The organism is Enterobacter sp. WI-ESBL-E8 (genome assembly GCF_053364895.1).
In genome coordinates this window covers 400,188-515,192 of sequence record NZ_JBRWXJ010000001.1, presented here as the reverse complement: position 1 = coordinate 515,192, position 115,005 = coordinate 400,188, and the positions used below count along the sequence as shown (strand labels likewise).

The window sequence follows — 115,005 nt, the reverse complement described above, 5'->3', positions numbered from 1 at the left end:
CGCCAGCTGAATCACGCGGATACCGACATCCTGGGCAAAGCGAATGGCTTTACGCATGATCTCCAGCCCCTGCGCACGCACGGCATCATCTTCACTCCCAAGAGGAAAACGGCGATGGGCGCTGAGGCACATGGAGGGCACTCGCACGCCCGTTTCAGCGATAGCGCTCACCAGCGCCAGACGTTGCTCCCGGCTCCAGTCGAGGCGAGAGAGGCGCTCGTCCGTCTCATCCACTGACATTTCGACAAAATCGAAACCCAGTTCTTTTGCCAGCTGCAGCCGCTCCAGCCAGCACTCCCCCGCAGGGAGTGCCTTTTCATAGATGCCAAGCGGGACCTGTTTTGACAACATACCCGCTCCTTAGCCCCAAAGCTGAGCGATAGAGCGTTTGAACTGACGCGCCGCTTCCACCGGAGACGCCGCATCACGGATGCTACGACCGGCAATAAAGACGTGGATTGGAATGCCTTTAAACAGCGGCAGATCTTCCAGCGCCAGGCCGCCGGTGACGGTTACCTTAAAGCCCATATCCGCCAGACGCTTAATCGCGCTGATATCCGCGTCACCCCACGCCACGCCAGCTGCCTGCGCATCACGGCTGCGGTGATAAACCACCTGCTGGATACCTGCGTCACGCCACTCCTGCGCCTGCTCCCAGGTCCAGAAGCCGGTCAGCTCAATCTGCACGTCGCCGTTGAACTCTTTCGCCACGTCCAGTGCGCCTTTCGCAGTGTTGATATCCGCACAGCAGATCACGGTGACCCAGTCGGCGTTGGCTTCGAAGCACATGCGGGAGAGGATTTTGCCTGCGTCAGCAATTTTGGCATCCGCCAGCACGATTTTATGTGGGTAGAGGGCCTTCAGGTCACGAACGGCGCGAACGCCCTCGCCGACGCACAGAATGGTGCCCACTTCGATGATGTCGACTTCTTCCGCAATCAGGCGAGTCGTTTCGTAGGCGTGAGACAGAGTCTGGTTATCGAGCGCGACCTGCAACATAGGTAATGACATTTTCAATTCCTCTTAGACTGCCGCCGCAGTGGCGGTATCGATTAAATCCAGCACTTCCTGCTCGGTGCGGCAGGCGCGTAAACGGTCAAAATTAGCTTCATCATCAAACAGATTGACGATCTGCATGATGCCCACCTCCTGGTGGGTGTTGGCATCAACGGCCGCCATGGTGATCAGGATGTCAACCGGGTCGTTATCTTCATGGTTAAAGACCAGCGGCGTTTTCAGCGTCACCAGCGCAAAGCCGGTTTTCTTCACGCCCTCTTCCGGGCGGCCATGCGGCATGGCCAGACCTGGCGCAATGACAAAGTAAGGACCGTGCTGCGCCACGCCATCAAGAATGGCCTGGTAGTAACGCGGCTCGACCACGTCAGCCTTGACCAGCAAATCCACGCTCAGCTTTACCGCTTCCTGCCAGGTGCTGGCCTCAGCCTGTAAAAGGATGGAGTTATTCTCTGCAAGCGAATCACGTAGTTTCATGGCGCGTCCTTACTTCACGTCTTGTGGGAAGTGTTCTTTGATCACTTCCAGCAGCTTGGGACCGAAATCCGCAGGCGACAGCATATTGCGTACCCCCACGACATATTTATTGCCCGTCACGGTGATTTCACCGGCGATATGGGTAGAGGCAATGATGATGTCCGCGCCGTTCAGCTCGCTTTTATATTCACCCACTGCGCAGCTGTTCACCGTGTGATCGATGTTTGACTGGGTTAAAAACTGGTCCACTTTCATCTTCATGATCATGGAGCTACCTTGCCCATTGCCACAGACAGCCAGGATACGTACGGTCATAATCGAAACTCCTTAATGAGCAGAAACTTCTGCTGTTTGTTTTTCCGCATCTTCTTCAGCGCGCAGCGTGCGGCCCGCGAAGAACATATAAGCCAGAGCAATCAGGATGATGACGGCCATAAAGACCAGGCCGACGGAGGCGAAGCCCTGCATCATCGGCGGTGCCAGAATTGACCAGTCCGCCATGCCCATCCAGGCGCTCATACCGGTGAGCTTGACCGCCCACACGCAGCCGAAGATTTCAACCATGCCCATTACCAGGCAAATCTTGAGCGCCGCGCGCCAGCCGCCAAAGTGGTTCGCGAAGACGCCGATAGTGGCGTTGGAGAAGAACATCGGGATAAAGCCAGGAATGATCAGAATGGACGAGCCGCAGCCCACCAGAATGCCCACCGCAATCAGCTGGCCGATGGTGCCCCACATAAAGCCCCAGACCACCGCGTTTGGCGCGAAGCTGTAGATTGCGGCACAGTCGATGGCCAGAACCGCACCGGGAATCAGGCGCTGGGAGATGCCATTGAAAGCTTCTGACAGCTCGGCAACGAACATGCGCACGCCCTGAGTAATAATGAAAATCGCCACCGCGAAGGAGAAACCGGTCTGCAGGATATAAACCGACCAGTGGGTTTTCCCCGCCATCGCCTGCACCACGTCAATGCCGAAGGAGAGCAGGATGGCACCGAAGAAAATGGTCATAACAATGGCGGTTGAAACGATGTTGTCGTGGAAGATATTCAGCCAGCCAGGCAGCTTAAGGTCTTCAACGCTCTCTTCTTTTTTACCCAGATACGGTGCGACTTTGTAGGCAATCCAGGAGGCGAACTGCTGCTGGTGGCCGATGGAGAAGCCGCAGCCGTCGGTCACTTCCTGCGTTGGCTTGTACATCATGTTGGAGGTGATCCCCCAGTAGAGCGATACCAGCACCGCGGTGCAGATAATCGTGGTCCACATGGGGTAGCCGAAGATATAGAGAGAAACCGCAATCAGCCCCGCCTGCTGGAACATAATGTGTCCCGTCAGCATGATGGTGCGAATACCGGTAATGCGGCGCAGCAGAACGTAGATGATGTTCAGCGCCAGGGCGAGCAGAACCGCGTAACCCACCCAGCTATAGGCATCTCCCATGCGATCGATGGTGGCCATCATTGAGGCGTAGGTATCAGAGATGGCACCGTTGATGCCATACACTTCCGACATTTTGGCCACGACCGGCTTGAACGTGCTGGTCAGGATGCCTGACCCCGCCTGCAACAGCATGAAACCGATGATGGTCTTAATCGTGCCTTTGATAATCACGCTCACGCTTTTGCGCAGCAGGATATAGCCCAGGCACGTCACAATCCCCAGCAACAGCGGGGCGTTAGTCATTACCTGATTGAAGAACACGGTAAAGACGTTGTAGAGGATCTCCATAACTCTCTCCAGAAATGAGAACACGAGGGGCAATCCCTGTGTGGTTGGTTCCACCACTCTATTAATCACAAATAATCACCACAAGATTGAATTTGATTATTTGTGACGCATCACGCAATTTATTTCCATGGTGTTAGTAATGATTTTCACTACCGCATGATAAAAATTAATTAATCCTTATTATTCATATAATTAATCTTTAATACGCAATAGTCTAACAAGGAAAAAGCGGATAATCCGTTAAGTCGAACAGATAAAATTCCTCATTTTAGCCATTGCAAAGCGCATCAAATGGTGCAAGCATTAATCACAACAAATCACCTAATGATTAATTTTGATTAAAACCAGGAGCCAAAACGATGAGTAAAGTAAACACCATCACCCGTGAATCATGGATTCTGAGCACCTTCCCGGAATGGGGTAGCTGGCTGAATGAAGAGATCGAGCAGGAAAAGGTTGCTCCTGGTACCTTTGCTATGTGGTGGCTGGGCTGCACCGGCATCTGGCTGAAATCAGAGGGTGGCGCGAATATTTGCGTCGATTTCTGGTGCGGCACGGGCAAACAGAGCCACGGCAACCCGCTGATGAAAAAAGGCCATCAGATGCAGCGCATGGCGGGCGTTGAAAAACTGCAGCCGAACCTGCGTACTACGCCGTTTGTGCTCGATCCGTTTGCGATTCGTCAGATCGACGCCGTCCTCTCTACCCACGATCATAACGATCATATCGACGTGAACGTGGCTGCAGCGGTCATGCAAAACTGCGCGGACGATGTGCCGTTCATTGGGCCGCAAACCTGCGTGGATCTGTGGATCGGTTGGGGCGTGCCGAAAGAGCGCTGCATCGTGATGAAACCGGGCGACGTGGTGAAAATTAAAGACATTGAAATCCACGCGCTGGATGCTTTTGACCGTACAGCATTGATCACCCTGCCTGCCGATCAGACAGCAGCAGGCGTGCTGCCAGATGGTATGGACGAACGTGCGGTGAACTACCTGTTTAAAACTCCTGGCGGTTCCCTGTACCACAGCGGTGACTCCCACTACTCCAACTACTACGCGAAGCACGGTAACGAGCACCAGATTGACGTAGCGCTGGGCTCCTACGGCGAGAACCCGCGCGGCATCACTGACAAGATGACCAGCGCCGATATGCTGCGCATGGCGGAAGCGTTGAATACCAAAGTGGTTATTCCGTTCCACCACGATATCTGGTCAAACTTCCAGGCCGATCCGCAGGAAATCCGCGTGCTGTGGGAAATGAAAAAAGACCGCCTGAAGTACGGCTTCAAGCCGTTCATCTGGCAGGTCGGCGGCAAGTTCACCTGGCCGCTGGACAAAGATAATCTGGAATATCACTACCCACGTGGTTTCGATGATTGCTTCACCATTGAGCCAGATCTGCCGTTCAAGTCCTTCCTCTGATTGCGCAACCACATCGCCAGACGGATGTCTGGCGATGCCATATTTCTTTTAGTAATTTCACGCTATTTCAAATATCATCTTTTCAAATCAATTCTTATCGGAATAGCTCATGACGGAAGCGCAACGGCATCAAATTCTCCTGGAACTCCTGGCGCAAACAGGGTTTATCACCGTCGAGAAAGTGATCGAACGTTTAGGTATTTCCCCAGCAACGGCGCGGCGGGATATCAACAAGCTGGATGAAAGCGGCAAACTCAAAAAGGTTCGCAACGGGGCGGAAGCAATCAGCCAGCAGCGCCCCCGCTGGACACCGATGAATATTCATCAGGCGCAAAATCACGATGAAAAGGTGCGCATTGCCCGAGCGGCCTCACAGCTGGTGAATCCCGGTGAGAGCGTCGTTATCAACTGCGGCTCCACGGCGTTTCTGCTGGGCCGCGAAATGTGCGGCAAGCCGGTGCAAATCATCACCAACTACCTACCGCTCGCCAACTATCTTATCGATCAGGAGCATGAGAGCGTCGTGATCATGGGCGGCCAGTACAACAAAAGCCAGTCCATTACGCTCAGCCCGCAGGACAGTGAAAACAGCCTCTATGCCGGGCACTGGATGTTTACCAGCGGGAAAGGCCTTACCGCAGATGGCCTCTATAAAACCGATATGCTCACCGCGATGGCGGAACAAAACATGCTCAACGTCGTGGGCAAGCTCGTTGTGCTGGTCGACAGCAGCAAAGTCGGCGAGCGCGCAGGGATGTTATTCAGCCGTGCCGAACAGATCGATATGGTGATCACCGGCAAAGGTGCCAACCCTGAAATCCTCAAGAAGCTGGAAGATCAGGGCGTGAAAATCCTGCGCGTTTAGAGGTGTTTGCGGAAAAACGCCACCGTGGCGTCCAGCGCCGTTGGGGTGATGCGGTGGCGGACGCCCGCTTCCCACAGGCAGGTCAGGTTGCCATCCAGCCCCTCGTGCTGCAGCGCCTGCTGAAGGCGGAAGGTTCCGTCGGGCGGGACCACATCATCTGCATCACCGTGCCACAGCAGCAGCGGGCGATCGGCCAGGCGCGGCAGTGCCCGGGTCACTTCCCACCCTTCCAGCGTCGCGGCGATTTCCGCTAAATCCTGAGGAGGAAAAAGCGTCTTCGCCAGCGACGTAAAATAGCCCGAGCCCATCAGACAGGCGACGGAGCTCACTTCAGGATGATGCGTCATAATCCCCAGCGCGGTCATACCGCCCATTGACGCCCCGGCGACTGCCAGCCGATTATCGGCCACCAGCCCGGCCTCATAAAGCGCATCGCGCAACCCGGCAAACTCGGTCAGACTACCGTGCAGTATGTGCCAGAACCGCCCAAGCCGCGCCTGTTCATTGCCCGCAAAGCGTGCGCCGTGGTCGGGAGCATCCGGCATCACTACCCGAAAACCCGCCTGCGCCAGCGCCACCGCAAAATAACCGTAGACCAGCTTCGATGACGTAAAGCCATGATAAAAAACGACAACAGGCAGCGGTTTATCACGTTTTCCCGCGGGCATCGCGTGTAAAATTTCATGGTCGCCGAGGTGGCGTATTTCAATTTCAATCATTGTCGACCCTGTGCGAATGTATGATTCATAATGTTGAGAACTGGGTTACGCTTTCACGCCATTTTCATTCGAAATATACGTCCCAGATAACACTTCGGGAACATTCCCCCAAAACTAAATTCACAGACAACTACACTATGGCTATCAGGAAACGAGATATGGTTATGCGCAGGTTTGCTGCTTTATTGCTGGTGTTTCTGCTTAGTGGCTGTAGCGCGCTTCAGGGAACGCCGCAACCCGCTCCACCGGTCGCCGATCATCCACAGGAGATTCGTCGTAATCAAACGGAAGGATTACAACGAATGGGCACCGTCTCCGCGCTGGTTCGCGGTTCTCCGGATGACGCAGAAGCGGCAATAAAAGCACAGGCCGTCGCCGCCAAAGCAGATTATTACGTCATCATTATGATCGATGAAACCATCATAACGGGACAGTGGTACTCGCAGGCTATTTTGTACCGTAAATAATGGTTTTCATTTGAACGACATTTACACTGCTTTGCGTCCATAGACATTTTCCTGTCCACAATAAACTCCATGCCCGCGTCAATGGAAAGGAGTTTATTCGCGAAGGATTGCCCGGCGGATACCGGAGATATGTGAAATGGAGCTGACGATGAAACGAACTCTTGCTTTGACCTCACTGTTGCTCTCTGCAGGCCTTGTGAGCACCACCGCGCAGTCAGCAGAATTCGCCAGTGCTGACTGTGTGACTGGCCTGAATGAAATTGGCCAGATCTCCGTGAATAATATCTCGGGGAGTCCGCAGGACGTTGAACGTGTCGTGGCATTAAAGGCCGATGAGCAGGGTGCTTCATGGTATCGCATCATCCAGATGCAGGAAGATAACCATATCGACCACTGGCGGGTACAGGCCATTCTCTACGTGTAATATCCCTCCTGATAAAAGCCACTTATTTTTAGTGGCTTTTCGTTTTTGCAAATTTTTTATCTTATAGAAAACCAATCAAGAACAATAAAATAACATTTTGTTACATTAATTAAGTAAACGTAATCTCCGCTCTGCCGTTGAAGAACCATACCTTTTCAATGATGAGCAATTTATGATCAACGTTTTTCGCCGTGCAGGACTGGGTACGAAGCTATCGCTGCTGACGGGCGTCAGTGTCGCCACGCTGTTTCTGCTTTTCACTTTTCTGCTCAGCCAAAAAGCCAGCCAGCAGCTTGAAGCCCTTGCGGTAGAAGACCTGCATAATCAGTCCACCGGCATGGTCGACATGGTGCAGATGTTTAACACCAGTCTGAGTGAAGAGGTTGAGAGTTATACCCGGCTGTTTACCACCTTTTTACCGCAGCCGCTGAATATTGATAATTCCCAACCCCAGACGATTAACGGGCTCAGCGTTCCACTTCTGAAAGGTGGCGAAACCGGGCTGCATGAAAACAACACTCTGTCTGACGAGTTCCTGAACCGTACGGGAGCCATTTCGACGCTGTTTGTACGCAGCGGTAACGACTTTGTCCGCGTGGCCACGTCTCTTCGCAAAGAGAATGGCGAACGGGCAATGGGTACTGTTCTGGATACCTCCAGCCCGGCCTTTGCCGCCGTCAACAAAGGTGACGTCTACCGTGGCCTGGCGCTGCTGTTTGGCAAACGCTACATCACCCAGTACCAGCCCATGAAAAACGCCGAAGGACAGGTCATTGCGATTGTCTTTGTCGGAGTGGACATTACCCACTCCTGGAATGTGATGCGCGAGAAAATCCTCAACCGCCGCCTGGGCGAAAGCGGTCATTTCTTTGTGCTGGATCGCAGCAGAGGTAAAACGCGCGGGCAATACCTGTTCCACGCCACTGAAGAAGGGCAACTGCCGAAGTGGGATGGCGCGACGCAGCAGCAGCTTCTGGGTGATAAGCCCGGCACGCTGGAACGCACAAGCGACGACGGTCGCACGCTGAAGATGGCTTATACCCCGCTGCCAGGCTGGAACTGGACTATCGTGGGTGAAGTGGATAAATCGGTGCTGCTCTCAAGCGTCACCGCCATGCGCGACCGTTTCCTGCTGGCCGGCGTGGTCTTATCCATCCTCTTTGCTGGCCTGTTCGTGATTCTTATTCGCCGCGTGCTGACCCGACCGCTGCGTAATGTGATCCATCTTGCCCGGCAATACGCCGCAGGCGATCTCCGCTCCAGCCTGCCCGTGACGCGCCAGGACGAGGTCGGCCAGCTGATCGATGCCATCAACGGCATCGGCGGCGGCCTGCAAAAAATTGTTTTGCAGGTTCGCGAGGCCGCAGGCGAGATCCATTTGGGTACCAACGCGCTGGCCTCCGATACAGGCGAGATTTCAGAGCAGATCAACAAGCAGGCCAGCAGCGTGGAAGAGACCTCCGCCAGCATGGAGCAGCTGGCCGCGACCGTACAGCAAAATGCCGCTAACATGGAGCAAACCCAGCAGCTGGTGGGCGAAACCTCGCTCGCGGTCCATCAGGGCGGTGAAACGGTCACCCACGCGGTGTCGACCATGGACGACATTCGCGAAGCGTCAAAACGCATCGAAGACATCACCCGCGTGATCGAGTCCATCGCTTTCCAGACGAATATTCTGGCGCTGAATGCGGCAGTGGAAGCGGCCCGCGCGGGCGAGCACGGAAAAGGGTTTGCCGTTGTCGCGCAGGAAGTTCGTGCTCTGGCAGGACGCAGCGCTAACGCGGTGAAGGAGATTGAACAGCTGATCGGCGATACGCTCAGAAAAGTGAGTGAGGGCCATGCGCTGTCTGAACAGACGCGCCTGGCGATGGATGACATCATCATTCATATCGATAACATCAGCCAGCTGGTCACCGAGATTAACCATGCGTCACGCGAGCAATCCGCAGGCATAGGCCAGGTGAATCTCGCCATGACCCATATTGGCGAAGCGTCGCATATCAATGCCGATCGTATCTCGCGCAGCGAGCAAACCGCACAAACGCTGCGCGAGAAGGGTTCACACCTGACCCAGCTGGTGAGCCTGTTCCAGCTTAAAAGCTAGCCAACCCTGCCCGTGGCGCGCAGCAGCAGGTCACTTTGTACCTGCTCGCTCATCAGCGTACCGCCACGGGTGTCCAGCATCATACGGCACCACGCCTGCGCCACCGGGGGCGATGCGTGCCGCAGCATTTGGCTGCCGGCGCCCAGTAAAAAGAGCTGTTGAGCAATCTCCCGGCCCTGTGCCTCCTGCGGCTTACGCAGCTTTTGCTGAAGCTGCCGCCAGCTGCGGTCGAAGTGTCTGTCCTGCCCTTTTACCTGTGCAAACTCATCGGCAAGCAGGTCGTGAATACCTGGCTGCTTCGCCAGTACGCGCAGCACGTCCAGGCACATGATATTGCCGGATCCTTCCCAGATGCTGTTCACCGGCATCTCGCGGTACAGGCGGGGAAGTTCACTCTCCTCGCAGTACCCGATTCCTCCCAGTACCTCCATCGCTTCAGCCACAAACGGAATGCCCGCTTTACACACGCTAAATTTCGCGGCCGGGGTAAACAGCCGCGCCCAGGCAGACTCTTGCGGATCGGCGCGTTTATCCCACGCGCGAGCCAGGCGGAACAGCAGCGCCGTGTGTCCCTCCAGCACCAGCGCCATCCGGCTTAATACCTCGCGCATTAACGGCTGATCGATGAGGTTTTTGCCAAAGGTTTGACGCTGATGGGCATGGTACAGCGCCACCGAGAGCGCCCGCCGCATCAGCCCGTGGCTGCCCAGCGCGCAGTCGAAGCGCGTCAGTCCGCCCATTTTGAGTATCTGCCGAACCCCTTCGCCCTCCTCCCCCAGCAGCCAGCCGGAGGCATCAAGAAACTCCGCCTCGCTGCTGGCGTTGGAGCGGTTCCCGAGCTTGTCCTTAAGGCGCTCCAGCCGCACGGCGTTGCGCTGTCCGTCGGGCAAAAAGCGCGGCACAAAAAAGCAGGACAGCCCGCCTTTCGCCTGGGCCAGCACCAGGTGCGCATCGCTTTGCGGGACGGAGAAAAACCATTTGTGCCCCACCAGCCGGTAGCTGCCGTCGCTGCATTTCTCCGCTTTGGTGGTGTTACTGAGCACGTCCGAGCCGCCCTGCTTCTCCGTCATCCCCATGCCGATCAGCAGGCCGCGCTTTTGCGCGCCGGGGGCGAGATGAGGATCGTAACGATCGCTCATCAATGGCGTTAGCCAGTCGTGAAAGGCTTTGGGAAGCGCCTGCTGCAACAGCGGCGTCGCGGCAAACGTCATGGTGACGGGACAAAGCGTGCCCGCCTCAACCTGAGCATGCAGGACAAAACGCGCGGCCCGGGCGACAAACGCGCCTTTCCGCGCCTCCTCTTCCCATGCCAGGTTATGTACGCGGTTGGCACACAGCCCCTGCATCAGCAAGTGCCAGGCCGGGTGAAAGCGGACGTCATCCAGCCGCTCTCCGGTGGCGTCATAGCGTAGCAGCTCCGGCGGATTAACGTTAGCCAATCGGCCCAGCTCCAGTGATTCTGCCGTACCAAGCTGCTGGCCAATACTGGCGAGAAGTTCGATATCCCACTCGGCTCCTTCTCGCGTCACCGCGTCACGCAGGGCGCAATCCGAGAGGAAAAGGTTGCTGTTAGAGAGCGGTGCGGGTTGATTGAAAACGGTATGCGTTTGCCAGTGCATGCTGTCTCCCTCCTTCAGTGGCAATGAAGGTAAGTATGGACAGACCCCGTTAACGCTGCATGGGAGTGACGTCACACAGTGGCGATCCCGCTGATATCATTCGTGAAATGGCTCACAGAACATAAGAATAAACTATTTCATCCCTTCGGCTTTGTTGAATAATTTATTCTCTCCCCCTTTCAGTGAGGAAAGTTATGCAACCGGACGCGCACAAACGAGCATTAATTGCAGGCTCCATTGGTAACTTTATCGAGTGGTATGAGTTTGCGGTCTACGGTTTTCTGGCGACCGTCATTGCGAAGAATTTCTTCCAGCTTGAAGGGGAAGCGGGGCTCACCAGCCTGATCCTTACCTACGCCTCATTTGCCATCGCTTTCTTCTTCCGTCCGCTGGGTGCGGTAGTGTTTGGCCGCATCGGTGACCGCATCGGCCGAAAACCGACGCTGATTATTGTGCTGGTGCTGATGACGCTCGCTACCGCCGCCATCGGTCTTGTGCCGGTCTACGCCAGCATCGGTATCGCTGCGCCGCTGATTATCACGCTGCTGCGTATCCTGCAGGGGTTGTTCGCGGGCGGCGAGTACGGCGGTGCGGTCTCGCTGATGACGGAATTTGCCCCACGCGGCAAGCGCGGCCTGTATGGCGCGTGGCAGTCCTTTACCGTGGCGCTGGGCTTGTTAGCGGGCGCAGGCATCGTGGCGCTGCTCTCCGTCCTCCTCACGCCTGAGGCATTGCATGACTGGGGCTGGCGCATTCCGTTCTTCCTGGCGCTGCCCATGGGCGTTGTGGCGCTGTGGCTGCGTGTCAGTATGGAGGAGACGCCAAGCTTTGTGCAGCAGCAGGAAAAATCGCTCGTTGCTCAGGCGGATACCGTCGCCACGGTCAAAGCCATCATGATGGGGATTGGCCGCGTAATGGTCTGGTCCGCGGCGGGGTATACCTATCTGGTCATTATGCCGACCTATCTGCAGTCAGCGCTGCACACCGGGTTTAACCAGGCGCTGCTGATAGCGGTGATATCGAACATTGGTTTTGCGCTAACGATTATCCCGTCAGGGATCCTGAGTGACAGGATTGGCCGCCGTACGGTGATGATTATCGCTACCGTACTGCTGCTGCTCCTCGCCCTGCCGCTGCTGAAAATTTTGCAGGCGGAGTCCAGCACGCTGGCGGTGAAAGCGGTCGTGGTATTGATTGCCGGTGGTCTGGTGGGAATGCTGGCGGGGCCGGGCCCGGCAATGCTATCTGAGATGTTCCCGACTCGCGTGCGCTATACGGGGCTGGGGCTGGCCTACTCTTTGTCGAACGCGATTTTCTCGGGATGTGCGGGGCTAATCATTACCGGGCTGATTAAGCAGACGGGGAACCTGGATATTCCGGCGTATTACGTGATGGCGACGGCGGTAGTGAGTATTGTCGCGCTGTTGACGCTGAGGAAGGATGACCATTTGCGGTCGTTAGAGGAGTGAGGTTAATGCCCGGTGGCGCTGCGCTTACCGGGCCTACGGTACCGTGCCTTTGTAGGCCGGGTAAGGCGAAGCCGCCACCCGGCACAACAGGCTATCCCCGCTGACGCACCGCTTCAAACAGGCAGATGCCCGTCGCAACGGAAACGTTCAGGGACGACACGCTGCCCGCCATCGGGATGCTGATCAGCTCATCGCAGTGCTCACGCGTCAAGCGACGCATACCTTCACCTTCAGCCCCCATCACCAGCGCCAGGCGGCCGGTCATTTTGCTCTGATACAGGGTATGATCCGCTTCACCGGCGGTACCGACGATCCAGATGTTCTCTTCCTGCAGCAGACGCATGGTGCGCGCCAGGTTGGTCACGCGGATCAGCGGAACGTTTTCCGCCGCGCCGCAGGCCACTTTCTTCGCCGTCGCATTCAGCTGTGCAGAACGATCTTTCGGCACGATCACCGCATGCACGCCCGCCGCATCCGCGCTGCGCAGACACGCGCCGAGGTTGTGCGGATCGGTTACGCCATCGAGGATCAGGAAGAACGGATTCTCCAGTTCGGCGATCAGATCCGGCAGATCGTTTTCCTGATACTGACGGCCCGGCTTCACGCGGGCGATAATCCCCTGGTGAACCGCGCCTTCACTTTTCTCATCCAGGAACTGGCGATTTGCCAGCTGGATCACCACGCCCTGCGCTTCCAGCGCGTGGATCAGCGGCATCAGACGCTTGTCTTCACGCCCTTTCAGAATAAACACTTCCTGAAAACGCTCCGGTGCGCGCTCCAGCAGGGCCTGCACCGCGTGGATGCCGTAAATCATTTCACTCATTGATGGTTCTCGTAATAAATATTACCCCTCTCCCTGGTGGGGAGAGGGTCAGGGTGAGGGGAAAATTACTCCGCCTGCTTTTTCTTGGCCGCGCGCTTGGCTTTGGTGGCGGCAGCGATTTTCTGGGTCTTAGCAGAAGGCTTTTTCGCTGAACGAGCTTCTTTCTTCGCCGCCTTCGGCTTTTGCTTCTTCTCGCCGCGGAAGGCGCTGTCCGGCTCGAAGTTTACCTTCTTGCCCGCCTGACGACGTTTACTGCCGCCCGGTTTACCGTTACCGGTTTTTTTCGCCCTTTCACGCTCGGTTTTACCGACGTTACGCGGCGCGCGTTCGCTGGAGATCAGGCTGAAGTCGATTTTACGGTCGTCCATATTCACGGCCTCGACCTTCACTTCCACACGGTCGCCCAGACGATAGGTCTGGCCGCCGGATTCACCAATCAGGCGCTGGCCGACCTGGTCGAAGCGATAATAGTCGTTATCCAGGCTGGAAACGTGCACCAGACCGTCGATAAACAGCTCGTCCAGACGAACGAAGAAACCAAAGCCGGTCACGCTGGCAATCACGCCTTTGAAGACGTTACCGACCTGGTCCAGCATAAAGTCACACTTCAGCCAGTCCGCCACGTCACGAGTGGCTTCATCGGCACGACGTTCGGCCATGGAGCAATGCTGACCCAGCTGCAGCATCTCTTCCATCGAATAGTGGTAGCCACCGGTTTCGGTGGTGTTCCCTTTGTGGCCCTGCTCCTGCGCCAGCAGATACTTGATCGCGCGGTGCAGGGAGAGGTCAGGGTAACGACGGATCGGCGACGTAAAGTGGGCGTAAGACTGCAGCGCCAGGCCAAAGTGGCCGCGGTTTTCCGGATCGTAAATCGCCTGCTTCATTGAGCGCAGCAGCATCGTCTGCAGCATTTCTGCATCCGGACGATCGCTAATGGACTCCAGCAGCTCGGCGTAATCGCGCGGCTCTGGCTTGTTGCCGCCCGGCAGCTCCAGACCGAGTTCGGCCAGCACGGAGCGGAACGACGTAATGGCTTCCGTGGTCGGCTTATCGTGAATACGGAACAGCGCCGGTTCTTTGGCTTTTTCGACGAAGCGTGCCGCCGAGATATTCGCCAGGATCATACACTCTTCGATGAGCTTGTGCGCATCGTTACGCTGGGTCTGTTCGATACGCTCAATGCGGCGTTCAGCGTTGAAGATAAACTTCGCCTCTTCGCTCTCAAACGAGATCCCGCCGCGCTCTTCGCGCGCCTGGTCCAGCGTTTTGTAGAGGTTATGCAGCTCTTCAATATGTTTGACCAGCGGCGCATACTGCTCGCGAAGCTCCTGGTCGCCCTGCAGCATATGCCAGACCTTGGTATAGGTCAGACGCGCGTGCGAGCTCATTACCGCTTCGTAGAACTTGTAGCCCGTTAAGCGCCCTTTGGTGGAGATGGTCATCTCACAAACCATGCAGAGACGGTCAACCTGCGGGTTCAGGGAGCACAGGCCGTTAGACAGCACTTCCGGCAGCATAGGGACAACCTGCGACGGGAAGTACACTGAGGTGCCACGGCTGCGCGCTTCGTTATCCAGCGGGGTATGCGGACGGACGTAGTAGCTGACGTCCGCAATAGCCACCCACAGACGCCAGCCGCCGCCGCGTTTTTTCTCGCAGTAGACGGCGTCATCGAAGTCGCGGGCGTCTTCACCATCGATCGTGACCAGCGGCAGGGAGCGGAGATCCACGCGGCCCACTTTGGACTCTTCCGGCACTTCTTCACGCAGGCTTTCGATCTGCTCTTCAACCGCTTTCGGCCAGACATATGGAATTTCATGGGTACGCAGCGCCATATCAACGGCCATCGTGGTGCCCATATTATCGCCCAGTACTTCGACGATTTTACCTACCGCCTTGGTGCGACGGGTTGGGCGCTGGGTGAGTTCCACCACCACCACAAAGCCCATGCGGGCACCCATTACCTCTTCAGGTGGGATCAGGATGTCGAAGCTCAGACGGCTGTCGTCCGGCACCACGAAGCCCACGCCCGCGTCAGTAAAGTAGCGGCCAACAATCTGGCTGGTTTTTGGCACCAGCACACGCACCACGCGCGCTTCGCGGCGGCCTTTACGGTCGGCGCCCAGCGGCTGTGCCAGGATCTGGTCACCGTGGATGCACATTTTCATCTGTTCAGATGAAAGGTACAGATCGTCTTTACGCCCTTCAACGCGCAGGAAGCCGAAGCCATCGCGGTGACCAATAACGGTCCCTTTCAGCAGATCGAGGCGTTCTGGCAGCGCGTAGCACTGGCGGCGGGTAAAGACCAGCTGCCCGTCGCGTTCCATTGCGCGCAGGCGGCGGCGAAGGGCTTCAATTTGCTCTTCACCTTCAATGTTTAATTCAACGGCAAGTTCTTCACGATTGGCGGGTTTTTCGCGTTTTGTTAAGTGTTCAATGATGAACTCGCGGCTGGGGATAGGATTCGCGTATTTTTCGGCTTCGCGTTCCTGGAAAGGATCGTGTGACATGTCGGTTCCTCCGTTGTCAGCTCCGGTGGAAATTTTCTTCATTCCACCAGCAATAATTTATAAAGCGGTTGATTCTCTTCAACCAAATCGGCCAGCGTGTAGTTATCCAGTTCCATGAGAAAACTTTGCACGGCCTTAGAAAGCGCCTGTTTCAGGCGACAAGCGGGCGTAATGTGGCAGAATTCGCTGCTGCAGTTCACCAGAGATAGCGGTTCCAGTTCACGTACCACATCGCCAACACGAATACTCTGTGCCGGTTTACCGAGACGGATCCCACCATTCTTCCCGCGGACGGCAGCAACGTATCCGGCACGGCTAAGTTGATTGATTATTTTGACCATATGATTACGGGATACGCCGTAGACCTCTGTCACTTCAGAGATACTGGTCATTTTCCCATCGGGTAACGACGCCATATAGATCAGCGCACGTAAGCCGTAATCGGTGAAACTTGTTAACTGCACATCAACCTCAGGAAAAAGGGAAATCGCGGACAAACCGCAGAGATATTCATTAATGATGATAAACCAGCCAGATAGTTGGCGGCTAATTTATTTGACAGACGGGGCGAAAAAGCGGAGATCCAGGAGCGGTCGCCGGATGGCGCTACGCTTATCCGGCCTACGGGTCACCCCGCAGGCCAGCATTCACGAAGATTATGCGTCGAACGGGTCGCGCAGAATCATCGTTTCAGTACGATCCGGGCCGGTTGAGATAATGTCGATCGGCACTTCGGTCAGTTCTTCAATGCGCTTGATGTAATCCAGCGCCGCCTGAGGCAGGCCGCTACGCTCTTTCACACCGAAGGTGGTCTCAGACCAGCCCGGCATGGTTTCGTAGATTGGCTCGATGCCTTCCCAGTCGTCAGCTGCCAGCGGAGTGGTGGTCACTTCGCGGCCATCTGGCATACGGTAGCCTACGCAGATTTTCACTTCTTTCAGGCCGTCCAGTACGTCCAGCTTGGTCAGGCAGAAGCCAGACAGGGAGTTAATCTGCACTGCACGACGCACGGCAACCGCATCCAGCCAGCCGGTACGACGACGACGACCGGTGGTCGCGCCAAACTCGTTACCCTGCTTGCACAGGAACTCGCCGGTTTCATCAAACAGCTCGGTCGGGAATGGACCCGCACCCACGCGAGTGGAGTACGCTTTGATGATGCCCAGAACGTAGTTCACATAGCGTGGACCCAGGCCAGAGCCGGTCGCCACGCCACCTGCGGTGGTGTTAGAAGAGGTTACGTACGGATAGGTACCGTGGTCGATGTCCAGCAGCGTACCCTGCGCACCTTCAAACATGACGAAATCGCCACGCTTGCGCGCCTGGTCCAGCAGATCGGATACATCAACAACCATACCGGTCAGAATGTCTGCAATCGCCATGACGTCATCCAGCACTTTCTGGTAGTCAACAGCGTCAGCTTTGTAGAAATTCACCAGCTGGAAGTTGTGATATTCCATCACTTCTTTCAGTTTTTCAGCAAAAGTTGCTTTGTCGAAGAGGTCACCCACGCGCAGACCGCGACGTGCAACTTTATCTTCATAAGCCGGGCCGATACCACGACCGGTGGTACCGATCGCTTTCGCGCCGCGTGCTTTTTCACGCGCAACGTCCAGCGCCACGTGATAATCCAGGATCAGCGGGCAGGCTTCAGAGAGCAGCAGACGCTCACGAACAGGGATACCACGGTCTTCCAGACCTTTCATCTCTTTCATCAGCGCAGCTGGAGACAGCACAACGCCGTTACCGATGATGCTGGTGACGTTTTCGCGAAGAATGCCTGATGGAATCAGATGGAGGACGGTTTTTTCACCGTTGATTACGAGAGTATGGCCTGCGTTGTGACCGCCCTGGTAGCGTACAACATATTTAGCCCGTTCAGTCAGAAGATCAACAATCTTCCCTTTACCTTCGTCACCCCATTGGGTGCCCAGTACGACGACGTTGTTACCCATTTTTTTCAAAATCACCGTTTGCTTAAAAATGGATTCTACCATCGCTTTTTCAGATATACAGCACTTTTTGACCTCAAAGCACGCCAAATCCGACCACTTTTTGATCAGCCAATCGTTTTCCTCAACATGTAGTAGATAACGATGCCAGCAACCACAAGACCGCCGCCAAAACGACGCAAAATATTATCCGGAAGTTGGCTCATTGTGGCGATCATACGACGCCACGCGCGCGGATAAAGCATCGGACCCAGTCCTTCCAGGACTAAAACGAGCGCCAGTGCCAGCCAGATCGTTGAATTCATTTTTAATCCTTATAAAAGAAAACCACCGCTCCGTTGGGAGCGGTGGTTTGAATACTCAAACGAGCCTGAGTTTATCGCGTTGCGTTAGTCGGCGTCTTCATATAACGGAAGAAATCGCTGTCCGGGCTGAGCACCATCACATCCTGGTTGCTCTGGAAGCTATTCTCATAGGCGCGCAGGCTACGGATAAAGGCGTAGAAGTCGGGATCCTGGCTGAAGGCATCAGCGAACAGCTTCGCGGCTTCCGCATCACCTTCACCGCGCAGAATACGGCCCTGACGCTCAGATTCTGCCAGCGTCTTGGTGACTTCGTAATCCGCTGCGGCACGCAGCTTCTCAGCCTCTTCCTGACCCTGTGAACGGTGACGACGGGCGACCGCTTCACGCTCGGCGCGCATACGGTTGTAAATCGCCTCGGACACTTCCACCGGCAGGTTGATCTGCTTGATACGCACGTCAACCACTTCGATACCCAGCGCGGCCATACTGTTCGGGTTGATCACCGGCACTTTGCCGTTGGTTTCAGCCTGAACGCGTTCTGCCGCTTTGGCAATCGCATCATCTGCAGCCGGCGTTGAGACTTCGTCTTCCGTGCCCGCTGTACCGGAGTTCAGCGCATCACGCACTTCCAGCGTCAGACGACCGCGGGAGTCGGTGACGATATCTTTCACATCCAGACGACCAATCTCAGAGCGCAGACGGTCAGAGAACTTACGTTTCAACAACACTTCCGCCTGAGAAACGTCGCCGCCGCCTGTCGCCAGGAAGTAACGGCTGAAATCACTGATGCGCCATTTGATATAGGAATCAACGATCAGGTCTTTCTTCTCTTTCGTTACGAAACGGTCGGCCTGGTTATCCATCGTCTGGATACGCGCATCGAGCGTTTTCACCGACTGAATGAACGGCACCTTGAAGTGCAGACCCGGCTCATAAATCACCGGACGCTTGTCACCGTCACGGACGACGCTGCTGAACTGGAATTTGATCCCACGCTCGCCTTCTTTCACCACAAAGATCGAGGTATACAGCACGACCAGTACGATGACGATGATCGCAATAACTGACTTACGCATCCTTATTCCCCCTGACGCTGGTAGTCGTTACGCTGCGCGTTAGCACGGCGTTGGTCCATAATGTCACCATCGTTCGAAGAAGGCGTTGTGTTCGCGCTGGCGCTGCCTGAAGAGGCTGGTGGCAGACGCAGTAGGTTATTCGCACCGCTGGTGTCTTTCGCAGCTGGTGCAGAACCGCCTTTCAGCATCTGATCCAACGGCAGCACCATCAGGTTTCCACCTTTGCTGTCGTTAACCAGCACTTTACGCGTGTGGCTGAGCACTTTTTCCATGGTCTCGATATAGAGACGCTCGCGGGTAATTTCCGGAGCCGCTTTATATTCCGGCAGGATCTTCGCGAAACGCGCCACTTCACCCTGGGCTTCCAGGATGGTCTGGGTCTTGTACGCGCGCGCTTCCTCAAGAATACGCTGCGCCTGACCGTTAGCACGCGGCTGAACTTCGTTGGTGTACGCTTCCGCTTCACGGATGTACTGCTGTTCGTTTTCACGGGCAGCAATCGCGTCATCAAACGCGGCTTTCACCTCTTCCGGCGGACGAGCGGCCTGGAAGTTAACGTCCAGCAGGGTAATACCCATGTTGTACGGACGAATGGTCTCTTCCAGCTCACGCTGGGTATCGCTACGAATAACGGTACGACCTTCGGTCAGAATACGGTCCATGGTGTATTTACCGATCACCCCGCGCAGGGCGCTATCGGTCGCCTGGCGCAGACTGTCATCGGCGCTGGTCACGCTAAACAGATAACGTTCAGGATCGGTAACACGGTACTGCACGTTCATCTCAACGCGCACCACGTTCTCATCAGACGTCAGCATCACACCCGATGCCGCCAGTTCACGGACAGATTCCACGTTTACCGCGGTCACGTCGTCAATGAAGGTCGGCTTCCAGTTCAGGCCCGGCTCAACCAGATGGCTGAACTTACCAAAACGCGTAACGACGCCGCGTTCCGCTTCTTTAATGGTGTAGAACCCGGTAGCAGCCCAGATGATTACCACGGCAGCGGCAACAATGCCCACCACGCGGCCACCCATTTGCGGGCGCGGCCCCTGGGTGGAATTTCCACCTGAGCCAGAGCCTTTACCTCCGCCAAGACCACCAAGCTTCTTGCTTAGCTTGCGGAAGATATCATCCAGATCCGGCGGCCCCTGCTCGCGACCACCTTTGTTGCCATTTCCCCCAGAGTTGCCGCCTTGATTATTGCTGCTTCCCCACGGGTCGCGGTCCTGTCCGTTATTACCGGGCTGATTCCACGCCATGTATATGCTCCATATTTGTTATGCAAGGGCGAATTATTCAGGCATCCCCTTTCTGATCAGACGATATAGTCGACCAGCGCAGGTTCTTGTTTACAGAGGCGACGCCAGTCAACGATCGGCATACGCACCTGCATCCCCACGCTGCCGTCATCCTCCATCCACTCTTTTTCTATCGCCTGAAGCTGATAAAACCGGCTGCGCAGCCTGCCTTCCTGTGGCGGCAATCGCAGCGTGTGCTGGGCTACCTCACCGGAAAGACGTTCTGTCAAAGCCTGGAAAAGCAGTGGCACACCAATACCGGACTGGGCAGAAAGCCAGACCCGAATCGGTTTGTTCTCTTCATCTCGGTCGATACGCGGCTCGAAATCCTCCAGCATATCGATCTTGTTCATCACCAACAGAGTTGGGATCTCGTGGGCGTCGATCTCTTCGAGCACCACGTTTACCGCGTCGATGTTCTCCTGCACGCGGACGTCTGCAGCGTCAATCACGTGTACCAGCAGGGTCGCCTGTCGCGTCTCCTGCAGGGTCGCTTTAAACGCCGCGACCAGGTCATGCGGCAGATGGCGGATAAACCCTACGGTATCCGCCAGCACCGTCTCACCGACGTCCGCAACGTCGATACGACGCAGCGTTGGGTCCAGGGTCGCAAACAGCTGGTCTGCGGCATACACCTGGGCCTCAGTAATCTGGTTAAACAGGGTGGACTTACCGGCGTTGGTATACCCCACCAGCGACACCGTCGGGATGTCGGCTTTTGAGCGCGCGCGGCGCCCTTGCTCACGCTGTTTCTCAACGCGTTCCAGACGTGAGAGGATCTGGGTAATACGGCCACGCAGCAAACGACGGTCGGTTTCGAGCTGGGTCTCACCCGGACCGCGCAAACCAATCCCGCCTTTCTGTCTTTCAAGGTGGGTCCAGCCACGCACAAGCCGCGTCGCCAGATGGCGCAACTGCGCCAGCTCAACCTGCAGCTTACCTTCGTGGGTACGTGCACGCTGAGCAAAAATATCTAAAATCAAACCCGTGCGATCGATAACACGGCATTCGCAAAGACGTTCCAGGTTACGTTCCTGAGCCGGAGACAGCGCATGGTCAAACAGCACGACTGACGCGCCGGTTGCTTTTACGGCATCCGCAATTTCAACTGCTTTACCTTCACCAACAAAATACTTTGGGTGCGGCGCTTTACGGCTACCGGTAATCACCTGCATTGCTTCGACACCGGCGGAAGAGACCAGAGATTCAAACTCCTGGAGGTCTTCCATATCTTTGTCTTGCGAAAAATAGATGTGTACCAGCACCGCCTGCTCACCGGCATCATAACGGTCAAACAAGCGTAAAATCCTCAAAAAAGATCAGCGGGGAACGCAGGATCGCTGGCTCCCCGTGTGGATAACAGCGCGAAACCTTACTCGGTGTCTTCGCTGTCCTGCGCTGGCGTAGAAGAGCCCTGCGCGTTGCTGCCATGATGGTAGTTACTACCAGTGCCGCCGCCAGCGTTATTGCTGTGATGAGAGACCGGACGAGACGGAACAACAGTAGAAATAGCGTGCTTGTAAACCATCTGGCTGACCGTGTTTTTCAACAGGATCACAAACTGATCGAAAGACTCAATCTGACCTTGCAGCTTAATACCATTCACCAAATAAATAGAAACTGGAACACGTTCCCGACGCAATGCGTTCAGGAACGGATCTTGTAAAGATTGCCCCTTAGCCATTCTATCTTTTCCTTATATGCTTGTTTTGTACTTAGAACCTTGCGATTCTGAAAAATTGCGCACGATACGACTCAATTGTACACATTCAGTGAGCGATATCACCAACAACCTCAATCACTTCGTTTAACGCCTGTTGTGGTTTTTCACTGTCTAACCAGTGAACCCCCTCCCAACCGCGCAACCAGGTGATCTGGCGCTTCGCTAACTGTCTCGTGGCGCAAACACCTCGATAAACCATTTCATCGTATGAAATCTCACCTTCAAGATACGACCACATCTGGCGGTATCCCACACAACGAATGGAAGGCATGTCCGTATGCAAATCTCCACGGGCAAATAGCGCCCGCACTTCTGCTTCAAAATCTGAAGCTAACATCTGATGAAAACGCTGCTCAATTCGCTGATGGAGCAGTTCACGGCTCGCCGGGGCGATGGCGAACTGATGCACCTGATACGGCAGAGCGTCTCCTGACGTTTGCGTCAGTTCCGTTAAAGTTTTACCCGAAATGAAAAAAACTTCCAGTGCCCGGGAAAGCCTTTGCGGATCATTTGGATGGATTCGCGCTGCCGCAACCGGGTCAATCTCCGCCAGTTGCTTATGCAAAACGTCCCAACCCTGCTCTGCCGCCTGCTGCTCAATTTTTGCTCTTACTTCCGGGTCCGCTGATGGCAGAGGAGAAAGCCCCTCCAGCAACGCCTTGAAATAGAGCATGGTTCCGCCAACCAACAGCGGTATACGTCCCGCCGCCGTTATCTCGGCCATCTCGGCTAAGGCATCCCGGCGGAAATCCGCTGCGGAGTAGGCCTGAGCCGGGTCGAGAATATCCAGCAAACGGTGCGGTGCCGCGCGCAGCTCTTCTGCGTCAGGCTTCGCCGTGCCGATGTCCATCCCTCGGTAGATGAGGGCGGAGTCGACGCTAATCAACTCTACAGGCAAAACTTTACGCAACTCAATGGCTAGCGCCGTTTTGCCAGAGGCCGTTGGGCCCATTAAAAAAATTGCCTTAGGCAGGCTCGCCTTACTTACGTCAATCATGTTTCAGGGCGTTCATCGCCGTTTGTAAATCAACAGGTTGTAATAATCCACCCGGCGGTGTCTTCACCAGATGCGGACAGAGGCGTTCCACCTCCGCCAGCACGCTAATGGCCTGTGCCATACTCCACGGCGCGTGTTCGCTTGCCAGGTGGCGGGCGATCCACTGCGCGGTGTTAGCGGCATCAAACGACGTTTGCTGCGCCAGGTAGCCTATCAGTTCAGGAATCAAGTTTTGTAAATTTTGTTGGCGTAAGGGTAAAGGCACTGCACGAATTGTCACATGTTGTGGTTCGAGCACCATTTCTATACCCATTTGCGCCAGCTGCGGCTCGGCGCGCTGCAACACCCTTGTTTCATCAGGGGATATTTTCAGACGAACCGGAATTAACAGCGGCTGCGCACAGGCGGCATTTTCGCCAGGCGTGAGCTGCACCTGTTTGAGCCAGCGTTCAGCGACCGGCAGTGCCAGAAGCATCAACTTACCGTCACGTTCAAGCAGCGCCATATCCGGCGCAATAATCGTCAGTACGCGGCCAAAACTCTGGCTGTGACCGTCCAGCGACGGCGGCGATACCGGGATGGGCTCTTTACGCTCCACGGCCGGCGTTTCCAGCAGTTTGCGATACAACGTCCCCTGCTGCTTTTGATAGCCAGGCTGGGCATTCGGATAGTTCGCTCCCGTCGGGCGCGGTGCGGCCCCTGCCGAGGAGAAACGCGGGGCTTCCGGCTCACGCGCGGCAGCAGGCTCAGCAAAATGGTTACGGCCCGCAGCGACGCGGTTTTCCGGGAACGGGCGCGGCGCAGGCTCTGCGTTTTCCAGCGGCAACGTGGCGTCAACCCGCTGTTGCAGCACGCTCAGCACGCCCTGATAGATAAAATCATGCACCAGCCGCGACTGGTGGAACCGCACTTCATGCTTGGCGGGATGAACGTTCACATCGACCTGATGCGGGTCGATCTCCAGATACAGCACGAAAGCGGGTTGCTGATCGGCCCCGAGCTTGTCTTCGCAGGCCTGGCGAATGGCGTGGTTAATAAGACGGTCGCGCATCATGCGTCCGTTCACGTAGCAATACTGAATCTCCGCGAACGCCGCGCTGCTGGCGTTCGGGTCAGCCACCCATCCGCGCAGCGCCAGATCGCCATGCCGCCACTCAATGGCCAGCGCCTGTTCCAGGAACGGCGTACCGCAGATTGCCCCCAAACGACGCTCTTTCTGCCCACCTTCTGCCACCGCGCGATACTGGCGCATCACCTTGCCGTTGTGGCTGAGGTTAATGGTGACATCGAAACGCGCCAGCGCGATGCGACGTATGATCTCGTCGATATGGCCGAATTCGGTTTTTTCGGTACGCATAAACTTGCGTCGGGCGGGAGTGTTGTAGAAAAGATCCAGGACTTCCAGCGTCGTACCGACAGGATGCGCCGCGGGTTTGACCGTCACATCCATATCGCGCCCTTCGGCGTAAGCCTGCCAGGCTTCCTGCTGTTCAGCGGTGCGGGAGGTCAGCGTTAAGCGCGAAACCGAGCTGATACTGGCCAGCGCTTCACCGCGAAAACCGAGGCTAATGATTGCTTCCAGGTCATCCAGAGAGGCAATTTTGCTGGTGGCGTGGCGCGCCAGCGCCAGCGCCAGCTCGTCTTTTTTAATACCGCACCCGTTGTCGCGAATGCGAATAAGCTTCGCACCGCCGCGTTCGATATCAATATCGATGCGGGTCGCGCCCGCATCAAGGCTGTTTTCCACCAGCTCCTTCACCACCGACGCAGGGCGTTCCACCACCTCGCCGGCGGCGATTTGGTTCGCAAGCTGCGGCGGTAGAACCTGAATCGGCATGAATTCTCCTTAGTTTGTCGCTGTCATCTCGCCCGGCAGCGCGGCACTGGCCGTCTGGGCTGCTCCGCCCTGCGGCGCGGACTGCAGAGGATGCGCCTCAAAATATTTGCGCAAGCCGTTATAAATCGCTTCGGCAATTTGTTGCTGATAGCTGTCGCTGCCCAACAAACGCTCTTCACTGTTATTGCTGATAAATCCCGTTTCCACGAGGATCGATGGAATATCCGGCGAACGCAGAACTCCCAGGCTCGCATGCTCCGGACGGCGCTTGTGCAATGCCCCGATGCCCTGCAGCTGGTTCAGTACGTTGGTGGCGACATCATACCCGACGCGCTGGGAATGACCGAACTGTAAATCCAGCACCGCCTGGCTGAGATACGGGTCAGACTGGCTGTTAGCCAGCACATCACCCGCACCGCCCAGCAGTTCAGACTGTTTCTCATGCTCTTCAAGCCAGTTTGCCATTTCGCTGTTGGCGCGACGGTTCGACAGCACCCAAACCGAGGCGCCGGTCGCGCTACGATTCGGTGCGGCATCCGCATGGATGGAGACCAGGAAGTTTGCGTTTTGCTTACGCGCCACGTCCGAGCGTCCCATTACGGAGATAAAGTAATCCCCGTCGCGGGTTAACACGCCTTTAAACATCGGATCGTCGTTTAACAGCGCCCTGAGCTTGCGGGCCACCGCGATTGTGACGTTTTTCTCCCGCGTGCCGCCCGGGCCAATCGCCCCCGGATCTTCCCCGCCGTGACCCGCATCAATAGCGATAATCACCTTGTCGCCGCTGACCGTCGCGCGTCGCGCGCTGGCCGCCGGACGCGTCACCGTATTGCTGCTGGTTGCCGCCGTAATGCGATCGTTCTGCGATTTAAACGGATTACGCGCAGGTTCAGAAGGACGCGGCGTATACACCGGTTCTTCCACGCGCTTCGCGACGACCGGCGGCGGTGGAGGCGGTGGCGGCGCGTCGGCATTGATCGTAAAGACCACCGTATAGTTCGCCCCGTTTTGCTGCTTCACCGCCTTCGTTTTACCCTTTTCGGTCAGATCGACCACCAGGCGTAACGACTGGCTATCCTGCGGCGTTCCCGAACGGATGCTTTTCACCAGGTTGTTACCGCTGAAGCGCAGCGGCAGCCCCTGGATCACGCCCGTCTGTTTGATATCCAGCGCCACGCTGTGGCTGTCTGGCTGTGAGAACGAATATTCAGGATCGCCCATAAAGCTGAACGTGATCCGGGCCTGGCTTTCGCCGTTTGATACCTGAATATCTGAGAGGTTTGCGGCCCCGGCCTGCGCGCACAGCAGCACCGTGGCAGCCAACAACCAACCTTTAACGCGATTTATCATCCCGTCATCCCTACGCTTAACCGGCCAGACGGGCCAGTAAGGAACTGCCTGATGAGGAAACTGCACTGATGCGTGCCTCACGCCCTTGTGCCTGGTAATCTAAGTGAATTTCGACATCCGGGTCAGGCAACACACCCGCACCTTGTTGCGGCCACTCCACCAGGCAGATGGCATCATTGGCAAAATAATCACGGATCCCCATAAATTCCAGCTCCTCAGGATCCGCAAGGCGGTATAAATCGAAGTGGTACACCATAAGATTTTCAAGGGTGTACGGTTCTACCAGCGTGTAGGTTGGGCTTTTCACATTCCCGTTATGCCCTAACGCCTGCAAAAAACCCCGGCTGAAGGTGGTTTTACCCGCACCTAAATCACCATACAGATAAATGACGGTTGCCCCCTGACAGGCCTGCGCCACGCGCTTCCCGAGTTCTAAAGTGGCTTGTTCATCAGGTAAAAGAATCGCTCGATTAGTCATTTTCTACGTCAATCACATCCGGGTTAACAACACGCCGCAGCGTGCAAAAGAGATCGGTGGCCAGCATACCGCGTGTACCGTAACGCGCAGCCAGTGTATCTGCCGCGGCGCCGTGGGCCACGCAGCCCGCACAGGCTGCATCATAAAGGGGAAGTTTCTGTCCAAGCAACGCGCCAATGATACCGGAAAGCACGTCGCCCATTCCGCCACTCGCCATGCCCACATTTCCGGCATCAATAATGCCCTGTGCCTCATCGCTGGCGACAACGGTTCCTGCCCCTTTCAAAACAGCAACACCTCCGTAACGTTTTACCAGACGCTGAGCAGAAAGTAAGCGATCGCTTTCAATTTCTGCCACGCTGCAGTTAAGCAGCCGCGCGGCTTCGCCGGGGTGTGGCGTCAGAATGCGATTGTGACGCTTATCCGGATTGATTGCCAGAAGGTTCAGCGCGTCGGCATCCCACAGCATCGGTTTACGAAAATTCTCGACCTTTTGCAGGGCCTGTTTACCCCACGCCTGCTGCCCTAGCCCAGGCCCAATGACGACCACATCCGCCCATTCAAGGCTTTCCTCAAGGGTCGGAAGCGTAAGCTCATGGACCATCAGTTCCGGTCGGGCGGTGATTATGGGCGCAATATTCTCAGTGCGAGTGAGTACTCGCACTAAACCGGCCCCGCTTCGCAATGCCGCTTCACCGGCCATGCGGATAGCGCCCGCCGTGCCCTGGTCACCGCCAACAATCACCAGCTTGCCGTGATCGCCTTTGTGGGACGTCGGACGTCGGGGCGGAAGCCACTCGGCAAGCTGCGACGCATCAAACCGCGCGAAGTGCGTATCCTGCCCGGCCAGCCAGCTCTCAAGCCCCAGCGCAGCGTGGTGCAACGCGCCGACCACATCCCGCGCTTTGCCGGTCAGTAAACCCGGCTTCAGGGCGATGAAGGTTACCGTATGCGCAGCCTGAATCACCGCGCCCGGCGTCGCCCCCGTTTGTGCTACCAGGCCCGACGGAATATCCAGCGCGACCACCGGCGCGGAATGCCTGTTAGCGCGTGCAATGAGCGCGGCAATGTTCTCGCGAGGCGCGCTGCGCAGGCCGGTGCCGAGCAGGCCATCAACAATCAGATCAACATCCTCTGGCCAGACGATATCAGCCGCGTGAATCACACCGCCTGCATTCAGCCATGCGTCTCGCGCCGCGCTGGCCTCCTCCGGCAGCGGCTTATCACTCTCAAGAGCCAGTAACGTAACGCGCAGACCTGCTGCAACCGCAAGACGGGCAACGACGTAGCCGTCTCCGCCGTTATTGCCGTGCCCGCATAACACCAGCCAGTGAACGGCCTGCGGGTACGCGCCGCCGGCAACGTTAAACGCCGCCTCTCCTGCGCGCTGCATCAGTTCATAAAGGGTGATGCCGAGACTGTCCGCAGCCTCTTTTTCGGCATGCCGGAGCGCGTCCGCATGCCAGATGGAATGTGGTATACTTGCGGGGTTTTTCTTCACCGTATGGTCCGTCATGTCACAGCCCCTCGATCTCAATCAGTTAGCGCAAAAAATTAAACAGTGGGGTGCTGAGCTCGGCTTCCAGAAAGTGGGTATTACCGATACCGACCTCTCCGCCAGCGAGCCGAAACTGCAGGACTGGCTGGATAAACAATACCACGGCGAAATGGAATGGATGGCGCGTCATGGCATGATGCGCGCCCGTCCACACGAGCTTTTGCCGGGCACGTTACGCGTCATCAGCGTGCGCATGAACTACCTGCCCGCCAACGCGGCCTTTGCGCGCACGCTAAAAAACCCCTCTCTGGGTTACGTCAGCCGGTACGCCCTGGGGCGTGATTACCATAAGCTCTTGCGTAACCGCTTAAAAAAACTCGGGGAAACTATTCAGCAGCACTGTGTTTCGCTGAATTTTAGACCCTTTGTCGACTCTGCGCCCATTCTTGAGCGCCCGATCGCTGAAAAAGCCGGGCTTGGCTGGACAGGTAAGCACTCACTTATCCTTAGCCGCGACGCCGGATCGTTCTTCTTCCTGGGTGAACTGCTGATTGATTTACCGCTGCCGGTAGACGGCCCGGTAGAGGAAGGCTGCGGACGCTGCGTGGCCTGCATGACCATCTGTCCGACGGGTGCCATCGTTGAGCCCTATTCCGTTGATGCACGACGCTGTATCTCTTACCTCACCATCGAACTGGAAGGGGCGATCCCTGAAGAATTTCGACCGCTTATCGGAAACCGGATCTACGGCTGTGACGACTGCCAGCTCATTTGCCCGTGGAACCGCTATTCGCAGCTCACGGATGAAGAGGATTTCAGCCCGCGTAAGGCGCTGCATGCGCCGCAGCTCATTGAACTGTTCGCCTGGACCGAAGCCTGGTTCCTGAAAGTGACGGAAGGTTCGGCCATTCGCCGCATCGGTCATCTGCGCTGGCTGCGTAATGTTGCCGTTGCGCTGGGGAATGCTCCGTGGGAGGAAGCGAATATCCGGGCGCTTGAAAGCCGCAGAGGTGAGCACCCACTTCTTGATGAACACATAGAATGGGCGATTGCGCAGCAAATCGAGAAGCGTAATGCCTGCGTGGTGGAGGTGCAGCTACCGAAGAAACAGCGTCTGGTGAGAGTGATAGAGAAAGGGCTTACGCGGGATGCCTGAACTATTCACAGCCTGTGAATAAAATTACAAACTCAAGCGCTATCTGGGCTTGAGAAGAGATCAAGTGATCTCGATAACATTTTGAAATGAAAATTTATACTTAAAATACAAGGAAATACAAAGATACTATTCACCCTGCTAAGTTTTGGTCCTGTTCCGCTAAAGCGCAGTTTCTGTGGATAACTCTGTTTACAAGAGTATTTCAGATGCAATAGAAAACGTCCCCAGTGAATCTTTTCGCTGTGGATATTTTATAGATAAAGAAGAATTTGGAGCGGGAAACGAGACTCGAACTCGCGACCCCGACCTTGGCAAGGTCGTGCTCTACCAACTGAGCTATTCCCGCTTGGGTGGTCCGTGCTGTGGAAGCACTTTCAAATTTTGGAGCGGGAAACGAGACTCGAACTCGCGACCCCGACCTTGGCAAGGTCGTGCTCTACCAACTGAGCTATTCCCGCTTGGGTGTTCTGGTGCTGTGCGTATCTTACGATACTTTCAAATTTTGGAGCGGGAAACGAGACTCGAACTCGCGACCCCGACCTTGGCAAGGTCGTGCTCTACCAACTGAGCTATTCCCGCAAATCTGCACTGCTTTTGTTGCTGTCGTAACGTGTAATTCTCTGTCGTTACGGGAGGCGCATTATACGAGAAATCCGTTTAGCTGCAACCCCCCTTAAAGCGATTTTTTCGAAATTCAGTTCAAGTGCTTATTTAATCGGCAAGCTGCACAATTTAGCGTCAAACTTACGCTCACGCAAGGCACCTGGTCGCAAAATCACAGCTTAATAAAGTTTTCGCGGTAGTACGAAAGCTCCGCCACGGACTCACGGATATCGTCCATTGCCTGGTGCGTCCCCTGCTTTTTAAAGCCATCCAGGATTTCAGGTTTCCAGCGGCGCGCCAGCTCTTTCAGGGTGCTGACATCCAGATAACGATAATGGAAGTAAGACTCCAGCTCCGGCATATACTTAAACAGGAAACGGCGATCCTGGCCGATGCTATTACCGCAGATAGGTGATTTGCCTGCCGGAACCCACTGTTTCAGGAACTCAAGCGTCGCCAGTTCCGCCTCGCGGTCACCCATGGTGCTTGCCTTCACGCGTTCCACCAGACCACTGCCGGTGTGGGTACGCACGTTCCACTCATCCATCAGCGCAAGCTGATCGTCTGACTGATGCACCGCAATCGTTGGTCCTTCCGCCAGGATATTCAGGTTGGCATCGGTGACCAGCGTTGCAATTTCAATAATGCGATCGCGCTCGGGATCCAGCCCGGTCATTTCAAGATCGATCCAAATCAGGTTGTTTTCATCCGCGCTCATGTTATTTTCCACCCTTCTCGCATAACCAGCAGTAGCAGGTTAACTAGTATTAATTAGAGTGTATCATAGAGGTTTTGCCCATCATGGGCGACCAGGAGCCAGCGCGATTGAGTAAAAATAAACTCTCCAAAGGGCAGCAGCGCCGCGTAAACGCCAATCACCAGCGCCGTCTTAAAACCACTTCGGAGAAGCCGGATTATGACGACAACCTGTTTGGCGAAGCGACAGAAGGCGTCGTAATCAGCCGCTTTGGTATGCATGCCGATGTCGAATCCGCCGACGGGGATATACACCGTTGTAATATCCGCCGCACCATCCGTTCACTTGTTACCGGCGATCGCGTGGTCTGGCGTCCGGGTAAAGAAGCCGCTGAAGGCGTAACGGTGAAGGGTATCGTTGAAGCCGTGCACGAACGCACGTCGGTGCTCACCCGTCCAGATTTCTACGACGGGGTTAAGCCTATTGCCGCCAATATCAACCAGATCGTTATCGTTTCGGCGATTTTACCCGAGCTCTCGCTCAATATTATCGACCGTTATCTCGTCGCGTGTGAAACGCTGCAGGTTGAACCTATCATCGTGCTGAATAAAATCGATCTGCTGGATGACGACGGCATGGCCTTCGTGAATGAGCAGATGGATATCTACCGCAAAATTGGTTATCGCGTGCTGATGGTCTCCAGCCACACTAAAGATGGCCTTAAGCCGTTAGAAGAGGCATTGACCGACCGTATCAGCATCTTTGCGGGCCAGTCCGGCGTGGGTAAATCAAGCCTGCTGAATAATCTGCTCGGCCTCCAGCAAGAGATCCTGACTAACGATGTGTCCAACGTCTCGGGCCTGGGGCAGCACACCACCACCGCCTCGCGTCTGTATCACTTCCCACACGGCGGCGACGTGATCGACTCCCCTGGCGTGCGTGAGTTCGGCTTGTGGCATCTCGAGCCGGAACAAATCTTCAACGGGTTTGTCGAATTCCATGACTATTTAGGCGCTTGCAAATACCGCGACTGTAAACACGATAACGACCCGGGCTGCGCTATCCGTGAAGCGGTTGAGAACGGTGAAATTGCGGAAACTCGCTTTGAGAACTACCACCGTATTCTTGAGAGCATGGAAGACGTAAAAACGCGTAAAAACTTTTCTGATTCTGATAACTGACAACTAAGCTAAGCATCGCTAAAATCGTCCCCTTTTTTCAGGTTCCGGCGGCTTAACGCCGGATCAGGAACGACAAAACAATGGCCTGGAGGCTACCTTGTTAAACGCATTTAAACTTTCGCTTCAATACATTCTGCCAAAACTGTGGCTCACTCGCCTGGCGGGCTGGGGCGCAAGCAAACGCGCGGGCTGGCTGACCAAACTGGTCATCGACCTTTTCGTAAAATATTACAAGGTCGATATGAAAGAGGCGCAGAAGCCGGACACCGCCAGCTACCGCACCTTCAACGAATTCTTCGTGCGCCCGCTGCGTGACGAAGTTCGCCCGCTGAACACCGACCCTAACGTCCTTGTGATGCCAGCAGACGGCGTAATTAGCCAGTTGGGTGATATCGAAGACGACAAAATCCTGCAGGCGAAAGGCCATAACTACAGCCTGGAAGCGCTGCTGGCGGGTAACTACCTGATGGCGGATCTGTTCCGTAACGGTACGTTTGCCACCACCTATCTGTCACCGCGCGACTACCACCGCGTGCACATGCCGTGTAACGGTATCCTGCGCGAGATGATCTACGTCCCGGGCGACCTGTTCTCCGTCAACCACCTGACCGCGCAGAACGTTCCGAACCTGTTTGCCCGTAACGAGCGCGTCATTTGCCTGTTTGATACTGAATTTGGCCCAATGGCGCAGATTCTGGTGGGTGCGACCATTGTAGGCAGCATCGAAACCGTCTGGGCTGGCACCATCACCCCACCTCGCGAAGGCGTGATCAAGCGCTGGACCTGGCCTGCCGGTGAAGCGGAAGGCTCTGTGGCCCTGCTGAAAGGTCAGGAGATGGGTCGCTTTAAGCTGGGCTCAACCGTGATCAACCTGTTTGCGCCGGGCAAAGTGAAGCTGGCTGAACAGCTCGAAAGTCTGTCAGTCACTAAGCTGGGCCAGCCTCTGGCAATCTCTACCGAAACCTTCGTGACGCCGAATGCAGAACCGGCACCGCTGCCGCAGGAAGAGATTATCGCCGAGCACGACGCCAGCCCGCTGGTTGACGACAAGAAAGACGAAGGCTAACAACAGAAGGATCGCTGACGTGCGCCCGATTATCGTTCTACTGATGGCCTGGTGCCTCAGCATGGGGGCGTACGCAGCGACAGCCCCCGACGCCAAACAGATAACTCAGGAGCTGGAGCAGGCAAAAGCGGCAAAACCCGCTCAGCCTGAGACCGTTGAGTCACTCCAGTCCGCGCTGAACGCGCTTGAAGAGCGCAAAGGCTCTCTTGAGCGCGCTCAGCAATATCAGCAGGTTATCGACAACTTCCCCAAACTCTCGCAGACGCTGCGCGCGCAGCTCAATAATTTGCGAGATGAACCGCGCGACGTGCCCGCGGGCATGACCTCCGACGCCCTGAACCAGGAGATCCTGCAGGTCAGCAGCCAGCTTCTGGAAAAGAGCCGACTTGCCCAGCAGGAGCAGGAGCGAGCGCGTGAAATTGCCGACTCCCTCAGCCAGCTTCCGCAACAGCAAACCGACGCCCGCCGCCAGCTTAATGAAGTTGAGCGTCGCGTTGGCACGCAAAGCGGCAATACGCCACAGGCTCAGGCACAAAATCTGGGCCTGCAGGCAGAATCTGCTCGCCTGAAGGCCCTTGTCGATGAGCTGGAGCTGGCGCAGCTCTCCGCCAATAACCGTCAGGAGCTGTCGCGGATGCGCTCTGAACTCGCGCAAAAGCAGAGCGAGCAGCTGGACGCGTATCTTCAGGCCCTGCGCAACCAGCTCAACAGCCAGCGCCAGCGTGAAGCGGAGCGCGCCCTGGAAAGTACCGAACTGCTGGCGGAAAACAGCGATAACCTGCCTGCCGGCATCGTTCAACAGTTTAAGGTCAACCGCGAGCTTTCTGCCGCCCTGAATCAGCAGGCGCAGCGTATGGATCTGGTTGCCTCGCAGCAGCGTCAGGCCACCAACCAAACCCTTCAGGTTCGTCAGGCGCTCAATACCCTGCGCGAACAGTCCCAGTGGCTGGGGTCATCAAATCTGCTGGGTGAGGCGTTACGCGCGCAGGTCGCCCGTCTGCCGGAAATGCCGAAGCCGCAACAGCTCGATACCGAGATGGCCCAGCTGCGCGTTCAGCGCCTGCACTTTGAAGACCTTCTCAATAAACAGCCGCAAATCCGCCAGATCCGTCAGGCTGATGGACAGTCCCTGACCAGCGAGCAAAACCGCATTCTGGAAGCCCAGCTGCGCACCCAGCGTGAACTGCTGAACTCTCTGCTGCAGGGCGGAGATACGTTGATTCTGGAGCTGACCAAGCTGAAGGTTTCTAACAGCCAGCTGGAAGATGCGCTGAAAGAGGTGAACGAGGCAACGCACCGTTATCTCTTCTGGACGTCCGACGTGCGTCCGATGACCTTCTCGTGGCCGATTGATATTGTCCAGGACCTGCGCCGCCTGATTTCGCTGGACACCGTCAGCCAGCTGGGACAGGCCAGCGTGATGATGCTCACCAGCAAAGAGACCATTTTCCCACTGCTGGGAGCATTGATTCTGGTGGGCTGTAGCATTTACTCGCGCAGACATTTCACCCGTTTCCTGGAACGCTCCAGCTCCCGGGTGGGGAAAGTCACCCAGGATCACTTCTGGCTGACGTTGCGTACCGTATTCTGGTCGATTCTTGTTGCCTCCCCGCTGCCCGTGCTGTGGATGACGCTGGGCTATGGCCTGCGGGAAGCCTGGCCCTATCCGCTCGCGGTAGCGATTGGCGATGGCGTCACCGCCACGGTTCCCCTGCTGTGGGTGGTGATGATCTGCGCTACGTTCGCGCGGCCCAATGGCCTGTTTATCGCCCACTTTGGCTGGCCGCGTAACCGCGTTGCGCGCGCCATGCGTTACTACCTGATGAGCATCGGACTGATTGTGCCGCTGATTATGGCGTTGATCATGTTCGATAATCTCAACGACCGGGAGTTCTCAGGCTCGCTGGGCCGCCTCTGCTTTATGCTGATTTGCGGGGCGCTGGCCATCGTGACGCTCAGCCTGAAGCGCGCCGGTATACCTCTTTATCTTGATAAATCCGGTAGCGGCGACAACATGTTCAACCGGCTACTCTGGAACCTGCTGCTTAGCGCGCCGTTGATTGCGATGCTGGCAGCCGCGGTGGGTTACCTGGCAACCGCGCAGGCGCTGCTGGCGCGACTGGAAACCTCAGTGGCAATCTGGTTCCTGCTTCTGGTGGTGTACCACGTGATCCGCCGCTGGATGTTGATTCAGCGGCGCCGCCTGGCGTTTGACCGTGCCAAGCATCGCCGGGCAGAGATCCTCGCCCAGCGTGCGCGGGGTGAGGAAGAGCCAAACCATGTCAACAGTACGGAAGGCACGACGGAAGCGGACGAGGTCGAACTGGATCTGGATGCCATCAGTACCCAGTCCCTGCGTCTGGTTCGCTCCATCCTGATGCTGATTGCCCTCCTGTCGGTCATCTTCCTGTGGTCGGAGATCCATTCCGCATTTGGCTTCCTGGAGAACATCTCACTGTGGGACGTGACGTCCACGGTGCAGGGGGTTGAAAGCCTGGAGCCGATTACCTTAGGGGCGGTGCTGATTGCTATTCTGGTGTTGATCATCACCACGCAACTGGTGCGCAACTTCCCGGCGCTGCTGGAGCTGGCGCTGCTGCAGCATCTGGATTTAACTCCGGGGACGGGATATGCGATTACGACCATTACCAAATACCTGATCATGCTGTTCGGCGGGCTGGTTGGCTTCTCGATGATCGGTATTGAGTGGTCGAAACTGCAGTGGCTGGTGGCGGCACTCGGTGTCGGGCTAGGTTTTGGCTTACAGGAGATTTTCGCCAACTTCATCTCGGGCCTGATCATTCTGTTCGAAAAACCGATCCGTATTGGCGATACCGTAACGATCCGCGATCTGACCGGCAGCATCACGAAGATCAACACCCGCGCGACAACGATCAGCGACTGGGATCGCAAAGAGATCATCGTGCCGAACAAGGCGTTTATTACCGAGCAGTTCATCAACTGGTCGCTGTCCGACTCCGTTACCCGCGTGGTGCTGACGGTACCAGCGCCGTCGGACGCCAACAGCGAAGAGGTTACCCAGATCCTCTACACCGCCGCAGAACGCTGCTCGCTGGTGATCGATAACCCGGCACCGGAAGTGTTCCTGGTCGATTTGCAGCAGGGGATCCAGATTTTCGAACTGCGTATTTACGCCGCCGAAATGGGGCACCGTATGCCGCTGCGTCATGAGATCCACCAGCTGATTCTGGCGGGCTTCCGCGAGCACGGTATCGATATGCCGTTCCCACCGTTCCAGATGCGTCTGGAAAGCCTGGACGGGCGTAAAACGGGAAGAACGTTGACGTCAGCGGCGCGTACGCGCCCGGCGGGAAGTCTGTAAGATAAGCGGGGCAACCCTCTCCCACGGGAGAGGGTTAACTGCCGTCAGGCGCGATCGACGGTAAACGCAATCACATCGCCCAGCTGTTCTGCGCCCAGGGCCAGCATTACCAGACGATCCACACCCAGCGCTACGCCGGAGCAATCCGGCAGACCCGCTTTTAAGGCTTCAAGCAGGTTGGTATCAATAGGCTGCTGCGGAAGGCCGCGCGAAGCGCGCTTGCGGTTATCCTGCTCGAAACGTTGCTGCTGCTCGCGGGCGTCAGTCAGTTCGTGGAAGCCATTCGCCAGCTCAATGCCTTTGTAATAGACCTCAAAACGCTCTGCCACGCGGTGGTCTTCAGTGCTGATCTGCGCCAGTGAGGCCTGGCTTGCCGGGAAGTGATAGACAAACGTCGGACGGTCTTTGCCAATCTGCGGTTCAACGCCAAAGGTGAACAGCAGCTGCAGCAGCGTGTCGCGATCTTCTTCGGTATCCGCCACGTTGCTCAGATCCAGCTTTGCCGCCACTTCGCGCAGCTGAGGCTTGTCCGCAGATAACGGATCGATTTCAAGATAGCGCTGGAAAACCTGCTGATAGGAGAGCGTTTCCGCTTCCGGGCACTCCAGGACCTGCTGCAGCAGATCGTCCACCTCATTCATCAGACGGTACATATCATAATGCGGGCGGTACCACTCCAGCATGGTGAATTCCGGATTGTGGTGACGGCCCATCTCTTCATTGCGGAAGCTGCGGCACAGCTGATACACCGGGCCACATCCCGCCGCCAGCAGGCGTTTCATGTGATATTCCGGGCTGGTCATCAGATACAAATTCATACCCTGAGAGTGGCCAGGGCCAACAAAACGGGTTTCAAACGGGACCAGATGAATATCCGTTACCGTTGCCTGACTCATGCACGGCGTTTCCACCTCCAGGACTCCGCGGTCGGCAAAGAAACGGCGGATCTCCGCCATAATTGCTGCGCGTTTTAACAGATTTGGGATGGATGCGCTCGGCTGCCAGGTGGCCGTTTCGCTCATGAGTTGTTCTCCGATTTCATACAAGGGCACGAAGTCTACTCGTTAGCAGTGGCGGAGACAAATTTTGCGCAGTAAAAAAGCGCATTTCATTTAGGTAAGCAATTACGTGACGTAATTCATCAATCCTCATGATAAATCGCCGGACAGAACAGCAAAAAAATCGAACACGTCAAATTTCCCTGCCATCTACACGGTTATACTGTTTTACCCATAAAGGAGCAGTGGAAACGCTTTCGCAATCGTCCTTTTGGACGGGTGAACTACCTTTAGTTTGTCGCGTTGCGAAATAACAAAAATCTGGAGGAATGTCGTGCAAACTTTTCAGGCCGATCTTGCCGTAATAGGCGCTGGCGGGGCTGGATTACGTGCTGCGATTGCTGCAGCGCAGGCTAATCCCAACGCTAAAATCGCATTGATTTCAAAAGTCTACCCAATGCGCAGCCACACGGTGGCAGCAGAAGGAGGGTCCGCCGCCGTTGCGCAGGATCATGACAGCTTTGAATACCATTTCCACGACACGGTTGCAGGGGGCGACTGGCTTTGCGAACAGGATGTCGTTGACTACTTTGTGCACCATTGTCCAACCGAAATGACCCAGCTTGAGCAGTGGGGTTGTCCGTGGAGTCGCCGCCCTGACGGCAGCGTCAACGTTCGCCGCTTCGGCGGAATGAAGATCGAACGTACCTGGTTCGCCGCCGATAAGACCGGCTTCCACATGCTGCACACCCTCTTCCAGACCTCCCTTCAGTTCCCACAAATTCAGCGCTTTGATGAGCATTTCGTCCTCGACATTCTGGTTGATGACGGGCATGCGCGCGGCCTGGTGGCGATGAACATGATGGAAGGTACGCTCGTCCAGATCCGCGCCAATGCGGTGGTCATGGCAACGGGCGGTGCGGGTCGCGTTTATCGTTATAACACCAACGGCGGCATCGTCACCGGTGACGGCATGGGCATGGCGCTCAGCCACGGCGTACCGCTGCGCGATATGGAGTTTGTGCAGTATCACCCAACCGGCCTGCCGGGTTCCGGCATTCTGATGACGGAAGGCTGCCGCGGTGAAGGCGGTATTCTGGTCAACAAAAACGGCTACCGCTATCTGCAGGATTACGGTATGGGTCCGGAAACGCCGCTCGGCGAGCCGAAGAACAAATACATGGAGCTCGGCCCGCGAGACAAAGTGTCTCAGGCCTTCTGGCACGAGTGGCGCAAAGGCAACACCATCTCCACGCCGCGCGGCGACGTGGTCTATCTTGACCTGCGCCACCTCGGCGAGAAGAAACTGCTGGAACGCCTGCCGTTTATCTGCGAGCTGGCAAAAGCTTACGTCGGCGTCGACCCGGTGAAAGAGCCGATTCCGGTACGCCCAACGGCGCACTACACCATGGGCGGGATCGAAACCGACCAGCAGTGTGAAACCCGCATCAAAGGTCTCTTTGCCGTAGGCGAGTGTTCATCCGTGGGTCTGCACGGCGCCAACCGTCTCGGGTCTAACTCACTGGCTGAGCTGGTCGTCTTTGGCCGCATGGCGGGCGAGCGCGCGATGGAGCGTGCGGCTACAGCAGGCGAAGCCAACGGTGCCGCACTGGATGCGCAGGTCGCAGACGTTGAAAAACGCCTGAAAGATCTGGTGAACCAGGAAGGTAACGAGAACTGGTCTAAGATCCGCGACGAGATGGGCCTGTCGATGGAAGAAGGCTGCGGTATCTACCGTACCCCTGAGCTGATGCAGAAAACCGTCGATAAGCTGGCGGAGCTGCAGGAGCGCTTCAAACGCGTACGCATCACCGATACCTCCAGCGTCTTCAACACCGACCTGCTCTATACCATCGAGCTGGGTCACGGCCTGAACGTGGCGGAATGTATGGCGCACTCCGCGCTGGCGCGTAAAGAGTCGCGCGGGGCCCACCAGCGTCTTGACGAAGGCTGCACCGAACGTGACGACGTCAATTTCCTGAAACACACTCTCGCCTGGCGCGATGCGGATGGCACCACGCGTCTGGACTACAGCGACGTGAAAATCACCACGCTACCACCGGCGAAACGCGTGTACGGTGCAGAAGCAGAAGCCGCCGAGAAGAAGGAGAAGGCGAATGGCTGAGATGCAAAAACTGAAAATTGAAGTGGTGCGCTACAACCCGGAGGTGGACACCGCACCGCATAGCGCTTTCTATGAAGTGCCTTATGACGAGCAAACCTCCCTGCTGGATGCGCTCGGCTATATCAAAGACAACCTGGCGCCGGACCTGAGCTACCGCTGGTCCTGCCGCATGGCGATCTGCGGCTCCTGCGGCATGATGGTTAACAAAGTGCCGAAGCTGGCCTGTAAGACCTTCCTGCGCGAGTACACCAAAGGCATCAAGGTTGAAGCGCTGGGCAACTTCCCGATTGAACGCGATCTGGTGGTTGATATGACCCACTTTATCGAAAGCCTGGAAGCCATTAAGCCGTACATTATCGGCAACCCGCGCACGCCGGACCAGGGGCCCAACACCCAGACCCCGGCCCAGATGGCGAAATACCATCAGTTCTCTGGCTGCATCAACTGCGGCCTTTGCTACGCCGCCTGTCCACAGTTTGGCCTGAACCCGGAGTTCATCGGCCCGGCCGCCATTACCCTGGCGCACCGCTATAACGAAGACAGCCGCGACCACGGTAAAAAAGAACGCATGGCGCAGCTTAACAGCCAGAACGGTGTCTGGAGCTGTACATTTGTGGGTTACTGCTCCGAAGTCTGTCCGAAGCACGTCGACCCGGCCGCCGCCATTCAGCAGGGTAAAGTGGAAAGTTCGAAAGACTTTCTTATCGCTACCCTGAAACCACGCTAAGGAGTGCATGATGACGACTAAACGCAAAGCCTATGTGCGGCCAGTGCCGTCCACCTGGTGGAAAAACCTGCCGTTTTATCGCTTCTACATGCTGCGTGAAGGCACGGCGGTACCGGCGGTCTGGTTCAGCCTTGAGCTGATGTACGGTGTCTTTGCCCTCAAGCACGGTCCGGAAACCTGGGCGAGTTTTGTTGGCTTCCTGCAAAACCCGATCGTTATTGTTCTGAACCTGATCGTGCTCGCGGCCGCGCTGCTTCATACCAAAACCTGGTTTGAACTGGCGCCAAAAGCGGCGAACATCATTGTAAAAGGCGAGAAAATGGGGCCAGAGCCGGTCATTAAAGGACTCTGGGTGGTGACGGCTATTGTCACCGTGGTCATTCTGTTTGTCGCACTGTTCTGGTAAGGAGACACCTGTGATCAATCCAAATCCAAAACGTTCCGACGAGCCGGTCTTCTGGGGTCTGTTTGGCGCAGGCGGCATGTGGAGCGCCATCATCGCTCCCGTCATCATCCTGCTGGTCGGCATTATGCTGCCGCTGGGGCTGTTCCCGGGCGATGCGCTGAGCTACGAACGCGTACTGGCATTCGCGAGCAGCTTTATTGGTCGCGTGTTCATCTTCCTGATGATCGTCCTGCCGCTGTGGTGTGGCCTGCACCGTATTCACCATGCGATGCATGACCTGAAAATCCATGTACCGAGCGGTAAATGGGTATTCTACGGTCTGGCGACCATCCTGACCGTGGTCACGCTGATTGCCGTAGTCACTATCTGACGCCTCTGGCCCGCCATCCGGCGGGCCTTTTATTTCTGCATCTTTCCCACCAGCCACTGTGCAAACTCGCGCATTGCAGGCGTTTCTGTCCGCGACTGCAGTCTTGTCAGCCAGTAGCTGCCGAGGTCAATCTGCGTTGCAAACGGCTGCACGATGCGCTCGCTGCTGAGCAGGTGGGTAAACATATCCACGGGCGCGATGGCAATCCCTACGCCTGCCTGGGCGGCTTCCAGCATGGTTACGGACGAATCAAATACCATCACCCGGTGCGTCGGCGAGGGTGGATGTTCACCCGCGGCCTGCATCCACGCGGTCCACTCGTCGCGTCGATAGGAGCGCAGCAGGGTAAACTTCAGGATATCTGCCGGGCTGTTTAGACAGGAGGCAATGTCGGGTCTACAGAGCGGAGCCAGCGGCGCAGGGCAAAGAAATTCAGCATCGGTTCCATGCCACGCACCGCCGCCGTAGCGAATGGTGTAATCAAGCCCTTCGGCAGCCGGGTCGACGCGATTGTTATGGGTGGAAAGCTGAAGATCAATATGTGGATAGCAGCGGCGAAAATCATCCAGCTGCGAAAATAACATCCCCGTTGCGAAAGTGCCCACCACACCTATTTTTAGCTTCTCCTGAGCGCGATGGCTGGCAAAGCGATCCAGCATTCCGGCAATACGGTCGAACGAGTCGTTCAGCACCGGCAGTAAATTTTCACCCTCGGTGGTCAACATCAACCCGCGCGAAACGCGCACGAAGAGCTGACAGTTAAGGTGCTGCTCCAGCGTTTTAACATGCTGGCTAATGGCAGAGTGGGTCACGTTCAGCTCAATGGCCGCATGCGTAAAGCTGAGATGCCTTGCGGCGGCTTCAAAGGCTCGAAGCGAATTAAGCGGGAGATAGCTTCGCGTCATGGTCTATCCGTTAGAAAAATTAACAGCTAATGCTAAATTTAACCGTTTGTCAGCCACAGTCAAATCCCACAGACTACTGCTGTCTGACGGGCCCGGACACTCCCTTGAACCGCTATTACGGAAGATAACTGATGATGAAAAAATCCCTTTGCTGCGCCCTGCTGCTCAGCGCCTCCTGCTCAGTATTTGCTGCTTCAATGTCAGAAAAACAGCTGGCTGAGGTGGTGGAACGTACCGTTACGCCGCTGATGAAAGCGCAGGCCATCCCGGGTATGGCGGTGGCGGTAATTTATCAGGGCCAGCCGCACTACTTTACCTTCGGTAAGGCTGATGTCGCGGCGGGCAAACCCGTCACCCCGCAAACCTTGTTCGAGCTGGGCTCTATAAGTAAAACCTTCACCGGCGTGCTGGGTGGGGATGCTATTGCTCGCGGTGAGATATCGCTGGGCGATCCGGTGACAAAGTACTGGCCTGAGCTGACGGGCAAGCAGTGGCAGGGAATTCGCATGCTGGACCTGGCAACCTATACCGCAGGCGGTCTGCCGCTGCAGGTACCGGATGAGGTCACTGATAACGCCTCTCTGCTGCGCTTTTATCAACGCTGGCAGCCGCAGTGGCAGCCGGGCACCACGCGTCTTTATGCGAATTCCAGCATCGGTCTTTTTGGCGCCCTCGCGGTTAAACCCTCCGGCATGAGCTTTGAAGAGGCCATGACGAAGCGGGTCTTTAAGCCGCTCAAGCTAGACCATACATGGATAAACGTTCCGAAAGCGGAAGACGCACATTACGCCTGGGGATACCGTGACGGTAACGCAGTACGCGTGTCGCCGGGGATGCTGGACGCTGAAGCCTATGGCGTCAAAACCAACGTGAAGGATATGGCGAGCTGGGTGATGGTCAACATGGCCCCCGACTCCCTTCAGGATACCTCGCTCAAGCAAGGCATTGCCCTGGCGCAGTCTCGCTACTGGCGCGTGGGTGCCATGTATCAAGGGTTAGGCTGGGAAATGCTTAACTGGCCGGTCGATGCCAAAACCGTGGTCGGGGGCAGCGACAATAAGGTGGCGCTGGCGCCGTTGCCCGTGGCAGAGGTGAATCCACCGGTTCCCCCGGTCAATGCGTCCTGGGTCCACAAAACAGGCTCTACTGGCGGGTTTGGCAACTACGTAGCATTTATTCCTGAAAAGCAGATCGGTATTGTGATGCTCGCGAATAAAAGCTATCCGAACCCGGCGCGAGTTGAGGCGGCATACCGTATTTTGAGCGCGCTGTAGTAAACATTGCCGGGTGGCAGCTTCGCCTTACCCGGCCTACAAAATCCACGATGTGCCCCCCCGGCGAAACACACCGCACGTTCCCCACTTTTTCCTTGCCGTCATCTACACTTAACAAAAAACAGTAAGGAAACTCCTATGCGCATTCTGCCTGTTATCGCCGCGGTGACAGCCGCGTTTTTAGTGGTTGCCTGCAGTTCCCCTACTCCACCACCTGGCGTTACCGTCGTCACGCCTTTCGATGCACAACGCTTCCTCGGAACATGGTATGAAATCGCGCGCCTCGACCACCGGTTTGAGCAGGGCTTAGAGAAGGTCACTGCACATTACAGCCCGATGGATGATGGCGGTATTCAGGTGATCAACCGGGGATATAATCCCGACAGAGAGATGTGGCAACAGTCGGTTGGGAAGGCCTACTTCACCGGCGACCCGCGACGGGCCGCGCTCAAAGTCTCTTTCTTTGGCCCGTTTTATGGCGGCTACAACGTGATCGCACTCGACAGAGAGTACCGTCACGCGCTGGTCTGCGGACCGGATCGCGACTACCTGTGGATACTCTCCCGCACGCCAACTATTTCGTCAGAAATGAAACAGCAGATGCTGGACGTCGCGACCCGGCAAGGGTTTGATGTGTCAAAACTCATCTGGGTAGAACAACCCCATTAGTGGGTGCTGAGCTTCAGCCCAATGATTCCGGCCACAATCAGCGCGAGGCTGGCGATACGCGCCAGACTCGCGGACTCTCCCAGCAGCAGAATGCCCGTGATGGCAGCCCCCACCGCACCAATGCCCGTCCAGACGGCATAAGCCGTTCCGACAGGCAGAGATCGCATCGCCCATGACAACAGAACAATACTCACTATCATCGCGGTGACGGTAATGACGCTGGGGGTCAGGCGGGTAAAGCCGTGGGTGTATTTGAGACCAATCGCCCAAACGACTTCGAGCAGGCCGGCAATAAAAAGAACGATCCAGGACATTTCAGGCTCCTTAACTTAATACAAGTTGGGGCCGTCCCCGGTGAAAGAAATGCTTACGGGTCGTCCCGTAAGGCAGAGATTACGCCCTATATTGTGGTTAACGTGCGATTTTTTTTCAATCCCTTTCTGCTGAACACGTTAAGGCAAGAAATAGCCTAAGTATGGCGCGTAGTTCCGGCATTTAGCACTCATCCGACTTCTCTATGATGATGTGCTTTCTGATGGCAGGAAGCCAAACCACCAGCCGACTGCGAATAAAATATGTTCAAAATTCTTTTGATTGACCGTTGTCACTTCACCCGCACGGGATTTGAAGCATGGCTCAATCATTCCGGTTTGTTCCCGGGACACTACGTTGTGACCGGGCTGAATAATCTGTTCCTTGCCAGAGAGCATATTCTGCAATGGAAACCCACGCTGGTTATCGCTGACCTGTACGGCTTCAGGCAGGATATCCACCATTTTCAGCAGCTCTCTTCCTTGCTTAACGCCAGTGAACGATTGCCGTTTATTTTACTGCAGTCGGGAGAGGACAGCGGCATGACGGACTGGCTCGGGCAGTTCCCGGTTTGGTCGTCGTTACTGAAAAACGCCACTCTTGAAGAAGTGGCCACGGCGATCAACGACGCTTTACTCTCGCGCGCAGGCGCCGACAGGCCAACGGTGGCCGCCCCGTTGCTGACCCGACAGGAAGAGAAAGTACTGACATTGTGGATGGATGGCGCGAGCAATCAGAAGATTGCTGCTCACCTGAGTATCAATGGAAAAACGGTCTATACCTATAAGCGCAATATCCGCATGAAACTGCATATGGATACGCGTTTCTCCCCGTTTTTATCCCTGCAGGAAGTCGAGAATTGACGGTACGGTGAAAGTGTAGTGCCGTACCGTCCATACTTTTAGTTCTGGGCTTTCGTTGCTGCACCAGAAATAGCATTACCACCGTCGGAGATATCTTCCCCTACGCCGCGGGTGGTATTACATGCAGTCAACACTGTGGAAAGTACGAGGACAGAAAAGATCGCTGCAATTGTTTTCTTAACCATAATATCTTCCTTTTATAGCCAAAGTTGTTTTGTGTATAGCAACTTAAGAATAGACAAGATCCCGTCGTTTGACGGAAAAGGAAGCATTTTTAGGAAAATTAGACGGTGTTAGCTGGCAGCGTGAGAAATGATATGGCCGAGATCCTGGATATCTTCACCCACGCCGCGCGCGGTGTTACACCCGGAAAGCATTGCGCTGGAGAGCGCTAACAGAAGCAGAATTTTAACGGTACGTTTCATCATCCCTGCCTGCAAAAATCAGGCGCAGCGGGCGCTGCGCCCTGACTATTACTTCACGCGTGATACGTATTCGCCGGAGCGGGTATCCACTTTGATCACTTCGCCAGTCTGCACGAACAGTGGAACTTTAACCACTGCGCCGGTAGACAGTTTGGCAGGCTTACCGCCAGTACCTGCGGTGTCACCTTTCAGACCTGGATCGGTTTCAACGATTTCCAGCTCTACGAAGTTTGGTGGGGTCACAGCGATAGGCTGACCGTTCCACAGGGTCACGATGCACTCGGCCTGATCCAGCAGCCATTTAGCGCTATCACCTACCGCTTTCTCATCAGCAGACAGCTGTTCGAAAGTAGAGTTGTTCATGAAGTGATAGAACTCGCCGTCGTTGTACAGATAGGTCAGGTTCATATCAACAACATCAGCGCCTTCAGCGGAGTCGGTAGACTTGAAGGTTTTCTCAACACGGGTACCGGTCAGCAGGCGGCGCAGCTTAACGCGTGCGAATGCCTGGCCTTTACCTGGTTTAACGAATTCGCTGGCTTCAACCGCGTACGGTTCGCCGTCCATCATGATTTTAAGACCAGCACGAAAATCGTTGCTATAGTACGTTGCCATAAGGCCCTCTAAATTTGTTAACTGGTAGCTAAGCCACAAAATGGCGCATATTGTAACCCTAAACACCCCGTCCAGAGAAGATTGGTTATCGCAACTTGCCGATGTAATCACCAGTCCTGATGAATTGCTGCGTCTTTTAGACCTCGATCAGCACCCAGAGTTGCTTGCAGGCCGGGAGGCGAAGCGCCTCTTTGCCCTGCGTGTTCCCCGCGCGTTTGTTGCCAGAATGGAGAAAGGAAATCCTGACGATCCTTTATTAAAACAAACGCTTACTTCGCAGGATGAGTTCATTACTGCGCCGGGATATAGCACCGATCCTCTTGAAGAGCAGAACAGCGTGGTGCCGGGTTTACTGCACAAGTATCTCAACCGAGCCCTGCTGCTGGTAAAAGGCGGCTGTGCGGTAAATTGTCGTTATTGCTTCCGTCGGCACTTCCCGTATGCCGAAAACCAGGGGAATAAACGCAACTGGCAGGTCGCGCTGGACTATATCGTCGCCCATCCGGAGCTGGATGAGATTATTTTTTCCGGCGGCGACCCGCTGATGGCGAAAGATCACGAGCTGGACTGGCTGCTGACTCAGCTTGAAGCCATCCCGCACATTAAGCGTCTGCGCATTCATAGCCGTTTGCCGATTGTTATTCCGGCGCGTATCACTGACGGCCTGGTGTCGCGCCTGGAGCAGTCTCGACTGCAGGTGCTGCTGGTGAACCACATTAACCATGCGAACGAAATTGGCGATGATTTTCGCGCGGCAATGGCGCGTTTGCGTAAAGCGGGCGTGACGCTGCTGAACCAGAGCGTGCTGCTGCGTGGCGTAAACGATAGCGCCCGCGTGCTGGCTGACCTGAGCAATGCGCTATTTGATGCGGGCGTGATGCCCTATTACCTGCACGTGCTGGATCGCGTTCAGGGCGCGGCCCATTTCATGGTGACGGATGAAGAAGCCCGGCAGATCGTGCGCGAACTGCTAACGCTGGTTTCAGGCTATATGGTGCCGAAGCTGGCACGTGAGATTGGCGGTGAGCCGAGCAAGACGCCGCTGGATTTGCAGCTGCGGCAGTGCTAGAAGGCAGGTGGCGCTACGCTTACCTGCCCTACGGGGTCCGGGCGCAGCGCCATCAGCAAATTAACTCAGTTCGGGCACTTATAGACCTGGCCGTTCATCTGGCTGGCCGTCGGCACGAAGCTGGACAGCATCCCCTGCGTTGGGCTGCTCACGCCGTAAATTACGTTACCGCCCATTGCCGCAGCCTGGTTACGCAGGGCATTCGCCGCACCGCGCATAGAGCCACCTTCTTCGCCATGCTGACCCGACATCCAGTTACTTTGCTCACCGGAGGCCGTGCCTAACAGCTGGCATTCGCTGCCCGGCTTATCTTCCACAAAGCGAACACCCTGGCCCGCTGCCGACAGCTCATTGCTGGAGCTACAACCCGCCAGCAGCAATGCTGCTCCTACGATCCCTGCACAGACTTTTACGCGCATGTTATTCCTCGTTTTCAATAAGCTGGACAGTAGTTGTCCGTGTGTAAATCTTATACCTAAAAGATGACCAAAAGAAAAACCCCCGAGCATTTCTGCCCGGGGGTTTTTCACATTCTAAGCGGTAAAGCGCACGATTACATCATGCCGCCCATACCACCCATGCCGCCCATGCCAGCAGCACCTAAGTCAGGCGCGTCGCCTTTAGGCAGGTCGGTTACCATGCACTCGGTAGTGATCATCAGGCCCGCTACAGATGCCGCGTACTGCAGAGCAGAACGGGTTACTTTAGTTGGGTCCAGGATACCGAAGTCGATCATGTTGCCGTATTCTTCCGTTGCCGCGTTGTAACCGTAGTTACCTTCGCCCGCTTTCACGTTGTTGGTCACAACAGATGGCTCTTCACCGGCGTTGGATACGATCTGACGCAGAGGTGCTTCCATTGCGCGCAGCGCAACTTTGATACCCACGTTCTGATCTTCGTTCTGCGCGGTCAGGCCAGCCAGCTTAGCGGCAACACGCACCAGCGCAACACCACCACCAGCAACCACGCCTTCTTCTACCGCAGCACGGGTCGCGTGCAGGGCATCGTCAACGCGTGCTTTTTTCTCTTTCATTTCAACTTCAGTCGCAGCACCGACTTTGATTACCGCAACGCCGCCTGCCAGTTTCGCTACGCGCTCCTGCAGTTTTTCACGGTCGTAATCAGAAGTTGCTTCTTCGATCTGCTTACGGATCTGACCAACGCGGCCCTGAATAGCGGCTTCTTCACCCACGCCATCGATGATGGTGGTGGTGTCTTTGTTGATCACAACGCGTTTCGCCTGGCCCAGGTCTTCCAGGGTCGCTTTTTCCAGCTCCATACCGATCTCTTCAGAGATGACGGTACCGCCAGTCAGGGTAGCGATATCCTGCAGCATTGCTTTACGGCGATCGCCGAAGCCAGGTGCTTTAACCGCAGCCACTTTCACGATGCCGCGCATGGTGTTAACCACCAGCGTTGCCAGCGCTTCGCCTTCAACGTCTTCAGCGATGATAACCAGCGGTTTGCCTGCTTTTGCAACGGCTTCCAGAACTGGCAGCATTTCGCGGATGTTGGAGATTTTCTTGTCAGCCAGCAGGATGAACGGGCTTTCCAGCTCAACAGCGCCAGTTTCTGGCTTGTTGATGAAGTATGGGGACAGGTAACCGCGGTCGAACTGCATACCTTCAACTACGTCCAGTTCGTCTTCCAGACCGGTACCGTCTTCAACGGTGATCACGCCTTCTTTACCGACTTTGTCCATCGCTTCCGCGATCAGTTTACCTACGGTTTCGTCGGAGTTAGCGGAGATAGTACCAACCTGAGCAATCGCTTTAGAGTCAGAGCACGGTACGGACAGCGCTTTCAGTTCTTCAACAGCGGCAGTGACAGCTTTGTCGATACCACGTTTCAGATCCATTGGGTTCATGCCCGCAGCAACGGCTTTCAGACCTTCGGTGATGATCGCCTGCGCCAGTACGGTCGCGGTGGTGGTACCGTCGCCTGCAGCGTCGTTCGCTTTAGAGGCAACTTCTTTCACCATCTGCGCACCCATGTTTTCGAACTTGTCTTCCAGCTCGATTTCACGTGCTACAGAAACACCATCTTTGGTGATGGTTGGCGCGCCGAAGGATTTATCCAGCACTACGTTACGGCCTTTCGGGCCCAGGGTCACTTTAACTGCATCTGCCAGTACGTTTACGCCGCGGAGCATTTTTACACGAGCGTCGTTACCGAATTTTACGTCTTTAGCTGCCATGTTCTTATTTCCTCAAATTCTCGTGCGTAAATTACGCTTCAACAATTGCCAGAATGTCGCTCTCGGACATGATCAACACTTCTTCATTGTCGATCTTCTCGGATTTCACGCCGTAGCCATCGTTGAAAATTACGATGTCACCAACTTTAACGTCCAGTGGCTGCACAGTTCCGTTTTCCAGGATGCGGCCCTTACCGACAGCGATGATTTCGCCACGCGTTGATTTGGCTGCTGCAGAACCGGTCAGAACGATGCCGCCAGCAGACTTGGTTTCAACTTCTTTACGTTTGACGATCACACGATCATGTAACGGACGAATACTCATTGATAGCTCTCCTTTGAGAAAGTCATTATCAGTTATGGATGACGCCGGCCCGCAAGCGGTTTTCCGACTAGTGCCCTGAGAGATGGGGATAGCTTTTTACCCCTTCAAGGGGGAGTTGAAAAAAAAATTTGCGAAAGTGTTACCATCGCCTCTCTTTTGGTAGTGGCAGGGCGATGTCAATGAGTGGACTCAAGCAGGAGTTGGGGCTGGCGCAAGGCGTTGGCCTGCTCTCCACTTCCTTGTTAGGGACGGGCGTGTTTGCCGTACCCGCACTGGCGGCGCTGGTGGCAGGAAATAACAGCCTGTGGGCGTGGCCGGTGCTGATTGTGCTGGTTTTCCCGATAGCCATTGTGTTTGCCATCCTGGGACGGCATTTCCCCAGCGCGGGCGGCGTGGCGCATTTTGTCGGGCTGGCCTTTGGCCCGCGAATGGAGCGTGTGACCGGCTGGCTGTTTCTCTCCGTTATTCCGGTTGGTCTCCCTGCGGCGCTGCATATTGCGACCGGCTTTGGTCAGGCGCTGTTTGGCTGGCATGACGAGCAGCTGCTGCTGGCCGAACTGGGTACGCTGGCTATCGTCTGGTGGGTAGGCTCTCGCGGTGCCAGCTCGAGCGCGAATCTGCAAACGCTGGTTGCGGTAATGATTGTTGCCCTGATTGCCGTCATCTGGTGGGCGGGCGATATCGCGCTGAAAGACATTCCCTTCCCGGCGGTGACCGACGTCGACCATTCACAGCTTTTCGCCGCCCTCTCCGTCATGTTCTGGTGTTTTGTGGGCCTGGAAGCCTTTGCTCATCTGGCGTCGGAATTTAAGCAGCCTGAACGCGATTTCCCGCGCGCGCTGATGATTGGCCTGCTGCTGGCAGGTACGGTTTACTGGGCTTGTACCGTGCTGGTGTTACATTTTGACGCCTTCGGCGCGGATAAAGCTGCCGCCGCTTCGCTCCCCGGCATTGTGGTGCAGCTGTTTGGAGTGAAAGCGCTATGGATCGCCTGCGTCATCGGCTATCTGGCCTGCTTTGCCAGTCTGAATATTTATATCCAGAGCTTTGCCCGTCTGGCGTGGTCTCAGGCGCGCTATAGGCCTGAGAGCCGCCTTGCGCGCCTGTCTAAACGTCAGCTCCCCTTGAATGCCCTGAATGCCGTACTGGGCTGTTGCGTCCTGAGTTCGCTGTGTATCTACGCGCTGGATATCAATCTGGATGCGCTGATCGTCTACGCCAACGGCATTTTCATTATGATCTATCTGCTGTGTATGCTCGCGGGCTGCCGCCTGCTGAAAGGTCGCTATAAAGCTCTGGCGGTCGTTGGGGGCGTGCTTTGCCTGCTGTTGCTGGCAATGGTGGGATGGAAGAGTCTGTACGCTATTGTCATGCTGACAGGGTTGTGGCTGTTTTTACCGAAACAGCAGAATCCGTAGGCCCGGTAAGCGAAGCGCCACCGGGCAACAACATCACCGATCGTCTTTATGATCTAACCGGTCGTGCTGCTCATCCTTACGCTGATACTCCCCTTCAAACGTATCGCCTGGCCCGGTACTAAAACCACCGCCCGGCATACGGCTAAAGCGCAGATGCGGCAGCAGCTTCATGGTCAGGTGTTTTTGCACCGGCGGCAGAAGAAGCAGAAGGCCGAGGAAGTCGGTGAAGAAGCCCGGCAAAATCAGCAGCAGCCCCGCAATGATCAGCGAGACGCTTTTGATCATCTCTGCTGCCGGACTTTCGCCAGCAGCCATCTTCTGCTGCATTATCAGGAAATTTTTGAAACCCTGATTACGCACCAGCGACATGCCGATGACGGAGGTGAAAATCACCAGAATCAGCGTCAGCAGGACGCCCAGCACGTGGGCAACCTGGATGAAAATGGAAATCTCGATGTAAACATAGAGAAAGAAAGCAATAAACGGTATCCAGCGCACTGGCATCTCCTGTGTGGCAGGTGCCCTCGGGCCCCTGTCTGAATGTGTTCGCGACGCGCGTTTGTATGAGATGGTGACGGTTAGCGAAAATTCAATCAGTTTGCACGGATATTTTTTTTGGAAATATTAAAGCGGTGACTCATTTCACAGATTAATAATTATCATGGAATCGGGTCGATAATAAGTGATCCAGCTTACGGCAATTCGCTATCATCAGCATATGATCTCGGGCATCTGGCTGATTGAGGGAATAATCGTCGGCCAGAAAATATTCAAAACCACATAAATACTGTGTGTTTAGTACAATCCATCGGCAGCTTGAAAAGAAGGTTCACATGTTAAACAACATTCGTATCGAAGAAGACTTGTTGGGTACCAGGGAAGTTCCAGCGGATGCCTACTACGGTGTCCACACTCTGAGAGCGATTGAAAACTTCTACATCAGCAACAGCAAAATCAGCGACATCCCTGAGTTTGTCCGTGGCATGGTGATGGTGAAGAAAGCCGCAGCACTGGCCAACAAAGAGCTGCAAACCATTCCTAAAAGCGCGGCAAATGCGATTATCGCAGCCTGCGATGAAGTGCTGAACAACGGCAAATGCATGGATCAGTTCCCGGTTGACGTCTATCAGGGCGGCGCGGGTACCTCCGTCAACATGAATACCAACGAAGTACTGGCAAACATCGGCCTGGAGCTGATGGGTCATCAGAAAGGTGAATACCAGTACCTGAACCCGAACGACCACGTGAACAAATGCCAGTCCACCAACGACGCCTACCCTACCGGTTTCCGTATCGCGGTGTATGCCTCCGTAGTGAAGCTGGTGGACGCGATCAACCAGCTGGGCGATGGCTTCCAGCGTAAAGCGGTTGAGTTCCAGGATATCCTGAAAATGGGCCGTACCCAGCTGCAGGACGCGGTGCCGATGACCCTCGGCCAGGAGTTCCACGCGTTTAACGTGCTGCTGAACGAAGAAACCAAAAACCTGCTGCGCACCTCCGAGCTGCTGCTGGAAGTGAACCTGGGCGCAACCGCCATCGGTACACGTCTGAACACCCCGGACGGCTATCAGCAGCTGGCGGTTCAGAAGCTGGCTGAAGTCTCTAACCTGCCGGTTGTGCCTGCAGAAGATCTGATTGAAGCCACCTCAGACTGCGGTGCCTACGTCATGGTACACAGCGCCCTGAAACGTCTGGCGGTGAAACTGTCCAAAATCTGTAACGACCTGCGCCTGCTCTCTTCCGGCCCGCGCGCTGGCCTGAATGAAATCAACCTGCCAGAGCTGCAGGCCGGTTCATCCATCATGCCGGCTAAAGTGAACCCGGTGGTGCCAGAAGTGGTGAATCAGGTTTGCTTCAAAGTCATCGGTAACGATACGACCGTGACCATGGCCTCTGAAGCTGGTCAGCTGCAGCTGAACGTGATGGAGCCCGTGATTGGCCAGGCCATGTTTGAATCCATCCACATCCTGACTAACGCCTGCTACAACCTGCTGGAAAAATGCATTAACGGCATCACAGCAAACAAAGAAGTCTGTGAGGGCTATGTCTATAACTCCATCGGGATCGTCACCTACCTCAACCCGTTCATCGGTCACCACAACGGTGACATCGTCGGTAAGATTTGTGCCGAAACCGGTAAGAGCGTACGTGAAGTGGTGCTGGAGCGCGGGCTGTTGACCGAAGCTGAGCTGGACGATATCTTCTCGGCCCAGAACCTGATGCACCCGGCATATAAAGCGAAACGATATACCGATGAAAGCGAACAGTAACCGTTCAGGCTAGGCTTCTTAAGGCACGTCACTTGTGACGTGCCTTTTTTCTTTTTAGGTGTTACCGAAATACAACAATTCAATATCAACTTGTTAATAAGCAAGGCAGGTCCTTATGTTTGGAGCAGAACTCGTCATCGTCTTGTTGGCGATTTATTTGGGAGCAAGACTCGGGGGTATCGGCATCGGTTTTGCCGGCGGTCTCGGGGTGCTCGTTCTTACCCTTATCTTTCAGATTAAACCCGGCGCAATCCCGTTTGACGTTATTGAAATCATCATGGCAGTTATTGCCGCTATCGCCGCCATGCAGGTGGCAGGCGGTATGGACTATCTGGTAAGCCTGGCGGAGCGTATGCTGCGCCGCCATCCAAAATACATTACCTTCCTTGCCCCGCTGGTGACCTGGTTTATGACCATTCTCGCCGGTACGGGTCACACCGCGTTCTCCACGCTACCGGTGATTACGGAAGTGGCGAAAGAACAGGGTATCCGTCCGTCTCGTCCGCTCTCTATCGCGGTGGTGGCGTCTCAGATTGCGATTACCGCCTCGCCGATTTCAGCCGCAGTGGTGTTCTTCGCCGGTATCCTTGAGCCAATGGGTGTGAGCTACCTGACGCTGCTGGCGATCTGTATTCCGGTCACGCTGATTGCGGTGATGATTACCGCCGTGCTGTGTAACTTCCTCGGTGCCGAGCTGAAAGACGATCCGGTCTATCAGGAACGCCTTGCCAAGGGTGAAGTGAGCCTGCGCGGCAGCCAGGTCTTCGAACTGAAGCCACACGCGAAACGCTCCGTGCTGCTGTTCCTGATTGGTATCGTCGCCGTCATGTTCTACGCGACCGCGATCAGCGATACCGTAGGTCTGATCCAGAACCCGGTACTGCCGCGTAACGAAGCGATTGTCGTGTTTATGCTGACTATCGCGACGCTGATTAGCATCACCTGTAAAATCGACACCAGTGAAGTGCTGAACGCCAGCACCTTCAAATCCGGCATGAGCGCCTGCGTGTGCGTACTCGGCGTGGCGTGGCTTGGTGATACCTTTGTAAAAGCGCACATTAGCGACATCCAGACCGTCGCCGGCGACCTGCTGCACAACTACCCGTGGCTGCTGGCGGTCGTGCTGTTCTTCGCTGCGACCCTGCTTTACTCTCAGGCGGCGACCACCAAAGCGCTGATGCCTGCGGCACTGATGCTGGGCGTAACGCCGTTAACCGCCATCGCCTCGTTTGCTGCCGTTTCTGCCCTGTTCGTATTGCCTACCTACCCAACCCTGCTGGCAGCGGTAGAGATGGATGACACCGGGTCAACCCGCATCGGTAAATACGTGTTTAACCATGCGTTCCTGATCCCGGGCGTGGTCGCCATTTCACTGTGCGTGATCCTCGGCTTTATCATTGGCGGCGTGGTGCTGTAAACCGTTAAGGGTTGTAAAAATAGTTAAAATCGGGCCGCTCTGCGGCCCGTTTCATTAATGACCCGTTGTCTTGCGTGATATAGTGAAGCCTTTCGTGATGAGGAGGTCGACTTGTGAACACGCCTGATGCTGTTGTCGTACTGTGTACCGCCCCTGATGAAGCCTCTGCCCAGGATCTCGCCGCCAAAGTGCTGGCTGAAAAACTGGCCGCCTGCGTAACGCTCCTCCCCGGTGCCACCTCTCTTTATTACTGGGAAGGCAAGCTGGAGCAAGAGTACGAAGTTCAGATGTTGCTCAAAACTAATCTGGCGAATCAGCAGGCACTCCTGGACTGCCTCAAATCTCATCATCCTTACCAAACCCCGGAGCTGCTGGTTCTGCCAGTGGTTCATGGCGATAACGATTATCTCTCATGGCTCAACGCTTCCTTACGCTGATCCTGCTGCTGTGCAGCACATCAGTATTTGCCGGGTTGTTTGACGCGCCCGGCCGTTCGAACTTCATCCCTGCCGACCAGGCGTTTGTTTTCGATTTTCAGCAAAACCAGCACGACCTTACCCTCACCTGGCAGGTGAAAGAGGGCTACTACCTCTATCGCAAGCAGGTGAGTATTACCCCTGCCCAGGCAAACGTGGGCGCATTACAGCTCCCCGCAGGCGAGTGGCATAAGGACGAGTTCTACGGCAAGAGTGAAATCTACCGCCAGCGCTTAAGCGTGCCCGTCACGGTGAACCAGGCGGATAAAGGCGCGACGCTGACGGTGACCTATCAGGGATGCGCGGATGCCGGATTCTGCTATCCGCCGGAAACGAAGGTTGTTCCGCTCAGCGAAGTGAAAGCGACGGCTGCCGTTTCCCCTCTCCCCTCAGGCGAGAAGAGCGAAGACCGCACAGACCTTCCGTTCTCAGCGTTCTGGGCCTTACTGATTGGCATTGGCATTGCCTTTACCCCGTGCGTGCTGCCGATGTATCCGCTCATCTCTGGCATCGTGCTGGGAGGTAAGCAACGGCTTTCCACCGCACGCGCCCTGCTGTTAGCCTTTATTTACGTCCAGGGTATGGCATTGACCTATACTGCCCTTGGCCTTGTGGTTGCCGCTGCCGGGCTACAGTTCCAGGCTGCGCTTCAGCATCCTTACGTGCTTATTGGCTTGTCGATTGTCTTCATCCTGCTGGCGCTGTCGATGTTTGGCCTGTTTACCCTGCAGCTACCGTCTGCGCTGCAAACTCGCTTAACGCTGATGAGTAACCGCCAGCAGGGTGGATCGCCAGGTGGCGTGTTTGTGATGGGGGCCATCGCCGGATTAATTTGCTCCCCTTGCACCACCGCCCCGCTGAGCGCCATCCTGCTCTATATCGCCCAGAGCGGCAACATGTGGCTTGGGGGCGGCACGCTTTATCTCTATGCGCTAGGCATGGGGCTGCCGCTGATCCTGGTGACGGTATTTGGCAACCGCCTGCTGCCGAAAAGCGGCCCGTGGATGGAGACGGTGAAAACCGCGTTTGGCTTTGTCATCCTCGCTCTGCCGGTATTCCTCCTTGAGCGTATCCTCGGCGACGTCTGGGGTATGCGCCTGTGGGCCATGCTCGGCGTAGCGTTCTTCAGCTGGGCATTTATCACCAGTCTGGGAGCGAAACGGCCGTGGATGCGTCTGGTGCAAATTATCCTGCTCGCCGCCGCGCTGGTGAGCGTACGCCCGCTGCAGGATTGGGCGTTTGGTTCACCCGTGGGTCAGACGCAGGCGCATCTGAACTTCACCCAGATTAAGAACGTGGATGAACTCAACAGCGCCCTGGCGGAGGCGAAAGGCAAACCGGTGATGCTCGATCTCTATGCCGACTGGTGCGTCGCCTGCAAAGAGTTTGAAAAATACACCTTTAGCGATCCGCAGGTGCAACGCGCCCTGAAAGAAACGGTGCTTCTTCAGGCGAACGTCACCGCCAACGATGCGCAGGATAAGGCCCTGCTGAAACAGCTTAATGTTCTCGGTCTGCCCACCATTTTGTTCTTTAATGAACGGGGTGAAGAGCAGCCAGAACAGCGTGTAACCGGGTTTATGGATGCAGCGGCATTCAGCGCGCATTTGCGCAATCGCCAACTGTAAACAACACTTTAGACGGAACAAACCGTTGGGAATAGCGGAGGAGATAACCGTGCAACGCGAAGACGTACTGGGACAAGCCCTGCAATTACTTGAGATTCAAGGGATAGCCAGCACCACGCTTGAGATGGTAGCCGACCGTATCGATTACCCCCTGGATGAACTTAAGCGCTTCTGGCCAGATAAAGAGGCGCTGCTTTATGATGCCCTGCGCTACCTCAGCCAGCAGGTTGACGTCTGGCGCAGGCAACTGATGCTGAATGAAGAACTGACCGTGGAACAAAAGCTGCTGGCGCGCTATACCGCCCTGACGGAATGCGTCAGCAACAACCGCTACCCGGGCTGTCTGTTCATCGCCGCCTGCACATACTTTCCGGATCCAGGCCATCCTATCCACCAGTTGGCGGATCAGCAAAAACGTGCGGCGCATGACTTCACCCACGAGCTGCTGACGCGGCTTGAAGTGGATGACCCGGCAATGGTAGCGAAACAGATGGAGCTGGTGCTGGAGGGCTGCCTGAGCCGCATGCTAGTGAACCGTAGCCAGGCCGATGTGGATACGGCGCACCGCCTGGCGGAAGATATTCTGCGCTTTGCCCAGTGCCGTATGGGCGGAGCACTGACCTAGGCCAGCATGCCCGCCCAGGCGGAGACGAGCAGACACAGCGCCATCAGACGCTGAAATCGCACCATCGCCACGGTGGTGCGAAAAATTCGATTCACCGCTTTACCCAGCCACGCCCAGCACATCAAACAGGCTATCGAGATCAGCAGAAACCATAGCGCCATTAGCGCAATATCCCGCAAGGCATGGTCGCCCGCCGGGGCAAACAGGCTGACGACCGCCAGCGCCATCATCCAGGTTTTCGGATTCACGATCTGCAGTAGCGCCGCTGCCTGAGCAGTAAATCGGACAGGACTTTTAGCGGAGAGACTGGCAGCCGGGGCGCTAAACAGCTGCCAGCTCATCCAGCTTAGCCACAGCACGCCCGCCCAGCTCATTATCTGGCGTATCAAAGGATACTGACGCAGCACTTCCCCTGCGCCCGCACCTGATACCAGCACGATCGCACTGGCCGCGATACACCCGCCCAGAATAGCAGGTACGGTATTTTTTACGCCAAATTGCTGGCTGTTCGTCAGCACCAGAATATTGGTTGGTCCCGGCGTAATGGAGGCGACAAAAGCGAACAACAGAAAGGGTATCAAACTCACGGTGGCTCCTTTTTATTAGAGCCATGAATGTGCCGTTATTTTTTGGAAACGTCTGGAAGGTTTGTGCACAACCGTCGGTAGTATGCCGGAGAGATACGGTACGCCCGCTGAAACCAACGCCCCAGGTGGCTTTGATCGGCAAAACCCACTGCCGCAGCCACATCAACGGGCTGCTCGCCGCGCGCCAGCAGCTGTCGGGCCTTTGCCAGACGCAGCTGAATAAGCCATGCATGTGGCGCCAGGTTGAACTCGCGCTTAAAACAGCGCGTCAGGGTAAAGCGATCCGTGCCCGTCTCGCGCGCAAGGTCTGACAGCCCCACGTTCTCGCCGATATGGGCATAAAGGTAGTCGCGTGCACGATGCGCCACGGCAGCACTTTGTAACTGAGTCGGGAGCTTCTTACGCCAGTGGCAATGGGCGGTGATGCGGGAGAGCAGATCGTCCATTGTGCTCTGCTGAAGGATTTTCATCTCATCATTATGCAGAGTAGAGAATGTCTCACCGATAGCGCGCACCAGCTGCGGCTCGCGAGTCAACGTTTGGGCAAAGTGGAGTGAATAATGCCCGGGAGTGGATTCGTACAGCCCCTGTAGCGCACGGGTAAGCCAGCGCTCATCCAGGTAGAAGGTCAGATAGGTAAAGCCGCCCTCTACAGGCGCATCGCCGTCGTGGATCTCTCCGGGCTCAAGCAAAAATGCATCACCCGGCTGGCTACGATGTCGCTCACGGCGGCAGTGAAACTGCTGCGTGCCGGAGAGGGTTATCCCTACCAGATAGCTATCATGCCAGTGTGGATCATAGGCATGCCCTTCGAAATGCGCTTTAATCGTCTCAATACCCGTATCTGCATGCTGACGCAGCTCAAGCCAGTCATTCGTCATACCGCCCTCCTCTTACTCTCAGCATTGCCGTATCACACAGGTACTGTCTGGAAGATTTGTGCATTTTCGCGGCGAAAGCGGACAGATTGCCGCAAACTTAAGCAGTTGAACAGCTTTTCCCGAAATAATGTTGACGATCGGGCGTGATTGCGGTTTAATGCGCTCCGTTGCCCGGATAGCTCAGTCGGTAGAGCAGGGGATTGAAAATCCCCGTGTCCTTGGTTCGATTCCGAGTCCGGGCACCACTATTTAAAGAACCCAGCCTATGGCTGGGTTTTTGCTTTTCTGCATTTATAAATCCCTTCTTTAGTATTCTTGTTTCTCTTTACCGTGGGATCGTGTGGTCTGCCATGCCCGATGGCGCTGCGCTTACCGGGCCTACAGGTTTTGTAGGCCGGATAAGGCGAAGCCGTCATCCGGCATGTTTTCTGGCGTGCAAAGCAAAAAACCCCGCACCTTACGGTACGGGGTTCTTCTAATTGATGCCTGGCAGTTCCCTACTCTCACATGGGGAGACCCCACACTACCATCGGCGCTACGGCGTTTCACTTCTGAGTTCGGCATGGGGTCAGGTGGGACCACCGCGCTAAAGCCGCCAGGCAAATTCTGTTAATCTGTATCAGAGCTGAAAATATCTGTCTCTCACCGCCGAAACAGCTTCGGCGTTGTAAGGTTAAGCCTCACGGTTCATTAGTATCGGTTAGCTCAACGCATCGCTGCGCTTACACACCCGACCTATCAACGTCGTAGTCTTCAACGTTCCTTCAGGACCCTTAAAGGGTCAGGGAGAACTCATCTCGGGGCAAGTTTCGTGCTTAGATGCTTTCAGCACTTATCTTTTCCGCATTTAGCTACCGGGCAGTGCCATTGGCATGACAACCCGAACACCAGTGATGCGTCCACTCCGGTCCTCTCGTACTAGGAGCAGCCCCCCTCAATTCTCCAGCGCCCACGGCAGATAGGGACCGAACTGTCTCACGACGTTCTAAACCCAGCTCGCGTACCACTTTAAATGGCGAACAGCCATACCCTTGGGACCTACTTCAGCCCCAGGATGTGATGAGCCGACATCGAGGTGCCAAACACCGCCGTCGATATGAACTCTTGGGCGGTATCAGCCTGTTATCCCCGGAGTACCTTTTATCCGTTGAGCGATGGCCCTTCCATTCAGAACCACCGGATCACTATGACCTGCTTTCGCACCTGCTCGAGCCGTCACTCTCGCAGTCAAGCTAGCTTATGCCATTGCACTAACCTCCTGATGTCCGACCAGGATTAGCTAACCTTCGTGCTCCTCCGTTACTCTTTGGGAGGAGACCGCCCCAGTCAAACTACCCACCAGACACTGTCCGCAACCCGGATCACGGGTCTACGTTAGAACACCAGCCATTAAAGGGTGGTATTTCAAGGTCGGCTCCACGCAGACTGGCGTCCACGCTTCAAAGCCTCCCACCTATCCTACACATCAAGGACCAGTGTTCAGTGTCAAGCTATAGTAAAGGTTCACGGGGTCTTTCCGTCTTGCCGCGGGTACACTGCATCTTCACAGCGAGTTCAATTTCACTGAGTCTCGGGTGGAGACAGCCTGGCCATCATTACGCCATTCGTGCAGGTCGGAACTTACCCGACAAGGAATTTCGCTACCTTAGGACCGTTATAGTTACGGCCGCCGTTTACCGGGGCTTCGATCAAGAGCTTCGCGTTGCCGCTAACCCCATCAATTAACCTTCCGGCACCGGGCAGGCGTCACACCGTATACGTCCACTTTCGTGTTTGCACAGTGCTGTGTTTTTAATAAACAGTTGCAGCCAGCTGGTATCTTCGACTGATTTCAGCTCCACCCGCAGGGGCTTCACCTACATATCAGCGTGCCTTCTCCCGAAGTTACGGCACCATTTTGCCTAGTTCCTTCACCCGAGTTCTCTCAAGCGCCTTGGTATTCTCTACCTGACCACCTGTGTCGGTTTGGGGTACGATTTGATGTTACCTGATGCTTAGAGGCTTTTCCTGGAAGCAGGGCATTTGTTACTTCAGCACCGTAGTGCCTCGTCATCACACCTCAGCGTTAGAAGAAGTCCGGATTTACCTAAACTTCCCGCCTACATGCTTAAACCGGGACAACCGTCGCCCGGCTAACATAGCCTTCTCCGTCCCCCCTTCGCAGTAACACCAAGTACAGGAATATTAACCTGTTTCCCATCGACTACGCCTTTCGGCCTCGCCTTAGGGGTCGACTCACCCTGCCCCGATTAACGTTGGACAGGAACCCTTGGTCTTCCGGCGAGCGGGCTTTTCACCCGCTTTATCGTTACTTATGTCAGCATTCGCACTTCTGATACCTCCAGCATGCCTCACAGCACACCTTCAACGGCTTACAGAACGCTCCCCTACCCAACAACGCATAAGCGTCGCTGCCGCAGCTTCGGTGCATGGTTTAGCCCCGTTACATCTTCCGCGCAGGCCGACTCGACCAGTGAGCTATTACGCTTTCTTTAAATGATGGCTGCTTCTAAGCCAACATCCTGGCTGTCTGTGCCTTCCCACATCGTTTCCCACTTAACCATGACTTTGGGACCTTAGCTGGCGGTCTGGGTTGTTTCCCTCTTCACGACGGACGTTAGCACCCGCCGTGTGTCTCCCGTGATAACATTCTTCGGTATTCGTAGTTTGCATCGGGTTGGTAAGCCGGGATGGCCCCCTAGCCGAAACAGTGCTCTACCCCCGAAGATGAATTCACGAGGCGCTACCTAAATAGCTTTCGGGGAGAACCAGCTATCTCCCGGTTTGATTGGCCTTTCACCCCCAGCCACAAGTCATCCGCTAATTTTTCAACATTAGTCGGTTCGGTCCTCCAGTTAGTGTTACCCAACCTTCAACCTGCCCATGGCTAGATCACCGGGTTTCGGGTCTATACCCTGCAACTTAACGCCCAGTTAAGACTCGGTTTCCCTTCGGCTCCCCTATACGGTTAACCTTGCTACAGAATATAAGTCGCTGACCCATTATACAAAAGGTACGCAGTCACACCACGAAGGTGCTCCCACTGCTTGTACGTACACGGTTTCAGGTTCTTTTTCACTCCCCTCGCCGGGGTTCTTTTCGCCTTTCCCTCACGGTACTGGTTCACTATCGGTCAGTCAGGAGTATTTAGCCTTGGAGGATGGTCCCCCCATATTCAGACAGGATACCACGTGTCCCGCCCTACTCTTCGAGTTCACAACCTGTGTGCTTTCGTGTACGGGGCTGTCACCCTGTATCGCCGGACTTTCCAGACCGTTCCACTAACACACAAGCTGATTCAGACTCTGGGCTGCTCCCCGTTCGCTCGCCGCTACTGGGGGAATCTCGGTTGATTTCTTTTCCTCGGGGTACTTAGATGTTTCAGTTCCCCCGGTTCGCCTCGTTAACCTATGTATTCAGTTAACGATAGTGCAACGAATTGCACTGGGTTTCCCCATTCGGACATCGCCGGGTCAAAGGTTCATATCACCTCGCCGGCGCTTTTCGCAGATTAGCACGTCCTTCATCGCCTCTGACTGCCAGGGCATCCACCGTGTACGCTTAGTCGCTTAACCTCACAACCCGAAGATGTTTCTTTCGATTCACCATCAAATTGCGAAAATTTGAGAGACTCGAACACACCATTAAGATGTGTCGTTTCAATTTTCAGCTTGATCCAGATTTTTAAAGAGCAAATATCTCAAACGTCACCCGAAGATGAGTTTTGAGATATTAAGGCAGGTGACTTTCACTCACGAACCAGCAAGTGGCGTCCCCTAGGGGATTCGAACCCCTGTTACCGCCGTGAAAGGGCGGTGTCCTGGGCCTCTAGACGAAGGGGACACTGAAGTCTCAATCGCAAGACGCCTTGCTATTTACTTTTCATCAGACAATCTGTGTGAGCACTACAAAGGCAGGTTCTTTAAGGTAAGGAGGTGATCCAACCGCAGGTTCCCCTACGGTTACCTTGTTACGACTTCACCCCAGTCATGAATCACAAAGTGGTAAGCGCCCTCCCGAAGGTTAAGCTACCTACTTCTTTTGCAACCCACTCCCATGGTGTGACGGGCGGTGTGTACAAGGCCCGGGAACGTATTCACCGTAGCATTCTGATCTACGATTACTAGCGATTCCGACTTCATGGAGTCGAGTTGCAGACTCCAATCCGGACTACGACGCACTTTATGAGGTCCGCTTGCTCTCGCGAGGTCGCTTCTCTTTGTATGCGCCATTGTAGCACGTGTGTAGCCCTACTCGTAAGGGCCATGATGACTTGACGTCATCCCCACCTTCCTCCAGTTTATCACTGGCAGTCTCCTTTGAGTTCCCGGCCGGACCGCTGGCAACAAAGGATAAGGGTTGCGCTCGTTGCGGGACTTAACCCAACATTTCACAACACGAGCTGACGACAGCCATGCAGCACCTGTCTCAGAGTTCCCGAAGGCACCAATCCATCTCTGGAAAGTTCTCTGGATGTCAAGAGTAGGTAAGGTTCTTCGCGTTGCATCGAATTAAACCACATGCTCCACCGCTTGTGCGGGCCCCCGTCAATTCATTTGAGTTTTAACCTTGCGGCCGTACTCCCCAGGCGGTCGACTTAACGCGTTAGCTCCGGAAGCCACGCCTCAAGGGCACAACCTCCAAGTCGACATCGTTTACGGCGTGGACTACCAGGGTATCTAATCCTGTTTGCTCCCCACGCTTTCGCACCTGAGCGTCAGTCTTTGTCCAGGGGGCCGCCTTCGCCACCGGTATTCCTCCAGATCTCTACGCATTTCACCGCTACACCTGGAATTCTACCCCCCTCTACAAGACTCTAGCCTGCCAGTTTCGAATGCAGTTCCCAGGTTGAGCCCGGGGATTTCACATCCGACTTGACAGACCGCCTGCGTGCGCTTTACGCCCAGTAATTCCGATTAACGCTTGCACCCTCCGTATTACCGCGGCTGCTGGCACGGAGTTAGCCGGTGCTTCTTCTGCGGGTAACGTCAATCGACAAGGTTATTAACCTTATCGCCTTCCTCCCCGCTGAAAGTACTTTACAACCCGAAGGCCTTCTTCATACACGCGGCATGGCTGCATCAGGCTTGCGCCCATTGTGCAATATTCCCCACTGCTGCCTCCCGTAGGAGTCTGGACCGTGTCTCAGTTCCAGTGTGGCTGGTCATCCTCTCAGACCAGCTAGGGATCGTCGCCTAGGTGAGCCGTTACCCCACCTACTAGCTAATCCCATCTGGGCACATCTGATGGCAAGAGGCCCGAAGGTCCCCCTCTTTGGTCTTGCGACGTTATGCGGTATTAGCTACCGTTTCCAGTAGTTATCCCCCTCCATCAGGCAGTTTCCCAGACATTACTCACCCGTCCGCCGCTCGTCACCCAGGAGCAAGCTCCCTGTGTTACCGCTCGACTTGCATGTGTTAGGCCTGCCGCCAGCGTTCAATCTGAGCCATGATCAAACTCTTCAATTTAAGTTTGATGCTCGTGAATTAAACTTCGTAATGAATTACGTATGTTCACTCAGAGACTTGGTATTCATTTATTGTCCGAAGACATTAAGAATCCATGTCACTTTGAGTGCCCACACAGATTGTCTGATAAATTGTTAAAGAGCAGTTGCAACGCGGCTTTCGCTCACCGTTGCGAGGTGGCGTATATTACGCTTTCCTCTTTCAGAGTCAACCCGTTATTTCAGGATTTTTTCTCTTCAACCGACCGGGTTGTTTGTGAAGTGATTCACATCCGCCGTGTCGATGGAGGCGCATTATAGGGAGTTCCCGAGCGACCGCAACCGAAAAGTTGCAAAAAAATGACTGACTGCTGCATTCCCCAGCAAAACCCCGCCTTATACCCTTTTATGCACAAAGTTATCCACAATCATGAACAGATCCCGACGCGATCCTACGAATTGAACGGGAAGATCAACTATACTAGCGGCAAATACTCTCCTCTGTGCAGGCTCACCCTCATGACCACACAACGCCTCGCCCGCGACTGGCGTCTCCCTACAGCAGGGGTGATGCTGCTGGCAATCCTCTTTGCCGGTTTTACCCTGCATACGCACTGGAATGCCTTTATCCAGTGGTGTCTTGCCACACAAATTACGCTGCACCGCTATCTGGTGATGTATTTGCTGCAGCTTAATAACCACCAGTACAGCGGCGGATTATGGCTGTTAACGGGCGCTTTCCTTTATGGCGTTCTCCACGCCATTGGTCCCGGGCACGGAAAGTTCATCGTGACGACCTACCTGACTACTAATAAGGAAAGCGAGCTGGCTGCCCGGGTCGTCCCTTTCCTGGGTAGCCTGATGCAGGGCGTCAGCGCCATTCTGTTTGTCTTTATTCTGGCGGTGGGGTTTAACCTCGCCTCAGGGGATATCAGCACCAGCCGCTGGTACGTGGAGAAGATAAGCGCAGTGCTGATTGGCGCATTTGGTGCATTCGTCATTTACCAGGCGCTGAAGAGCCTGCGCCCGCGCAGGATGACTATCTCCACCATCAAGCCCCTTCATCAGCATGATGAACATTGTGGCTGCGGCCACCACGGCGTGGGGGCAGACCTGACGCAGGGCGACTGGAAAACGCGACTGGGCGTCATTCTGGCGATAGGCGCACGTCCGTGCAGCGGGGCGATCATGATTCTGATGTTCTCGAATGCGCTGGGGATTGTCACCTGGGGAGTGGCCGCGGTCATGACCATGTCTCTGGGAACTGCGCTTTCTATTGTGGGACTTTCGCTGGCAGTTCGTTATGCCCGCGAGCGCACGGTGACCTGGTTCGGAGAAAGCGCCTCATTAAGATGGCTGGTGCCGGCAGTCAAAATAGCCGGAGGGATAGTCCTGATCCTGTTCGCGACAGTCCTTTTCCTGACGGTGATACCCATCAGCGCCAATGGCGACTACATCGCTGCCGGATGCTAATAAAAGAAAACCCGCCAGCGGCGGGTTTTTTATTACTCGTTGATGCGTGGATGCTGGTCCACCAGTCGGGAGCGTTTTTTCTGCAGCTCTTCAATCTCTGCGTCGATATCCTCAATCTTCTGCTCTACGTTATCGTAGTGCTCGCGCAGGATCTCTTTCGCTTCCTGGATGTCAGACGCCGCAGGCGTCGCACCTTTCAGAGGACGGTTCGCCGTCTCCTTCATGGTAATACCCGTAATCAAACCAATCACCGCAATCACCATCAGGTAATAAGCCGGCATCATCAGGTTCTGCGTGCTCTCCACCAGCGAAGCGGCAAGCGTCGGGGTCAGACCGGCAATCAGCACCGAGATGTTAAAGGCCGCGGCCAGCGCGCTGTAGCGAATGTGCGTTGGGAACATCGCGGGCAACGTTGAGGCCATCACCCCGATAAAGCAGTTAAGGATCACCGCCAGCAGCAGCAGACCGGCAAAAATCAGCCCCAGCACATTACTGTTAATCAGAATAAATGCCGGGATTGCCAAAGCAAACAGCGCAACGCTTCCCAGGATAATGAACGGTCGACGACCAAAACGGTCACTCAACAGGCCCATAATCGGCTGCACAAACAGCATACCCACCATGATGGCGATAATAATCAGCACACCGTGATCTTCCGAGTAGTGCAGGTTATGCGACAGGTAGCTCGGCATGTAGGTCAACAGCATGTAGTAGGTGACGTTAGTCGAAATCACCAGACCAATACAGGTCAGCAGGCTGCGCCAGTGCTTAGTGGCAATTTCTTTGAACGACACCTTCGGACCATCCTGCAGCCCTTCGCGGTCACCCTGTTCCAGTTTCTCAACGTGCTGCTGGAACGCAGGCGTCTCTTCAAGCGCATGGCGCAGGTACAGGCCAATAATGCCCAGCGGCAGTGCGAGGAAGAACGGGATACGCCAGCCCCAGTCGAGGAAGTTATCTTCACCCACCACGGTTGAAATCAGAACCACCACGCCCGCGCCCATGACAAACCCGGCAATCGAGCCGAAGTCCAGCCAGCTGCCCATAAAACCGCGCTTACGGTCCGGAGAGTATTCTGCAACGAAGATCGAGGCACCGGTATATTCCCCACCCACCGAGAAGCCCTGAGCCATCTTACAAATCAGCAGCAGAATCGGTGCCCAAATGCCGATGGTGGCGTAAGAAGGTATAAGGCCGATACAGAATGTACTGATCGACATAATGACGATGGTGATGGCAAGGATCTTCTGGCGACCATATTTATCGCCGAGCATACCGAAAAACAGACCGCCCAGCGGACGAATCAGGAAGGGAACGGAGAACGTACCCAGTGCGGCAATCATCTGCAGGCTGGGATCGGCCCCAGGGAAAAATACTTTACCTAACGCATAGGCTACAAAGCCGTAGACACCAAAATCGAACCATTCCATCGCATTACCGAGCGAGGCTGCGGTAATCGCTTTACGCAGTTTTGCGTCATCAATAATGGTGACGTCGCGAAGCGTAATGGGTTTAATCTTTTTCCTTCTTAGCATAGCTATCCTCGTTGACTCGGCCCTGTCTGTTTCACAGTCCAGTTTGCGTTCTGTGAACCATGGGATCCGCTCCATGCGAATCACCTTATTCAAGCGTAGCAGGTTTACTTACATTGACGTTTTACGTCGATACAACCGAACCTGTTGACGCCTGTCTGGGCAGTTAATGACCTTTTTACCCTACCAGCGTTTATATTTGTGATCAACTTCACACATATTTTTGTGGCTGGTCAACTCAGTTCAGTTTTTGTCAACGCGCACCAATAAGTACTTCCTGACTCCACCTAAAGAACATCCTCACACGCGTCATTGTTTCCTACTTAACAAAAAAAGAAACCACGTTACTTCACATCAGATTTACATAAATTTTCATCATCAGGAACCGGCCCAAAGTTTTACAGTGAATATGTGACAAAGATAACTAAAACGGTGTTTTATTTTCATTGAATCGTTATTCCAATGATCGCATCATAAATCCGAATAAGGCGTTTTCGTTGTTTTCGAATGAGGTTGATCGGGAGCACACATTTAATTTTGTTGCAGGGCCAGCGAAAAAAGATCGCAAGCGACAAGAGCAATTACTTGAATTTATTGACTAATTTTTAACACCTATCACCCGTCCAGCGGGATCCGATGTGAGGTTTGTCTATGAAGATTAAAGCCACGATAGAACGCATACCCGGCGGTATGATGCTGGTACCGCTGGTACTTGGCGCCATCCTGAATACTCTTGCTCCCGATACCGGGGCTTATTTTGGTGGTTTCACAAAAGGAATGATAACGGGCACTGTTCCCATTCTGGCGGTCTGGTTTTTTTGTATCGGAGCATCCATTAATTTGCGGGCAACGGGTACCGTATTACGGAAATCCGGAACGCTGGTGATAACCAAAATAGCGGTTGCCTGGGCTGTAGCGATGATATGCGCGATGTTCATTCCGGAGAATGGAATTCAGACCGGGTTCTTCGCGGGTTTATCGGTGCTGGCGATTGTTTCGGCGATGGATATGACCAACGGCGGGCTGTACGCCAGCCTGATGAACCAGTACGGGACGAAGGAAGAGTCCGGCGCATTCGTGCTGATGTCCCTGGAGTCCGGCCCGCTGATGACGATGCTGATCCTGGGATCTGCCGGGCTGGCATCTTTTGAACCACACCACTTTGTCGGCGCGATCCTGCCCTTCCTGATCGGTTTCGCCCTGGGCAATCTGGATCACGACCTGCGTGATTTCTTCAGCAAAGCCACGCCAGTGCTGATCCCGTTCTTCGGCTTCGCCCTGGGGAACACCATCAACCTGAAGGTCATTCTTGATACCGGCCTGCTGGGCATTATGCTGGGTGTCACCGTTATCATTATCACCGGAATTCCACTGATTATCGCCGACCGCGTAATCGGGGGAGGAAACGGCACGGCGGGCGTCGCCGCCTCTTCAGCCGCGGGCGCTGCCGTCGCCAACCCGGTGATTATTGCCCAGATTAACCCGGCCTTCGAACCGGTGGCGGCTTCAGCGACGGCACTGGTTGCCGCCAGCGTGATTGTCACCGCGATTCTGGTGCCCATCATCACGGCACTGTATGCGAAACGCTACGGGAATATGCAAGAGACCCTGCCAGAACCGAAACCAATAGAAATGAATCATTAACACACCGCACCATCCCCTCTCCCCCCTCCGGGGAGAGGGTTAGGGTGAGGGGTAAGGGATTCACCCAAAAATCTCTTCCACCATCCCGTCCACCAGCCGTTTTGCCGAGCAGAGCCTCGGCATCCCCAGCGCGACGGTCTGCCAGTTTTGCGTCACCGACCAGCTCACCGGATGTTTATCCGCCTGACACCAGTCCCCCAGCCAGCCCAGCATATCTTTATGATCGATCAACCCCGGAGAAGCCGGGGTTGTCAGCCACTGGTGATAGAAATGGCGGGTAGCGGGTGATGCATTGATGCCCTGTGCCAGATAGTTTGCCGCCATGCTGCGCAGGTTATCCTTGAGCATGGCCGCCACATCATCATTCGCGAGACGGCAGGCATCGCCAAATGGCCCCCAGCGCAGCTCTTCCAGGACGATAAAACAGCGCCCGGCAAGCGACCAGCTATCGTAATGACCGGCCCGCCAGCGGGTAAAAATCTGCTCGCTGTGCTCACCCGCCTGCACCGTTAGCCCGCGCTGGGTCAGCGCTTTTTCTTTATAAGCTGCGCGTTGGGTAAAATGAGAAGAGAGTTCAGCGTACTGCTGCGTCAGACCCGGAGGCTGCTGGGCGCGCGGGTGAGTCTGCTGGCGCAGCGCAATCAGCTTCTCCGCCATCAGCGTCAGCGCGAGATGACCCGGGTCAAGCATGCCGGCCAGTTTTTCCGCCAGCCCCAGGCGCAGCGCCGTATTTTCATTGAGCATTCCCGCCATCGCCCAGGGGCGCAGACGGGTATGGGTCATGATTTCATGAGTCAGACGCTCACGAAACTGCAGCTGTTGTGGTCCCAGGTGGGGATGACGCGCCGCGTCTATCCCCTGCACCAGATCGACCATAAATTTTGGATTAATACACTCCAGCGTTCGCCCGGGGCCGTCCAGTAGTTGTGTTGTCATGGTTGCTCTGCCGCGAATAGAGTTTGAATATCATCGCGTAACAGTCGGGTATCTTCCTGTATCCACGTCGCAGTCGTGATACTTTGCTTCAACAACTGGCAGAGCGCTCGGGTTGAATGCTCATTCTGTTGACGCACTGCGAGGCTATCACGCAAGCTTTCCTGTAAACCGGTCAGGCACAGCGAAAATTCTGCAAAGAACGTTGCCATCCCTGCCGTAACAGAGACATCGACCTGCGCGGACAAAGCTTTACGTATTTGTTCACAAAACTGTTCAATATGTTGCTTAAATTTGTCATGTAGCTGCGCAATGTCGATAACATAGCGCGTGCGCGTTTCCACATAATCATCCCAGCCCCAGCCAGGATTATTGAGCCATCGAGAGACCGTTTCACGCATGCTGCCCCCGCCAGAAGGCTGGGCAGCCTGGCTGTCATCTTCCGCAATCGCATCGTTAAACAGCGCCCGCGTGTTGAAGTTAAGCTGGCTCGCCTGAAAGGCCGGGAAGCTGATCCGCGCGCGAAAACCCGCATGGCTCAGATGCTCTTTGATTCGCGTCTCAATGGGGCGCATGGCTTCATTCAGGGAACGCGCCAGCGTAGACTCCAGCTGATCGAAGCGTAGCGCCAGCTCGCGGGCGATCTTCGTCTGCGCGTCCAGCATGATAAGCTCGCAGGAGGCGCGAATTTTACTCAGCGCAATCTGCGCCTGCCCTTCATCGTCCAGAACCAGCTGCTTCAGCGCTTGCGGCTCGTCATCGCGGCGGTTCAGCCGATCGATGCCTGCCAAATCAAGAATATGGTGCGCGCTGAACACATCGCCAATCGCCTGGTGAAGCGCCGTTTTTTGGGACACCATAAAGTCCGCGGTGGCGTTCAGCGCCTCCTCAACCTCATGTTTCACCTCATCGCTCACCACGCTCTGGCGCGTCTGGAGAAGCGTCATGTCCTCTTCCAGACGTGCGATGTTCAGCTCCAGCGCCTCAAAGGCCACCGTCAGTCCCTGATAGCGGAAGTCGAGATATTCTCGGGCATTTTGCGCGTAGTTGAGCAGCTTATGCGAAGCCGAACGCAGAGCGAACAGCGAGGCGTTGGCATAGGCGGCGTAAATCAGCTTGCGGATCGGTTGTTCAAATAGCGAATCTTCCCAGAGAAGATCGGCCGAATGACGAACATGGTCGATATCGTCCAGGTCCGCCGTACGCCAGCGACGCCCAAGCGCGGCCTCGGCAAAATCCTGCACCCACGGTTGCTCCTGATGATCCGGCAGCTGTCCGTGCGTACTCATCTCGTAGCGAGCGCGGTTCGCCAGATACGCCCACATGGACGAAACGGGGTAGATCTGGCCGGGCGAGATATTGCCTTTCATTAAGGTGCCGGAGATCATCGCCCTGATCTGTTCTTCATCGTCGCTATTGCGATCTTTCTGATCGAATTTATTGACCAGCGCATACAGCGGCACGGATTTTCCCGCCGCGGAAATAGCCTGGCGGACCTCTTCATCCGAAATGGATTTAAGCTGGGTATAATCCATCACCGCCAGCACCGCCGACGCGCGGGAGAGCTGCTCGCTGAGCATTTTTTGCAGATGCGGTTGTCCGGCCTCGTTGGGCCCGGGCGTATCGAGCAGCGTCAGCTGCCCGAGGTGAGCATCCAGGCCCGCAAGATGCACGAACTCCACCTCAATCACCGGAATATGTTCGATAGCCGCATATTCAGAGAACGGAAACTCGACGCCTAACGCCTGGGAGAGCCTCACCAGGTCGTTGAGGCTTTTCAGACAATGAAATATGGGCTGCGCCCCCAGGTGATGCTTCTCGAACGCTTCCCCTTTTTCAATACGCTCCAGCAGGGTATTCATGTCTTTATCAATTTCAAGCCGCTGGGCCAGTATCCCGCGATCGTAATCGCAAAGCTTTTTCTGCAGCAGCTGGATCAATTCATCAATGGGCGAGGCATGGGAGAAATGCAGCACCGGATCCTTCTGGCCCGGCGTATGGCGAATCAGCGTCGGTAACGCCGTCATCGGACGATTGCGGTTCGGCAACACTTCGGTCCCTACAATCGCATTAATGGTGGTCGATTTCCCCGCTTTCATGGTGCCAACAATAGCCAGGACCATTTCCAGCCGGGTTATTTTCCGTAATTCATTATTCAGCATCGCCTGCTGCGCTTCGACACCGCGTGCGCTAAAATGCAAAGGTAAAACGTTATTCTTTTCACCCGTAATGGCAGCTGTTGTGCTTTCCAGCATCGCCGTCGGCATTGATTTCAACGTATCAAGATTTTGCAGGGAAAGCTGTAACAAACGCTCAGCTTCCTGGCTTAATTCAAAAATGGTCTGTGTGTGCATGATAAAAGCCTTTCCTTAACGCAAATTTATTACTTTTATTAAGCCACTGGTATTAATTATGTTGTTCAGGCTTATATGATCACGTGTGGAAAACATGTTCGCCGAAATATAACTGATTGAAGATAATCAGAAATAATTCACTATCCTTGCATGGCGTGTAGAGCTCTTCTCCTGGCCTGATAGCCAAAAGAAAAAAGCGTAGCCCATTTTTAAGAAACTTCAGGATATATCCTCATTATTTACCCACCTAAAAAGAGAGGTAATGCACCCCTGCCATAAGATATGTATGGCAGCGAAGTCCGGAGATAAATAACAATGTGTCGCTTCACCTTATCCGAAATGGAGGTGCGTAGCAATTTGCGGCAATAAAATATTCTATATATTTCGCGTCATTTCTTCCCACCGTGTTAATGACGTAAGCATCGCTTAACTGACTGACAGGAAGTGTCACTCCCAATGCGTTTTTAGCATTTTTTTTAATTCACAATATCACCGACAACCGTGTGGATTTGCGCTATACTTGCCGCCTTTTTCGGCACCCTGCCGTCATTTAGCTGGCACTTTCCAGCCCGTTTACACTTTTTGAGGATACCGATATGCAACTCCCACACTGCCCGAAATGCAATTCTGAATACACCTATGAAGATAATGGCATGTTCATCTGCCCGGAATGCGCTCACGAATGGAATGATGCCGAGCCAGCGCACGATGCTGACGCACTCGTCGTAAAAGATGCGAACGGCAATCTGCTTGCAGACGGCGACAGCGTTACCGTCATTAAAGATCTGAAGGTTAAAGGCAGCTCTTCTATGCTGAAGATCGGCACCAAAGTGAAGAATATCCGTCTCGTTGAAGGCGATCATAATATCGACTGCAAAATTGACGGCTTTGGTCCGATGAAGCTGAAATCTGAGTTTGTGAAAAAGAACTGATTGACCTGCCCGGTGGCGCTTCGCTTACCGGGCCACCCGCAACTACACTTAATGGGCTTTTCTTACGTGAGGTAAAGATTATGCCGTTAAGTCCCTACATCTCTTTCGCCGGCAACTGTGCAGAAGCCACTTCTTTCTACCAGCAAGCCGTCGGCGCAGAGCTTCTCTATAAAATTACCTTCGGCGAAATGCCAAAAAGCGATAACAGCGAGGAAGGCTGTCCGTCCGGTATGCAATTTCCGGATTCGGCTATCGCTCACTCCAACGTCCGCATTGCGGGCAGCGATATTATGATGAGTGATGGGCTGCCGCCGGGCAGCAAAGCGCAGTACGCCGGCTTCACGCTGGTGCTTGACACCCAGGACGTGGCGGAAGGCAAGCGCTGGTTCGACAACCTTGCCGCAGGCGGCAATGTCGAAATGGCCTGGCAGGAGACCTTCTGGGCACACGGTTTCGGTAAAGTCACCGACAAATACGGCGTGCCGTGGATGATTAACGTCGTGAAGCAACAGCATTAATCTTCTGGCGGAGGGCTGTCTGCCTCCGCCTGTCATCAAACTCCGCTCAACTCTTCAAACTCCCGCAACCTGCACTTAACCCAAATGTCACATTGATGCGCCAGCATGAGGCCACATTTATCGTGAGGCCCAGCACATGCAAACCGTCATCCGCGTCGAGAAACTGAGCAAGACCTTTCATTACAACAAGGCTCTGCATGCCGTTGATCTCACCGTCCGGCAGGGCGAAATGGTGGCGCTGCTGGGGCCATCCGGTTCTGGTAAATCCACCCTTCTGCGCCATTTAAGCGGGCTTATCACCTGCGATAAAACGCCGGAAAGCCACGTCGAGCTGCTGGGCAATACGGTGCAGCGCGCGGGGCGTCTGGCGAGCGATATCCGCAAGAGCCGTGCCCAGACGGGCTACATCTTCCAGCAGTTCAACCTGGTGAACCGCCTGACGGTGCTGGAGAACGTGCTGATTGGCGCGCTCGGCAGCACCCCGTTCTGGCGCACCTGTCTGCGCTGGTTCTCTCCTTCCCAGAAGCAGGAAGCCTTACAGGCGCTAACCCGCGTCGGTATGGCGCATTTCGCCCACCAGCGCGTGTCCACCCTGTCCGGTGGGCAACAGCAGCGCGTCGCCATTGCCCGCGCCCTGATGCAGAAAGCGCAAATCATTCTCGCTGACGAACCCATCGCCTCGCTGGACCCGGAGTCCGCCCGCATTGTGATGGAGACCCTGCACGACATTAACCAGAAAGACGGCATCACCGTGGTGGTCACGCTGCATCAGGTGGATTACGCCCTGCGCTACTGCGAGCGCATCGTCGCCCTGCGTCAGGGGCATGTGTTCTTTGATGGCGCGAGCCATCAGTTTGATAACGACCGTTTTGACCATCTCTACCGCAGCATTAACCGCGTCGAAGAGAACGCGCAGGCTGCTTAATTAAACCCGATCCGAGGAAAGTACATGAGCTACAAAGCCGTTGCCGCGCTGGCCTTTACCAGCATGTTCAGCATCAGCACCCTGTTAAGCCCGGCGTACGCGGAAGAGCAGGAAAAAGCGCTGAACTTTGGCATTATTTCGACGGAATCACAGCAGAACCTGAAACCTCAGTGGGAACCGTTCCTGAAAGATATGGAAACCAAACTGGGGATCAAAGTGAACGCCTTCTTCGCCCCGGACTACGCGGGCATCATTCAGGGGATGCGCTTTAATAAAGTAGACATCGCCTGGTACGGCAATCTCTCCGCCATGGAAGCGGTGGACCGCGCGAACGGCCAGGTCTTCGCCCAGACCGTCGCGGCAGATGGCTCCCCGGGCTACTGGAGCGTGCTGATCGTGAACAAAGACAGCCCGATCAACAACCTCAGTGACATGCTTGCCAAACGCAAAGAGCTGACCTTTGGCAACGGCGATCCCAACTCAACTTCTGGTTACCTTGTCCCTGGCTACTACGTCTTCGCCAAAAACAACGCCTCCGCCAGCGACTTCAAGCGCACGGTGAACGCCAGCCACGAAACCAACGCCCTGGCCGTGGCCAACAAGCAGGTGGATGTCGCCACCAACAACACCGAAAACCTCGACAAGCTGAAGACCTCCGCGCCGGACAAGCTGAAAGAGATCAAGGTTATCTGGAAATCCCCGCTGATCCCCGGCGACCCGATTGTGTGGCGTAAAAATCTGTCTGAAAGCACCAAGGATAAGGTGTACGACTTCTTTATGACCTATGGCAAAACGCCGGAAGAGAAAGCGGTTCTGGAACGTCTGGGTTGGGCACCGTTCCGTCCGTCCAGCGACCTGCAGCTGGTGCCGATTCGCCAGCTGGCGCTGTTTAAAGAGATGCAGGGCGTGAAGGACAACAAGGGACTGAAGGACGAGGAGAAGACCAGCAAAGTGGCCACCATTCAGGCCCAGCTGGAAGACCTTGACCGTCTGACCGCCGCGCTCGGCGCGATGACCAGCGTGAATAAAGCGGTGCAGTAACTTAAGTCCCCTCTCCCTTGAGGGAGAGGGTTAGGGTGAGGGGGAAATGCGCACGCTGATGCCCTCACCCCGGCCCTCTCCCACAGGGAGAGGGAGAACAGATTAAGGAGCCAACATGCAAACCATCTCCCTCCCGCCGCCGAAGCGCAGCTGGTTCTCGCTAATAAGCTGGGCCATCCTGCTGGCGGTGCTGGTTATCTCCTGGAAGGGCGCGGAAATGGATCCGCTGCTGCTCTTCAAAGACGCGGGCAATATGGCGACCTTCGCCGCCGATTTCTTCCCGCCGGACTTCAGCCAGTGGCAAGACTACCTCAGCGAAATGGCAGTCACCCTGCAAATCGCCGTCTGGGGCACCGCCTTGGCCGTCATTCTCTCCATTCCGTTTGGCCTGATGAGTGCAGAGAACATCGTGCCGTGGTGGGTATACCAGCCCATGCGTCGCCTGATGGACGCCTGCCGCGCCATCAACGAGATGGTCTTTGCGATGCTGTTCGTGGTGGCCGTCGGCCTCGGTCCGTTCGCGGGCGTCATGGCGCTGTTCATTCACACCACCGGCGTGCTCTCCAAGCTGCTTTCCGAAGCCGTGGAAGCCATTGAACCCGGCCCGGTCGAAGGTATTCGCGCCACCGGAGCCAACAAAATTGAAGAGATCCTTTACGGCGTCTTGCCCCAGGTCATGCCGCTGCTGATCTCCTATTCGCTCTACCGCTTCGAATCTAACGTCCGTTCCGCCACCGTGGTCGGCATGGTGGGCGCAGGCGGGATTGGCGTCACCCTGTGGGAAGCGATTCGCGGTTTCCAGTTCCAGCAAACCTGCGCCCTGATGGTGCTCATCATCGTCACCGTCAGCCTGCTGGATTTCCTCTCTCAACGTTTGCGTAAGCACTTCATCTGAGAAGCGAGGCTTTGTTTTCTATGCACTTATCCAGACATCCGACCAGTTACCCCACCCGCTGGCAAGAGATTGCGGCAAAGCTCGAAGTGGAGCTGCGCACGCACTACCGCTGCGGAGACTACCTGCCTGCTGAACAACAGCTTGCCGACCGCTACGAAGTGAACCGCCACACCCTGCGCCGTGCCATTGATCAGCTGGTCGAGCGCGGCTGGGTGCAGCGCCGCCAGGGCGTGGGCGTGTTGGTGCTGATGCGCCCGTTTGACTACCCGCTAAACGCCCAGGCGCGCTTTAGCCAGAATCTGCTGGACCAGGGCAGCCACCCTACCAGCGAAAAGCTACTCTCGGTATTGCGCCCGGCCTCCAGCCACGTGGCGGACGCGCTGGGCATTCAGGAGGGCGATAACGTCATTCACCTGCGCACGTTGCGCCGGGTCAACGGCGTCGCGGTTTGTCAGATAGACCACTACTTCGCGGACCTTACCCTCTGGCCGGTGCTGCAGCATTTCTCCAGCGGCTCGCTGCATGATTTTCTTCAGGGGGCGACAGGCATTGCGCTTAAGCGTACCCAGACGCGCATCAGCGCCCGTCGCGCGCAGGCGAAAGAGAGCAAGGTGCTGGAAATCCCCAATATGGCCCCGCTGCTCTGCGTGCGCACGCTCAACCACCGCGACGGCGACGTCAACGCAACGGAATACTCCGTCAGCCTGACCCGCGCCGACATGATCGAATTCACCATGGAGCACTGAATGCATTTCGACACCGCCACCCGACAGCGCTGGATGCGCGTGCTGGCCCACAGCCAGCCTGCTGCGCTCTCTGCCCACATGAGCGCCCTTAGCCTGGCGCCCGAATACGACACCCTCCGCGCCCCGGAGATTGGCCTCGTTCAGATCCAGGCCCGCATGGGCGGCACCGGCGCGCGCTTCTTCGCCGGCGATGCCACCCTCACCCGCGCAGCGATCCGCCTGAACAGCGGCACGCTGGGTTACAGCTACGTGCTGGGGCGCGATAAAGCGCACGCCGAGCGCTGCGCGGTGATCGACGCGCTTTTACAGGAACAACCGCATTTCCAGACCCTGATGGAAACCCTTATTGCCCCGCTGGAAGCCGACCGCGCCGCGCGCATTGCCGCACGTCAGGCCGAAGTGAATACCAGCCGGGTCGACTTCTTTACGCTCGTTCGCGGAGACAACGCATGACGCTTCAACCTGCTTTTACCCTGGCCGTCCAGGATGCCCAACAAAGTTTTCGTCGCCTGCTGAAGGCGATGAGCGAGCCGGGCGCGATCGTCTCGCTGCACCAGCTCTCTCAGGGCTGGCTGCCGCTCAATCTGGCGACCACCAGCGTACTGCTGACCCTGGCCGACAACGACACGCCTGTTTGGCTTTCAGGCGCATTATCCAACGATATCGCCAGCCAGAACCTGCGTTTTCACACCAGCGCCCCGCTGGTCGATCAGCCCCAGCAGGCAATCTTTGCCGTGGCCGATGAGCAAATCAGCCATGAGCAGCTTAACGCCCTGAGCGAAGGCAGCGCCGTCGCCCCGGAGACCAGCGCCACGCTGATCCTGCAGGTTTCCAGCCTGAGCGGCGGCCGCATGCTGCGTCTGACCGGCGCAGGCATCGCCGAAGAACGCATGGTCGCGCCGCAGCTGCCGGAGTGCATCATTCACGAGCTGACCGAGCGTCCGCACCCGTTCCCGCTGGGCATTGACCTGATCCTGACCTGCGGCGAGCGTCTGCTGGCGATCCCGCGGACCACCCACGTGGAGGTGTGCTGATGTACGTTGCCGTCAAAGGGGGCGAAAAAGCGATCGTCGCCGCCCATGCGCTGCAGGAGCACAGACGACGGGGCGATGAACGGCTTCCCGAGCTGAGCGTCGCCCAGATTGAGCAGCAGCTAAACCTCGCCGTCGATCGGGTAATGACCGAAGGCGGTATCGCCGACCGCGAGCTGGCGGCGCTGGCCCTGAAGCAGGCCAGCGGCGATAACGTCGAAGCCATCTTCCTGCTGCGCGCCTACCGCACCACGCTTGCCAAACTGGCGGTGAGCGAGCCGGTCAATACGGCAGAGATGCGCTTAGAACGCCGTATTTCAGCGGTGTACAAAGATATTCCCGGCGGCCAGCGGCTGGGTCCTACCTATGACTATACCCATCGCCTGCTGGATTTCACTCTGCTGGCGAACGGCGAAAGACCGCCGCTCAGCACCTCTGACGCCGAACAAGAACCGTCTCCCCATGTCTTCAGCCTGCTGGCGAAACAGGGTCTGGCGAAGGCGGAAGAGGACTCCGGCGCGCAGCCGGATGACGTCACCCGCACGCCGCCGGTTTACCCGTGCTCGCGATCGTCGCGCCTGCAGCAGCTGATGCGCGGCGACGAAGGCTATCTGCTGGCGCTGGCCTACTCCACCCAGCGCGGCTACGGGCGCAACCACCCGTTTGCGGCCGAGATCCGCAGCGGCTATATCGACGTCGAAATCGTGCCGGAAGAGCTCGGTTTTGCGGTGAACGTCGGCGAACTGCTGATGACCGAGTGTGAAATGGTGAACGGTTTTGTCGCGCCCGAAAATGAAGACCCGCACTTTACCCGCGGCTACGGGCTGGTGTTTGGCCTCGGCGAGCGTAAAGCCATGGCAATGGCGCTGGTCGACCGCGCCCTGCAGGCGCCGGACTACGGCGAGCACATTGCAGGCCCGGCGCAGGACGAAGAGTTTGTGCTGGCCCATGCAGATAACGTTGAGGCCGCAGGCTTCGTCTCGCACCTCAAGCTGCCGCACTACGTCGATTTCCAGGCAGAACTGGAACTGCTGAAACGCCTGCAACGGGAGCGCAAACATGGCTAACTTAAGCGGCTACAACTTTGCCTATCTGGATGAGCAAACCAAACGCATGATCCGCCGCGCCATACTCAAAGCGGTCGCCATTCCGGGCTATCAGGTTCCGTTCGGCGGCCGCGAAATGCCGATGCCTTACGGCTGGGGTACCGGCGGTATCCAGCTCACCGCCAGCGTGATCGGCGAGTCTGACGTGCTGAAGGTCATCGACCAGGGCGCCGACGACACCACCAACGCCGTGTCGATCCGCAGCTTCTTCCAGCGCGTAACCGGCGTAAACACCACTGAAAAAACCGAAGATGCGACGCTGATTCAGACCCGCCACCGCATTCCGGAAACCCCGCTCAGCGAAGATCAGATTTTGATTTTCCAGGTGCCCATCCCGGAGCCGCTGCGCTTTATCGAGCCGCGCGAAACGGAAACCCGCACCATGCACGCGCTGGAAGAGTACGGCGTGATGCAGGTGAAGCTGTATGAGGATATCGCCCGCTTCGGCCACATCGCCACCACCTACGCCTACCCGGTGAAGGTCAACGGGCGCTACGTCATGGACCCGTCGCCAATCCCGAAGTTCGACAACCCGAAGATGGACATGATGCCTGCCCTGCAGCTGTTCGGCGCCGGGCGTGAAAAACGCATTTACGCCGTCCCGCCCTACACGCGTGTCGAAAGCCTGGATTTCGACGATCACCCGTTTACGGTGCAGGAGTGGGACGAGCCGTGCGCCATCTGCGGTTCGAAGCACAGCTATCTCGATGAAGTGGTGCTGGACGACACGGGCAAACGGATGTTTGTCTGCTCCGACACCGATTATTGCCGCCAACAGAGCGAGGCGAACGGCCAATGAAACCGCTGCTTTCGGTTAACAACCTGACCCACCTCTATGCGCCGGGCAAAGGCTTCAGCGACGTGTCGTTCGAACTCTGGCCGGGGGAAGTGCTGGGCATTGTCGGCGAGTCCGGCTCCGGCAAAACCACGCTGCTGAAGTCCATCTCCGCGCGCCTGGCACCGCAAAACGGTGAGATTTTGTATGAGGGCGCCTCCCTCTATGGCATGAGCGAGGCCGAACGCCGCCGCCTGCTGCGCACCGAGTGGGGCGTGGTGCATCAGCACCCGATGGACGGCCTGCGCCGTCAGGTGTCGGCGGGGGGCAACATCGGCGAACGGCTGATGGCCACCGGCGCGCGCCACTACGGCAACATCCGCGCCACGGCGCAGCGCTGGCTGGAGGAAGTTGAAATCCCCGCGTCGCGCATCGACGACCTGCCCACCACCTTTTCCGGCGGCATGCAGCAGCGCCTGCAGATCGCCCGCAACCTGGTCACGCACCCGAAGCTGGTGTTTATGGATGAACCCACCGGCGGGCTGGACGTCTCCGTGCAGGCGCGCCTGCTCGACCTGCTGCGCGGCCTGGTGGTGGAACTGAACCTGGCGGTGGTGATTGTCACCCATGATTTAGGCGTTGCGCGCCTGCTGGCGGACCGTCTGCTGGTGATGAAGCAGGGCCAGGTGGTGGAAAGTGGGCTAACCGACCGCGTGCTCGACGATCCTCACCATCCGTACACCCAGCTGCTGGTGTCGTCCGTGTTGCAGAATTGAGGGTGCTGTTGCCGGGTGGCGCTGCGCTTACCCGGCCTACGAACACCGCACCTGTAGGCCGGGTAAGGCGAAGCCGCCACCCGGCAAAACGAATCGCGAGGCCAACATGATCCACGTACAAAACGTCAGTAAAACCTTCGTGCTCCACCAGCAAAACGGCGTGTGCCTGCCGGTGCTGCAAAATGCCTCGTTAGAGGTCAGCAAGGGCGAATGCGTAGTGCTGCACGGCCACTCCGGCAGCGGAAAATCCACCCTGCTGCGCTCCCTGTACGCCAACTACCTGCCCGACGAAGGCCATATCCATATTCGCCACAATGATGAGTGGGTCGATCTGGTACAGGCTCCGGCGCGTAAGGTGCTGGACGTGCGCCGCTCGACGATCGGCTGGGTGAGCCAGTTTCTGCGGGTGATCCCGCGGATCTCCGCGCTCGACGTGGTGATGCAGCCGCTGCTGGATCTCGGCGTGCCGCGTGAAGCCTGCGCCGCCAAAGCCGCCAGCCTTCTGACGCGCCTCAACGTGCCGGAGCGCCTGTGGCACCTTGCCCCGTCGACCTTTTCCGGCGGCGAACAGCAGCGCGTCAACATCGCCCGCGGCTTTATCGTCGACTACCCGATATTGCTTCTGGATGAGCCCACCGCCTCGCTCGACGATAAAAACAGCGCGGCCGTGGTAGAGCTGATCGAGCAGGCCAAAGCGCGCGGTGCGGCGATCGTCGGGATCTTCCACGACGAAAGCGTTCGCACCCGCGTCGCGGACAGACTGCACCCGATGGGGACAAACGCATGATTATCAATAACGTCAAGCTGGTGCTGGAAAACGAAGTCGTCGACGGTTCGGTTGAAATCCAGGACGGCGTCATCCGCGCATTCGCAGAAACCCAGAGCCGTACCCCTGAAGCGATGGACGGTGAAGGCGGCTGGCTGCTGCCGGGGCTGATTGAACTGCATACCGATAATCTCGACAAATTCTTCACGCCGCGCCCGAAGGTGGACTGGCCCGCGCATTCAGCCATGAGCAGCCACGACGCGCTGATGGTCGCCAGCGGCATTACCACCGTGCTGGACGCGGTGGCGATTGGCGACGTGCGCGACGGCGGCGATCGGCTGGAAAACCTGGAGAAGATGATCAACGCCGTGGAAGAGACGCAAAAGCGCGGCCTCAACCGCGCCGAGCACCGCCTGCATCTGCGCTGCGAACTGCCGCACCACACGACCCTCCCGCTGTTTGAAAAACTGGTCGGCCGTGAGCCGGTCTCGCTGGTCTCCCTGATGGACCACTCGCCGGGCCAGCGCCAGTTCGCCAATATTGAGAAGTATCGCGAATACTATCAGGGCAAATATTCTCTCAGCGACGCGGAGATGGCGCGCTACGAGGAGGAGCAGCTTCAGCTTGCGGCTCGGTGGTCGCAGCCGAACCGTCTCGCGATTGCCGCGATGTGCCGGGAGCGCAGCATCGCGCTGGCCAGCCATGACGACGCTACGCACGAGCATGTGCTTGAATCCCACCAGCTTGGCAGCGCGATCGCCGAATTTCCCACCACCTTTGAAGCGGCTGAAGCCTCCCGTAAACACGGCATGAACGTTCTAATGGGCGCGCCAAATATCGTGCGCGGCGGCTCGCACTCCGGCAACGTGGCGGCAAGCACGCTCGCCTCGCTTGGCCTGCTGGATATCCTCTCGTCCGACTACTACCCTGCCAGCCTGCTGGACGCTGCATTCCGGGTGGCGGACGACGAGGGCAACCGCTTCACCTTGCCGCAGGCGATTCGCCTGGTGACGAAAAACCCGGCCTCCGCGCTCAATCTTCACGATCGCGGGGAAATCGCCGAAGGTAAACGCGCGGATCTAGTGCTCGCCCACCGCAAGGGCGAGCACGTTCATATCGACCACGTCTGGCGTCAGGGAAAAAGGGTGTTCTGATGGGAAGACTCATCTGGTTAATGGGGCCGTCCGGCTCCGGTAAGGACAGCCTGCTGTCCGCCTTACGACAGCGGGAACACCCGCAGCTTCTGGTGGCGCACCGCTATATTACCCGCGCGGCCAACGCCGGAAGTGAAAACCATATCGCCCTGAACGAGCAGGAGTTTTTCACCCGCGCCGGGCAAAACCTGCTGGCGCTGAGCTGGCACGCCAACGGCTACTACTACGGGATCGGCATTGAGATCGATCTGTGGCTGCATACGGGGTTCGACGTGCTGGTCAACGGCTCGCGCGCGCATCTTCCTCAGGCGCGCGCCCGCTACGGGGCGGCCCTGCTGCCGGTCTGCCTGCAGGTTTCGCCGGACGTCCTGCGCAGCCGCCTGCTGAGCCGGGGGCGTGAGTCAGCCCGTGAAATAGACCAGCGGCTTGCGCGTGCGGCGCGTTATACCCCGTCAGACTGTCACATCCTCAATAACGACGGAAGTTTGCTACAGTCAGTCGATACCTTTTTATCGCTTATCCGTCAGAAGGAGAACCAGCATGCCTGACTGCACGCTTCGCCCCGCCACCGCGGACGATGCGCAAATCGTTTACGCGTTAATCTGCGAGTTAAAGCAGGCCGAGTTCGATCGCCAGGCGTTTCACGCGGGGTATCTTGCCAACCTGCAGGATCGCAACATGCGCTACCAGCTTGCAGAGATGAACGGGCAGGCCATCGGCATGATCGGCCTGCACCTGCAGTTTCACCTCCATCACGCGCGCTGGATCGGCGAGATCCAGGAGCTGGTGGTGATGCCGCAGGCGCGCGGGTTAAAGGTGGGAAGCCAGCTGCTGGCCTGGGCGGAAGGGGTGGCACGAGAGTCCGACGCAGAGATGACCGAACTTTCCACAAGCGTGAAGCGCACCGACGCGCACCGTTTTTACGTGCGTGAAGGGTATACGCAGAGCCATTTCCGATTCACCAAACCGCTGTAGAGGTGCGTTATGAGTCTGACCATCACGCTGACAGGAACCGGTGGCGCCCAGCTGGTGCCGGTCTTTGGCTGCGACTGCGCAGCGTGTCGCCGGGCGCGCCTGCAGGATAACTATCGCCGTCGCCCGTGCAGCGCGGTGGTTAAATTCAACGATGCCGTCACCCTGCTGGATGCTGGCATCCCGCACCTGATGGACGACTGGCCCGCCGGCAGCTTTCAGCAGTTTTTGCTCACCCACTACCATATGGATCACGTTCAGGGGCTGTTTCCCCTGCGCTGGGGCGTGGGCGCGACCATTCCGGTTTACGGCCCGCCGGATGACGCGGGCTGTGACGACCTGTTTAAACATCCGGGGATCCTCGATTTCAGCCACACGGTCGAACCGTTTGTGATGTTTGAACTTCAGGGCCTGCGGGTCACGCCGCTGCCGCTCAACCATTCGAAACTGACCTTCGGCTATTTGCTGGAATCGGCCCACAGCCGCGTGGCCTGGCTTTCCGACACCGCCGGGCTGCAGGAAAAGACGGTGAAGTTTCTGCTCAACAACCAGCCGCAGACCATCATCATCGACTGCAGTCATGAACCGCGCGACGAGACGCCGCGAAACCATTGCGACTTAAATACCGTGATGGCGCTAAACGAGGTGATTGGCTGCCCGCAGGTGATCCTGACGCACATCAGCCATCAGTTTGACGCGTGGATGATGGATAATCCGCTGCCGGAGGGGATTGAGGCGGGGTATGACGGGATGGTGCTGGTACTCGACTGAGTTTTGCCGGGTGGCGGCTGCGCCTTACCCGGCCTACGGTCCAGGGTTTGGTAGGCCTGCGTAAGCGAAGCGCCACCAGGCTTTAGCCTCGATCGTAATCGTCTTCTAACCGCCGCTCATCCTCTTCCAGGCGACGTCTGTCATCGTCCAGCTGACGCTGACGCTCGTCCAGACGGCGGCGTCTGTCTTCAAGCTGCCGACGACGATCGTCGTACTGTCGGCTGTCGATTTGACGGCTGCGGTCATAACGATCGTCATCGTCATCGCTGCTGCGGCTGCTGCTGGGGTTATAGGCATCGTTGATCGCCTGCTGAATGTTGCCAATAGCATCATCAACAATATCGGCATGAGCCAGCTGGCTGGTGAGTGACAGCAGACCAAATAACAGAGCAGTTGAGTAACGTTTCATAAGGCCAGACTCGCAGGTGAACTGGCCTTACGATAATGAACGGCGGGGAACCGGGGTAGCGGAGGAATCTCAAATTACCATCACCTTCCGCAGCGCCTGCGCCAGCTGCACCCGCGTAAACGGCTTACGCAGTAACTGAACGTCCGGCAGCTGCGGGTTGTGCGTGGGGCGTAAATCCTGGCCGCTTATCAGCAGCACTGGCAGCTGCGGATAATGGCTGCGCACATGGTTAATCACCTCGGCCCCGCTCAGGCTTCCGGGCAACATCAGGTCGCTGATAAACATGCCAATATCCGGCGACGCCGCCAGCATGCTCAGCGCCTGCTCGCCGTTGTCTGCTTCCAGCGTCAGGTAGCCAAGCTGGTGCAGCTGCTCGCACAGGGTCTGCCGAACATCGGCTTCATCTTCCAGCACCAGTACCAGCCGCTCGTTATCGACGGAGGCGGCGGCAGACTGCGTTTCATCAGCTGCAGCGGCGGGCAGCGTCGAGCGCGGGAGGTGAAGCCGCACGGTCGTCCCCTGCCCCGGCGCGCTTTCGATCTCCACGCGGCCGCCGGACTGACGCACAAAACCGTAGACCATCGACAGGCCCAGCCCACTTCCGCTCCCGGTCTGTTTGGTGGTGAAGAACGGTTCAAAGACGCGGGATTTCACCTCCTGAGACATCCCGCTGCCGCGGTCAATGACCTCCAGCGCCACCATGTCCTGCCTGCGTCCGTCGCTGCGGGTGACGCGCTGGTTCCAGGTGCGGATTTTTATCACCCCGCTTTGTCCTTCCATCGCATCGCGGGCGTTCATCACCAGGTTGATGATGGCGTTTTCCAGCTGGCTGACGTCTATCCAGGCGGGCCACGCCGGGGATTGCGCTTCAATCTCCAGGTTCAGGGTGGCAGGCAAAGAGTGGCGCATCAGCTCCCGGAGGTTCTCCAGCAGCGGCAGCATGTCTACCGCATGCGGCGTCAGGGATTGCTTACGGGAAAACGCCAGCAGGCGCTGCGTCAGTAAGGCGCCACGCTCGGCGGCCTTCAGCGCCCGGGTGATGCGCGGCGCGTCTTTTGATTCAGGATCGGTAAGCTCAAGGCTGCCGATGATCACCGCCAACAGGTTATTAAAATCATGCGCCAGCCCGCCCGTCAGCTGTCCGACGGCCTTCATTTTCTGGCTGTGCAGGAGCGCCGCCTCCAGCCCCTGCCGCTCGATGCGGTCGATCTCCATCTGCGTGGTTTTCTCTTTTAGCAGACGCGTGGTGTGCTCAAGCGAGGCGGTATTGCGGGCAAACACGTTAAACGCGCGAGCCAGCTCGCCCAGCTCATCGCGCCGCTGCAGGGCGGGGACGGAGACATCCTGTTCACCGTGAGCAAGACGCGACATCGCCCGGGAAATCGCCGTCAGGTTGGAGGCCAGATTGCGGTAGATATACCAGCAGGCGCACCCGGTGATGATCAGCGCCAGCGCGGCGAAGATGGTGATAAACACGCTGATGGATTGCAGTTCGTGATGGCTCTGGGCCGTGCGAAGCCGGGAGGCCTGCGCCACCTGCTCAACATACTGATTGATATCGCCGTTGAGGATCGCCACCAGCGCCTTGATGTGGAACATATACCAGCTTATCGCCAGATCGCTCTCTTCCAGCTGCTTCGACAGCGGGGCGAGCTTGCCTAACTCGGCATTAAAATCAGGCAAAACCCCCTTCACGACCGGCTGTACGGCACTCCGGGGCAGCGCTGCGGTCACCGCGTCCAGCTGCTGAACGGTCGCGCGCGGCGAAGGGGTGTCGATGGCGGCAGCGATCAGCCGGTCCATTTCCATCAGTTGCTGCGCGTCCGGAACATTGCTGTCATAGCGGCGGTTAATATCCTGCAGATGCCGCAGGTAGCTCTGGCTTTGGTACAGCGAGCTTAGCAGCGCGTTACGCTCCAGATGGCGTCGCTGCCCGCGCTCAAGCATCTCCGTCACGCTCTGCTGCAGCTCATGGCTACGCTGAATAATCCGCGCCACCAGCGCCGGCTCCTGCTGCGCCAGCGGCGCATCGGCAAGCTGCTCCAGAGAGTGGCGCAGCGCCATTTGCGTCTGCTTCAACCTCTCGGCTTCGCCTTTGTACTCCAGCGCCCCGACGACCTGCGAGAGCCGCACCGCCGCCGTCGCCACGCTGGCGGTATCGCGGGCCAGGTTCATGCTGCCGGTCATGTCATCCAGCGTTTGCTGCTGCACCTGCTCCTGGATTTGGCTGGCATGACGAAAGCCGAGCACCGCTACGCCGCTCACCATCAGCGTAACGGCAACCACCAGCAGATTGAAAATCAGCAGGCGGCCTCGTGCGCTGGCGAAGAACGGAGGGCGTGATGGCATGGGTTCGGGCTCCTCTGCGGTTTGGTGCCCTCACCCTGGCCCTCTCCCACAGGGAGAGGGAAAAGAGAAATGTGACGGCGATTAGCTATTCATAACTATGACAAATATGAACAGCTTCTGACATTTTGCATTTACGTACCTGTGATGAAGTGCAGATATCAACATTCACAGGAGATCCGCCATGAGCAGAACCCCCGTATTAGAGATGCGCAGCATTGCCAAAACGTTTGGCAGTTTCCACGCGCTCAAGGGCGTGGATTTGACGGTCTTTCCCGGTGAGATCCACGCGCTGATGGGTGAAAACGGCGCGGGAAAAAGCACGCTGATGAAAATCCTCGCGGGGGCCTATACCGCCACCAGCGGCGAAATCCTGATCGACGGTCAGCCGTTTCACATTAAAGGGCCGAAAGATGCGCTGGCCGCAGGCATTACCCTGATTTATCAGGAGATGCAGCTCGCGCCCAACCTGACCGTTGCCGAAAATATCTTTCTCGGCAGCGAGCTGTCGCGCGGCGGGATGGTCCAGCGTAAAGAGATGGCCGCGCAGGCGCAGGCGGTGATTGACCGTCTCGGTGCCCAGTTCAGCGCCACCGATCTGGTCATGAAGCTAACCATCGCCGAGCAGCAGCAAGTTGAAATTGCCCGCGCGCTGCACCGCAACAGCCGCATTCTGGTGATGGATGAACCCACCGCCGCCCTCTCCTCACGGGAAACGCACCGCCTGTTCGAACTGATTTTGCGCCTGCGCGACGAAGGGATGGCGATTATCTACATCAGCCACCGCATGGCAGAAGTGTATGAACTCTCTGACCGCGTCAGCGTCCTGCGCGACGGGCAGTACGTCGGCAGCCTGACGCGCGACAAGCTGAACGCCTCCGAGCTGGTGCGCATGATGGTTGGTCGTCCGTTAAGCGATCTGTTTAACAAAGAGCGTGATATCCCCCTCGGCAGCCCGCGCCTCAACGTGCACCACCTCACTGACGGCAAAAAAGTGCTTCCCTGCAGCCTACAGGTGCGTTCCGGCGAAATCGTCGGGCTGGCGGGCCTGGTCGGGGCCGGGCGCTCCGAACTGGCGCAGCTCATCTTCGGCGTGCGCAAAGCCACAGGCGGCATGATTGAGGTCGACGGCGAGCCGGTGGTGATCCACTCCCCGCGCGCGGCCATTGATAACGGCATCGGTTTTCTCACCGAAAACCGCAAGGAGCAGGGGCTGTTTCTGGAGCTGGCGGCCCAGGAAAACATCACCATGGCGACGCTGGAGCGCGACGCCACCTTCGGCATGCTAAACCGCAAAAAAGCCCAGTCCATTTCCGATGACGCCATTGCCCTGCTCAACATCCGCGTGCCGCATTCTCAGGTGCGCGCGGGCGGGCTGTCAGGCGGCAATCAGCAAAAACTGCTTATCTCCCGCTGGGTGGCCATCGGCCCGCGCATTCTGATTCTGGACGAACCGACGCGCGGCGTGGACGTCGGCGCGAAAAGCGAGATCTACCGCATCATGAACCAGATGGCGCGCAAAGGGGTGGCGATTTTGATGATCTCCAGCGAGCTGCCGGAAGTGGTGGGGATGAGCGACCGGGTCTACGTGATGCGGGAAGGCAGCATTGCGGGTGAACTGCACGGGCGCGACATCTCTCAGGAAAACATCATGACGCTGGCAACCGGCGTGAACGACACTCATCATCAGGCGGTGTAACCATGACACATTCAACCAGTCCGCAGCAGGTGGCGAAATCCGCCTCCGCAAAAAAAATGCTGATGAGCGATCTGATGCAAACGGTCGGTATCCTGCCGATTCTGATCCTGATTGTGGCGGTATTTGGCTTTATCGCGCCCAACTTCTTCACCGAGAGCAACCTGCTCAACATTACCCGCCAGGCGTCGATCAACATCGTGCTGGCGGCGGGAATGACCTTCATTATCTTAACCGGCGGGATTGACCTCTCCGTGGGCTCGATTCTGGGCACCACGGCGGTAGCCGCAATGGTGGTATCGCTGATCCCGGAATTCGCCATGCTCTCCATTCCCGCCGCGCTGATGCTCGGCATGGTGCTGGGCCTGTTCAACGGCGCGCTGGTGGCCTTTGCCGGGCTGCCGCCCTTTATCGTGACGCTCGGCACCTATACGGCGCTGCGCGGCGCGGCGTATCTGCTGGCCGACGGCACGACGGTCATTAACTCCAACATCAACTTTGAGTGGATCGGCAATAACTACCTCGGCCCGATTCCGTGGCTGGTGGTGATCGCCCTGGCGGTCATTGCTATCTGCTGGTTCATCCTGCGCCGCACCACGCTTGGCGTTCACATTTACGCGGTGGGCGGCAACATGCAGGCGGCGCGCTTAACCGGCATCAAGGTCTGGCTGGTGCTGCTGTTTGTCTACGGCATGAGCGGCCTGCTCTCGGGCCTCGGCGGCGTTATGAGCGCCTCGCGCCTCTACAGCGCCAACGGTAACCTTGGCATGGGCTATGAGCTTGACGCGATTGCGGCGGTGATCCTCGGCGGGACCAGCTTCGTTGGCGGGATCGGCACGATCACCGGCACGCTGGTCGGCGCCCTGATCATCGCTACCCTCAACAACGGCATGACGCTGATGGGCGTCTCCTACTTCTGGCAACTGGTGATCAAAGGGGCGGTGATCATCATTGCGGTGCTGATCGACAAATACCGTACCCGACACCATCAAAGTGCATAACAACAAAACCCTACAGCTTCGAGGAAACCAATATGCGTTTGAAACCCTTAGTGACCGCGCTCTGTGCTGGCGCGCTGCTTGCCGCAACGCCGTTTGCGCAGGCGAAAGATCTGAAATCCATCGGCGTGACGGTGGGTGACCTGGCTAACCCGTTCTTCGTGCAGATCACCAAAGGCGCCGAGCTGGAAGCGCGCAAGCTGGCTGGCGATAACGTCAAAGTGACGCTGGTCTCCAGCGGGTACGATCTGGGCCAGCAGGTGGCGCAGATCGACAACTTTATTGCCGCTAAAGTAGATATGATCATCCTCAACGCCGCGGATTCCAAAGGGATTGGCCCGGCGGTGAAGCGCGCGAAGGACGCCGGGATCGTGGTCGTTGCGGTTGACGTGGCGGCGGAAGGGGCTGATGCCACCATCACCTCCGATAACACCCAGGCAGGCGAAATGGCCTGTAAGTACATTACCGACCGCCTGAAAGGCAAAGGCAACGTGGTGATCATTAACGGACCGCCGGTCTCTGCGGTGCAGAACCGCGTGGAAGGTTGCCAGACTGAATTCAAAAAACATCCGGATATCAAGGTGCTCTCGGATAACCAGAACGCCAAGGGCAGCCGTGAAGGTGGCCTGGAAGTGATGACCTCCCTGCTGGCGGCGAATCCGAAGATCGACGGCGTATTCGCAATTAACGATCCGACCGCGATCGGTGCCGATCTGGCGGCGAAACAGGCGCAGCGCAACGAGTTCTTTATCGTCGGCGTGGATGGATCGCCGGACGGTGAGGAAGCCCTGAAGCGCGAAAACTCCCTGTTTGTGGCGACCCCGGCGCAAGATCCGCAGGTGATGGCGGCAAAAGCGGTGGAGATCGGCTATGACATATTACAGGGCAAACCGGCACCGAAAGCGCCTGTGCTGATCCCGGTGACGATGATCGATAAAAAGAACGTCGGCACGTATAAGGGTTGGACGGTTAAATGATCCTTTTCCCTCTCCCTCAGGGAGAGGGAACTGTTTTCAAGGAGTCCCCATGAAACGCTCCGACATCAATGAAATTCTCGGCCACACGCGACAGTTTTTTTCCATGCACGACGTGCATCTCCCGCCTTTTGCCAGCTTTCCGCCAACGAAATGGCAGCAGCTTGACCAGGCCGCATGGCAGGAGGTGTTTGACCTCAAGCTCGGCTGGGACGTGACGGCGTTCGGCGGCAGCAGCTTTGCCGCCGAGGGGCTGACGCTGTTTACCCTGCGCAACGGCTCGCCGAACGGCATGCCGTATGAAAAAGGCTATGCCGAAAAAATCATGCACGTGCGGGACGGCCAGGTCACGCCGATGCATTTTCACTGGCGTAAACGGGAGGACATCATCAACCGGGGCGGCGGGAATCTGATTGTTGAATTGTGGAATGCCGGTGCGCATGAAGAGACGGAAAACACAGACGTGACGGTCACCGTCGACGGCTGCCGTCAAACCCACGCGCCCGGCAGCCAGCTGCGCCTGCTGCCCGGGGAAAGCATCTGCCTCCCCCCAGGTCTATACCACAGCTTCTGGGGCGAACGCGGCTTCGGCGACGTGCTGGTCGGGGAAGTGTCGTCGGTCAATGATGATGAACATGACAACCACTTTTTGCAGCCCGTCGCCCGCTATAACAACATCGAAGAAGACGAGCCGGCGCTGCTGGTGCTGTGCAACGAGTACAACCTGTTTCGGATATAAGGGGTGAATAATGCCGCTGATTTCGCTTGCCGACGGTCTTGAGCACGCCAGGACGCATCGCTATGCGCTGGGCGCGTTTAACGTGCTCGACTCCCATTTCCTGCGCGCGCTGTTCGCCGCTGCAAAGCAGGAACGCTCGCCTTTTATCATCAACATCGCCGAGGTGCACTTTAAGTACGTGTCGCTGGATTCGCTCATCGAAGCGGTTAAGTTCGAGGCCGCTCGCCACGATATTCCCGTGGTGCTCAACCTCGACCACGGGCTGCATTTTGAAGCCTTGGTACGCGCCCTGCGCTTAGGGTTCAGCTCCGTGATGTTCGATGGCTCAACCCTGAGTTACGAGGAGAACATTCGCCAGACGCGGGAAGTGGTGAAGATGTGCCACGCCGTTGGCGTGTCGGTAGAAGCCGAGCTTGGCGCAGTCGGTGGCGATGAAGGCGGTGCGCTTTACGGGCATGCGGATGAAGCCTTCTTCACCGACCCGCAGCGGGCACGCGAATTTGTCGATTCAACCGGCATTGACGCGCTGGCGGTTGCCATCGGCAACGCGCACGGTAAATACAGGGGCGAGCCGAAACTCGATTTCCCGCGCCTGGACGCCATTCGCCAGCAGACGGGGCTGCCGCTGGTGCTGCACGGCGGCTCCGGCATTAGCGATGCCGATTTTCGCCGCGCAATTGAGCTGGGCATTCATAAAATCAATTTTTATACCGGGATGTCGCAGGCCGCGCTTGCCGCCGTCGAGCAGCGCATGGCAAACCGCCAGCCGCTCTATGACGAGTTTGCCGAGCTGCTGCTGGGGATAGAAGAGGCGATTACCGACACGGTCGCTGAACAGATGCGCATCTTCGGCAGCGCGGGGCAGGCATAATGGATCGTAAGGGCATCATCGCCGCAGGCAATATGCTGGTGGATCACGTTCATCAGATCGTGCAGTGGCCGGAGCGAGGCTGGCTGGCGGAAATCACCCACAGCGAACGCTCAACCGGCGGCGCGCCGCTCAACGTCCTGCTGACGCTGGCGAAGATGCACGTCGGCCTGCCGCTGCAGGCGGTGGGGCTGATTGGCGAAGACGGCGACGGAGATTACATCCTGGCGATGCTCGACCAGTACCACGTCAACCGCCAGCGCGTGCAGCGCACCACCTTTGCGCCGACCTCGATGTCGCAGGTCATGACCGACCCCAGCGGGCAACGTACCTTCTTCCACTCCCCGGGGGCCAACCGCCTGCTGGATCTGCCTGCTTTTGACCGTCTCGACGGGTCGATGAAAATTTTCCATCTCGGCTACCTTTTGCTTCTCGACAGCCTGGACATGCCCGATGACGAATTTGGCACCCGCAGCGCGCGGCTGCTGGCGCAGATGCGCGAGCAAGGGTATGAAACCTCGCTCGATCTGGTTTCCCGCAAGGGCGACCCGCGCTATCAGCCGCTGGTGCTCCCTGCCCTGCGCCATCTCGACTATCTGGTGATTAACGAGCTGGAAGCCGGCGAATTTAGCGGCCTGACAATGCGTGACGAAAGCGACGCTCCACACATTGCCCATATCGCAGAAGCCGCGGCGCAGCTGCTGGCTGCCGGCGTTCGCCAGCGGGTGGTGATCCACTGTCCGGAAGGGGCATGGGGAGAAGCACGCGGTGAAGAAGGTCGCTGGATCCCGTCATGGATGCTGGAGCAGGAAGAGATTATCGGCAGCGTCGGCGCGGGTGATGCTTTCTGTGCAGGTTTTTTATATGGCTGCCATGAATCGCTGCCGCTTGTGGAGAGTATTTATCTGGCACACGCCTGCGCGCGGGCTAGCCTGCTGGCCGCCAATGCGATCGACGGCGCGAAAACGCTGGCCGAGCTGCAGCTGTTTATCAAAGAGAATACTTAGGCCGCTTTCTCGCTATGAGATACATCGGTGGCAAACACGTAACCCAGCCCACGAATGGTTTTGATGAGGGCTGGCTGGTGCGGGTTAGCCTCGATCTTCCGGCGCAGGCGCATGATCAACACGTCGATAGTGCGATCGAACACCTCGGCGCTTTCGCTGTGGGTCAGCTCAAGCAGCCGATCGCGGCTCAGCACCCGGCGGGCATTTTGCGTGAGCGCCAGCAGCAAGCCGTACTCGCCCTGGGTTAAGGGCACGGTATTCCGTTGCGGATCGCTCAGCTCGCAGCGGGTAGTGTCGAGCGTCCATCCATTAAAGACAATGCCCGCGACGGGCGCCGCGGAGGTTTCTGCGGCCAGCACGCCGGTACGGCGCAGTACCGCTTTCACGCGGGCAACCACCACGCGCGGGTTGAACGGTTTGCCAATATAATCGTCGGCCCCCATCTCCAGCCCTACCACCACGTCTGACTCACTGCCCAGCCCGGTTAGCATCACAACCGGTAGCGCCGGACGCTGCTTTTGCAGCTGCAGCAGAACCTGCAGGCCGTTGATATCCGGCAGCATCATATCCAGCAGGACAAGCGCGATATCTGGCTCCTGCTGTACCCGGCGCAGCGCATCCTGGCCGTTATGGCAGACAAGCACGCTAAAGACGTGCTCGCTCAGCACGTCCTGAAGCAGTTCGCAGACTGCCGTATCGTCATCTACCACCAGAATCGCCGGTTTCATCATATGCTTCCGTCAGGGGATTATGTTAAGTCTGAACCATTCTGCCGTCGGCTCCAGTCAAATAGGTTTTTCAGTGACGGAAATTCAACCCATGTCACATCCGCTGCCCTGTCGACACGTCAATTTTGACGATTCGCTGCTTTTGGTCAGCGTTTTCACCGCAAATGGGCCGTAAAGTCTACGTATACCCACAATAAAAACATGGCATAGAAGCTGCATAGTGGGTGCGAACGATTCGATTAACTGGAGCAGACTGATGAAAAAAGTCGTCACGGTTTGCCCTTATTGTGCCTCAGGTTGCAAGATCCACCTGGTGGTCGATAACGGCAAAATCGTCCGGGCGGAGGCCGCACAGGGGAAAACCAACCAGGGTACGCTATGCCTGAAAGGCTACTACGGCTGGGATTTTATTAACGATACCCAAATCCTCACCCCGCGCCTGAAAACCCCAATGATCCGCCGCGAGCGCGGCGGCAAGCTGGAAGCCGTCAGCTGGAACGAGGCGCTCGATTACGTCGCCACGCGCCTTAGCGCCATCAAGGCCAAGTATGGCCCGGATGCGATTCAGACCACCGGCTCTTCACGCGGGACGGGGAATGAAACTAACTATGTGATGCAAAAATTCGCGCGCGCCGTTATTGGTACCAATAACGTCGACTGCTGCGCTCGCGTCTGACACGGCCCATCGGTTGCAGGTCTGCACCAGTCGGTCGGTAACGGCGCAATGAGTAATGCCATCAACGAGATAGATAATACCGATCTCGTGTTTATTTTCGGCTATAACCCGGCGGATTCTCACCCTATCGTCGCGAACCACGTTATTCGCGCGAAGCAGAACGGGGCGAAAATCATCGTCTGCGATCCGCGCAAAATTGAAACCGCGCGCATTGCGGATATGCACATTGCATTGAAAAACGGCTCGAACATCGCGCTGTTGAACGCAATGGGACACGTCATTATTGAGGAGAACCTGTACGACCAGGCGTTCGTCGCCACCCGTACGGAAGGCTTTGAAGAGTATCGGAAAATTGTCGAAGGCTATACGCCAGAGTCGGTTGAAACGATAACCGGCGTCAGCGCGCAGGAGATCCGTCAGGCGGCGCGGATGTATGCGGCCGCGAAAACCGCCGCCATCCTGTGGGGCATGGGCGTGACTCAGTTCTATCAGGGCGTGGAAACGGTACGTTCTCTGACGAGTCTCGCGATGCTGACCGGCAATCTGGGTAAAGCGCACGTCGGCGTGAACCCGGTACGCGGTCAGAATAACGTTCAGGGTGCCTGCGATATGGGCGCGCTGCCGGATACCTATCCGGGCTATCAGTACGTCAAGTTCCCGGAAAATCGCGAGAAATTCGCGAAGGCCTGGGGCGTGGAAAGTCTGCCTGAGCACACCGGGTACCGCATCAGCGAGCTGCCGCACCGCGCGGCGCACGGCGAAGTGCGTGCGGCCTACATCATGGGTGAAGATCCGCTCCAGACCGACGCCGAGCTGTCTGCGGTGCGCAAAGGGTTTGAGGATCTGGAGCTGGTGATTGTCCAGGATATCTTTATGACCAAAACCGCGGCGGCGGCGGATGTGATTTTACCGTCGACCTCCTGGGGCGAGCACGAAGGTGTCTACACGGCGGCAGACCGCGGCTTCCAGCGATTCTTTAAGGCGGTCGAACCGAAGTGGGATCTGAAAACGGACTGGCAGATCATTAGCGAAATCGCCACCCGTATGGGTTACCCGATGCACTACAACAACACCCAGGAAATCTGGGACGAGTTGCGTCACCTGTGTCCGGATTTTTATGGGGCAACCTATGAAAAAATGGGTGAGCTGGGGTACATCCAGTGGCCATGTCGGGATGAGGCAGAGACCGACCAGGGAACGTCGTATCTCTTTAAAGAGAAATTCGACACCCCGAACGGGCTGGCGCAGTTCTTCACCTGCGACTGGGTCGCACCGATCGATAAACTCACCGATGAGTATCCAATGGTGCTCTCCACCGTACGCGAGGTGGGCCACTACTCCTGCCGCTCGATGACCGGCAACTGCGCCGCGCTGGCGGCGCTGGCGGATGAGCCCGGCTATGCGCAAATCAACACCGCCGACGCGGAACGCCTTGGTATTGAGGACGAAGCGCTGGTGTGGGTGAACTCGCGTAAGGGCCGCATCATCACCCGTGCGCAGGTCAGCGACCGACCCAACAAAGGGGCGGTCTACATGACCTACCAGTGGTGGATTGGTGCCTGCAACGAGCTGGTGACGGAGAACTTAAGCCCGATAACCAAAACGCCGGAGTATAAATACTGCGCCGTACGCGTGGAGCCGATTGCGGATCAGCACGCGGCGGAACAGTACGTGATCGACGAATATAACAAGCTGAAAGCCCGACTGCGCGAAAGCGCAATGGGTTGAAGCCGTTAATTAAACGATGAATAAAGGGAGTGAAATATTCACTCCCTTTTTATTTCCGCTTAATTCATTAAATATATCAATTATTATTCTGGAAAGCGGCTCGCAGAAATAATGTAATTTTCACGAAAAAGAATTACATCTTTGCATTTTGATTCAGAGAGATAAGATGTGCGGCGGGTGCTTAAGACTTTCTGTCTTGAGCATTATTGAGGGACAGAAAGTAGGAAGCCCCGGGAAATTTTCATTTACCCGAGGCTACTCCCTCAACTACCAACAGGTTGAGAGTAGCCTCTTATTCTTTTTTTGACAAGGAGTAAAAGGCATGACGCCATTAAAAACTGCGTTAGGCATCGTCTTTATTATTTGCCTGACGATAGTGATCTTTACCTTTATTACTCGCGGCAGGCTATGCGAGTTTTCAATAAAGAGTGAACATCAGGAGGTGGCGGCAAAATTAGCCTGCGTAGCAGGCTAACCTCTGCGGGCGGAACGACAGTTCCGCCCGGCTTGTAGGATGCTGAGGTCTTAATGCACCCGTTTTTTTCTTTTGCTACCGCGATTATACTGCGCGGCGTGTACCCAGATGATAAGAATCCATGAAACCCATTTTTCTGTTGTTGTTATTTTTAACCTCGTTCGCTCGCGCGGATGAGATAGGCAGCCAGTACCAGAAACAGGCAGAAGCCGGCGATGCCCGTGCCCAGTATTATCTTGCCGATACGTACTTCAGCTCTGGCGACAGCAAGCAGGCGGCCCTGTGGGCTGAAAAAGCGGCAAAAGGTGGTGATGTCGACGCCATGGGGCTGCTCTCACAAATTCTCTTTACGCAGGGCGACTATCCCCAGGCTAAAGCGCTGGCGCAGCAGGCGACCATCGCGGGCAGCAAACGCGGCACCATTATGCTGGCGCGCATTCTGGTGAACACGCAGGCGGGTAAAACCGACTATCCCCAGGCCATTAAGCTGCTGCAAGCGGCCACCGAAGATATCGACAACGACTCCGCGGTTGATGCACAAATGCTGCTGGGCCTGATTTATGCCAACGGTGTAGAAGTGGCCCAGGACGACGCCCTGGCGGCATCGTGGTTTAAGCGCAGTTCGTCTCTGTCACGCACCGGCTACGCGGAATACTGGGCAGGTATGCTGTTCCAGCAGGGTGAGAAAGGGTTTATCACGCCCAATAAACAGAAAGCGCTGTACTGGTTGAACCTGAGCTGTACCGAAGGGTTTGATACGGGGTGTGAAGAGTTTGATGCCTTGAGCGGCGAGTAACATGTCGGGTGGCGGCTTCGCCTTACCCGACCTACAAGACCCGTAGGCCCGGTAAGCGCAGCGCCACCGGGCTTTATTACATTACTGGTCGGCCGTCTTATCAAAACGACCCAGCACCTCGCGTTCATACGCCAGCGCTTTTTTACGATCGAATTTGTGTTCCCACTTGGCGATAACCAGCACCGCCAGGGCATTACCCACCACGTTCAGCGCGGTACGCGCCATGTCGAGGATACGGTCCACGCCGGCGATAAACGCCAGACCTTCCAGCGGAATACCAACGCTACCCAGCGTCGCCAGCAGCACCACGAACGAGACGCCCGGCACGCCTGCGATACCTTTGGACGTCACCATCAGGGTCAGCACCAGCACGATCTCCTGCCACAGCGACAGGTCAATGCCGTACAGCTGTGCAATAAAGATAGCGGCGATACTCTGGTACAGCGTCGAACCATCGAGGTTAAAGGAGTAGCCGGTGGGCACCACGAAGCTGGTAATAGAAGCAGGCGCGCCGTAGGCCTCCATCTTCTCAATAATGCGCGGCAGCACGCTCTCGGAGCTTGCCGTGGAGTAGGCCAGAATCAGCTCGTCCTTGAGGATACGGATCAGGATCCAGATACTCAGCCCGCACAGGCGCGCCACAATACCCAGCACCACCAGCGCAAAGAACAGGATGGCGAAGTGTACCAGGATCACCAGCTTCGCCAGTGGCCACAGGGAGGCAAAACCGAAGTTGGCCACGGTGACGGCGATAAGCGCAAACACCCCTACCGGCGCGTAACGCATCACCATGTGGGTCACTTTAAACATGGTTTCGGAGATAGAGCGGAACACGGTCACCAGCGGTTCGCGGTGCGTCGCAGGCAGCGAAGAGAGTCCCAGACCGAACAGCACCGAGAAGAAGATGATAGGTAACATCTCGCCCTTCGCCATCGAGGCCACAATGTTGGTCGGTACCAGCGACAGGATCGTGCCCATCAGGCCGTGCGCATGGCTCTGCACATCAGCGGTCGTACTTTGGTATTTCGAAATATCCACCGTTGCCAGCTGCGACATATCAATCCCGGAACCCGGCTGGAACACGTTCGCCAGCGTGATACCGAGGATGATGGCAACCGTAGTGATCACTTCGAAATAGATAATGGTTTTCGCACCAATACGTCCTAACTGCTTCGCATCGCCGACGCCCGCAATACCGACCACCAGCGTCGAGATCACGATCGGCACCACGATCATCTTGATCAGATGAATAAAGATATCCCCTGCCGGTGAGAGCAGATTCGCAATCAGCCATTCGCGGCTGTCGCTGTGATAGTGGAGGTAACTGCCCAGCAAGATGCCCAGCACAAGGGCGATTAAGATCTGCCAGGCAAGGCTGACTTTAACGTTTTTCATAGAAACTGACTTCCTCAATGAAGCGCCTTATTCACTCAAACTGCATGAATATGGGGACATACTGAAAGGGTATGAATTGTGTTGCGTTGGTTTATGGGATTTTTTAACGCGGCGTATGAGTATCATTTGCGCGGCCTGTTGCGCAAGCCTTAAAGAACGACGCATTTCACTCGAAAAAGCGGGGATGACGGGAGTTTGTCCTAATTCTAATAAATAACCTTTTGTTATAAAAAAGCTTTTTTAAACATAAATGTGAATAATCGTTAGCGTAAATTATTTCCCTTCAAAGTTTCATTCGCTCATTTTTCAGCCTATTCAAACAATGCGTGATCTGTAGCCCAAATAATAAACAAAGCTTGTAAAGCCCCTACAATTAACGTTTTAGTGACATATTATTAACATCTTACAAGGAGAAAAAAAGCCATGAGCCAAATACACAAACATGACATTCCCGCAAATATCGCGGACCGTTGCCTGATCAACCCGGAGCAGTACCACGAGAAATATCACCAGTCTATCACCGCTCCGGATACCTTCTGGGGTGAGCAGGGCCATATCCTTGACTGGATCAAACCTTATCAGAAGGTGAAGAATACCTCCTTTGCGCCCGGTAACGTCTCCATTAAATGGTATGAAGACGGCACGTTGAACCTGGCGGCGAACTGCCTTGACCGTCACCTTGCGGAGCGCGGGAATGAGACGGCCATCATCTGGGAAGGCGATGATGCCTCGCAGAGCAAACATATTACGTATAAAGAATTACACCGCGACGTGTGCCGCTTCGCCAATGTCCTGCTGGAAAGAGGCATTAAAAAAGGCGATGTGGTCGCTATCTATATGCCGATGGTGCCGGAAGCGGCGGTGGCGATGTTGGCCTGCGCGCGTATTGGCGCGATCCACTCCGTTATCTTTGGCGGTTTCTCACCCGAAGCGGTTGCAGGGCGTATTGTTGATTCCAGTTCAAAACTGGTGATCACCGCCGATGAAGGCGTGCGTGCAGGACGCGGTATCCCACTGAAGAAAAACGTCGACGAAGCGCTGAAAAACCCGAACGTCAACACGGTCAGCAGCGTTATCGTCCTTAAGCGTACCGGCGGCAAAATCGACTGGAACGAGGGGCGCGATCTGTGGTGGAGCGACCTGATTGAGAACGCGAGCGACCAGCACCAGCCGGAAGAGATGAACGCGGAAGATCCGCTGTTCATTCTTTATACCTCCGGTTCGACCGGCAAGCCGAAAGGCGTGCTGCACACCACCGGCGGTTATCTGGTCTATGCGGCAACCACCTTCAAATACGTCTTCGACTACCATCCGGGCGACATCTACTGGTGTACCGCCGACGTGGGCTGGGTGACCGGGCACAGCTACCTGCTGTACGGCCCGCTGGCCTGTGGCGCAACAACGCTGATGTTTGAGGGCGTGCCAAACTGGCCGACCCCGGCGCGGATGTGTCAGGTGGTCGACAAACATCAGGTCAATATTCTCTACACCGCCCCAACGGCGATCCGCGCATTAATGGCGGAAGGCGATAAAGCTATCGAAGGAACCGACCGCTCTTCGTTACGTATCCTCGGTTCCGTCGGCGAGCCGATCAACCCGGAAGCCTGGGAGTGGTACTGGAAAAAAATCGGTAACGAGAAATGCCCGGTGATGGACACCTGGTGGCAGACCGAAACCGGCGGCTTTATGATCACCCCGATGCCGGGCGCCACGCAGCTGAAAGCTGGCTCGGCAACCCGTCCGTTCTTCGGCGTGCAGCCTGCGCTGGTGGATAACGAAGGTAATCCGCTGGAAGGGGCCACCGAAGGCAACCTGGTGATCACAGACTCCTGGCCGGGCCAGGCCCGTACCCTGTTCGGCGACCACGATCGCTTCGAGCAGACCTACTTCTCGACCTTTAAAAACATGTACTTCAGCGGCGACGGCGCGCGTCGTGACGAAGATGGCTATTACTGGATAACCGGACGCGTGGACGACGTGCTGAACGTCTCCGGCCACCGTCTGGGCACGGCTGAGATTGAATCAGCCCTCGTGTCGCATCCGAAGATTGCCGAAGCCGCCGTGGTGGGGATTCCGCACAACATCAAAGGCCAGGCGATTTACGCGTACGTCACCCTGAACCACGGGGAAGAACCGTCGCCAGAGCTGTACACCGAAGTGCGCAACTGGGTCCGTAAAGAGATTGGCCCGCTTGCCACGCCGGACGTGCTGCACTGGACTGATTCGCTGCCGAAAACCCGCTCCGGCAAAATCATGCGTCGTATCTTGCGCAAAATCGCGGCCGGGGACACCAGCAATCTCGGTGATACCTCAACGCTCGCGGATCCTGGCGTGGTGGACAAACTGCTCGAAGAGAAGCAGGCCATCGCAATGCCTTCATGATTTTTTCTCCCTCTCCCCGTGGGAGAGGGCCGGGGTGAGGGCATCAGACCGCACCTTCCTCCCCTCACCCTAACCCTCTCCCCATAGGGGAGAGGGGATAAAACAAACCAACCTTACCTCTGGAGATTTCTGTGATGAATAACGATATTTGTCAGCAGATAGAGAATAGTGCGCACTACAGGGAGCTCGTCGATAAACGGCAACGGTTTGCCTTCTTACTATCCATCATCATGCTGATTATCTACGTCGGCTTTATTATGCTGATCGCCTTTGCCCCGCACTGGCTGGGCACCCCGCTGCACGCGGGTACCAGCGTGACGCGCGGTATTCCCATCGGCATTGGCGTGATTGTCATTTCATTTGTGCTGACCGGCGTTTACGTCTGGCGCGCGAACGGTGAATTCGATCGTCTTAATAAAGCGGTACTGCAAGAGGTAAAAGCGTCATGAAGCGAGTCCTGACAGCGCTAGCCGCCACACTTCCCTTTGCCGCCAGCGCGGCGGATGCCATTACCGGCGAAGTACAGCGCCAGCCAACTAACTGGCAGGCGATTGTGATGTTCCTGATTTTCGTCCTGCTGACGCTGTACATCACCTACTGGGCGTCGAAACGCGTGCGCTCCCGTAATGATTATTACACCGCAGGCGGCAACATTACCGGTTTCCAGAACGGGCTGGCGATTGCGGGTGACTTTATGTCCGCAGCCTCGTTCCTTGGGATTTCTGCGCTGGTGTACACCTCCGGCTATGACGGTTTGATCTACTCCCTCGGCTTCCTCGTCGGCTGGCCGATCATTCTGTTCCTGATTGCCGAACGCTTGCGCAACCTGGGCCGTTACACCTTCGCTGACGTGGCATCCTATCGCCTGAAGCAGGGGCCGATTCGCACCCTCTCCGCCTGCGGCTCGCTGGTGGTGGTGGCGCTGTATCTGATTGCCCAGATGGTGGGCGCGGGCAAGCTTATCGAACTGCTGTTTGGCCTGAACTACCACGTCGCGGTGGTGCTGGTCGGCGTGCTGATGGTGATGTACGTCCTGTTTGGCGGCATGCTGGCGACGACCTGGGTGCAGATCATCAAAGCCGTCCTGCTGCTGTTCGGCGCCAGCTTTATGGCCTTTATGGTGATGAAACACGTCGGCTTCAGCTTCAATAACCTGTTTACCGAAGCGATGGCGGTCCACCCGAAAGGGGAAGCGATCATGAGCCCGGGCGGGCTGGTGAAAGATCCGATATCCGCGCTCTCTCTCGGTCTCGGCCTGATGTTCGGCACCGCGGGTCTGCCGCATATCCTGATGCGCTTCTTTACCGTGAGCGATGCGCGTGAAGCACGTAAAAGCGTCTTCTATGCCACCGGCTTTATGGGTTACTTCTACATTCTGACCTTTATCATCGGCTTTGGCGCGATCATGCTGGTGGGGGCGAACCCGGCGTTTAAAGACGCGGCGGGCGCGTTGATTGGCGGTAACAACATGGCGGCGGTGCACCTGGCCGACGCGGTTGGCGGTAACCTGTTCCTCGGCTTTATCTCCGCCGTGGCCTTCGCCACCATCCTCGCGGTGGTTGCAGGGCTGACGCTGGCAGGCGCGTCTGCGGTGTCGCATGACCTCTACGCCAACGTGATCCGTAAAGGGGCAAGCGAACGTGATGAGCTCAAAGTCTCTAAAATCACCGTACTGGTGCTGGGCGTGGTCGCCATTCTGCTGGGCATCCTGTTCGAGAAGCAGAACATCGCGTTTATGGTGGGGCTGGCCTTCTCGATTGCCGCAAGCTGTAACTTCCCGATCATCCTGCTCTCCATGTACTGGTCGAAACTGACCACCCGTGGGGCGATGATTGGCGGCTGGCTGGGGCTGCTGACGGCGGTGATCCTGATGATTCTGGGTCCGACCATCTGGGTGCAGATCCTCGGTCACGCCAGCGCCATCTTCCCGTACGAATACCCGGCGCTGTTCTCTATCGCCGTGGCGTTCATCGGTATCTGGTTCTTCTCGGCGACCGACAACTCGCCGGAGGGTAACCTGGAGCGCGAGAAATTCCGCGCCCAGTTTATTCGTTCACAAACCGGTCTCGGCGTTGAGCAGGGCCGCGCGCACTAAGCCTTTCTCCCCGGTCATTCTGGCCGGGGAGCTTAAAACATCACCCACGCCACCAGCGGTGCAATCAGCACCATCACCACGCCTGAGAGCATCATCACCAGGCTCGCGACAACGCCCTCTTGCTGACCCAGCTCATACGAACGTGCCGTGCCCGCGCCGTGCGATGCCGCGCCGAACCCTGCCCCTTTCGCCATCCCTTCCCGAATAGAAAGCCGCAGAAAGAGCATATCGCCGACCGCCATCCCAAAGACGCCCGTCACCACCACAAACAGCGCCACCAGATCCGGCTGCCCACCGAGCGGTTTGGCCGCCGCCAGCGCAAACGGCGTGGTCACCGAGCGCACGGCGAGGCTGCGCTGAATTTCATCGGACAAGGTAAACAGCCGCGCCAGCCAGACAGAGCTACAGACCGCCACCACCGTCGCGGTGACAACGCCCGCGCTGAGCGACATCCAGTGGCGTTTGATAATATTCAGGTTGTCATAAACGGGGACGGCAAAGGCGATGGTCGCCGGGCCGAGCAGCCACAGCAGCCAGTGGGATTCACCAATGTAGTTCTGCCAGGAGATATGGCCGAAGACCAGCATCAGCACCAGCAGGATCGGCGTGAAGACCAGCGGCATCAGCGGCAGGGCATGAAAGCGGCGATAAAGCCGCTTGTTGGCGAAGTAGATGACCAGCGTTGCAACCAGGCACAGGACGCTTATCTGAAAGTTAGTCATGCTTCTGCCTGCTGATTTCAAAGCGATAGACTTTATCCACCACCCAGGCGGTCGCCCCCAGCACCATCAGCGTACTCAGCGCAATGACCGCGAAGATGCGCCATCCGTCGACCATCAGCAGCTGCGCGTAGTTCACTACCGCTACTACGGCAGGGACAAAGAACAGCAGCATCTCCGCCAGCAGCCAGCGCGCCCCGGCGCGTACCCAGTTAAGGGGGATCACGCGGCAGAGGATGAGCGTCAGCATCAGCAGCATCCCCACCAGGTTGGCAGGCAGCGGCAGATGGAGCCAGCCGACAAGATATTCAGCGAAAACAAACAGTCCCGCGTAGAGCAGTACCTGAACCGGTACCTGGAGTCGTTGAACAACGGCAGGCGTAACACGGCTTAACGCCACGGCCATGGGGGTTTTCCTCAAAAATGAGACGAGGCGCCAGTATAGAGAGCGCACGGTGTGGACTGAAATGAATTAAAATCATCAAAGGTATAGTTTCGAGGAATAATCATGGACATAAGAACGCTGCGCTATTTTGTCGAAGTGGTTCGCCAGCAAAGTTTTACCCGCGCAGCGGAGAAGTTGTTTGTTACCCAGCCCACCATCAGCAAGATGCTGAAAAACCTCGAAGATGAACTGAACTGTACCCTGCTGCTCCGCGACGGGCGCAAGCTGTTGCTGACCGATACCGGACGCGTGGTGTTTGAACGCGGGCTGGCGATTCTGGCGGAGTTTCGCCAGCTGGAAGCGGAGCTGGACGATATCAACCATCTGACCAAAGGAGTGCTTCGCCTCGGCATTCCACCGATGGTGGGAATGATGATGGCCGGGCCGATTAGTCTGTTTCGCCAGCGCTATCCCGGCGTTGAGCTGAAGATTTCGGAGTTTGGCGGGTTAACCGTCCAGCAGGCCGTTACCAACGGCGAGCTCGACGTCGCCATGACCGCCCTCCCCGTTGAGGAAGAGAGCGGTCTGGCGACGCTCCCGCTCTTTAGCCACCCGCTGTGCGTGCTGGTTCCCCGCTCCGGCGACTGGCTGAAAAGAGACGCGGTCAAGCCTGAACTGCTCGGCGAGCACCCTCTGCTGATCTACAACGAAGACTTCGCCCTCAGCCGCCAGCTGATGACGCTATTTAATCAACATAACGTGAAGCCGCGCATTGCGGTGCGCAGCGGCCAGTGGGATTTCCTGGCAGCGATGGTGCAGGCAGGCGTGGGGATTGCCATTCTGCCGCAGCCGATATGCGAGCGTCTGGATAAAAACACGCTGCGCTGGATCCCGCTGGAGAGCGACCTGCACTGGCAGTTGGGGATGATCTGGCGTGAAGGGGTCTATTTGTCGCACAGCGCGCAGGCGTGGTTGCAGTGTTGTGAGGGGTTTTGGATTTCCCCTCACCCTAACCCTCTCCCATAGGGAGAGGGAACCGATCGAGCACGTAGGCCCGGTAAGCGCAGCGCCACCGGGCAAAAGCGCGTTACTGATTCTCTATCAACAGCGCTTCCAGCAGATCCAGATCGTGCAGCAGCTTTTGCAGCGTCTCGTTGCTGATCTGCCGCGTGGCGCGCAGATGGTACAGCTCGGCACGCTCTGAGCGCAGCGCTGCCAGACGGAACCGGCGTTCCAGGTTCTCCTCCTGCAGCGAGCTTTCCACATCGTTACGCCCGTCTGCGCGGCGACGCAGGTTACCAATCACGCGGGAGCTGACCTCTGTCAGCAGCTGATTATCGATGTTCTCTTCCGCATCCGCGGCCAGGCGCTCTTCCATTTTCTGAATTGCGACAATCGCCACTTCGGCGGTGGCCGCACGCGCTATGCGCTCTTCTTTGTGCTGCTGGGTCGAATCACCCGCGTCGATATGCTGCAGCAAAATCGGCAGCATAATCACGCCGACAAACAGGGAGAACAGAATCACGCCCGCCGCCAGGAACACCAGCTCGTAGCGCGCCGGGAAGACATCGCCCGTGGGCAGCAGCAGCGGAATGGAGAGCACACCGGCAAGGGTGATTGCCCCGCGGACGCCGGCAAAGGAGGCAATCAGCAGCTCACGCGTTGTCCACGAGCCGAACTCCATCGGCTTTTTCTTCAGGAAGCGTACGCTGAAGTTTTTCATCGTCCACAGCCAGCCGAAACGCACCAGCATCAGCGCCAGGTAGATCAGCACGACGTCGGTAAACAGCATCCAGACCTCAACGTTCGGGTCGGCTTCGGCCGCCACCAGCGAGGATTCCATAATGCCCGGCAGCTGCAGGCCCAGCAGCAGGAACACCATGCCGTTAAAGACAAATTCCAGCATTGCCCAGGTGCTGTTGGCTCGCAGGCGCATGGCCAGCGGCGCGCGGCGCATTACGCCGGAGCGGGTGATGGTCATCCCTGCCGCAACCGCCGCCAGGATGCCCGACACGCCAATATGTTCGGCAATAAGATAGGAGGCAAACGGCAGAAGGAACAGCAGTACGATCTGCGTAGCGGGCTCATCACCGCCCCAGCGGCTGAGGAAGCGCAAAGAGCGACCGTACAGCCAGCTCACCACGAAGCCCGCCAGGATACCGCCAATGGCCACCTTAAAGAACTCCAGGGTCGCGCCGCCGACGGTAAAGACCATCGTGCCCATGGCAACGGCCACGGCAAATTTCAGGGCGACCAGGCCGGAGGCGTCATTCATCAGCGCCTCACCCTGTAAAATCCCCATAATTTTCTTCGGAATACGGCCTTCACCCACAATGCCGGAAAGCGCCACGGCATCGGTCGGCGACAGCACGGCGGCAAGCGCGAAGGCCGGAATTAACGGGATGCCCGGTACGGCCCAGTAGATGAGAAAACCAATCCCGACCACGGTGACCACCACCAGCGCCAGCGCCAGGCCGAAGATCTCTCGTCCGTGTTCAAGGAACTCGCGCGTCGGCGTTTTCCAGCCATCGGCAAACAGCAGCGGCGGGATAAACAGCACGAGGAACAGTTCCGGGTCGAACTCAACGTGCAGGCCAAACGTCGGCCACGCCAGCAGCGCGCCGATGGCAATTTGCATTAATGGCAGGGGGACCTGAAAGGGCAGTACGCGTGTAACCACCCCGGATAGCGAGACCACAAGGGTCATGATGAGTATTGTGAAGAAGATTTCCATGCGTTCCCTGTTTGCTGTGTTGCTTATGTACTACGGAAGGCGTCGTGCCTTTCATTCTATCTTCCTCAGAGTAACGTAAAAGGCAACAGGATGAGTCCGGAAAATAAAAACGGGCGGCCTGAGCCACCCGTTTTCGCATCAAAGGACAATTTAGATTGCCCAGCCGCCCGCGTAGAACGCCACCAGCGCAACGGCGATGACCACGGTGCCGACGTTCAGCTTGCGCCACTCGCCGGAGACCAGACGACCAATCACCAGCGACGCGAAGCCGATCATAATGCCGGTAACGATGTTACAGGTCAGCACGATAAAGACCGCGGTAATCAGGCCAGACATGGCGTCCACGAAATCCGCAAAGTCGATTTTCGCCACGTTGCTCAGCATCAGCAGGCCAACGTACATCAGCGCCGGTGCGGTCGCATACGCCGGAACCAGGTAGGAGAGCGGAGAGAGGAACAGAATAAGCATGAACAGCACGCCGACGGTGATCGCCGTCAGGCCGGTTTTACCGCCTGCCGCCGTTCCCGCTGCGGACTCGATGTACACTGCCGCAGGGGCCGCGCCCACCAGGCCAGAGAAGACGCTGCTCAGGGAGTCGGTGGTCAGCGCTTTGCCGCCATCAATAATCTGGCCGTCTTTATCCAGCAGGTTTGCCTGACCCGCGACCGCACGAATGGTGCCCGTCGCGTCAAATACGGCGGTCATCACCAGCGCCAGCACGCTTGGCAGGATCACCGGGTTCAGCGCGCCAACGATATCCAGGCTGCCAATCAGGGAGTTGCCTTTGTCATCGCTCAGCGACGGCATAGCGAAAATACCGGAGAAGTGGACGTTCGGATCGAAAATCAGGCCGACAATGGAAACGCCGATAATGGTCAGCAGAATGCCGCCCGGGACTTTCAGTTTTTCCAGACCGATAATCACCGCCAGGCCGATCAGCGACATGATCACCGGGAAGCTGGCGAAATGACCCAGCGCCACCGGCAGACCTTCCAGCGGGTTCTTGATGACCAGGCCGACGCCGTTAGCGGCGATCAGCAGCAGGAACAGGCCGATGCCGATACCGGTACCGTGCGCCACGCCCTGCGGCAGGTTGCGCAAAATCCAGCTACGGATGCCGGTCGCTGAAATAACGGTAAACAGCACACCCATCAGGAACACGGCGCCCAGCGCAACCGGTACGCTGATGTGCTGGCCCAGCACCAGGCTGAACGCGGTAAAGGCGGTCAGGGAGATAGCGCAACCAATCGCCAGCGGCAGGTTCGCCCACAGGCCCATCACGATAGAGCCCACGCCGGCCACCAGGCAGGTCGCTACAAAGACGGCCGCTGGCGGGAAGCCCGCTTTGCCCAGCATGCCCGGCACAACGATGACGGAGTAAACCATCGCCAGAAACGTTGTCAGACCGGCAACGATTTCCTGGCGCACGGTGCTGCCGCGAGCCGAAATTTTAAACATGGCGTCAAGTGAACCGCCGGTACGCGCAGATGGCGTAGACATAGAAAACATCCCCTGAGTTTTTTTTAGGAAGTTCGTAAGCGAGGTGGAGACGCCACTGCCAGCTAAACGTCAAATCCTTGTGTTGCGTTTGCGACGAAAGGGCGTCACAAAAAAAGCAAACGTTTAGCTCCGCACTTACAAACGGGTGGTCAAATTAAGGCAAACGATTATCTAGCCTAATACCCGCCCTTTTCAACTGAACTTTATCGTTTTTCGCTAAAATTCGCTTATGACGCTGAAGAAATAAACAGAGGATGCGCAAACGTTATCGTCTATGCGCAATTTGTTTACATTTCAATCCTCACCCGGGATAGATAACGGGCCGCCCTGTTGCAGCGTTTTTTGCCAGCCAGGGCTGTTCTCAACCTTTGTCTTCCATGCCTGAATATGCGGCAGATTAGCGATACCGCCGCGTGCCAGCAGGGCAAAAATCGGGAAGCTCATCTGAATGTCGGCCATGCTGAGCGAATCCCCGGCAAACCAGCTGTTTTCAGCAAGATGTGACTCAATAAAGCGCGCATGGGTTTCCAGCTGACGGTTGAGATACGCTTTCTGCACCCCCTGTCCCAGCGCTTTGCCCAGGGTTCTGATACCAAACGGCACGGGCGGCTTGCCGAGGCTATTGAAAACCAGCTTCATCAACAGCAGCGGCATTAGCGATCCTTCAGCATAATGCAGCCAGAAGCGGTACTGCACCTTATGTGCCGGATCTAACGGCTTAAGCCGTGACTCGGCATCGTACGTTTCCTGCAGGTACTCCAGAATAGCGCCTGACTCCGCAAGGATCAGCCCGTTATCTTCGATGACCGGTGATTTGCCCAGCGGATGCACTTTTTTGAGTGACTCAGGCGCCAGCATGTTCTTTTCGCGCTGGTAGTGAACGATCTCATAAGGCAGGGCGAGTTCTTCCAGCGCCCAAATTACGCGGTGCGAACGAGACTGGTTGAGGTGGTGTACCGTGAGCATGGTTTTCTCCTGTTATTCATACTTTTTAACTATAGAAAATCGAACAACACCGCGAAAAAATTTCGTCTAAAAAAGGGCGAGCGCGGCTGGCGAAAAAACGGGTCTTGCTTAGAATTAAAGTGTCAGCACAATCCGGAACCTCCCCAACCCGCTCGACATGAGGGGTGCTGACGTCGGGGGAAACCCTCCCGTGAACCAGCGGGATAGAGTGAAAGACAAAGACCGGGAAAAACTAAAGCGCCCTTATGTGGCGCTTTAGTTCTTTATTATGCTTTTTGCCGGGTGACGCTTCGCTTACCCGGCCTACGTTCTGGGTTTTGTAGGCCGGGTAAGGCGCAGCCGCCACTCGGCAAACAGGCCGCAAAGACTCAATCCTCTTCCAGCAACCGCGCCCCTGTCCCCTGCTCGCCCAGCCGGTCTCCCGGGTTACGCAGCGGACAATCGCTACGGGACAAACAGCCGCAGCCAATACAGCCATCCAGCTCGTCGCGCAGGGCAACCAGCGTATGGATACGCCTGTCCAGCTCTTCACGCCACTGGGATGACAGCTCCTTCCACTCTTTCGGGCTCAGCGTATGCCCTTCCGGCAGCACGCCAAAGGCTTCGCCAATGGTGGCCAGGGGAATTCCGATTCGCTGCGCAATTTTGATAATCGCTACGTAGCGGAGCACGTCGCGGGTGTAGCGACGTTGGTTTCCCCCGTTACGGATGCTCTTGATTAACCCTTTGCTTTCATAGAAGTGGAGAGCCGACACGGCAACGCCGCTTCGCTTTGCCACTTCACCGGGAGTTAATAGCGCTTTAATTCGCGGCAATCTCTTTTCCATAAAACCCCTTTACCTCAAGTTAACTTGAGGAATTATACTCCCCCGCAGAGAAAACGACGAATTAACCGAGATAGTTGTATCTACAGAGGGGCAACCTTATGTCGCATCAGCAGATTATTCAGTCACTTATTGAATGGATTGATGAACATATCGACCAACCGTTAAACATTGATGTGGTCGCGAAAAAGTCGGGCTATTCGAAATGGTATTTACAGAGAATGTTCCGCACGGTTATGCATCAGACGCTGGGGGAGTACATTCGTCAGCGCAGGCTGTTGCTGGCGGCGCAGGCGTTACGCTCAACGCAGCGGCCGATTTTTGATATCGCGATGGATCTTGGCTATGTATCGCAACAGACCTTTTCCCGCGTGTTTCGCCGCGAGTTTGACCGCACGCCGAGCGATTATCGCCACCAGCTGAATTAAGCGTTCTCAGTGCAAAGGTTGCTGCTGCCAGGTCATAAATTCCTGGGGCGGCATCGCTTTCGCGAAGTGCCATCCCTGACAATACTGGACGCCGCGCTTCAACAGCCAGCTTACCTGCTCTGCCGTCTCGACCCCTTCCGCAATGGTTTTAAGCCGCAGGCTTTGGGCCATCTCGATAATATGCTCGGCGATCAGGTGGCTGGTACTGTTGGTCGTTAAGGTATCGATAAACGATTTATCGATTTTCAGAATATCCACGTTCAGCGAATAGAGGTTGTGCAGGTTCGAGTAGCCGGTACCGAAGTCATCGATCGCGACTTCATAACCCGCCTGGCGGAAAGCCTGAATCACCGGCGTGGTTTTTGGCACATCGATAAAACCGCGTTCCGTCACTTCAATTTTGATTTGCTGCGCGCGTACGGCGTAGTGGCGGGCCTTGTCAGAAATCATGGCGATCAGCCGCGAGGAGTGGAAATCCGTGGCCGACAGGTTGACCGAAATATAGAGATGCGGATGCTCGGCCAGGAAATGGCCCAGATCGCTGAACACCTCCTCAACGACATAGTCCGTAATCCGCTCGCTCATGCCCTCTTTTTCCGCCAGCGGAATAAACTCGGCCGGGCTCATCACCTGCCCGTTAAAACCGGGCCAGCGTAACAATGCCTCCGCACCCACACACTGATTATTTTTGATATCAATAATTGGCTGATAGTGAACGCAAAGCTGCCGTTTGTTCAGCGCCCGGTGCAGCAGGCGCCCCGGCGAATTAAGCTCGCGATGGGTACGCGACCAGACCAGCAAAATAATAATGCTGCAGATCATACCCAGCGGCAGCGTTAACGTCGCCTGATGATAAAGCGTTTCATAAAAGCGTTTATTTGATGTCGACACAATAGCCGCGATAGGTCTTTTGGGCGATTTTACGACCGTATAAAAGCGGTTATCTTTTTGAAATACCGATTCCTTATCCCGAATCATCGAATTTAATAAAGAAATATTGGCTTTCGGGCTGACGGAAAAGAACGCATTGGTTACCGTGTCGTACACTCCCCACGAGAGAGAATGATCCGCGGACATGACTTCGCTGTATGAAAGCGGATTGACGACCACCACATAATTTCCACGCTGCATATATGTCATTTTATAGCCAGTATAAAATGGGGTATCGCGATAATAATAGATAGCGACGTCAGGTTTGCGCGTGTAATTAGCGACGGGAATGGCGTAAGGTTGATCCGGTGTAAAAACGGTCGAACAAAGAAAATTCTGACCTTCCGCATAAATTAAATCGGCAACAAACAGCCGGCCACGAACAACGTTCAACATATATTGACGGTGTCCCGGCGTACAACGCTCACCCTGATATTTTTCAGCCTCGTCGCGGGCCAGATCAACCTGCTGAATAACCAGCTCGGTCTTGTCTAAAGCCAGTTCAGCAAATGTGCGTAGCTGGGCGCTTGTTTCAGATACGGCTCTAAGCTGGGCAAACCATAGCGCAAGCATCACCGGCAGCATAACTACCATGATGATCCCTACCACCCTGAGCATCTTGCGCCGCGCGCTACGATTCATTTCCCGCCCTATATCCCTGCATGTTGTACGCCTGTAGTAATGAAGGCCGGATGCTTTGTTAAACAGGTGATTACGTTGCATGAATCATGCGAAGTTAGCAACTGACTTTTAGTATTAAAAATCTTAAATTTCGTTATGACGATAATATTTTCCCGTAAGTGAAACTGTAAGTATTCGTTCCGTTTCAATTAAGGAAAATAATTATCCAGCCCGCCAGGGCTGGTGGGAAGATAACACAACAGACGATCGTTGATTAAGCCAAACTTGTGACAGCGCGAAAAAAGCACAGCGTTACTATGACATATCACGCTATTTGTTCGGGCGTATTTTGTTCGTTGATTTATAAATAATCAGCCGCCACTACCGTTTTTCCTCGCCCCGTATGCTTGGCTTCATATAATGCTTTATCGGCGCGCCTCAGTAAGGCTGAAGAATCCCGCTGTTTCCCGCTGACTTCCACGACCCCGGCACTAAACGACAGCGACAGTTTTCTCTCACCCACTATCAGCGGGTTGGTTTCCAGAACGGTGCGCAGCCTGGCGGACAGGCGCGCAGCGCCACTGCCGTCGGTTTGCGCCAGCAGGAGCAAAAACTCTTCGCCTCCCACGCGCCCTAATGCTGAGTCTGAGGGGGCGAGCTCGCGGACAGAATTACAGAAGTGAATAAGCGCCGCATCCCCCACCGGGTGTCCCCATTCATCGTTGATCTGCTTGAAAAAATCCAGATCAAACATCAGGACACAAAAATGGCTGTTAACCTCCTGCCCGGCACTGGCCGCCAGCGCATGCTCCAGCTGCTGCAAAATCGCCGAACGGTTGAAGCAGCCGGTAAGATCGTCAGTGGTGGCTTTTACCTCCAGCTGCTGCTCGGCTTTTTTCCGCTCGGTAATATCCAGCCCAATATTAAGGATGGAGTTGTCCGGCAACAGAATATTTGACCACAGTACCGTCAACGGGGTGCCGTCTTTACGTAGCGGATGCCACTCATACATATCCTTAAGGGGTGAGACGTTGACCGACTCTCTTACCCGCCGCCGCTCTTCGGGGTCGGGATAAAACAGCGAAAGCGGATCGGCATGTTCAGCGATCTCCGCCATCGTCCAGCCGAACACTTTTTCACATTCGGCATTCCACAGCACGCAGCGGTTAAATTTGTCGAAAGAGTTCATTAAAACCGGGGCGCGTTCAAAGAGGGTTTTATATTGCGTTACGACGCGCTGCATTTCCTGCGCGGTTTTTTCACGGGCAATGATTTCCGCAAAATAGTCTTTTAATTTTTCGACCAGCACTACGACGATATTTTTCAGAATCGGCAGAGAATAGAGTCTTTCATTAAATGCTAAAAAGAAATAGCCGCTGCAGCGCCAGTTATGGGTTGAAAGCTTGCACAGCACACCGCTTTGCAGTTGCGCATAGCCGGGATGCTGAGGAGGAAATAGCGCGCGACCAATATTCTCTTTCCAGTAGACCACTCGCCACGAACGATGGTGCCGCTGGAGAAGAGAATCCGCAAGGAAATCGGCCACCTCGAAGGAATGGCAGGTCATCTCCCCGGCGCAGACCACGCGCTGCAGCCCGTCATCCCCGTTAACGCTTACCCAGGCAAGACTAGCTCCCAGCGTGCGGCTGATGGTTTCCAGCATATCGGCCAGAGAACATTGAGCATGGTGCTGGGGCATCAGTTTTGCCAGCGCATGTAGCGCCTGCATGCTGTCATTAACAATCTCACGTCGGTTTTCTTTCATTTTTTTTCGCTGATTATCAGGCGATAAACCGGACGCAACTTTCTTCAGATTCGAAAAATCGACAAACCAACGCGGCAGGCTGAGTCTCAGCGCGGCGAATTAAAAACAACGTTGTGTGTAATTAAAGAGGTACAAATAAATAAAAAAACAATAAAATTCAAAAACCTGAAAGGTTAGCTGCGAGTAAAATTAATTGTCCACTCAAGCATAAGCCATAGGAATATTGCTGTAAACGTTGTACAT

The 115,005-nt window shown here is 56.3% G+C and carries 106 protein-coding genes, 5 tRNA genes and 3 rRNA genes (2 of these 114 running past the window's edge); 57 read left to right on the top strand and 57 right to left on the bottom strand.

Annotation, left to right across the window (positions count from 1 at the left end; translation table 11 throughout):
- The 5 genes in view from ACWHWP_RS02475 to ulaA are tightly spaced (at most 12 nt apart) and all read right to left on the bottom strand, a layout consistent with a single transcriptional unit that may run on beyond the window.
- Positions 1-351, bottom strand: partial view of an L-ribulose-5-phosphate 3-epimerase gene (locus tag ACWHWP_RS02475; protein WP_047346135.1) — the 5' portion only. 510 nt of this gene lie to the left of the window's left edge; the window shows 351 of its 861 coding nt (coding positions 1-351); the start codon lies at positions 349-351; the stop codon falls past the left edge of the window.
- Between the two features lie 9 nt (positions 352-360).
- Complete coding sequence (ulaD, locus tag ACWHWP_RS02470; RefSeq protein ID WP_023345304.1) at positions 361-1,011, bottom strand: 3-keto-L-gulonate-6-phosphate decarboxylase UlaD; 651 nt, start codon at positions 1,009-1,011, stop codon at positions 361-363.
- Between the two features lie 12 nt (positions 1,012-1,023).
- On the bottom strand, positions 1,024-1,491 hold the full coding sequence (ulaC, locus tag ACWHWP_RS02465) for a PTS ascorbate transporter subunit IIA (RefSeq protein WP_047346134.1): 468 nt from the start codon (positions 1,489-1,491) through the stop codon (positions 1,024-1,026).
- 9 nt (positions 1,492-1,500) lie between these two features.
- Positions 1,501-1,806 (bottom strand): PTS ascorbate transporter subunit IIB, encoded by a 306-nt coding sequence (gene ulaB / locus ACWHWP_RS02460; protein ID WP_000218355.1) that lies wholly within the window; start codon positions 1,804-1,806, stop codon positions 1,501-1,503.
- 12 nt (positions 1,807-1,818) lie between these two features.
- A complete protein-coding gene (ulaA, locus tag ACWHWP_RS02455; RefSeq protein WP_447854997.1) occupies positions 1,819-3,219 on the bottom strand; it encodes a PTS ascorbate transporter subunit IIC in 1,401 nt (466 codons plus the stop codon).
- Positions 3,220-3,578: 359 nt separating this feature from the next.
- On the opposite strand from ulaA, the gene ulaG reads away from it, so the two are divergent.
- Entirely contained in the window at positions 3,579-4,643 is a 1,065-nt protein-coding gene (gene ulaG / locus ACWHWP_RS02450; RefSeq protein WP_447854996.1) for an L-ascorbate 6-phosphate lactonase, read from the top strand.
- Between the two features lie 109 nt (positions 4,644-4,752).
- A complete protein-coding gene (gene ulaR, locus ACWHWP_RS02445; RefSeq protein ID WP_059311867.1) occupies positions 4,753-5,508 on the top strand; it encodes an HTH-type transcriptional regulator UlaR in 756 nt (251 codons plus the stop codon).
- Here ulaR and yjfP read toward each other — a convergent pair.
- Positions 5,505-6,227, bottom strand: a complete 723-nt coding sequence (gene yjfP / locus ACWHWP_RS02440) for an esterase (RefSeq protein ID WP_447854995.1) — start codon at positions 6,225-6,227, stop codon at positions 5,505-5,507. The genes ulaR and yjfP overlap by 4 nt on opposite strands.
- Before the next feature lie 137 nt (positions 6,228-6,364).
- Here yjfP and bsmA point away from each other — a divergent pair, with 137 nt between their 5' ends.
- The 3 genes from bsmA (at position 6,365) to ACWHWP_RS02425 (ending at position 9,222) form a co-directional block, all read left to right on the top strand.
- On the top strand, positions 6,365-6,694 hold the full coding sequence (gene bsmA / locus ACWHWP_RS02435) for a biofilm peroxide resistance protein BsmA (RefSeq protein WP_048339024.1): 330 nt from the start codon (positions 6,365-6,367) through the stop codon (positions 6,692-6,694).
- Between the two features lie 136 nt (positions 6,695-6,830).
- Complete coding sequence (gene yjfN / locus ACWHWP_RS02430) at positions 6,831-7,118, top strand: DUF1471 family protease activator YjfN (RefSeq protein ID WP_021240708.1); 288 nt, start codon at positions 6,831-6,833, stop codon at positions 7,116-7,118.
- A 172-nt stretch (positions 7,119-7,290) separates the two neighbouring features.
- Positions 7,291-9,222 (top strand): methyl-accepting chemotaxis protein, encoded by a 1,932-nt coding sequence (locus ACWHWP_RS02425; protein ID WP_447854994.1) that lies wholly within the window; start codon positions 7,291-7,293, stop codon positions 9,220-9,222.
- On the opposite strand, the gene ACWHWP_RS02420 is transcribed toward ACWHWP_RS02425, so the two are convergent.
- Positions 9,219-10,841: an isovaleryl-CoA dehydrogenase gene (locus tag ACWHWP_RS02420; protein WP_447854993.1), complete on the bottom strand. Its 1,623-nt coding sequence runs from the start codon at positions 10,839-10,841 to the stop codon at positions 9,219-9,221. The genes ACWHWP_RS02425 and ACWHWP_RS02420 overlap by 4 nt on opposite strands.
- 194 nt (positions 10,842-11,035) lie before the next feature.
- Here ACWHWP_RS02420 and ACWHWP_RS02415 point away from each other — a divergent pair, with 194 nt between their 5' ends.
- Complete coding sequence (locus ACWHWP_RS02415) at positions 11,036-12,310, top strand: MFS transporter (RefSeq protein ID WP_447854992.1); 1,275 nt, start codon at positions 11,036-11,038, stop codon at positions 12,308-12,310.
- A gap of 91 nt (positions 12,311-12,401) precedes the next feature.
- On the opposite strand, the gene rlmB is transcribed toward ACWHWP_RS02415, so the two are convergent.
- The 14 genes from rlmB to nnr form a co-directional block, all read right to left on the bottom strand.
- On the bottom strand, positions 12,402-13,133 hold the full coding sequence (rlmB, locus tag ACWHWP_RS02410; protein ID WP_021240712.1) for a 23S rRNA (guanosine(2251)-2'-O)-methyltransferase RlmB: 732 nt from the start codon (positions 13,131-13,133) through the stop codon (positions 12,402-12,404).
- A 65-nt stretch (positions 13,134-13,198) separates the two neighbouring features.
- A complete protein-coding gene (gene rnr, locus ACWHWP_RS02405) occupies positions 13,199-15,643 on the bottom strand; it encodes a ribonuclease R (RefSeq protein ID WP_447854991.1) in 2,445 nt (814 codons plus the stop codon).
- Positions 15,644-15,681: 38 nt separating this feature from the next.
- The gene (gene nsrR, locus ACWHWP_RS02400) at positions 15,682-16,107 is read right to left on the bottom strand and encodes a nitric oxide-sensing transcriptional repressor NsrR (RefSeq protein ID WP_010427492.1); all 426 of its coding nucleotides are present in this window, start codon (positions 16,105-16,107) and stop codon (positions 15,682-15,684) included.
- Positions 16,108-16,299: 192 nt separating this feature from the next.
- The gene (locus ACWHWP_RS02395) at positions 16,300-17,598 is read right to left on the bottom strand and encodes an adenylosuccinate synthase (RefSeq protein WP_047346433.1); all 1,299 of its coding nucleotides are present in this window, start codon (positions 17,596-17,598) and stop codon (positions 16,300-16,302) included.
- A gap of 104 nt (positions 17,599-17,702) precedes the next feature.
- Positions 17,703-17,900: a DUF2065 domain-containing protein gene (locus ACWHWP_RS02390; protein ID WP_003855996.1), complete on the bottom strand. Its 198-nt coding sequence runs from the start codon at positions 17,898-17,900 to the stop codon at positions 17,703-17,705.
- Between the two features lie 71 nt (positions 17,901-17,971).
- Positions 17,972-18,976 (bottom strand): protease modulator HflC, encoded by a 1,005-nt coding sequence (gene hflC / locus ACWHWP_RS02385; protein ID WP_059311860.1) that lies wholly within the window; start codon positions 18,974-18,976, stop codon positions 17,972-17,974.
- Between the two features lie 2 nt (positions 18,977-18,978).
- A complete protein-coding gene (gene hflK, locus ACWHWP_RS02380; RefSeq protein WP_047346123.1) occupies positions 18,979-20,238 on the bottom strand; it encodes an FtsH protease activity modulator HflK in 1,260 nt (419 codons plus the stop codon).
- Between the two features lie 56 nt (positions 20,239-20,294).
- Entirely contained in the window at positions 20,295-21,575 is a 1,281-nt protein-coding gene (gene hflX / locus ACWHWP_RS02375) for a ribosome rescue GTPase HflX (RefSeq protein WP_047346122.1), read from the bottom strand.
- A gap of 74 nt (positions 21,576-21,649) precedes the next feature.
- Entirely contained in the window at positions 21,650-21,961 is a 312-nt protein-coding gene (gene hfq / locus ACWHWP_RS02370; RefSeq protein ID WP_047346121.1) for an RNA chaperone Hfq, read from the bottom strand.
- An 85-nt stretch (positions 21,962-22,046) separates the two neighbouring features.
- The gene (gene miaA / locus ACWHWP_RS02365) at positions 22,047-22,997 is read right to left on the bottom strand and encodes a tRNA (adenosine(37)-N6)-dimethylallyltransferase MiaA (protein ID WP_059311858.1); all 951 of its coding nucleotides are present in this window, start codon (positions 22,995-22,997) and stop codon (positions 22,047-22,049) included.
- Positions 22,990-24,834 (bottom strand): DNA mismatch repair endonuclease MutL, encoded by a 1,845-nt coding sequence (gene mutL / locus ACWHWP_RS02360; protein ID WP_063430453.1) that lies wholly within the window; start codon positions 24,832-24,834, stop codon positions 22,990-22,992. Before mutL ends, miaA begins: the two co-directional genes overlap by 8 nt.
- Positions 24,835-24,843: 9 nt before the next feature.
- Positions 24,844-26,184 carry an N-acetylmuramoyl-L-alanine amidase AmiB gene (amiB, locus tag ACWHWP_RS02355; RefSeq protein WP_252000893.1) on the bottom strand — a complete coding sequence of 447 codons (1,341 nt, stop codon included), beginning with the start codon at positions 26,182-26,184 and terminating at the stop codon, positions 24,844-24,846.
- Positions 26,185-26,200: 16 nt separating this feature from the next.
- On the bottom strand, positions 26,201-26,662 hold the full coding sequence (gene tsaE, locus ACWHWP_RS02350) for a tRNA (adenosine(37)-N6)-threonylcarbamoyltransferase complex ATPase subunit type 1 TsaE (protein ID WP_047346117.1): 462 nt from the start codon (positions 26,660-26,662) through the stop codon (positions 26,201-26,203).
- Entirely contained in the window at positions 26,655-28,178 is a 1,524-nt protein-coding gene (nnr, locus tag ACWHWP_RS02345) for a bifunctional ADP-dependent NAD(P)H-hydrate dehydratase/NAD(P)H-hydrate epimerase (RefSeq protein WP_447854989.1), read from the bottom strand. The genes tsaE and nnr overlap by 8 nt, the downstream gene beginning before the upstream one ends.
- Here nnr and queG point away from each other — a divergent pair.
- Positions 28,177-29,316, top strand: coding sequence for a tRNA epoxyqueuosine(34) reductase QueG (gene queG / locus ACWHWP_RS02340; RefSeq protein WP_447854988.1), 1,140 nt, complete (start codon positions 28,177-28,179; stop codon positions 29,314-29,316). The genes nnr and queG overlap by 2 nt on opposite strands.
- Before the next feature lie 270 nt (positions 29,317-29,586).
- On the opposite strand, the gene ACWHWP_RS02335 is transcribed toward queG, so the two are convergent.
- The 4 genes from ACWHWP_RS02335 to orn all read right to left on the bottom strand — a co-directional run bounded on the left by ACWHWP_RS02335 (position 29,587) and on the right by orn (position 30,637).
- Positions 29,587-29,662 (bottom strand) — tRNA-Gly (locus ACWHWP_RS02335).
- Positions 29,663-29,698: 36 nt separating this feature from the next.
- Positions 29,699-29,774, bottom strand: a tRNA-Gly gene (locus ACWHWP_RS02330).
- A gap of 45 nt (positions 29,775-29,819) precedes the next feature.
- Positions 29,820-29,895, bottom strand: a tRNA-Gly gene (locus ACWHWP_RS02325).
- Positions 29,896-30,091: 196 nt separating this feature from the next.
- Complete coding sequence (orn, locus tag ACWHWP_RS02320) at positions 30,092-30,637, bottom strand: oligoribonuclease (RefSeq protein ID WP_008502926.1); 546 nt, start codon at positions 30,635-30,637, stop codon at positions 30,092-30,094.
- A 107-nt stretch (positions 30,638-30,744) separates the two neighbouring features.
- Here orn and rsgA point away from each other — a divergent pair, with 107 nt between their 5' ends.
- The 3 genes from rsgA (at position 30,745) to mscM (ending at position 36,206) form a co-directional block, all read left to right on the top strand.
- Positions 30,745-31,797 (top strand): small ribosomal subunit biogenesis GTPase RsgA, encoded by a 1,053-nt coding sequence (gene rsgA / locus ACWHWP_RS02315; RefSeq protein WP_010427739.1) that lies wholly within the window; start codon positions 30,745-30,747, stop codon positions 31,795-31,797.
- Positions 31,798-31,894: 97 nt separating this feature from the next.
- Positions 31,895-32,863 carry an archaetidylserine decarboxylase gene (gene asd, locus ACWHWP_RS02310; RefSeq protein ID WP_063957348.1) on the top strand — a complete coding sequence of 323 codons (969 nt, stop codon included), beginning with the start codon at positions 31,895-31,897 and terminating at the stop codon, positions 32,861-32,863.
- 19 nt (positions 32,864-32,882) lie between these two features.
- Positions 32,883-36,206: a miniconductance mechanosensitive channel MscM gene (gene mscM / locus ACWHWP_RS02305; protein WP_059311851.1), complete on the top strand. Its 3,324-nt coding sequence runs from the start codon at positions 32,883-32,885 to the stop codon at positions 36,204-36,206.
- Between the two features lie 44 nt (positions 36,207-36,250).
- On the opposite strand, the gene epmA is transcribed toward mscM, so the two are convergent.
- Complete coding sequence (gene epmA / locus ACWHWP_RS02300) at positions 36,251-37,228, bottom strand: elongation factor P--(R)-beta-lysine ligase (protein WP_447854987.1); 978 nt, start codon at positions 37,226-37,228, stop codon at positions 36,251-36,253.
- A gap of 310 nt (positions 37,229-37,538) precedes the next feature.
- Here epmA and frdA point away from each other — a divergent pair, with 310 nt between their 5' ends.
- Genes frdA through frdD form a run of 4 tightly spaced genes read left to right on the top strand, consistent with a single transcriptional unit; the run spans position 37,539 to position 40,832 of the window.
- Positions 37,539-39,329 carry a fumarate reductase (quinol) flavoprotein subunit gene (frdA, locus tag ACWHWP_RS02295; protein WP_045909546.1) on the top strand — a complete coding sequence of 597 codons (1,791 nt, stop codon included), beginning with the start codon at positions 37,539-37,541 and terminating at the stop codon, positions 39,327-39,329.
- Positions 39,322-40,056, top strand: coding sequence for a fumarate reductase iron-sulfur protein (frdB, locus tag ACWHWP_RS02290; protein WP_447854986.1), 735 nt, complete (start codon positions 39,322-39,324; stop codon positions 40,054-40,056). Before frdA ends, frdB begins: the two co-directional genes overlap by 8 nt.
- A gap of 10 nt (positions 40,057-40,066) precedes the next feature.
- Positions 40,067-40,462 (top strand): fumarate reductase subunit FrdC, encoded by a 396-nt coding sequence (frdC, locus tag ACWHWP_RS02285; protein ID WP_063430441.1) that lies wholly within the window; start codon positions 40,067-40,069, stop codon positions 40,460-40,462.
- A gap of 10 nt (positions 40,463-40,472) precedes the next feature.
- A complete protein-coding gene (frdD, locus tag ACWHWP_RS02280) occupies positions 40,473-40,832 on the top strand; it encodes a fumarate reductase subunit FrdD (RefSeq protein WP_000609653.1) in 360 nt (119 codons plus the stop codon).
- A 29-nt stretch (positions 40,833-40,861) separates the two neighbouring features.
- Here frdD and ampR read toward each other — a convergent pair whose 3' ends face one another.
- A complete protein-coding gene (gene ampR / locus ACWHWP_RS02275) occupies positions 40,862-41,737 on the bottom strand; it encodes a LysR family transcriptional regulator AmpR (protein ID WP_059311848.1) in 876 nt (291 codons plus the stop codon).
- Positions 41,738-41,868: 131 nt separating this feature from the next.
- On the opposite strand from ampR, the gene blaACT reads away from it, so the two are divergent.
- Positions 41,869-43,011 (top strand): ACT family cephalosporin-hydrolyzing class C beta-lactamase, encoded by a 1,143-nt coding sequence (gene blaACT, locus ACWHWP_RS02270; RefSeq protein ID WP_447854985.1) that lies wholly within the window; start codon positions 41,869-41,871, stop codon positions 43,009-43,011.
- Between the two features lie 138 nt (positions 43,012-43,149).
- Entirely contained in the window at positions 43,150-43,680 is a 531-nt protein-coding gene (locus ACWHWP_RS02265; protein WP_059311846.1) for a lipocalin family protein, read from the top strand.
- On the opposite strand, the gene sugE is transcribed toward ACWHWP_RS02265, so the two are convergent.
- Entirely contained in the window at positions 43,677-43,994 is a 318-nt protein-coding gene (gene sugE, locus ACWHWP_RS02260) for a quaternary ammonium compound efflux SMR transporter SugE (protein WP_047346106.1), read from the bottom strand. The genes ACWHWP_RS02265 and sugE overlap by 4 nt on opposite strands.
- A gap of 261 nt (positions 43,995-44,255) precedes the next feature.
- On the opposite strand from sugE, the gene ACWHWP_RS02255 reads away from it, so the two are divergent.
- Positions 44,256-44,855, top strand: a complete 600-nt coding sequence (locus ACWHWP_RS02255; RefSeq protein WP_447854984.1) for a helix-turn-helix transcriptional regulator — start codon at positions 44,256-44,258, stop codon at positions 44,853-44,855.
- A gap of 38 nt (positions 44,856-44,893) precedes the next feature.
- Here the strand turns inward: ACWHWP_RS02255 and ecnB are convergent, their stop codons facing one another.
- From ecnB to efp, 3 genes are all read right to left on the bottom strand, one after another.
- Positions 44,894-45,040, bottom strand: a complete 147-nt coding sequence (gene ecnB / locus ACWHWP_RS02250) for a lipoprotein toxin entericidin B (protein ID WP_047346104.1) — start codon at positions 45,038-45,040, stop codon at positions 44,894-44,896.
- A gap of 108 nt (positions 45,041-45,148) precedes the next feature.
- Positions 45,149-45,280, bottom strand: a complete 132-nt coding sequence (locus ACWHWP_RS02245; RefSeq protein ID WP_047346103.1) for an entericidin A/B family lipoprotein — start codon at positions 45,278-45,280, stop codon at positions 45,149-45,151.
- A 48-nt stretch (positions 45,281-45,328) separates the two neighbouring features.
- Positions 45,329-45,895: an elongation factor P gene (gene efp / locus ACWHWP_RS02240; protein ID WP_010427766.1), complete on the bottom strand. Its 567-nt coding sequence runs from the start codon at positions 45,893-45,895 to the stop codon at positions 45,329-45,331.
- A 40-nt stretch (positions 45,896-45,935) separates the two neighbouring features.
- On the opposite strand from efp, the gene epmB reads away from it, so the two are divergent.
- On the top strand, positions 45,936-46,964 hold the full coding sequence (gene epmB / locus ACWHWP_RS02235) for an EF-P beta-lysylation protein EpmB (protein WP_059311844.1): 1,029 nt from the start codon (positions 45,936-45,938) through the stop codon (positions 46,962-46,964).
- A gap of 65 nt (positions 46,965-47,029) precedes the next feature.
- On the opposite strand, the gene ACWHWP_RS02230 is transcribed toward epmB, so the two are convergent.
- From ACWHWP_RS02230 to ACWHWP_RS02220, 3 genes are all read right to left on the bottom strand, one after another.
- A complete protein-coding gene (locus ACWHWP_RS02230) occupies positions 47,030-47,383 on the bottom strand; it encodes a DUF4156 domain-containing protein (protein ID WP_047346101.1) in 354 nt (117 codons plus the stop codon).
- 134 nt (positions 47,384-47,517) lie between these two features.
- Complete coding sequence (groL, locus tag ACWHWP_RS02225) at positions 47,518-49,161, bottom strand: chaperonin GroEL (protein WP_029742112.1); 1,644 nt, start codon at positions 49,159-49,161, stop codon at positions 47,518-47,520.
- Positions 49,162-49,192: 31 nt separating this feature from the next.
- Positions 49,193-49,486, bottom strand: a complete 294-nt coding sequence (locus ACWHWP_RS02220) for a co-chaperone GroES (protein ID WP_003855929.1) — start codon at positions 49,484-49,486, stop codon at positions 49,193-49,195.
- A 179-nt stretch (positions 49,487-49,665) separates the two neighbouring features.
- Here ACWHWP_RS02220 and yjeH point away from each other — a divergent pair, with 179 nt between their 5' ends.
- Positions 49,666-50,904 (top strand): L-methionine/branched-chain amino acid transporter, encoded by a 1,239-nt coding sequence (gene yjeH / locus ACWHWP_RS02215; RefSeq protein WP_447854983.1) that lies wholly within the window; start codon positions 49,666-49,668, stop codon positions 50,902-50,904.
- Positions 50,905-50,937: 33 nt separating this feature from the next.
- On the opposite strand, the gene ACWHWP_RS02210 is transcribed toward yjeH, so the two are convergent.
- Positions 50,938-51,402, bottom strand: coding sequence for an FxsA family protein (locus tag ACWHWP_RS02210; protein ID WP_025758222.1), 465 nt, complete (start codon positions 51,400-51,402; stop codon positions 50,938-50,940).
- A 335-nt stretch (positions 51,403-51,737) separates the two neighbouring features.
- Here ACWHWP_RS02210 and aspA point away from each other — a divergent pair, with 335 nt between their 5' ends.
- From aspA to ACWHWP_RS02185, 5 genes are all read left to right on the top strand, one after another.
- Entirely contained in the window at positions 51,738-53,174 is a 1,437-nt protein-coding gene (aspA, locus tag ACWHWP_RS02205; protein ID WP_003855923.1) for an aspartate ammonia-lyase, read from the top strand.
- A gap of 115 nt (positions 53,175-53,289) precedes the next feature.
- Complete coding sequence (locus tag ACWHWP_RS02200) at positions 53,290-54,591, top strand: anaerobic C4-dicarboxylate transporter (RefSeq protein ID WP_024907357.1); 1,302 nt, start codon at positions 53,290-53,292, stop codon at positions 54,589-54,591.
- A 113-nt stretch (positions 54,592-54,704) separates the two neighbouring features.
- Positions 54,705-55,028 (top strand): divalent cation tolerance protein CutA, encoded by a 324-nt coding sequence (gene cutA / locus ACWHWP_RS02195; protein ID WP_014168278.1) that lies wholly within the window; start codon positions 54,705-54,707, stop codon positions 55,026-55,028.
- Complete coding sequence (locus ACWHWP_RS02190; protein ID WP_447854981.1) at positions 55,004-56,695, top strand: protein-disulfide reductase DsbD; 1,692 nt, start codon at positions 55,004-55,006, stop codon at positions 56,693-56,695. The genes cutA and ACWHWP_RS02190 overlap by 25 nt, the downstream gene beginning before the upstream one ends.
- Before the next feature lie 49 nt (positions 56,696-56,744).
- Complete coding sequence (locus ACWHWP_RS02185; RefSeq protein WP_047346098.1) at positions 56,745-57,320, top strand: transcriptional regulator; 576 nt, start codon at positions 56,745-56,747, stop codon at positions 57,318-57,320.
- Here the strand turns inward: ACWHWP_RS02185 and ACWHWP_RS02180 are convergent.
- Together ACWHWP_RS02180 and ACWHWP_RS02175 are read right to left on the bottom strand one after the other, a co-directional pair.
- A complete protein-coding gene (locus ACWHWP_RS02180) occupies positions 57,317-57,907 on the bottom strand; it encodes a LysE family translocator (RefSeq protein WP_447854980.1) in 591 nt (196 codons plus the stop codon). The two genes, ACWHWP_RS02185 and ACWHWP_RS02180, sit on opposite strands and share 4 nt — an antisense overlap.
- Before the next feature lie 35 nt (positions 57,908-57,942).
- Complete coding sequence (locus tag ACWHWP_RS02175) at positions 57,943-58,788, bottom strand: AraC family ligand binding domain-containing protein (RefSeq protein ID WP_447854979.1); 846 nt, start codon at positions 58,786-58,788, stop codon at positions 57,943-57,945.
- A gap of 169 nt (positions 58,789-58,957) precedes the next feature.
- On the opposite strand from ACWHWP_RS02175, the gene ACWHWP_RS02170 reads away from it, so the two are divergent.
- Positions 58,958-59,033 (top strand) — tRNA-Phe (locus ACWHWP_RS02170).
- Positions 59,034-59,272: 239 nt separating this feature from the next.
- On the opposite strand, the gene rrf is transcribed toward ACWHWP_RS02170, so the two are convergent.
- The 4 genes from rrf to ACWHWP_RS02150 all read right to left on the bottom strand — a co-directional run bounded on the left by rrf (position 59,273) and on the right by ACWHWP_RS02150 (position 64,256).
- A 5S ribosomal RNA gene (gene rrf / locus ACWHWP_RS02165) occupies positions 59,273-59,388 on the bottom strand.
- A gap of 69 nt (positions 59,389-59,457) precedes the next feature.
- Positions 59,458-62,363 (bottom strand): 23S ribosomal RNA (locus tag ACWHWP_RS02160).
- Between the two features lie 192 nt (positions 62,364-62,555).
- Positions 62,556-62,631: transfer RNA gene (locus ACWHWP_RS02155), tRNA-Glu, on the bottom strand.
- Between the two features lie 85 nt (positions 62,632-62,716).
- A 16S ribosomal RNA gene (locus ACWHWP_RS02150) occupies positions 62,717-64,256 on the bottom strand.
- Together the 16S, 23S and 5S rRNA genes with 1 tRNA gene alongside form the textbook arrangement of a ribosomal RNA operon.
- A gap of 497 nt (positions 64,257-64,753) precedes the next feature.
- Here ACWHWP_RS02150 and ACWHWP_RS02145 point away from each other — a divergent pair.
- A complete protein-coding gene (locus tag ACWHWP_RS02145; protein ID WP_447854978.1) occupies positions 64,754-65,707 on the top strand; it encodes a nickel/cobalt transporter in 954 nt (317 codons plus the stop codon).
- Between the two features lie 32 nt (positions 65,708-65,739).
- On the opposite strand, the gene proP is transcribed toward ACWHWP_RS02145, so the two are convergent.
- Positions 65,740-67,242: a glycine betaine/L-proline transporter ProP gene (proP, locus tag ACWHWP_RS02140; RefSeq protein WP_047345547.1), complete on the bottom strand. Its 1,503-nt coding sequence runs from the start codon at positions 67,240-67,242 to the stop codon at positions 65,740-65,742.
- A gap of 648 nt (positions 67,243-67,890) precedes the next feature.
- Here proP and kdgT point away from each other — a divergent pair.
- Positions 67,891-68,883, top strand: coding sequence for a 2-keto-3-deoxygluconate transporter (kdgT, locus tag ACWHWP_RS02135; RefSeq protein WP_447854977.1), 993 nt, complete (start codon positions 67,891-67,893; stop codon positions 68,881-68,883).
- Between the two features lie 60 nt (positions 68,884-68,943).
- Here the strand turns inward: kdgT and ACWHWP_RS02130 are convergent, their stop codons facing one another.
- Together ACWHWP_RS02130 and crfC are read right to left on the bottom strand one after the other, a co-directional pair.
- Entirely contained in the window at positions 68,944-69,819 is an 876-nt protein-coding gene (locus ACWHWP_RS02130) for a diguanylate cyclase regulator RdcB family protein (protein ID WP_447854976.1), read from the bottom strand.
- Positions 69,816-72,170, bottom strand: coding sequence for a clamp-binding protein CrfC (gene crfC, locus ACWHWP_RS02125; protein WP_447854975.1), 2,355 nt, complete (start codon positions 72,168-72,170; stop codon positions 69,816-69,818). The genes ACWHWP_RS02130 and crfC overlap by 4 nt, the downstream gene beginning before the upstream one ends.
- Before the next feature lie 596 nt (positions 72,171-72,766).
- On the opposite strand from crfC, the gene ACWHWP_RS02120 reads away from it, so the two are divergent.
- The 16 genes from ACWHWP_RS02120 to phnP all read left to right on the top strand — a co-directional run bounded on the left by ACWHWP_RS02120 (position 72,767) and on the right by phnP (position 84,578).
- Positions 72,767-73,102, top strand: a complete 336-nt coding sequence (locus tag ACWHWP_RS02120) for a zinc ribbon domain-containing protein YjdM (RefSeq protein WP_047345551.1) — start codon at positions 72,767-72,769, stop codon at positions 73,100-73,102.
- Positions 73,103-73,182: 80 nt separating this feature from the next.
- Positions 73,183-73,620, top strand: a complete 438-nt coding sequence (gene yjdN / locus ACWHWP_RS02115) for a VOC family metalloprotein YjdN (protein WP_059312906.1) — start codon at positions 73,183-73,185, stop codon at positions 73,618-73,620.
- 136 nt (positions 73,621-73,756) lie between these two features.
- Positions 73,757-74,545, top strand: coding sequence for a phosphonate ABC transporter ATP-binding protein (gene phnC / locus ACWHWP_RS02110; protein ID WP_447854973.1), 789 nt, complete (start codon positions 73,757-73,759; stop codon positions 74,543-74,545).
- Between the two features lie 24 nt (positions 74,546-74,569).
- Positions 74,570-75,586 carry a phosphonate ABC transporter substrate-binding protein gene (phnD, locus tag ACWHWP_RS02105; protein ID WP_063429867.1) on the top strand — a complete coding sequence of 339 codons (1,017 nt, stop codon included), beginning with the start codon at positions 74,570-74,572 and terminating at the stop codon, positions 75,584-75,586.
- A gap of 115 nt (positions 75,587-75,701) precedes the next feature.
- Complete coding sequence (gene phnE / locus ACWHWP_RS02100) at positions 75,702-76,481, top strand: phosphonate ABC transporter, permease protein PhnE (RefSeq protein ID WP_447854972.1); 780 nt, start codon at positions 75,702-75,704, stop codon at positions 76,479-76,481.
- A 20-nt stretch (positions 76,482-76,501) separates the two neighbouring features.
- Entirely contained in the window at positions 76,502-77,227 is a 726-nt protein-coding gene (gene phnF / locus ACWHWP_RS02095) for a phosphonate metabolism transcriptional regulator PhnF (protein ID WP_447854971.1), read from the top strand.
- Positions 77,228-77,680, top strand: a complete 453-nt coding sequence (phnG, locus tag ACWHWP_RS02090; RefSeq protein WP_059312909.1) for a phosphonate C-P lyase system protein PhnG — start codon at positions 77,228-77,230, stop codon at positions 77,678-77,680.
- Positions 77,677-78,261 (top strand): phosphonate C-P lyase system protein PhnH, encoded by a 585-nt coding sequence (gene phnH, locus ACWHWP_RS02085; protein ID WP_059312910.1) that lies wholly within the window; start codon positions 77,677-77,679, stop codon positions 78,259-78,261. Before phnG ends, phnH begins: the two co-directional genes overlap by 4 nt.
- On the top strand, positions 78,261-79,325 hold the full coding sequence (locus ACWHWP_RS02080) for a carbon-phosphorus lyase complex subunit PhnI (protein ID WP_447854970.1): 1,065 nt from the start codon (positions 78,261-78,263) through the stop codon (positions 79,323-79,325). The genes phnH and ACWHWP_RS02080 overlap by 1 nt, the downstream gene beginning before the upstream one ends.
- The gene (gene phnJ / locus ACWHWP_RS02075; protein ID WP_447854969.1) at positions 79,318-80,163 is read left to right on the top strand and encodes an alpha-D-ribose 1-methylphosphonate 5-phosphate C-P-lyase PhnJ; all 846 of its coding nucleotides are present in this window, start codon (positions 79,318-79,320) and stop codon (positions 80,161-80,163) included. The genes ACWHWP_RS02080 and phnJ overlap by 8 nt, the downstream gene beginning before the upstream one ends.
- A complete protein-coding gene (gene phnK, locus ACWHWP_RS02070; protein WP_447854968.1) occupies positions 80,160-80,915 on the top strand; it encodes a phosphonate C-P lyase system protein PhnK in 756 nt (251 codons plus the stop codon). Before phnJ ends, phnK begins: the two co-directional genes overlap by 4 nt.
- A 106-nt stretch (positions 80,916-81,021) precedes the next feature.
- Complete coding sequence (gene phnL / locus ACWHWP_RS02065; protein WP_447854967.1) at positions 81,022-81,702, top strand: phosphonate C-P lyase system protein PhnL; 681 nt, start codon at positions 81,022-81,024, stop codon at positions 81,700-81,702.
- On the top strand, positions 81,699-82,835 hold the full coding sequence (gene phnM / locus ACWHWP_RS02060; RefSeq protein ID WP_063958069.1) for an alpha-D-ribose 1-methylphosphonate 5-triphosphate diphosphatase: 1,137 nt from the start codon (positions 81,699-81,701) through the stop codon (positions 82,833-82,835). The genes phnL and phnM overlap by 4 nt, the downstream gene beginning before the upstream one ends.
- Positions 82,832-83,383, top strand: a complete 552-nt coding sequence (gene phnN, locus ACWHWP_RS02055; protein WP_447856617.1) for a ribose 1,5-bisphosphokinase — start codon at positions 82,832-82,834, stop codon at positions 83,381-83,383. Before phnM ends, phnN begins: the two co-directional genes overlap by 4 nt.
- A complete protein-coding gene (gene phnO, locus ACWHWP_RS02050; protein ID WP_059312917.1) occupies positions 83,376-83,810 on the top strand; it encodes an aminoalkylphosphonate N-acetyltransferase in 435 nt (144 codons plus the stop codon). The genes phnN and phnO overlap by 8 nt, the downstream gene beginning before the upstream one ends.
- Positions 83,811-83,819: 9 nt before the next feature.
- Entirely contained in the window at positions 83,820-84,578 is a 759-nt protein-coding gene (phnP, locus tag ACWHWP_RS02045) for a phosphonate metabolism protein PhnP (protein WP_063958070.1), read from the top strand.
- Positions 84,579-84,660: 82 nt separating this feature from the next.
- Here phnP and yjdP read toward each other — a convergent pair whose 3' ends face one another.
- Together yjdP and ACWHWP_RS02035 are read right to left on the bottom strand one after the other, a co-directional pair.
- Positions 84,661-84,987 carry a DDRRRQL repeat protein YjdP gene (gene yjdP / locus ACWHWP_RS02040; RefSeq protein ID WP_047345567.1) on the bottom strand — a complete coding sequence of 109 codons (327 nt, stop codon included), beginning with the start codon at positions 84,985-84,987 and terminating at the stop codon, positions 84,661-84,663.
- A gap of 69 nt (positions 84,988-85,056) precedes the next feature.
- Positions 85,057-87,336, bottom strand: a complete 2,280-nt coding sequence (locus ACWHWP_RS02035; protein WP_063958071.1) for an ATP-binding protein — start codon at positions 87,334-87,336, stop codon at positions 85,057-85,059.
- Between the two features lie 181 nt (positions 87,337-87,517).
- On the opposite strand from ACWHWP_RS02035, the gene ACWHWP_RS02030 reads away from it, so the two are divergent.
- Genes ACWHWP_RS02030 through ACWHWP_RS02005 form a run of 6 tightly spaced genes read left to right on the top strand, consistent with a single transcriptional unit; the run spans position 87,518 to position 93,615 of the window.
- Positions 87,518-89,032, top strand: coding sequence for a sugar ABC transporter ATP-binding protein (locus ACWHWP_RS02030; protein ID WP_447854966.1), 1,515 nt, complete (start codon positions 87,518-87,520; stop codon positions 89,030-89,032).
- 2 nt (positions 89,033-89,034) lie between these two features.
- Positions 89,035-90,030 (top strand): ABC transporter permease subunit, encoded by a 996-nt coding sequence (locus ACWHWP_RS02025; RefSeq protein ID WP_063429883.1) that lies wholly within the window; start codon positions 89,035-89,037, stop codon positions 90,028-90,030.
- Positions 90,031-90,062: 32 nt separating this feature from the next.
- The gene (locus tag ACWHWP_RS02020; RefSeq protein WP_021242935.1) at positions 90,063-91,004 is read left to right on the top strand and encodes an ABC transporter substrate-binding protein; all 942 of its coding nucleotides are present in this window, start codon (positions 90,063-90,065) and stop codon (positions 91,002-91,004) included.
- 49 nt (positions 91,005-91,053) lie between these two features.
- Positions 91,054-91,740, top strand: a complete 687-nt coding sequence (locus ACWHWP_RS02015) for a D-lyxose/D-mannose isomerase (RefSeq protein ID WP_447854965.1) — start codon at positions 91,054-91,056, stop codon at positions 91,738-91,740.
- Between the two features lie 10 nt (positions 91,741-91,750).
- Positions 91,751-92,611 carry a ketose 1,6-bisphosphate aldolase gene (locus tag ACWHWP_RS02010; RefSeq protein ID WP_447854964.1) on the top strand — a complete coding sequence of 287 codons (861 nt, stop codon included), beginning with the start codon at positions 91,751-91,753 and terminating at the stop codon, positions 92,609-92,611.
- The gene (locus tag ACWHWP_RS02005) at positions 92,611-93,615 is read left to right on the top strand and encodes a carbohydrate kinase family protein (RefSeq protein WP_063429886.1); all 1,005 of its coding nucleotides are present in this window, start codon (positions 92,611-92,613) and stop codon (positions 93,613-93,615) included. The genes ACWHWP_RS02010 and ACWHWP_RS02005 overlap by 1 nt, the downstream gene beginning before the upstream one ends.
- Here the strand turns inward: ACWHWP_RS02005 and ACWHWP_RS02000 are convergent.
- Positions 93,612-94,343 carry a response regulator gene (locus tag ACWHWP_RS02000; protein ID WP_059312925.1) on the bottom strand — a complete coding sequence of 244 codons (732 nt, stop codon included), beginning with the start codon at positions 94,341-94,343 and terminating at the stop codon, positions 93,612-93,614. The genes ACWHWP_RS02005 and ACWHWP_RS02000 overlap by 4 nt on opposite strands.
- Positions 94,344-94,599: 256 nt before the next feature.
- On the opposite strand from ACWHWP_RS02000, the gene fdhF reads away from it, so the two are divergent.
- The 3 genes from fdhF to ACWHWP_RS01985 all read left to right on the top strand — a co-directional run bounded on the left by fdhF (position 94,600) and on the right by ACWHWP_RS01985 (position 98,018).
- Entirely contained in the window at positions 94,600-96,747 is a 2,148-nt protein-coding gene (gene fdhF / locus ACWHWP_RS01995; RefSeq protein ID WP_447854962.1) for a formate dehydrogenase subunit alpha, read from the top strand.
- 322 nt (positions 96,748-97,069) lie between these two features.
- Complete coding sequence (locus ACWHWP_RS01990) at positions 97,070-97,222, top strand: Hok/Gef family protein (protein WP_028015189.1); 153 nt, start codon at positions 97,070-97,072, stop codon at positions 97,220-97,222.
- A gap of 121 nt (positions 97,223-97,343) precedes the next feature.
- Entirely contained in the window at positions 97,344-98,018 is a 675-nt protein-coding gene (locus ACWHWP_RS01985) for a tetratricopeptide repeat protein (RefSeq protein ID WP_447854961.1), read from the top strand.
- An 81-nt stretch (positions 98,019-98,099) separates the two neighbouring features.
- Here ACWHWP_RS01985 and gltP read toward each other — a convergent pair whose 3' ends face one another.
- A complete protein-coding gene (gltP, locus tag ACWHWP_RS01980) occupies positions 98,100-99,413 on the bottom strand; it encodes a glutamate/aspartate:proton symporter GltP (RefSeq protein ID WP_024906735.1) in 1,314 nt (437 codons plus the stop codon).
- Positions 99,414-99,836: 423 nt separating this feature from the next.
- On the opposite strand from gltP, the gene acs reads away from it, so the two are divergent.
- The 3 genes from acs (at position 99,837) to actP (ending at position 103,890) form a co-directional block, all read left to right on the top strand.
- Positions 99,837-101,795, top strand: a complete 1,959-nt coding sequence (gene acs, locus ACWHWP_RS01975) for an acetate--CoA ligase (RefSeq protein ID WP_063429894.1) — start codon at positions 99,837-99,839, stop codon at positions 101,793-101,795.
- Between the two features lie 134 nt (positions 101,796-101,929).
- Positions 101,930-102,244, top strand: coding sequence for a DUF485 domain-containing protein (locus ACWHWP_RS01970; RefSeq protein ID WP_047345579.1), 315 nt, complete (start codon positions 101,930-101,932; stop codon positions 102,242-102,244).
- Positions 102,241-103,890 carry a cation/acetate symporter ActP gene (gene actP, locus ACWHWP_RS01965; RefSeq protein ID WP_447854960.1) on the top strand — a complete coding sequence of 550 codons (1,650 nt, stop codon included), beginning with the start codon at positions 102,241-102,243 and terminating at the stop codon, positions 103,888-103,890. Before ACWHWP_RS01970 ends, actP begins: the two co-directional genes overlap by 4 nt.
- Positions 103,891-103,922: 32 nt before the next feature.
- Here actP and ACWHWP_RS01960 read toward each other — a convergent pair whose 3' ends face one another.
- Positions 103,923-104,612: an LrgB family protein gene (locus tag ACWHWP_RS01960; protein WP_447854959.1), complete on the bottom strand. Its 690-nt coding sequence runs from the start codon at positions 104,610-104,612 to the stop codon at positions 103,923-103,925.
- On the bottom strand, positions 104,605-105,015 hold the full coding sequence (locus ACWHWP_RS01955; RefSeq protein WP_059312929.1) for a CidA/LrgA family protein: 411 nt from the start codon (positions 105,013-105,015) through the stop codon (positions 104,605-104,607). The genes ACWHWP_RS01960 and ACWHWP_RS01955 overlap by 8 nt, the downstream gene beginning before the upstream one ends.
- A 102-nt stretch (positions 105,016-105,117) precedes the next feature.
- Here ACWHWP_RS01955 and ACWHWP_RS01950 point away from each other — a divergent pair, with 102 nt between their 5' ends.
- On the top strand, positions 105,118-106,020 hold the full coding sequence (locus ACWHWP_RS01950; RefSeq protein ID WP_059312930.1) for a LysR family transcriptional regulator: 903 nt from the start codon (positions 105,118-105,120) through the stop codon (positions 106,018-106,020).
- A 61-nt stretch (positions 106,021-106,081) separates the two neighbouring features.
- Here ACWHWP_RS01950 and ACWHWP_RS01945 read toward each other — a convergent pair whose 3' ends face one another.
- The 4 genes from ACWHWP_RS01945 to soxR form a co-directional block, all read right to left on the bottom strand.
- Positions 106,082-107,728, bottom strand: coding sequence for a Na+/H+ antiporter (locus ACWHWP_RS01945; protein WP_023334184.1), 1,647 nt, complete (start codon positions 107,726-107,728; stop codon positions 106,082-106,084).
- A gap of 150 nt (positions 107,729-107,878) precedes the next feature.
- Positions 107,879-109,228 carry a guanine/hypoxanthine transporter GhxP gene (gene ghxP / locus ACWHWP_RS01940; RefSeq protein ID WP_047345583.1) on the bottom strand — a complete coding sequence of 450 codons (1,350 nt, stop codon included), beginning with the start codon at positions 109,226-109,228 and terminating at the stop codon, positions 107,879-107,881.
- A gap of 294 nt (positions 109,229-109,522) precedes the next feature.
- Entirely contained in the window at positions 109,523-110,194 is a 672-nt protein-coding gene (locus ACWHWP_RS01935; protein ID WP_059312932.1) for a glutathione S-transferase family protein, read from the bottom strand.
- Between the two features lie 368 nt (positions 110,195-110,562).
- Positions 110,563-111,021, bottom strand: a complete 459-nt coding sequence (gene soxR / locus ACWHWP_RS01930; protein WP_023331806.1) for a redox-sensitive transcriptional activator SoxR — start codon at positions 111,019-111,021, stop codon at positions 110,563-110,565.
- A 98-nt stretch (positions 111,022-111,119) separates the two neighbouring features.
- Between soxR and soxS the strand changes: the two genes are divergently transcribed.
- The gene (soxS, locus tag ACWHWP_RS01925; protein ID WP_447854958.1) at positions 111,120-111,446 is read left to right on the top strand and encodes a superoxide response transcriptional regulator SoxS; all 327 of its coding nucleotides are present in this window, start codon (positions 111,120-111,122) and stop codon (positions 111,444-111,446) included.
- Between the two features lie 6 nt (positions 111,447-111,452).
- Here the strand turns inward: soxS and ACWHWP_RS01920 are convergent, their stop codons facing one another.
- The 3 genes from ACWHWP_RS01920 to ACWHWP_RS01910 form a co-directional block, all read right to left on the bottom strand.
- On the bottom strand, positions 111,453-113,018 hold the full coding sequence (locus ACWHWP_RS01920) for an EAL domain-containing protein (protein ID WP_047345585.1): 1,566 nt from the start codon (positions 113,016-113,018) through the stop codon (positions 111,453-111,455).
- 340 nt (positions 113,019-113,358) lie between these two features.
- Positions 113,359-114,762 carry a GGDEF domain-containing protein gene (locus tag ACWHWP_RS01915; protein ID WP_447854957.1) on the bottom strand — a complete coding sequence of 468 codons (1,404 nt, stop codon included), beginning with the start codon at positions 114,760-114,762 and terminating at the stop codon, positions 113,359-113,361.
- A 173-nt stretch (positions 114,763-114,935) separates the two neighbouring features.
- Positions 114,936-115,005, bottom strand: the end of a protein-coding gene (locus ACWHWP_RS01910) for a hypothetical protein (protein WP_145975139.1). The gene runs 272 nt beyond the window's last position; only the last 70 of its 342 coding nucleotides appear in the window; its start codon lies beyond the right edge, outside the window; the stop codon is at positions 114,936-114,938.

Coding starts and splice junctions, on each gene's coding strand:
- yjdN (WP_059312906.1), top strand. CDS start 73,183: ATGCCGTTAAGTCCCTACATCTCTTTCGCCGGCAACTGTGCAGAAGCC.
- ACWHWP_RS01935 (WP_059312932.1), bottom strand. CDS start 110,194: ATGCTCACGGTACACCACCTCAACCAGTCTCGTTCGCACCGCGTAATT.
- ACWHWP_RS01950 (WP_059312930.1), top strand. CDS start 105,118: ATGGACATAAGAACGCTGCGCTATTTTGTCGAAGTGGTTCGCCAGCAA.
- ACWHWP_RS02005 (WP_063429886.1), top strand. CDS start 92,611: ATGGATCGTAAGGGCATCATCGCCGCAGGCAATATGCTGGTGGATCAC.
- phnC (WP_447854973.1), top strand. CDS start 73,757: ATGCAAACCGTCATCCGCGTCGAGAAACTGAGCAAGACCTTTCATTAC.
- ACWHWP_RS02120 (WP_047345551.1), top strand. CDS start 72,767: ATGCAACTCCCACACTGCCCGAAATGCAATTCTGAATACACCTATGAA.
- ACWHWP_RS02220 (WP_003855929.1), bottom strand. CDS start 49,486: ATGAGTATTCGTCCGTTACATGATCGTGTGATCGTCAAACGTAAAGAA.
- blaACT (WP_447854985.1), top strand. CDS start 41,869: ATGATGAAAAAATCCCTTTGCTGCGCCCTGCTGCTCAGCGCCTCCTGC.
- ulaR (WP_059311867.1), top strand. CDS start 4,753: ATGACGGAAGCGCAACGGCATCAAATTCTCCTGGAACTCCTGGCGCAA.
- acs (WP_063429894.1), top strand. CDS start 99,837: ATGAGCCAAATACACAAACATGACATTCCCGCAAATATCGCGGACCGT.
- soxS (WP_447854958.1), top strand. CDS start 111,120: ATGTCGCATCAGCAGATTATTCAGTCACTTATTGAATGGATTGATGAA.
- ACWHWP_RS02015 (WP_447854965.1), top strand. CDS start 91,054: ATGAAACGCTCCGACATCAATGAAATTCTCGGCCACACGCGACAGTTT.
- nnr (WP_447854989.1), bottom strand. CDS start 28,178: ATGACGGACCATACGGTGAAGAAAAACCCCGCAAGTATACCACATTCC.
- ACWHWP_RS02010 (WP_447854964.1), top strand. CDS start 91,751: ATGCCGCTGATTTCGCTTGCCGACGGTCTTGAGCACGCCAGGACGCAT.
- phnJ (WP_447854969.1), top strand. CDS start 79,318: ATGGCTAACTTAAGCGGCTACAACTTTGCCTATCTGGATGAGCAAACC.
- yjdP (WP_047345567.1), bottom strand. CDS start 84,987: ATGAAACGTTACTCAACTGCTCTGTTATTTGGTCTGCTGTCACTCACC.
- ACWHWP_RS02230 (WP_047346101.1), bottom strand. CDS start 47,383: ATGCGCGTAAAAGTCTGTGCAGGGATCGTAGGAGCAGCATTGCTGCTG.
- ACWHWP_RS01945 (WP_023334184.1), bottom strand. CDS start 107,728: ATGGAAATCTTCTTCACAATACTCATCATGACCCTTGTGGTCTCGCTA.
- ACWHWP_RS02025 (WP_063429883.1), top strand. CDS start 89,035: ATGACACATTCAACCAGTCCGCAGCAGGTGGCGAAATCCGCCTCCGCA.
- amiB (WP_252000893.1), bottom strand. CDS start 26,184: ATGATAAATCGCGTTAAAGGTTGGTTGTTGGCTGCCACGGTGCTGCTG.
- ACWHWP_RS02000 (WP_059312925.1), bottom strand. CDS start 94,343: ATGAAACCGGCGATTCTGGTGGTAGATGACGATACGGCAGTCTGCGAA.
- hflC (WP_059311860.1), bottom strand. CDS start 18,976: ATGCGTAAGTCAGTTATTGCGATCATCGTCATCGTACTGGTCGTGCTG.
- mutL (WP_063430453.1), bottom strand. CDS start 24,834: ATGCCGATTCAGGTTCTACCGCCGCAGCTTGCGAACCAAATCGCCGCC.
- ACWHWP_RS02390 (WP_003855996.1), bottom strand. CDS start 17,900: ATGAATTCAACGATCTGGCTGGCACTGGCGCTCGTTTTAGTCCTGGAA.
- hflK (WP_047346123.1), bottom strand. CDS start 20,238: ATGGCGTGGAATCAGCCCGGTAATAACGGACAGGACCGCGACCCGTGG.
- frdC (WP_063430441.1), top strand. CDS start 40,067: ATGACGACTAAACGCAAAGCCTATGTGCGGCCAGTGCCGTCCACCTGG.
- ACWHWP_RS02020 (WP_021242935.1), top strand. CDS start 90,063: ATGCGTTTGAAACCCTTAGTGACCGCGCTCTGTGCTGGCGCGCTGCTT.
- ulaA (WP_447854997.1), bottom strand. CDS start 3,219: ATGGAGATCCTCTACAACGTCTTTACCGTGTTCTTCAATCAGGTAATG.
- phnL (WP_447854967.1), top strand. CDS start 81,022: ATGATCCACGTACAAAACGTCAGTAAAACCTTCGTGCTCCACCAGCAA.
- soxR (WP_023331806.1), bottom strand. CDS start 111,021: ATGGAAAAGAGATTGCCGCGAATTAAAGCGCTATTAACTCCCGGTGAA.
- ACWHWP_RS01985 (WP_447854961.1), top strand. CDS start 97,344: ATGAAACCCATTTTTCTGTTGTTGTTATTTTTAACCTCGTTCGCTCGC.
- aspA (WP_003855923.1), top strand. CDS start 51,738: ATGTTAAACAACATTCGTATCGAAGAAGACTTGTTGGGTACCAGGGAA.
- ulaB (WP_000218355.1), bottom strand. CDS start 1,806: ATGACCGTACGTATCCTGGCTGTCTGTGGCAATGGGCAAGGTAGCTCC.
- actP (WP_447854960.1), top strand. CDS start 102,241: ATGAAGCGAGTCCTGACAGCGCTAGCCGCCACACTTCCCTTTGCCGCC.
- ACWHWP_RS01955 (WP_059312929.1), bottom strand. CDS start 105,015: ATGGCCGTGGCGTTAAGCCGTGTTACGCCTGCCGTTGTTCAACGACTC.
- phnH (WP_059312910.1), top strand. CDS start 77,677: ATGACGCTTCAACCTGCTTTTACCCTGGCCGTCCAGGATGCCCAACAA.
- orn (WP_008502926.1), bottom strand. CDS start 30,637: ATGAGCGCGGATGAAAACAACCTGATTTGGATCGATCTTGAAATGACC.
- bsmA (WP_048339024.1), top strand. CDS start 6,365: ATGGCTATCAGGAAACGAGATATGGTTATGCGCAGGTTTGCTGCTTTA.
- yjeH (WP_447854983.1), top strand. CDS start 49,666: ATGAGTGGACTCAAGCAGGAGTTGGGGCTGGCGCAAGGCGTTGGCCTG.
- ACWHWP_RS02030 (WP_447854966.1), top strand. CDS start 87,518: ATGAGCAGAACCCCCGTATTAGAGATGCGCAGCATTGCCAAAACGTTT.
- gltP (WP_024906735.1), bottom strand. CDS start 99,413: ATGAAAAACGTTAAAGTCAGCCTTGCCTGGCAGATCTTAATCGCCCTT.
- kdgT (WP_447854977.1), top strand. CDS start 67,891: ATGAAGATTAAAGCCACGATAGAACGCATACCCGGCGGTATGATGCTG.
- phnK (WP_447854968.1), top strand. CDS start 80,160: ATGAAACCGCTGCTTTCGGTTAACAACCTGACCCACCTCTATGCGCCG.
- ecnB (WP_047346104.1), bottom strand. CDS start 45,040: ATGGTTAAGAAAACAATTGCAGCGATCTTTTCTGTCCTCGTACTTTCC.
- ulaG (WP_447854996.1), top strand. CDS start 3,579: ATGAGTAAAGTAAACACCATCACCCGTGAATCATGGATTCTGAGCACC.
- ACWHWP_RS02145 (WP_447854978.1), top strand. CDS start 64,754: ATGACCACACAACGCCTCGCCCGCGACTGGCGTCTCCCTACAGCAGGG.
- sugE (WP_047346106.1), bottom strand. CDS start 43,994: ATGTCCTGGATCGTTCTTTTTATTGCCGGCCTGCTCGAAGTCGTTTGG.
- ACWHWP_RS02245 (WP_047346103.1), bottom strand. CDS start 45,280: ATGAAACGTACCGTTAAAATTCTGCTTCTGTTAGCGCTCTCCAGCGCA.
- rlmB (WP_021240712.1), bottom strand. CDS start 13,133: ATGAGTGAAATGATTTACGGCATCCACGCGGTGCAGGCCCTGCTGGAG.
- ACWHWP_RS02130 (WP_447854976.1), bottom strand. CDS start 69,819: ATGACAACACAACTACTGGACGGCCCCGGGCGAACGCTGGAGTGTATT.
- ACWHWP_RS02175 (WP_447854979.1), bottom strand. CDS start 58,788: ATGACGAATGACTGGCTTGAGCTGCGTCAGCATGCAGATACGGGTATT.
- ACWHWP_RS01990 (WP_028015189.1), top strand. CDS start 97,070: ATGACGCCATTAAAAACTGCGTTAGGCATCGTCTTTATTATTTGCCTG.
- phnP (WP_063958070.1), top strand. CDS start 83,820: ATGAGTCTGACCATCACGCTGACAGGAACCGGTGGCGCCCAGCTGGTG.
- phnG (WP_059312909.1), top strand. CDS start 77,228: ATGCATTTCGACACCGCCACCCGACAGCGCTGGATGCGCGTGCTGGCC.
- ACWHWP_RS02200 (WP_024907357.1), top strand. CDS start 53,290: ATGTTTGGAGCAGAACTCGTCATCGTCTTGTTGGCGATTTATTTGGGA.
- phnD (WP_063429867.1), top strand. CDS start 74,570: ATGAGCTACAAAGCCGTTGCCGCGCTGGCCTTTACCAGCATGTTCAGC.
- ACWHWP_RS02420 (WP_447854993.1), bottom strand. CDS start 10,841: ATGCACTGGCAAACGCATACCGTTTTCAATCAACCCGCACCGCTCTCT.
- ACWHWP_RS02255 (WP_447854984.1), top strand. CDS start 44,256: ATGTTCAAAATTCTTTTGATTGACCGTTGTCACTTCACCCGCACGGGA.
- rnr (WP_447854991.1), bottom strand. CDS start 15,643: ATGTCACACGATCCTTTCCAGGAACGCGAAGCCGAAAAATACGCGAAT.
- ACWHWP_RS02415 (WP_447854992.1), top strand. CDS start 11,036: ATGCAACCGGACGCGCACAAACGAGCATTAATTGCAGGCTCCATTGGT.
- ACWHWP_RS02265 (WP_059311846.1), top strand. CDS start 43,150: ATGCGCATTCTGCCTGTTATCGCCGCGGTGACAGCCGCGTTTTTAGTG.
- ACWHWP_RS01920 (WP_047345585.1), bottom strand. CDS start 113,018: ATGAATCGTAGCGCGCGGCGCAAGATGCTCAGGGTGGTAGGGATCATC.
- ACWHWP_RS02035 (WP_063958071.1), bottom strand. CDS start 87,336: ATGCCATCACGCCCTCCGTTCTTCGCCAGCGCACGAGGCCGCCTGCTG.
- crfC (WP_447854975.1), bottom strand. CDS start 72,170: ATGCACACACAGACCATTTTTGAATTAAGCCAGGAAGCTGAGCGTTTG.
- ACWHWP_RS01960 (WP_447854959.1), bottom strand. CDS start 104,612: ATGACTAACTTTCAGATAAGCGTCCTGTGCCTGGTTGCAACGCTGGTC.
- phnE (WP_447854972.1), top strand. CDS start 75,702: ATGCAAACCATCTCCCTCCCGCCGCCGAAGCGCAGCTGGTTCTCGCTA.
- tsaE (WP_047346117.1), bottom strand. CDS start 26,662: ATGACTAATCGAGCGATTCTTTTACCTGATGAACAAGCCACTTTAGAA.
- ACWHWP_RS02425 (WP_447854994.1), top strand. CDS start 7,291: ATGATCAACGTTTTTCGCCGTGCAGGACTGGGTACGAAGCTATCGCTG.
- hfq (WP_047346121.1), bottom strand. CDS start 21,961: ATGGCTAAGGGGCAATCTTTACAAGATCCGTTCCTGAACGCATTGCGT.
- ACWHWP_RS01915 (WP_447854957.1), bottom strand. CDS start 114,762: ATGAAAGAAAACCGACGTGAGATTGTTAATGACAGCATGCAGGCGCTA.
- ghxP (WP_047345583.1), bottom strand. CDS start 109,228: ATGTCTACGCCATCTGCGCGTACCGGCGGTTCACTTGACGCCATGTTT.
- phnF (WP_447854971.1), top strand. CDS start 76,502: ATGCACTTATCCAGACATCCGACCAGTTACCCCACCCGCTGGCAAGAG.
- ampR (WP_059311848.1), bottom strand. CDS start 41,737: ATGACGCGAAGCTATCTCCCGCTTAATTCGCTTCGAGCCTTTGAAGCC.
- efp (WP_010427766.1), bottom strand. CDS start 45,895: ATGGCAACGTACTATAGCAACGATTTTCGTGCTGGTCTTAAAATCATG.
- frdB (WP_447854986.1), top strand. CDS start 39,322: ATGGCTGAGATGCAAAAACTGAAAATTGAAGTGGTGCGCTACAACCCG.
- yjfP (WP_447854995.1), bottom strand. CDS start 6,227: ATGATTGAAATTGAAATACGCCACCTCGGCGACCATGAAATTTTACAC.
- phnM (WP_063958069.1), top strand. CDS start 81,699: ATGATTATCAATAACGTCAAGCTGGTGCTGGAAAACGAAGTCGTCGAC.
- queG (WP_447854988.1), top strand. CDS start 28,177: ATGTCACAGCCCCTCGATCTCAATCAGTTAGCGCAAAAAATTAAACAG.
- ulaD (WP_023345304.1), bottom strand. CDS start 1,011: ATGTCATTACCTATGTTGCAGGTCGCGCTCGATAACCAGACTCTGTCT.
- phnO (WP_059312917.1), top strand. CDS start 83,376: ATGCCTGACTGCACGCTTCGCCCCGCCACCGCGGACGATGCGCAAATC.
- epmB (WP_059311844.1), top strand. CDS start 45,936: ATGGCGCATATTGTAACCCTAAACACCCCGTCCAGAGAAGATTGGTTA.
- epmA (WP_447854987.1), bottom strand. CDS start 37,228: ATGAGCGAAACGGCCACCTGGCAGCCGAGCGCATCCATCCCAAATCTG.
- ACWHWP_RS02190 (WP_447854981.1), top strand. CDS start 55,004: ATGGCTCAACGCTTCCTTACGCTGATCCTGCTGCTGTGCAGCACATCA.
- proP (WP_047345547.1), bottom strand. CDS start 67,242: ATGCTAAGAAGGAAAAAGATTAAACCCATTACGCTTCGCGACGTCACC.
- ulaC (WP_047346134.1), bottom strand. CDS start 1,491: ATGAAACTACGTGATTCGCTTGCAGAGAATAACTCCATCCTTTTACAG.
- ACWHWP_RS01970 (WP_047345579.1), top strand. CDS start 101,930: ATGAATAACGATATTTGTCAGCAGATAGAGAATAGTGCGCACTACAGG.
- groL (WP_029742112.1), bottom strand. CDS start 49,161: ATGGCAGCTAAAGACGTAAAATTCGGTAACGACGCTCGTGTAAAAATG.
- yjfN (WP_021240708.1), top strand. CDS start 6,831: ATGGAGCTGACGATGAAACGAACTCTTGCTTTGACCTCACTGTTGCTC.
- miaA (WP_059311858.1), bottom strand. CDS start 22,997: ATGATTGACGTAAGTAAGGCGAGCCTGCCTAAGGCAATTTTTTTAATG.
- ACWHWP_RS02080 (WP_447854970.1), top strand. CDS start 78,261: ATGTACGTTGCCGTCAAAGGGGGCGAAAAAGCGATCGTCGCCGCCCAT.
- ACWHWP_RS02395 (WP_047346433.1), bottom strand. CDS start 17,598: ATGGGTAACAACGTCGTCGTACTGGGCACCCAATGGGGTGACGAAGGT.